The organism is Janthinobacterium aestuarii (assembly GCF_051380835.1).
Classification (GTDB): Bacteria; Pseudomonadota; Gammaproteobacteria; order Burkholderiales; family Burkholderiaceae_D; genus Janthinobacterium; species Janthinobacterium aestuarii.
The window spans coordinates 112,101-225,052 of sequence record NZ_JBNYXU010000002.1 but is presented as its reverse complement, the minus strand read 5'-3'; the positions used below and the strand labels follow the sequence as shown (position 1 = coordinate 225,052).

At 65.4% G+C, this 112,952-nt stretch carries 97 protein-coding genes (2 of these 97 cut by a window edge); 49 read left to right on the top strand and 48 right to left on the bottom strand.

The features are described from left to right. The 3 genes in view from ACQ4WO_RS07220 to ACQ4WO_RS07210 are tightly spaced (at most 9 nt apart) and all read left to right on the top strand, a layout consistent with a single transcriptional unit that may run on beyond the window. A protein-coding gene (locus ACQ4WO_RS07220; RefSeq protein WP_436480825.1) for a hypothetical protein crosses the window boundary here: on the top strand, positions 1-670 show its 3' end. It extends 1,670 nt beyond the left edge of the window; the window shows 670 of its 2,340 coding nt (coding positions 1,671-2,340); the start codon falls outside the window, past its left edge; its stop codon occupies positions 668-670. A gap of 9 nt (positions 671-679) precedes the next feature. After that, on the top strand, positions 680-2,026 hold the full coding sequence (locus ACQ4WO_RS07215; protein WP_436480824.1) for a toxin-antitoxin system YwqK family antitoxin: 1,347 nt from the start codon (positions 680-682) through the stop codon (positions 2,024-2,026). After that, positions 2,011-3,372 carry a toxin-antitoxin system YwqK family antitoxin gene (locus ACQ4WO_RS07210; protein ID WP_436480823.1) on the top strand — a complete coding sequence of 454 codons (1,362 nt, stop codon included), beginning with the start codon at positions 2,011-2,013 and terminating at the stop codon, positions 3,370-3,372. Before ACQ4WO_RS07215 ends, ACQ4WO_RS07210 begins: the two co-directional genes overlap by 16 nt. Positions 3,373-3,784: 412 nt before the next feature. On the opposite strand, the gene ACQ4WO_RS07205 is transcribed toward ACQ4WO_RS07210, so the two are convergent. The 3 genes from ACQ4WO_RS07205 to nadB all read right to left on the bottom strand — a co-directional run bounded on the left by ACQ4WO_RS07205 (position 3,785) and on the right by nadB (position 6,414). Next, positions 3,785-4,189, bottom strand: a complete 405-nt coding sequence (locus tag ACQ4WO_RS07205) for a hypothetical protein (RefSeq protein WP_436480822.1) — start codon at positions 4,187-4,189, stop codon at positions 3,785-3,787. A 57-nt stretch (positions 4,190-4,246) separates the two neighbouring features. After that, positions 4,247-4,660: a hypothetical protein gene (locus tag ACQ4WO_RS07200; RefSeq protein ID WP_436480821.1), complete on the bottom strand. Its 414-nt coding sequence runs from the start codon at positions 4,658-4,660 to the stop codon at positions 4,247-4,249. A 140-nt stretch (positions 4,661-4,800) separates the two neighbouring features. Continuing rightward, positions 4,801-6,414, bottom strand: a complete 1,614-nt coding sequence (nadB, locus tag ACQ4WO_RS07195) for an L-aspartate oxidase (RefSeq protein ID WP_436480820.1) — start codon at positions 6,412-6,414, stop codon at positions 4,801-4,803. Positions 6,415-6,619: 205 nt separating this feature from the next. On the opposite strand from nadB, the gene ACQ4WO_RS07190 reads away from it, so the two are divergent. The 6 genes from ACQ4WO_RS07190 (at position 6,620) to ACQ4WO_RS07165 (ending at position 13,825) form a co-directional block, all read left to right on the top strand. Next, the gene (locus tag ACQ4WO_RS07190) at positions 6,620-8,008 is read left to right on the top strand and encodes a TIGR03013 family XrtA/PEP-CTERM system glycosyltransferase (RefSeq protein ID WP_436480819.1); all 1,389 of its coding nucleotides are present in this window, start codon (positions 6,620-6,622) and stop codon (positions 8,006-8,008) included. Then, positions 8,005-10,155, top strand: a complete 2,151-nt coding sequence (gene prsK / locus ACQ4WO_RS07185) for an XrtA/PEP-CTERM system histidine kinase PrsK (RefSeq protein ID WP_436480818.1) — start codon at positions 8,005-8,007, stop codon at positions 10,153-10,155. Before ACQ4WO_RS07190 ends, prsK begins: the two co-directional genes overlap by 4 nt. A gap of 4 nt (positions 10,156-10,159) precedes the next feature. Continuing rightward, positions 10,160-11,530, top strand: coding sequence for a PEP-CTERM-box response regulator transcription factor (gene prsR / locus ACQ4WO_RS07180; protein WP_436480817.1), 1,371 nt, complete (start codon positions 10,160-10,162; stop codon positions 11,528-11,530). 90 nt (positions 11,531-11,620) lie between these two features. Beyond that, positions 11,621-12,064: a hemerythrin domain-containing protein gene (locus ACQ4WO_RS07175; protein WP_034748516.1), complete on the top strand. Its 444-nt coding sequence runs from the start codon at positions 11,621-11,623 to the stop codon at positions 12,062-12,064. 35 nt (positions 12,065-12,099) lie between these two features. Continuing rightward, entirely contained in the window at positions 12,100-13,035 is a 936-nt protein-coding gene (locus ACQ4WO_RS07170) for a hypothetical protein (protein WP_436480816.1), read from the top strand. 220 nt (positions 13,036-13,255) lie between these two features. Then, positions 13,256-13,825, top strand: coding sequence for a DUF1439 domain-containing protein (locus tag ACQ4WO_RS07165; protein ID WP_436480815.1), 570 nt, complete (start codon positions 13,256-13,258; stop codon positions 13,823-13,825). A gap of 1 nt (position 13,826) precedes the next feature. Here the strand turns inward: ACQ4WO_RS07165 and ACQ4WO_RS07160 are convergent, their stop codons facing one another. Continuing rightward, the gene (locus ACQ4WO_RS07160; RefSeq protein WP_436480814.1) at positions 13,827-14,063 is read right to left on the bottom strand and encodes a DUF7661 family protein; all 237 of its coding nucleotides are present in this window, start codon (positions 14,061-14,063) and stop codon (positions 13,827-13,829) included. 123 nt (positions 14,064-14,186) lie between these two features. Between ACQ4WO_RS07160 and ACQ4WO_RS07155 the strand changes: the two genes are divergently transcribed. Both ACQ4WO_RS07155 and ACQ4WO_RS07150 read left to right on the top strand, forming a co-directional pair. Continuing rightward, the gene (locus tag ACQ4WO_RS07155; protein WP_436480813.1) at positions 14,187-14,972 is read left to right on the top strand and encodes a hypothetical protein; all 786 of its coding nucleotides are present in this window, start codon (positions 14,187-14,189) and stop codon (positions 14,970-14,972) included. Positions 14,973-15,090: 118 nt separating this feature from the next. Continuing rightward, positions 15,091-17,139: a M13 family metallopeptidase gene (locus ACQ4WO_RS07150; RefSeq protein WP_436480812.1), complete on the top strand. Its 2,049-nt coding sequence runs from the start codon at positions 15,091-15,093 to the stop codon at positions 17,137-17,139. A gap of 33 nt (positions 17,140-17,172) precedes the next feature. On the opposite strand, the gene fdx is transcribed toward ACQ4WO_RS07150, so the two are convergent. The 3 genes from fdx to lpxO all read right to left on the bottom strand — a co-directional run bounded on the left by fdx (position 17,173) and on the right by lpxO (position 18,947). After that, positions 17,173-17,505, bottom strand: a complete 333-nt coding sequence (fdx, locus tag ACQ4WO_RS07145; protein WP_436480811.1) for an ISC system 2Fe-2S type ferredoxin — start codon at positions 17,503-17,505, stop codon at positions 17,173-17,175. Between the two features lie 61 nt (positions 17,506-17,566). Then, a complete protein-coding gene (locus tag ACQ4WO_RS07140) occupies positions 17,567-17,965 on the bottom strand; it encodes a DUF6331 family protein (protein ID WP_436480810.1) in 399 nt (132 codons plus the stop codon). Between the two features lie 82 nt (positions 17,966-18,047). Beyond that, entirely contained in the window at positions 18,048-18,947 is a 900-nt protein-coding gene (lpxO, locus tag ACQ4WO_RS07135; protein WP_070301794.1) for a lipid A hydroxylase LpxO, read from the bottom strand. A gap of 143 nt (positions 18,948-19,090) precedes the next feature. Between lpxO and ACQ4WO_RS07130 the strand changes: the two genes are divergently transcribed. From ACQ4WO_RS07130 to ACQ4WO_RS07120, 3 genes are all read left to right on the top strand, one after another. Then, positions 19,091-19,525 (top strand): hotdog fold thioesterase, encoded by a 435-nt coding sequence (locus ACQ4WO_RS07130; protein WP_436480809.1) that lies wholly within the window; start codon positions 19,091-19,093, stop codon positions 19,523-19,525. A 269-nt stretch (positions 19,526-19,794) separates the two neighbouring features. Further along, entirely contained in the window at positions 19,795-21,375 is a 1,581-nt protein-coding gene (locus ACQ4WO_RS07125) for a methyl-accepting chemotaxis protein (RefSeq protein ID WP_436480808.1), read from the top strand. Positions 21,376-21,457: 82 nt separating this feature from the next. Further along, on the top strand, positions 21,458-21,994 hold the full coding sequence (locus ACQ4WO_RS07120) for a hypothetical protein (RefSeq protein ID WP_436480807.1): 537 nt from the start codon (positions 21,458-21,460) through the stop codon (positions 21,992-21,994). Here ACQ4WO_RS07120 and ACQ4WO_RS07115 read toward each other — a convergent pair. Then, entirely contained in the window at positions 21,976-23,475 is a 1,500-nt protein-coding gene (locus ACQ4WO_RS07115; RefSeq protein WP_436480806.1) for an MFS transporter, read from the bottom strand. The genes ACQ4WO_RS07120 and ACQ4WO_RS07115 overlap by 19 nt on opposite strands. Positions 23,476-23,584: 109 nt before the next feature. On the opposite strand from ACQ4WO_RS07115, the gene ACQ4WO_RS07110 reads away from it, so the two are divergent. Beyond that, positions 23,585-24,478, top strand: coding sequence for a LysR family transcriptional regulator (locus tag ACQ4WO_RS07110; protein WP_436480805.1), 894 nt, complete (start codon positions 23,585-23,587; stop codon positions 24,476-24,478). Beyond that, entirely contained in the window at positions 24,475-25,119 is a 645-nt protein-coding gene (locus ACQ4WO_RS07105; protein ID WP_436480804.1) for a DUF6000 family protein, read from the top strand. Before ACQ4WO_RS07110 ends, ACQ4WO_RS07105 begins: the two co-directional genes overlap by 4 nt. 44 nt (positions 25,120-25,163) lie before the next feature. Here ACQ4WO_RS07105 and ACQ4WO_RS07100 read toward each other — a convergent pair whose 3' ends face one another. Then, on the bottom strand, positions 25,164-26,306 hold the full coding sequence (locus ACQ4WO_RS07100; RefSeq protein ID WP_436480803.1) for a serine hydrolase domain-containing protein: 1,143 nt from the start codon (positions 26,304-26,306) through the stop codon (positions 25,164-25,166). Positions 26,307-26,624: 318 nt separating this feature from the next. On the opposite strand from ACQ4WO_RS07100, the gene ACQ4WO_RS07095 reads away from it, so the two are divergent. The 9 genes from ACQ4WO_RS07095 to ACQ4WO_RS07055 all read left to right on the top strand — a co-directional run bounded on the left by ACQ4WO_RS07095 (position 26,625) and on the right by ACQ4WO_RS07055 (position 38,364). Beyond that, the gene (locus ACQ4WO_RS07095; protein WP_436480802.1) at positions 26,625-29,645 is read left to right on the top strand and encodes a calcium-binding protein; all 3,021 of its coding nucleotides are present in this window, start codon (positions 26,625-26,627) and stop codon (positions 29,643-29,645) included. 91 nt (positions 29,646-29,736) lie between these two features. Then, on the top strand, positions 29,737-31,911 hold the full coding sequence (locus ACQ4WO_RS07090; protein ID WP_436480801.1) for a type I secretion system permease/ATPase: 2,175 nt from the start codon (positions 29,737-29,739) through the stop codon (positions 31,909-31,911). Beyond that, positions 31,908-33,251 carry an HlyD family type I secretion periplasmic adaptor subunit gene (locus ACQ4WO_RS07085; protein WP_436480800.1) on the top strand — a complete coding sequence of 448 codons (1,344 nt, stop codon included), beginning with the start codon at positions 31,908-31,910 and terminating at the stop codon, positions 33,249-33,251. Before ACQ4WO_RS07090 ends, ACQ4WO_RS07085 begins: the two co-directional genes overlap by 4 nt. Beyond that, positions 33,241-34,605, top strand: a complete 1,365-nt coding sequence (locus ACQ4WO_RS07080; RefSeq protein ID WP_436480799.1) for a TolC family protein — start codon at positions 33,241-33,243, stop codon at positions 34,603-34,605. The genes ACQ4WO_RS07085 and ACQ4WO_RS07080 overlap by 11 nt, the downstream gene beginning before the upstream one ends. 81 nt (positions 34,606-34,686) lie before the next feature. Then, positions 34,687-35,184, top strand: a complete 498-nt coding sequence (locus tag ACQ4WO_RS07075) for a VOC family protein (RefSeq protein ID WP_436480798.1) — start codon at positions 34,687-34,689, stop codon at positions 35,182-35,184. 91 nt (positions 35,185-35,275) lie between these two features. Next, the gene (gene purT, locus ACQ4WO_RS07070) at positions 35,276-36,505 is read left to right on the top strand and encodes a formate-dependent phosphoribosylglycinamide formyltransferase (RefSeq protein ID WP_436480797.1); all 1,230 of its coding nucleotides are present in this window, start codon (positions 35,276-35,278) and stop codon (positions 36,503-36,505) included. 27 nt (positions 36,506-36,532) lie between these two features. Further along, complete coding sequence (locus tag ACQ4WO_RS07065; RefSeq protein ID WP_436480796.1) at positions 36,533-37,168, top strand: DUF6058 family natural product biosynthesis protein; 636 nt, start codon at positions 36,533-36,535, stop codon at positions 37,166-37,168. Continuing rightward, positions 37,165-37,611, top strand: coding sequence for a DUF6678 family protein (locus ACQ4WO_RS07060; RefSeq protein ID WP_436480795.1), 447 nt, complete (start codon positions 37,165-37,167; stop codon positions 37,609-37,611). The genes ACQ4WO_RS07065 and ACQ4WO_RS07060 overlap by 4 nt, the downstream gene beginning before the upstream one ends. A gap of 15 nt (positions 37,612-37,626) precedes the next feature. Beyond that, positions 37,627-38,364: a hypothetical protein gene (locus ACQ4WO_RS07055; RefSeq protein ID WP_436480794.1), complete on the top strand. Its 738-nt coding sequence runs from the start codon at positions 37,627-37,629 to the stop codon at positions 38,362-38,364. On the opposite strand, the gene ACQ4WO_RS07050 is transcribed toward ACQ4WO_RS07055, so the two are convergent. Genes ACQ4WO_RS07050 through ACQ4WO_RS07025 form a run of 6 tightly spaced genes read right to left on the bottom strand, consistent with a single transcriptional unit; the run spans position 38,351 to position 43,070 of the window. Then, complete coding sequence (locus ACQ4WO_RS07050) at positions 38,351-39,052, bottom strand: ABC transporter permease (RefSeq protein ID WP_436480793.1); 702 nt, start codon at positions 39,050-39,052, stop codon at positions 38,351-38,353. The genes ACQ4WO_RS07055 and ACQ4WO_RS07050 overlap by 14 nt on opposite strands. Then, positions 39,049-40,353 (bottom strand): glycosyltransferase, encoded by a 1,305-nt coding sequence (locus ACQ4WO_RS07045; RefSeq protein ID WP_436480792.1) that lies wholly within the window; start codon positions 40,351-40,353, stop codon positions 39,049-39,051. Before ACQ4WO_RS07045 ends, ACQ4WO_RS07050 begins: the two co-directional genes overlap by 4 nt. Continuing rightward, positions 40,350-41,234 carry a hydrolase 1, exosortase A system-associated gene (locus ACQ4WO_RS07040; RefSeq protein ID WP_436480791.1) on the bottom strand — a complete coding sequence of 295 codons (885 nt, stop codon included), beginning with the start codon at positions 41,232-41,234 and terminating at the stop codon, positions 40,350-40,352. The genes ACQ4WO_RS07045 and ACQ4WO_RS07040 overlap by 4 nt, the downstream gene beginning before the upstream one ends. Then, positions 41,231-42,088, bottom strand: coding sequence for a hydrolase 2, exosortase A system-associated (locus tag ACQ4WO_RS07035; RefSeq protein ID WP_436480790.1), 858 nt, complete (start codon positions 42,086-42,088; stop codon positions 41,231-41,233). The genes ACQ4WO_RS07040 and ACQ4WO_RS07035 overlap by 4 nt, the downstream gene beginning before the upstream one ends. Beyond that, a complete protein-coding gene (locus tag ACQ4WO_RS07030) occupies positions 42,085-42,330 on the bottom strand; it encodes an acyl carrier protein (RefSeq protein ID WP_436480789.1) in 246 nt (81 codons plus the stop codon). Before ACQ4WO_RS07030 ends, ACQ4WO_RS07035 begins: the two co-directional genes overlap by 4 nt. After that, positions 42,309-43,070 (bottom strand): GNAT family N-acetyltransferase, encoded by a 762-nt coding sequence (locus ACQ4WO_RS07025; protein WP_436480788.1) that lies wholly within the window; start codon positions 43,068-43,070, stop codon positions 42,309-42,311. Before ACQ4WO_RS07025 ends, ACQ4WO_RS07030 begins: the two co-directional genes overlap by 22 nt. Before the next feature lie 209 nt (positions 43,071-43,279). Here ACQ4WO_RS07025 and ACQ4WO_RS07020 point away from each other — a divergent pair, with 209 nt between their 5' ends. The 3 genes from ACQ4WO_RS07020 to ACQ4WO_RS07010 are packed head-to-tail and all read left to right on the top strand — an operon-like array spanning position 43,280 to position 48,068. After that, positions 43,280-44,872, top strand: a complete 1,593-nt coding sequence (locus ACQ4WO_RS07020; protein WP_436480787.1) for an acyl-CoA ligase (AMP-forming), exosortase A system-associated — start codon at positions 43,280-43,282, stop codon at positions 44,870-44,872. Then, positions 44,869-46,128: a pyridoxal-dependent decarboxylase, exosortase A system-associated gene (locus ACQ4WO_RS07015; protein WP_436480786.1), complete on the top strand. Its 1,260-nt coding sequence runs from the start codon at positions 44,869-44,871 to the stop codon at positions 46,126-46,128. The genes ACQ4WO_RS07020 and ACQ4WO_RS07015 overlap by 4 nt, the downstream gene beginning before the upstream one ends. Then, entirely contained in the window at positions 46,125-48,068 is a 1,944-nt protein-coding gene (locus tag ACQ4WO_RS07010) for an asparagine synthetase B family protein (RefSeq protein WP_436480785.1), read from the top strand. Before ACQ4WO_RS07015 ends, ACQ4WO_RS07010 begins: the two co-directional genes overlap by 4 nt. Here the strand turns inward: ACQ4WO_RS07010 and ACQ4WO_RS07005 are convergent. After that, complete coding sequence (locus tag ACQ4WO_RS07005) at positions 47,977-48,912, bottom strand: polysaccharide deacetylase family protein (protein WP_436480784.1); 936 nt, start codon at positions 48,910-48,912, stop codon at positions 47,977-47,979. The two genes, ACQ4WO_RS07010 and ACQ4WO_RS07005, sit on opposite strands and share 92 nt — an antisense overlap. Next, positions 48,909-50,201: a putative O-glycosylation ligase, exosortase A system-associated gene (locus ACQ4WO_RS07000; RefSeq protein ID WP_436480783.1), complete on the bottom strand. Its 1,293-nt coding sequence runs from the start codon at positions 50,199-50,201 to the stop codon at positions 48,909-48,911. Before ACQ4WO_RS07000 ends, ACQ4WO_RS07005 begins: the two co-directional genes overlap by 4 nt. A gap of 138 nt (positions 50,202-50,339) precedes the next feature. Between ACQ4WO_RS07000 and ACQ4WO_RS06995 the strand changes: the two genes are divergently transcribed. From ACQ4WO_RS06995 to ACQ4WO_RS06965, 7 genes are all read left to right on the top strand, one after another. Next, positions 50,340-52,424 carry a glycosyltransferase gene (locus ACQ4WO_RS06995; protein ID WP_436480782.1) on the top strand — a complete coding sequence of 695 codons (2,085 nt, stop codon included), beginning with the start codon at positions 50,340-50,342 and terminating at the stop codon, positions 52,422-52,424. A 15-nt stretch (positions 52,425-52,439) separates the two neighbouring features. Then, positions 52,440-53,921 (top strand): lipopolysaccharide biosynthesis protein, encoded by a 1,482-nt coding sequence (locus tag ACQ4WO_RS06990; RefSeq protein ID WP_436480781.1) that lies wholly within the window; start codon positions 52,440-52,442, stop codon positions 53,919-53,921. 2 nt (positions 53,922-53,923) lie between these two features. Then, on the top strand, positions 53,924-54,997 hold the full coding sequence (locus tag ACQ4WO_RS06985; RefSeq protein ID WP_436480780.1) for a glycosyltransferase family 4 protein: 1,074 nt from the start codon (positions 53,924-53,926) through the stop codon (positions 54,995-54,997). Beyond that, positions 54,987-56,564 (top strand): MBOAT family O-acyltransferase, encoded by a 1,578-nt coding sequence (locus tag ACQ4WO_RS06980; protein WP_436480779.1) that lies wholly within the window; start codon positions 54,987-54,989, stop codon positions 56,562-56,564. The genes ACQ4WO_RS06985 and ACQ4WO_RS06980 overlap by 11 nt, the downstream gene beginning before the upstream one ends. Before the next feature lie 2 nt (positions 56,565-56,566). Beyond that, positions 56,567-57,757, top strand: coding sequence for a hypothetical protein (locus tag ACQ4WO_RS06975; RefSeq protein ID WP_436480778.1), 1,191 nt, complete (start codon positions 56,567-56,569; stop codon positions 57,755-57,757). A gap of 43 nt (positions 57,758-57,800) precedes the next feature. Further along, complete coding sequence (locus ACQ4WO_RS06970) at positions 57,801-58,994, top strand: hypothetical protein (RefSeq protein WP_436480777.1); 1,194 nt, start codon at positions 57,801-57,803, stop codon at positions 58,992-58,994. Positions 58,995-59,081: 87 nt separating this feature from the next. Beyond that, positions 59,082-60,086, top strand: a complete 1,005-nt coding sequence (locus ACQ4WO_RS06965; RefSeq protein ID WP_436480776.1) for a 2-hydroxyacid dehydrogenase — start codon at positions 59,082-59,084, stop codon at positions 60,084-60,086. On the opposite strand, the gene ACQ4WO_RS06960 is transcribed toward ACQ4WO_RS06965, so the two are convergent. Then, positions 60,075-60,437 carry a TfoX/Sxy family protein gene (locus tag ACQ4WO_RS06960; RefSeq protein WP_436480775.1) on the bottom strand — a complete coding sequence of 121 codons (363 nt, stop codon included), beginning with the start codon at positions 60,435-60,437 and terminating at the stop codon, positions 60,075-60,077. The genes ACQ4WO_RS06965 and ACQ4WO_RS06960 overlap by 12 nt on opposite strands. Before the next feature lie 97 nt (positions 60,438-60,534). Here ACQ4WO_RS06960 and ACQ4WO_RS06955 point away from each other — a divergent pair, with 97 nt between their 5' ends. From ACQ4WO_RS06955 to ACQ4WO_RS06940, 4 genes are all read left to right on the top strand, one after another. Beyond that, positions 60,535-60,768, top strand: a complete 234-nt coding sequence (locus tag ACQ4WO_RS06955; protein WP_436480774.1) for a hypothetical protein — start codon at positions 60,535-60,537, stop codon at positions 60,766-60,768. Further along, positions 60,765-61,232, top strand: a complete 468-nt coding sequence (locus ACQ4WO_RS06950; RefSeq protein WP_436480773.1) for a MepB family protein — start codon at positions 60,765-60,767, stop codon at positions 61,230-61,232. The genes ACQ4WO_RS06955 and ACQ4WO_RS06950 overlap by 4 nt, the downstream gene beginning before the upstream one ends. A 165-nt stretch (positions 61,233-61,397) precedes the next feature. Continuing rightward, positions 61,398-61,982 (top strand): LysE family translocator, encoded by a 585-nt coding sequence (locus ACQ4WO_RS06945; RefSeq protein ID WP_436480772.1) that lies wholly within the window; start codon positions 61,398-61,400, stop codon positions 61,980-61,982. Between the two features lie 9 nt (positions 61,983-61,991). Next, entirely contained in the window at positions 61,992-63,461 is a 1,470-nt protein-coding gene (locus ACQ4WO_RS06940) for an aminotransferase-like domain-containing protein (RefSeq protein ID WP_436480771.1), read from the top strand. Positions 63,462-63,508: 47 nt separating this feature from the next. On the opposite strand, the gene ACQ4WO_RS06935 is transcribed toward ACQ4WO_RS06940, so the two are convergent. From ACQ4WO_RS06935 to ACQ4WO_RS06880, 12 genes are read right to left on the bottom strand one after another with little or no spacing between them, the layout of a single operon-like run. Then, the gene (locus ACQ4WO_RS06935) at positions 63,509-65,944 is read right to left on the bottom strand and encodes a glycosyltransferase (RefSeq protein WP_436480770.1); all 2,436 of its coding nucleotides are present in this window, start codon (positions 65,942-65,944) and stop codon (positions 63,509-63,511) included. After that, positions 65,941-67,158 (bottom strand): TIGR04063 family PEP-CTERM/XrtA system glycosyltransferase, encoded by a 1,218-nt coding sequence (locus ACQ4WO_RS06930; RefSeq protein ID WP_436480769.1) that lies wholly within the window; start codon positions 67,156-67,158, stop codon positions 65,941-65,943. Before ACQ4WO_RS06930 ends, ACQ4WO_RS06935 begins: the two co-directional genes overlap by 4 nt. 3 nt (positions 67,159-67,161) lie before the next feature. Further along, positions 67,162-69,147, bottom strand: coding sequence for an XrtA/PEP-CTERM system amidotransferase (locus tag ACQ4WO_RS06925; protein WP_436480768.1), 1,986 nt, complete (start codon positions 69,145-69,147; stop codon positions 67,162-67,164). 10 nt (positions 69,148-69,157) lie between these two features. Further along, positions 69,158-70,360 carry a TIGR03088 family PEP-CTERM/XrtA system glycosyltransferase gene (locus ACQ4WO_RS06920; protein WP_436480767.1) on the bottom strand — a complete coding sequence of 401 codons (1,203 nt, stop codon included), beginning with the start codon at positions 70,358-70,360 and terminating at the stop codon, positions 69,158-69,160. Then, positions 70,350-71,930: an exosortase A gene (xrtA, locus tag ACQ4WO_RS06915; protein WP_436480766.1), complete on the bottom strand. Its 1,581-nt coding sequence runs from the start codon at positions 71,928-71,930 to the stop codon at positions 70,350-70,352. Before xrtA ends, ACQ4WO_RS06920 begins: the two co-directional genes overlap by 11 nt. After that, positions 71,927-73,219: a TIGR03087 family PEP-CTERM/XrtA system glycosyltransferase gene (locus tag ACQ4WO_RS06910; protein ID WP_436480765.1), complete on the bottom strand. Its 1,293-nt coding sequence runs from the start codon at positions 73,217-73,219 to the stop codon at positions 71,927-71,929. The genes xrtA and ACQ4WO_RS06910 overlap by 4 nt, the downstream gene beginning before the upstream one ends. 14 nt (positions 73,220-73,233) lie before the next feature. After that, the gene (locus ACQ4WO_RS06905) at positions 73,234-74,316 is read right to left on the bottom strand and encodes a FemAB family XrtA/PEP-CTERM system-associated protein (protein WP_436481177.1); all 1,083 of its coding nucleotides are present in this window, start codon (positions 74,314-74,316) and stop codon (positions 73,234-73,236) included. Then, positions 74,316-75,167 (bottom strand): XrtA system polysaccharide deacetylase, encoded by an 852-nt coding sequence (locus tag ACQ4WO_RS06900; protein WP_436480764.1) that lies wholly within the window; start codon positions 75,165-75,167, stop codon positions 74,316-74,318. Before ACQ4WO_RS06900 ends, ACQ4WO_RS06905 begins: the two co-directional genes overlap by 1 nt. After that, complete coding sequence (gene wecB, locus ACQ4WO_RS06895; RefSeq protein ID WP_436480763.1) at positions 75,164-76,324, bottom strand: non-hydrolyzing UDP-N-acetylglucosamine 2-epimerase; 1,161 nt, start codon at positions 76,322-76,324, stop codon at positions 75,164-75,166. The genes ACQ4WO_RS06900 and wecB overlap by 4 nt, the downstream gene beginning before the upstream one ends. A gap of 12 nt (positions 76,325-76,336) precedes the next feature. Then, positions 76,337-77,860 carry a TIGR03016 family PEP-CTERM system-associated outer membrane protein gene (locus ACQ4WO_RS06890; protein WP_436480762.1) on the bottom strand — a complete coding sequence of 508 codons (1,524 nt, stop codon included), beginning with the start codon at positions 77,858-77,860 and terminating at the stop codon, positions 76,337-76,339. After that, complete coding sequence (locus ACQ4WO_RS06885) at positions 77,844-78,677, bottom strand: XrtA-associated tyrosine autokinase (RefSeq protein ID WP_436480761.1); 834 nt, start codon at positions 78,675-78,677, stop codon at positions 77,844-77,846. Before ACQ4WO_RS06885 ends, ACQ4WO_RS06890 begins: the two co-directional genes overlap by 17 nt. A gap of 16 nt (positions 78,678-78,693) precedes the next feature. Then, complete coding sequence (locus tag ACQ4WO_RS06880; RefSeq protein ID WP_436480760.1) at positions 78,694-80,223, bottom strand: XrtA system polysaccharide chain length determinant; 1,530 nt, start codon at positions 80,221-80,223, stop codon at positions 78,694-78,696. Positions 80,224-80,477: 254 nt separating this feature from the next. On the opposite strand from ACQ4WO_RS06880, the gene ACQ4WO_RS06875 reads away from it, so the two are divergent. Both ACQ4WO_RS06875 and ACQ4WO_RS06870 read left to right on the top strand, forming a co-directional pair. Then, positions 80,478-81,101 (top strand): XrtA/PEP-CTERM system exopolysaccharide export protein, encoded by a 624-nt coding sequence (locus ACQ4WO_RS06875; protein WP_436480759.1) that lies wholly within the window; start codon positions 80,478-80,480, stop codon positions 81,099-81,101. Positions 81,102-81,302: 201 nt separating this feature from the next. Further along, the gene (locus tag ACQ4WO_RS06870; RefSeq protein ID WP_436480758.1) at positions 81,303-82,049 is read left to right on the top strand and encodes an N-acyl amino acid synthase FeeM domain-containing protein; all 747 of its coding nucleotides are present in this window, start codon (positions 81,303-81,305) and stop codon (positions 82,047-82,049) included. A 4-nt stretch (positions 82,050-82,053) separates the two neighbouring features. Here ACQ4WO_RS06870 and ACQ4WO_RS06865 read toward each other — a convergent pair whose 3' ends face one another. From ACQ4WO_RS06865 to prsT, 3 genes are read right to left on the bottom strand one after another with little or no spacing between them, the layout of a single operon-like run. After that, positions 82,054-82,830: a S1 family peptidase gene (locus ACQ4WO_RS06865; RefSeq protein WP_436480757.1), complete on the bottom strand. Its 777-nt coding sequence runs from the start codon at positions 82,828-82,830 to the stop codon at positions 82,054-82,056. Further along, positions 82,827-85,304: a hypothetical protein gene (locus ACQ4WO_RS06860; protein ID WP_436480756.1), complete on the bottom strand. Its 2,478-nt coding sequence runs from the start codon at positions 85,302-85,304 to the stop codon at positions 82,827-82,829. Before ACQ4WO_RS06860 ends, ACQ4WO_RS06865 begins: the two co-directional genes overlap by 4 nt. 3 nt (positions 85,305-85,307) lie before the next feature. Next, on the bottom strand, positions 85,308-88,091 hold the full coding sequence (gene prsT / locus ACQ4WO_RS06855) for an XrtA/PEP-CTERM system TPR-repeat protein PrsT (protein WP_436480755.1): 2,784 nt from the start codon (positions 88,089-88,091) through the stop codon (positions 85,308-85,310). Between the two features lie 248 nt (positions 88,092-88,339). Here prsT and ACQ4WO_RS06850 point away from each other — a divergent pair, with 248 nt between their 5' ends. Both ACQ4WO_RS06850 and ACQ4WO_RS06845 read left to right on the top strand, forming a co-directional pair. Continuing rightward, positions 88,340-89,668: a nucleotide sugar dehydrogenase gene (locus tag ACQ4WO_RS06850; RefSeq protein ID WP_436481176.1), complete on the top strand. Its 1,329-nt coding sequence runs from the start codon at positions 88,340-88,342 to the stop codon at positions 89,666-89,668. Further along, positions 89,668-90,918, top strand: a complete 1,251-nt coding sequence (locus ACQ4WO_RS06845; RefSeq protein WP_436480754.1) for an SDR family oxidoreductase — start codon at positions 89,668-89,670, stop codon at positions 90,916-90,918. Before ACQ4WO_RS06850 ends, ACQ4WO_RS06845 begins: the two co-directional genes overlap by 1 nt. A gap of 78 nt (positions 90,919-90,996) precedes the next feature. On the opposite strand, the gene ACQ4WO_RS06840 is transcribed toward ACQ4WO_RS06845, so the two are convergent. The 3 genes from ACQ4WO_RS06840 to ACQ4WO_RS06830 are packed head-to-tail and all read right to left on the bottom strand — an operon-like array spanning position 90,997 to position 95,647. Continuing rightward, positions 90,997-92,475 (bottom strand): SpoVR family protein, encoded by a 1,479-nt coding sequence (locus ACQ4WO_RS06840; protein ID WP_436480753.1) that lies wholly within the window; start codon positions 92,473-92,475, stop codon positions 90,997-90,999. After that, the gene (locus ACQ4WO_RS06835) at positions 92,472-93,689 is read right to left on the bottom strand and encodes a DUF444 family protein (protein ID WP_436480752.1); all 1,218 of its coding nucleotides are present in this window, start codon (positions 93,687-93,689) and stop codon (positions 92,472-92,474) included. Before ACQ4WO_RS06835 ends, ACQ4WO_RS06840 begins: the two co-directional genes overlap by 4 nt. A gap of 2 nt (positions 93,690-93,691) precedes the next feature. Then, positions 93,692-95,647 (bottom strand): serine protein kinase, encoded by a 1,956-nt coding sequence (locus ACQ4WO_RS06830; RefSeq protein WP_436480751.1) that lies wholly within the window; start codon positions 95,645-95,647, stop codon positions 93,692-93,694. A 256-nt stretch (positions 95,648-95,903) separates the two neighbouring features. On the opposite strand from ACQ4WO_RS06830, the gene ACQ4WO_RS06825 reads away from it, so the two are divergent. Further along, positions 95,904-97,085: a chymotrypsin family serine protease gene (locus ACQ4WO_RS06825; RefSeq protein WP_436480750.1), complete on the top strand. Its 1,182-nt coding sequence runs from the start codon at positions 95,904-95,906 to the stop codon at positions 97,083-97,085. A gap of 167 nt (positions 97,086-97,252) precedes the next feature. Then, positions 97,253-97,585, top strand: coding sequence for a hypothetical protein (locus ACQ4WO_RS06820; protein WP_436480749.1), 333 nt, complete (start codon positions 97,253-97,255; stop codon positions 97,583-97,585). Positions 97,586-97,671: 86 nt separating this feature from the next. On the opposite strand, the gene ACQ4WO_RS06815 is transcribed toward ACQ4WO_RS06820, so the two are convergent. From ACQ4WO_RS06815 to ACQ4WO_RS06785, 7 genes are all read right to left on the bottom strand, one after another. Next, positions 97,672-99,108 carry a catalase gene (locus tag ACQ4WO_RS06815; protein WP_436480748.1) on the bottom strand — a complete coding sequence of 479 codons (1,437 nt, stop codon included), beginning with the start codon at positions 99,106-99,108 and terminating at the stop codon, positions 97,672-97,674. Positions 99,109-99,391: 283 nt separating this feature from the next. Then, positions 99,392-100,096, bottom strand: coding sequence for a tetratricopeptide repeat protein (locus ACQ4WO_RS06810; protein ID WP_436480747.1), 705 nt, complete (start codon positions 100,094-100,096; stop codon positions 99,392-99,394). 56 nt (positions 100,097-100,152) lie between these two features. Continuing rightward, complete coding sequence (locus tag ACQ4WO_RS06805) at positions 100,153-102,249, bottom strand: bifunctional 2',3'-cyclic-nucleotide 2'-phosphodiesterase/3'-nucleotidase (protein ID WP_436480746.1); 2,097 nt, start codon at positions 102,247-102,249, stop codon at positions 100,153-100,155. Positions 102,250-102,332: 83 nt separating this feature from the next. Beyond that, entirely contained in the window at positions 102,333-102,788 is a 456-nt protein-coding gene (locus ACQ4WO_RS06800; RefSeq protein ID WP_436480745.1) for a TlpA family protein disulfide reductase, read from the bottom strand. Continuing rightward, entirely contained in the window at positions 102,785-103,252 is a 468-nt protein-coding gene (locus tag ACQ4WO_RS06795; RefSeq protein ID WP_436480744.1) for a DUF3299 domain-containing protein, read from the bottom strand. Before ACQ4WO_RS06795 ends, ACQ4WO_RS06800 begins: the two co-directional genes overlap by 4 nt. A gap of 12 nt (positions 103,253-103,264) precedes the next feature. Continuing rightward, the gene (locus ACQ4WO_RS06790) at positions 103,265-104,443 is read right to left on the bottom strand and encodes an ABC transporter permease (RefSeq protein WP_436480743.1); all 1,179 of its coding nucleotides are present in this window, start codon (positions 104,441-104,443) and stop codon (positions 103,265-103,267) included. After that, entirely contained in the window at positions 104,440-105,096 is a 657-nt protein-coding gene (locus tag ACQ4WO_RS06785) for an ABC transporter ATP-binding protein (protein WP_436480742.1), read from the bottom strand. Before ACQ4WO_RS06785 ends, ACQ4WO_RS06790 begins: the two co-directional genes overlap by 4 nt. A 136-nt stretch (positions 105,097-105,232) precedes the next feature. On the opposite strand from ACQ4WO_RS06785, the gene zigA reads away from it, so the two are divergent. The 4 genes from zigA to ACQ4WO_RS06765 are packed head-to-tail and all read left to right on the top strand — an operon-like array spanning position 105,233 to position 108,825. Next, complete coding sequence (gene zigA, locus ACQ4WO_RS06780) at positions 105,233-106,459, top strand: zinc metallochaperone GTPase ZigA (RefSeq protein WP_436480741.1); 1,227 nt, start codon at positions 105,233-105,235, stop codon at positions 106,457-106,459. Between the two features lie 19 nt (positions 106,460-106,478). Further along, positions 106,479-107,477, top strand: coding sequence for a CobW family GTP-binding protein (locus tag ACQ4WO_RS06775; RefSeq protein WP_436480740.1), 999 nt, complete (start codon positions 106,479-106,481; stop codon positions 107,475-107,477). Next, positions 107,474-108,262 (top strand): HoxN/HupN/NixA family nickel/cobalt transporter, encoded by a 789-nt coding sequence (locus ACQ4WO_RS06770; protein ID WP_436480739.1) that lies wholly within the window; start codon positions 107,474-107,476, stop codon positions 108,260-108,262. Before ACQ4WO_RS06775 ends, ACQ4WO_RS06770 begins: the two co-directional genes overlap by 4 nt. 44 nt (positions 108,263-108,306) lie before the next feature. Further along, positions 108,307-108,825: a GNAT family N-acetyltransferase gene (locus ACQ4WO_RS06765; RefSeq protein WP_436480738.1), complete on the top strand. Its 519-nt coding sequence runs from the start codon at positions 108,307-108,309 to the stop codon at positions 108,823-108,825. Positions 108,826-108,831: 6 nt separating this feature from the next. Here ACQ4WO_RS06765 and ACQ4WO_RS06760 read toward each other — a convergent pair whose 3' ends face one another. The 5 genes from ACQ4WO_RS06760 to ACQ4WO_RS06740 form a co-directional block, all read right to left on the bottom strand. Then, on the bottom strand, positions 108,832-109,257 hold the full coding sequence (locus ACQ4WO_RS06760) for a Fur family transcriptional regulator (protein WP_436480737.1): 426 nt from the start codon (positions 109,255-109,257) through the stop codon (positions 108,832-108,834). A gap of 103 nt (positions 109,258-109,360) precedes the next feature. Further along, positions 109,361-110,701 (bottom strand): alpha/beta hydrolase, encoded by a 1,341-nt coding sequence (locus ACQ4WO_RS06755; protein WP_436480736.1) that lies wholly within the window; start codon positions 110,699-110,701, stop codon positions 109,361-109,363. A 108-nt stretch (positions 110,702-110,809) separates the two neighbouring features. Next, a complete protein-coding gene (locus ACQ4WO_RS06750) occupies positions 110,810-111,688 on the bottom strand; it encodes a proteasome-type protease (protein ID WP_128141527.1) in 879 nt (292 codons plus the stop codon). Between the two features lie 91 nt (positions 111,689-111,779). After that, complete coding sequence (locus ACQ4WO_RS06745; protein WP_436480735.1) at positions 111,780-112,589, bottom strand: transglutaminase family protein; 810 nt, start codon at positions 112,587-112,589, stop codon at positions 111,780-111,782. Then, positions 112,589-112,952, bottom strand: partial view of an alpha-E domain-containing protein gene (locus tag ACQ4WO_RS06740; protein ID WP_436480734.1) — the end only. The gene runs 581 nt beyond the window's last position; only the last 364 of its 945 coding nucleotides appear in the window; its start codon lies off the right edge, out of view; its stop codon occupies positions 112,589-112,591. The genes ACQ4WO_RS06745 and ACQ4WO_RS06740 overlap by 1 nt, the downstream gene beginning before the upstream one ends.

The window sequence follows — 112,952 nt, the reverse complement described above, 5'->3', positions numbered from 1 at the left end:
ACCGCAGGCGGCGCGCCAGTATTTCGAGCAAGCCGTGTGGGCCCGCCCGACCGATGGCGTGGCCTGGTTGGGCATCGCGGCCACGGCGCTGCTGCGCGGCGGCGACGAGCAAGATGCCGTCAACATGGTGGCGCTGGCACAGCTGACGTCTTATCGTTACGCGGTGGAGAACGCGATGCCGACAGAACCGGGCGAGCCGGCCGACAATGGCGTCGCCGCCACGGAAAAACGCATGGACCGGGCCGCCAAGGTGTTGCGCCTGGCCCAGGGGTGGGCCTACCAGAAGCGCTGGGACAAGGCGCTGGCCGATGGCGCGCTGCTGGCGGCCAAACTCAAGGCCTTGCCGCCCCTGCCGGACCAGCTTGCGGGCGTGCAGCGCGACACGATGACGACAGTGACTTATGGCGTGCTCGACGAGAAACAGTCGTCAGGTGAAAACCGCCTGACCCTGAGCATCGCGGCAGACGGCAGCCTCAGCTATGCAGCGGCGGAACGGCCGATGGAACCGATACTCAACAAGGTCTTGCTCGATAGCGTCAAGCGCTGGACCTACTTGCCTGCCGTCAAGCATGGCCAATTGCAGGATGCCAAGGTGGAAGTGCTGGTGCGCTACCGTAATGGCCGGGTCAGCTTTGTGCCGGCTGAGGCTCGTGTCTCGCCGGAAGATTAAAGGAATCGTATGAAAATCAAGACCCTATGCGCGCTGTTGGGCGCTTCCTTGCTGTGCCCAGGCATGGCGCAGGCGGAAATCGTGCAGCGCCAGGTGCTGACAAGCATGGCCAGCGAACGCGATAGCGAAGGCGGCGATGTGTTCACTATTGCTGGCACGACGGCTTGCGGCGGCAAGCAGATACGCATGGATGCCCGCTCGGTGAATCTGGACGAGGCGCCGTACGATGCGCTGAAAGCCGATCTGGCCCGGCACATCCGCGCCAGAACGCCCGTGCTCGTCACCCTGAAAAAATGCCCGGAGGATGCGAGCGTGCCCATCGTGCGCCAGATCGCCGCCTGCACGCCAACCACTTGCGCCGATGGCCGCGCGCGGCTGTACCTGCACGAACGTTTCTTCCCCGTCGAGCAGGAAAAAGCACCGAATGTGCTGCTGTTGCCCTTGCCGAAAGGCAAGCTGCCGGGCACGTGGAAGGTGGACGTTTACAGCGTGGCAGGCCACAAGCTGCGCCTGTCAGGCCATGTCAACCGCGCCGACTATGCACAAGGCGAGCTGGTGGGCGGCTATGTCACGTATTACCCGAATGGCAAGATCGAGAAACAGGTGGCGCAGGATGGGCAGGGCCGGCAGCACGGCATCGGCAGCAAGTATTTTCCCGATGGCACCCTGGAGTTGCGCGGTAATTGGCGCCATGGCTTGCCCGAGGGCGAGCAGCAGCGTTATCACGCCACGGGCAAGCTGAGCGAGACGAGCAGCTACCGCGATGGCAAGCAGCTCGACGGGCCCGTGCAGAAGTTTGATGAAAATGGCAAGTTGAGCAGCAGCTACACTTTGCGCGACGGCAAGATGGAAGGCGAGATGCTCACGTATTTCCCGGATGGAAAAATCTCCAGCCGCGCGGAAATGCAGCACGGCAAGTTCAACGGCGTGAGCACGAATTACTACCCGGATGGCGCCGTGCGTGCCAGGATGACGCAGGTCAACGACCTGCCGACGGGCGAGGCGATGGAATTCTATCCCGATGGCAAGGTGGAAAGCCGTCAGCAGTACGGCGACAAGGGTGGGCTGCTGAGCGTCCAGCGCTACAGCGCGCAGGGCGTGCTGATCCTGGAACGACGGTGGGACGCGCAATTGCGCGAGCAGGGCACGTCGCGCTCGTGGTACGAGAATGGCAAGCCCGAGCAGTCCATCGAGTACGTGAATGACCGGCGCGAGGGATGGAGCCGCAGCTGGCGCGAGGATGGCAGCCTGAAAAGCGAATGCCAGTATGTGGCCGGCAAGGCCCAGGGCGACTGCGGCGAAGCGCCGCCAGCGCCGGAGCTGTTGCGCAAGGAGCAGGCATGGCGCGCACTTTGAAACATTTGTTTGGCGCCATGCTGCTGTTGCCGGCGCTGGCCCACGCCGAAATCGTGCAGCGCCAGGTGATCACGGCAATCCAGGCTGTGCCCGGCAGCGGCGATGTGCTGACGGTGGCCGACGACACGGGCTGCGGCGGCAGGCAGCTGCGCATGGATGCTGCATCGCTAGGATTGAGCGAGGAGCAGTATGGCGTCATGAAGGCCGAGCTGGCCAACATGATACGCGACAGGAACCCCTTGCTCGTGCGCCTGCATGCCTGCCCGGCGCCAGACCATGCCGGCGCGGATGCCATCCCCGTCATCCACATGCTGCGCGGCTGCGATGAGCACTGTGCCGACGGCAAGGCCCATTTATATCTGAACCACAACCTGTCGCGCGGCGAGGTGATGGAGCAGGCGCGCTATGCGCTGCTCCTGCCGCTGCCGCCGGGCAAGACGCCCGGCACCTGGCAAGTCGAGGTGGTGCACGCGCGCGAAGGCGAACCGAAGCGGCTGATAGGCCAGGTCAACGATCCCGATTACCTGCGCGGCAAGCTGGTGGGCAACTACAGCATGTATTACCCGCATGGATCGCTGGAAATGCAGGTGGCGCGCGATGGACGCAGCTTGCAGGAGGGTGTGCAGACACTGTATTACCCGGACGGCAAAGTTTCTATGCGTAACACGTGGCGCAATGGCATGCAGGAGGGGGAGGAACAGACTTATCACCAGAATGGCAAACAGATCGAGTCGCGCACCTACCGCAACGGCGCACGCGCCGATGGTGTGGTGGAAACGTTCGACAAGGACGGCAAGCTGAAAACGCGCACGACCCAGGTCAAGGGCCAGACGGATGGCGAGCTGCTGCTGTTCTATCCGGACGGCAGCGTGGAAAGCCGCAGCCAGCATGACAACGGCATCATGACGGGCCCCAGCACCGGATATTTTCCGGATGGCAAGGTGCAGCGCACTGCCAACTACGTTGACGGCAAGCCTGTCGGTGAAAGCGTCGAATATTATCCGGACGGTAAAGTTGCCAGCAAGCGCACGCATAGCGGCCACTTTGTCTTGCGCAGCGAACAGCGCTTCAGCCGGGCCGGCGTATTGATCGTGCACAAGCTGTGGAACGCGGGTGGGCGCGAGGAGGGCGCATTGCGTTCCTGGTATTCCGATGGCAAGCCGCGCCAGCTGATCGAGTACGTGGATGGCGAACGCCAGGGCTGGACGCGCCATTGGCGTGAAGATGGCAGTGTGGAAAGCGAATGCCGCTATGTGGACGATGTGGCGCAGGGGGAATGTACCGGGGCATCCGCCAAGATGTCGTACGCGGAGGATGGGATCGAGTTTGACATGCCGGAACCGTGAACAGGGAAAGTCATTGCCGTTCGATCACTGATGCGTGGCTTGCCTTTGCGAGACATGTACAGCTACTGCAGTGACACTGGATGGCGTCCGGCATTCGTCCGGTCGCAGCATTGTGCCGGTGGCGTCAAACACCGTTGCCCGCCTGGACGGGACCTCGGCGCATGGCTTGCTTGCGCCGAGCAGGGCCTTTTGTGGTCGACTGCTTTCGTCCTATTGTGTTGAAAAACGCGGGTACGTTGATGTTTAGATAGAAAACCTGTCAGCCTCGACTGGCCAGAACCGTCGCTATTTAACGATCACCGACTGCTTGGAGGTCCGAGACCTCCCGAAATGGTTGCCGCTCGACATTTTCAACACAATGGCCCCGAAGCGGTCGTTCGATCTTGCGACAAAGCTTGGTAGCTGCAAAGTTCTAAACTGCATCGGAAGCATCGTCAATCACCTTGATCATGTGTCTGCCATACGATGTACCGGGACAGCAAGCACGAAGTTCCTCAAGGAGTTTGTGCTTGGTGTCCGGCATTGCAGTAGTAATGATCAGCTTGACAAAGGAGTGAAGGGTGTTCGACTCGGCACGGCCGATGAATGTACTGATCAAGGGTGTGATGAGATCAACGAAATCGAATGCGGCAATAATTTTTGCTGCGACGACCCGCTCCCTCCATCCTTCACTGGAAGTGAGAAGCTCGCAGATTTTCCAGGCGTCGGAAATTGCCACCAGTTGTTCAATCTTGCTGGCCGAACTCGCCCATCTTTCCGTGTACAGAGCGGATACAAGCTCATGAATTTTTGGATCAGATGCCGGGCGGTACGTCATTTGTCATTCTCAACATTTGTGAAGGGGTAGGTCTGCTCCTGGCCGGTTGGAGTCACCTCAAATTCCATACTTGTTCTGAACAGCGGTCTCAAGCTCAGCCTGCGCCAAGCCTCCTTGCTGCCAAAATTCAAAAAAATACTCTAATGTTTCGGCAGAAGCGCCAATATCCATAGGATGCAAGACGCATATGGCAGTTCTTATTTTCAAAACGTCTGGCTCGTCCGATTGGTCTCGCCCTTCAATTGCTCGCCAGAGACGTACACGCTCACTGATGACTTCCTCAGCCGTCGCCGCACCGGTGATGTATCGATTCGCCACAGCTGCTGCTGACTTGGCAACCTCAGGCAATTGTGAAGTCACTCTTCCAATAGCATCAATCATGAATCGCTGTGCTAAAGATTGTTCTGCAGGGTCATCCAGGTCCACCGCAGAGGCAATAGCATCAAAAAGTCCCTTACTCAACATTTGCATTAAGTTTCGGTGATTGCGCGATGCCTGCAGCGGGGGGCGCCTCTGGCAAATGGCGTTCCCCCAAGACACAGACTGGGGTCGTACCCTTAGGGTACGACCCCGGACCTTGCATGGGTTCCATGATGGAAGGGCCTGGTGGCTTACCGATGCGGCGGCGTCAGCACGCTGGCGATCGCCTTCGGCAACGTTTCCGGATAATCGCGGCTGAAGTGCAGGCCGCGGCTTTCGCGGCGGGACAGGGCGCTGTTGACGATCATCGAGGCCACGTCGACGAGGTTGCGCAGTTCCAGCAAATCGTGCGTGATGCGGAAGTTGCGGTAGTACTCGTCGATCTCTTCCTTCAAGAGCGCGATGCGGTGCTGGGCCCGTTCCAGGCGTTTCGTCGTGCGCACGATGCCCACGTAATTCCACATGAAGCGGCGCAGCTCGTCCCAGTTGTGGGAAATCACCACTTCTTCATCCGCATCCGTGACCCGGCTTTCATCCCAGTCGGGCAGATACGGCGTGCCCAGCTTTTCCTTGCTTTCGATGTCTTGTGCGCAGGCACGGCCGATGACGATGCATTCCAGCAAAGAGTTCGACGCCAGGCGGTTTGCGCCATGCAGGCCCGTGCACGCCGTCTCGCCGACCGCATACAGGCCCGGCAAGTCGGCGCGGCCCGACAAATCCGTCACGACGCCGCCGCACGTGTAGTGCGCGGCGGGGACGATGGGGATAGGCTGCTTGGTGATGTCGATGCCCAGTTCCAGGCAGCGGGCGTAGATGGTCGGGAAGTGTTCGATGAGGAATTCGGCCGGCTTGTGGCTGATGTCCAGGTGCACGTAATCGAGGCCGCGTTTCTTGATCTCGAAGTCGATGGCGCGCGCCACCACGTCGCGCGGCGCCAGTTCGGCCCGCTCGTCGTGGGCCAGCATGAAGCGCGTGCCAGCGGCCGCACCCGCTTCAGGCGGCAGTTTCAGCAAGCCGCCTTCGCCACGGATGGCTTCGGTAATCAGGAACGATTTGGCATACGGGTGATACAGGCAAGTCGGGTGGAACTGGATGAATTCCATGTTCGACACGCGGCAGCCGGCGCGCCAGGCCATGGCGATGCCGTCGCCGCTGGCCGTGTCCGGATTCGTTGTATATAAGTATACTTTGCCGGCGCCGCCCGTGGCCAGCACGGTGTGCTCGGCGGCAAACGTCAGTACTTTACCGGTTTGCTCATCCTGTACGTACAGGCCATGGCAATGCGGTTGCGCGTTGCGCTGGGTCGGCTTCATGCCCAGCTTGTCGGAGGTGATCAGGTCGATGGCGCAATGGTGTTCGAACAGGCTGATGTTCGGGTGGGCGCGCACCTTTTCTTCCAGGGTCACTTGTACGGCGTGCCCGGTGGCGTCGGCCGCGTGGATGATGCGGCGTTGGCTGTGTCCGCCTTCGCGGGTCAGGTGGAAACCCAGTTCGGCCGTGGCGTCGCGCGTAAACGGCACGCCTTGCTCGATCAGCCATTCGATGGCTTCGCGGCCGTGCTCGACGATGTAGCGCGTGGCGCTCTCGTCGCACAGGCCGCCGCCCGCGATCAGGGTGTCTTCGATGTGCTGCTCGTAACTGTCGCCCGAGTCCAGCACGGCCGCGATCCCGCCTTGCGCCCAGTTGCTGGCGCCATCGAGCAGCGCGCGTTTGGAAATGATCGCGACGGTGCGCGTCTCAGCTAAATGCAGTGCAACCGATAAACCCGCCAGGCCACTGCCGACAATCGCTACATCAAATTTCATGACATTTATCTTTTTTTAGGGGAAGCATACTATATGCCATTTCCCCTCATTCGGTAATGTATTGAGATAAATTCTGCAAGCGAAAGATAGCTGGGGCTGTAGCTTGTGGCGCATCAATGTCTTCTTGGAACAGTTCGCCATGATGGCAAGACCAGCAGCGGGCCGCCTTGCGCGCGGCCTGATGCTTTTTGCCGCAGGGGGAACCATGATCCGCATCTTCAGCCATTATGTCTCGAAAACAGCGTTTATCCTGCTGTTGCTGGAAATCCTGATCCTGCTGCTGTCGGCCACCCTGACGTCCTTGCTGTGGCTGGCGGATGGCAGCCACTTGGTGCGGGCGGGCGAGGTCTACCTGTCGTCCTCGATCTTTGCGCTGGTCATCGTCTTGAGCATGAGCGCGCTGGGCATGTACCAGCACCGCTCGCGCGAAGACATCCGCAACACTTTATTACGCATCCTGCCGTCGTTCGCGCTGGGTTTTGCCGTGCTCAGCGTGTTGATACGCTTCATTCCAGCCCTGCATTTCGGACGCGGCAGCGTGCTGATCTTCGGCCTGGGCGCCATCGGCGTGCTGCTGGCGCGCCTGCTGGTATTCAAATCCTCGCAATCGGCGCTGATGAAAGGCCGGCTGATCCTGGTGGGTGGCGGGGCGCTGGCGCGCGAGTGCATGGACTTGGCGGCCAGCAAGATCGGTTTCCACCAGTTTACGGTCGTCGGCTGCATCGATGTGGCAGGCGAGCAATGCTGCGTACCGGCCTCGGCCTTGCTGCCGACCGGACCGTCCCTGCTGGCCACGGCCCAGCGCCATGCCGCGCATGAGATCGTCGTGTCCGTCAGCGACCGGCGCAATGGCGCGTTTCCTGCCAAACAATTGCTGGAATGTGCGCTGGGCGGCGTCAAGGTGATCGACGCGGCCACGTTTTTCGAGCGCGAAGCGTGCCAGATCCGCATCGACTCATTGCAACCGAGCTATCTGATCTATGGCGGCGGCTTCGACCAGAGCTTTTTCCGCGCCACGTCGAAGCGTTTGTTCGACCTGGCGGCCAGCGGGGTCATCTGCCTGGCGTCGCTGCCCGTGATGCTGGTAACAGCCCTGTGCATTCGCCTGGAAGACGGCGGCCCCGTGTTCTATCAGCAAGAGCGGGTGGGGCGCGACGGCATGGCTTTCAATGTGCTGAAATTTCGCAGCATGCGCTGCGACGCCGAGCGCGACGGCACGCCCATCTGGGCGCTGGCCAACGATGCGCGCATCACGCGCGTGGGCAATCTGATCCGCAAGCTGCGCATCGACGAGCTGCCGCAAATGCTCAATGTGTTTCGCGGCGAGATGAGTTTTGTCGGACCGCGCCCCGAGCGCGCGTATTTTGTCGAGCAGCTGAAGGAGCAGGTGCCGTACTACAACATTCGTCACAGCATCAAGCCGGGCATCACGGGCCTGGCGCAGGTGCGCTATCAATATGGCGCCTCCGTCGACGATGCCGTCAAGAAGCTGCAATACGATTTGTATTATGTAAAAAACAATAGCCTGTTCCTCGACCTGCTGATCCTGCTAGACACGGTGCAGGTAGTGCTGTTTGGCAAGGGCAGCCGATGATGCGGGACCAGTCGGACTGGCTGGCGGCACCCGACACGGCGGCTCTCAGCCATGGCCTGGCGTCGCTGACTTTCTTCGTGCTGGCGCTGCTATTGATCAGCAACTGGCGCGCGCGGCAGAACGTGCGCGCCTTGCTGGTGGCGTGCCTGGCGACGGGAGGCTGGGCGACGGGCACGGTGGTGCTGGTGCTGCTGGGGCAGCGCATCGCGCTGGCCGGCGACGCGCTCGAATTGCTGCGCACCCTGGCCTGGCTGGTGTTCCTGCTGCTGTTGATTGAACCGTCGCGGCCCCGTTTGCGCCTCGTGCTGGCCGGCATCGTCCTCACGGCGCTGGCACCGTGGCTGCTCTCCATGGCCTCATCCTGGCTGGCGCTGCCTTTGCCGGCGCGGCTCATCGCCAGTGTTTGCCGTTTGCTGCTGGCCGTGCTGGGCATGTTGCTGGTGGAACAGTGGTACCGCAACACGCCGCCTTTGAAACGCTGGGGCATCAAGTTTGCGTGCCTGGGTGTAGGCGGGCTGTTCGCCTACGATTTCTATCTGTACAGCGACGCCTTGCTGTTTCGCGCGGTCAATGACGACATCTGGGCCGCGCGCGGCATCGTCGACGCCCTGTGCGCGCCGCTGCTGGCCGTCTCGGCCGCGCGCAATCCGGGCTGGGCGCTGGGCTTGTCCGTTTCGCGCCAGATGCTGTATCGCTCGGCCGCCTTGCTGGGCTCGGCCATCTATTTGCTGGCCATGGCGGCCAGTGCCTATTATCTGCGCTATTTCGGCGGCACCTGGGGTTCCCTGATGCAGATGGCTTACCTGGGCGGCGCGGCCTTACTGCTGGCGGGCGTGCTGTTTTCCGGCAGCCTGCGCGCCAAGCTCAAGGTGTATATCAATAAACATTTTTACAATGCTATCTTCGACTACCGCGAGGAATGGCTGAGATTTACGCGCGCGCTGTCGGAAGACGGGCCAGCCCTGGGCGAACGCACGATACAGGCCATGGCGCAGCTGGTGGAAAGCCGCGCCGGCGCGCTGTGGATATTGCGCGAACAGGGACAATTCGCCCCGGCGGCCAGCTGGAACTGGCCGCCGGGCACGTGGAGCGAGCCGGCGCTTGGCCCCCTGTGCCAGTTCCTGGAAGCGCGGCAGTGGGTGATCGACGTGCCCGATTGCCGGCACAATCCGCGCCAGTACGGCGGCTTGCGCTTGCCGCCCGCGCTGCTGGCGCTGCCCGATGTGTGGCTGCTGGTGCCATTGATGCTGCATGGACAGCTGTTCGCCTTTGTCGCACTGGCGCGGCCCCGCACGCACATCAGCTTGAACTGGGAAATTCTCGACGTGCTGAAAATTGCCGGCAGCCAAGCCGCCAGCTACCTGGCGCACCGCGAATCGCTCGACACCCTGACGGTGGCGCGCCAGTTCGACTCGTTCAACCGCATGTCCACCTTCATCGTGCACGACCTCAAAAACCTCGTGTTCCAGCTGTCGCTGCTACTGAGCAATGCGGAAAAGCACCGCGCCAATCCGGCCTTCCAGGAAGACATGCTGGGCACCCTGGACCATTCCGTGCAGAAAATGAAGACCTTGCTGCAGAAACTGGCGCGCGGCGAGGCGCCGGAAGCGCCCGCGCCGCTGCTGCTCGACGGCTTGCTGCGCCAGGCCGTGGCCGCCAAGGCGAGCCTGGCGCCGGCGCCCCGGCTGGAAATCGTCGATGGCGAGCTGACGGTGCTGGCCAACCGCGCGCGCCTGGAGCGGGTACTGGGCCACTTGATCCAGAACGCGATCGAGGCGACGGCCAGCGATGGCAAGGTGGCCGTGCGGCTGCGGCGCGAGCGGCACACGGCCGTCGTCGAGCTCGACGATACGGGGCAGGGCATGAGCGAGCAGTTCATCCGCGAACGCCTGTTCAAACCGTTCGATACGACCAAGACGGCGGGCATGGGCATCGGCGTGTTCGAAAGCCGCGAATACCTGCGCGAAGTGGGCGGCAGCCTGGACGTGCGCAGCGAACCGCAGGTGGGCACGACGTTTCGCGTGGTCCTGCCGCTGCACGCGCCTTTGGGGTCAGACCCGCCGGGGGAAATGCGCCTGGATGAGGCGCATTCCCATCCGCAAGGACTGACCCAAATTTCCGCAGCGTCATCCACTGACAGTAGGTGATCGTATGGCGAAACAAAAACTGCTGGTCATCGAAGACGACCCCGGCCTGCAAAAGCAGTTGCACTGGAGTTTTGACGGCTATGACGTCTTGCTGGCGGGCGAGCGCGAGGCGGCGCTGGCGCTCGTGCGGCGCCACCAGCCAGCCGTGGTGACGATGGACCTGGGCTTGCCGCCCGACCCGGACGGCGCCACGGAAGGCCTGGCCACCCTGCAGCAAATCCTCGCGCTGGCGCCGGACACGAAAGTCATCATCCTCTCCGGCAACCAGGAGCGCGCGCATGCCTTGAAAGCCATCGCCCTGGGCGCCTATGATTTCCACCAGAAGCCGTTCGAGGCCGACATGCTGGGCCTGGTCATCGCCCGCGCGTTTTATCTGCACGCGATGCAGCAGGAAAACCGCCGCATGCTGCAGACGCAGGCGGATTCGCCGCTGGCCGGCATCGTCAGCCGCGACCCGGGCATGCTCAAACTGTGCCGCAGCGTGGAAAAGGTGGCGCCCTCGTCGGCCAGCGTGATGCTGCTGGGCGACTCGGGCAGCGGCAAGGAACTGATTGCGCGGGGACTGCACGCGCTGTCGAGCCGCCATGCGCAACGCTTCGTTGCCATCAATTGCGCGGCCATTCCTGAAAACCTGCTCGAGAGCGAGCTGTTCGGCTATGAGCGGGGAGCGTTTACGGGCGCGGCCCGGCAAACCCTGGGCAAGATCGAACTGGCCCACGGCGGCACTTTCTTTCTCGATGAAATCGGCGACATGCCGATGGCACTGCAGGCGAAACTGCTGCGCTTCCTGCAGGAGCGGGTCATCGAGCGCGTCGGCGGACGCGCCGAGATTGCCGTCGACGTGCGCATCGTCTGCGCCACGCACCAGGATTTGAAGGTGCTGGCGGAACAGGGACGGTTTCGCGAAGACCTGTTTTATCGCCTCAGCGAAATCGTCCTGCGCATTCCGCCGCTGCGCGAGCGGGCCGGCGATGCCGCCCTGCTGGCCCACCATTTCAAGAACAAGTTCTGCGCCAGCGAAGGCCGCAGCAACCTGCATTTCAGCGCCGGCGCGTTGCAGCTGATCGAAAGCTACGGCTGGCCCGGCAATGTGCGCGAAGTGGAAAACTGCATCAAGCGGGCCGTCATCATGAGCGACGGGCCGCAGATCGCCGCCGATGACCTGGGCTTGCCCGCCAGCGCCCAGGCGACGCCCCACGATGAACCGCTGAACCTGCGCCAAGCTCGCGACGGGGCCGAATACAAGGTCATGGTGCGCGCGCTGGCGCGGGCCGACGGCAATATCGCCAAGGCGGCCGAACTGCTGGGCGTGAGCCGGCCCACCTTGTACGACCTGATGGGCCATCACGGCATCAAGTCGCAGGTGAATAGCTGAATGTATTAAAAATCAAGATTGTGTAAGGCGTCGCACATACGCTGGCGCCGCCATGGCGCATCCTTGCCTCATCTACAACAAGGAGGCGCCATGAACGCGATCAATTTATTGATGCAGGACCATAAGGCCGTGAAGGCCCTGTTTGCCCAATATGAAGGCTTGAGCGACCGCTCATTTGCCACCAAGAAAAAGCTGGCCGACCAGATCTGCCAGGAACTCACCGTGCACACGCAGCTGGAAGAAGAAATCTTCTACCCGGCCGTGCGCCGCCCCATCCACGACGGCGACCTGATGGATGAAGCCCTCGTCGAGCACGCGAGCGCCAAGGAGCTCATCGCGCAAATCGCCGCCATGGACCCGGCCGACGACCTGTACGACGCCAAGGTCAAGGTGCTGTCCGAGCAGATCGAGCACCACGTCAAGGAAGAGGAGGGCGACATGTTTCCCAAGGTGCGCGAGACGGCCGTCGACCTCGACGCGCTGGGCCAGGAAATGGCCGCGCGCAAGGAACAGCTGACGGGCGTGGCCGCCTGAACGGCTTAAAAAATCAACAACCAAGGGAGTATTCCATGCAAGCTACACAATTGTCCGTGTCGGACCTGAACAATCCGGGCGTCTCCTGGGGCGCCGTGCTGGCGGGCGCGGCCGCTGCGGCCGCCTTGTCCTTCATCCTGCTGATCCTCGGCGTGGGCCTGGGTCTGTCATCCGTGTCGCCATGGTCGTTCAATGCGACGGCCATCGGCGTGTCGACCATCGCCTGGCTGGCCTTCATGCAACTGGCCGCCTCCGGCATTGGCGGCTACATGGCGGGCCGGTTGCGCGTGAAATGGAGTGCCATCCACACGGACGAAGTGCACTTCCGCGATACGGCGCACGGCTTGCTGGCCTGGGCCGTGGCCACCCTGATCACCGTGGCTGTGATGGCCGGCGGCACGCGCGCCGTACTCAGCGGCGCCATCGATGCGGGCAGCGGCGTGGCGGCGGCGGTGTCCCCAGCCGCGGCTGCGGGTGCGGCTGGTGCGAAGGCGGACGAGGGCGGCGGCGCCAATCCGCTCGACTATTTTTCGGACATGCTGCTGCGCGCACCTGCCGCACCTGCCACCGCTACTGCCACCACCGGCACGCTGGCGGTACCTTCGGCCAATGCCAGCACAGCCGACCAGCGCGTGGAAACCGGCAGGATCTTCGCGACAAGCCTGTCCGCAGGCAGCCTGGCCGCCGATGACCGCGCCTATCTGGGCCAGGTCGTGGCCAGCCGCACGGGTCTGACGCAGGCCGAAGCGGAAGCGCGAGTCGACGCCGTCTACGGCCGCGCCGCCAAGGCCGCCGCCGATGCCAAGGCGCGTGCCCAGCAAGCGGCCGACACGGCCCGCAAGGCAGGTGCCCACACGGCACTGTGGATGTTCGTCGCCTTGCTGCTCGGTGCTTTCGTGGCCAGCCTGGCGGCAACGTTTGGCGGCCGCCAGCGCGACCATGAGCGCGTGCTGCGCCACGTCACCATCTGAACCCCTGTATCTATAAACCATATAAAATCAAGGAGTCCTCCATGCGTTCCATCCTCTTGCTGCTGCTGGGCATTCCATTGCCCATCGTCATACTGATCGCCCTGTTCGTGCGCTGACAAGACCAACACAAGACCCGGTGCCCGCTGCAAGGTGGGCGCCGGTTTTTGCGAGAAAGCGGGCGCATGTGTAAGATGGCGCCATCTTTCCACCGAGACTATCCATGACCTTGACCGCCATCCGCCCCTTGCTGAAAACCGCCGCGATCGCTGCCTTTGCTTGTACTGTGCTGGCCGCGTGTTCCACCCTGATTGGCCCGCGCGACGTGAATGTGTCGCTGAGCAAGATGCAGCAAGGCCTGGAGCGCCGCTTTCCCATCGACAAGCGCGTGCTGTCCGTGCTCGACGTCAAGCTGACCCACCCACAACTGTCGTTGCAGCCCGAGCGCGAACGGGTGGCCCTCAGCGTGGACGCCAGCGTTTTGCCGCCGTTCATCCGCCAGAGCTGGCGCGGCAGTCTGGCCATGTCGGGCCGCCTCGTGCTGGACGCCCAGCGCAACGCCGTCTACCTGAGCGAGGCGAGCGTGGACAAGGTGACCATCGACGGCATGGATGAAGCCCAGCAGCGCCAGTTCGCCAAGATCGCCAGCCTGGTGGCAGACCAGCTCATGCATGAAACGCCGATCTACACGTTCAAGCCCGACGAACTGCGCTATGCAGGTGTGCAATTCGTGCCGACTCAGCTCAGGACCACCAGCAATGGATTGACGGTGACGTTCGAGCCGGTGAAGTAGGCTAGGCCTCGAATGCAGGCAAGCTGATTTGCGTTGCCGTGTTATTGCGCGGCGTCGCCTCTTCGTGGAACAGGTCTGCCAGGTATTCGCACAGCGCATCTGCTTGAATATCGTCGGGAATAATGAAATCGGCGGGCCGGCGCTTGCCTTCCGCACCGAGATAGAATGCGCGCCATGCTCCCGGCATCCCCCGGATGCCAATCAGCGTGCCGAAAACATTGAACCTGAATTCCTGCATCAGTCTGCTCCAACAAAACAAATGGTTTGAATGTGCCGCGATAGGAAGAATTGCGTAAAGCACCGCGACATAACCCCGATATTTATTGTGCTATAGTAACATTTACTTAACTTGGGGCGGGCGATGATGAATATCAGCACGGTGGGAATCGAGCCTGGGGCATTATCGGTCGCGCAAGGCCGCAAGACATCATCGGACAAGACATCGTCGGACCAGGCGCAGGCCACCCGGGCGCCGGCCGGCGCTGGCGCCGTGGCGGACGACGTCGTGATTTCCACCCTGGCCGGGCGCCTGTCGAAGGCCGCGACGGCCACCAGCGCCACCGTCCAGGATTACGATCATGCGGCGCTGGGTGTGTGGGTGAAGGACAATACGACGGAGATTCTCTATCCGCTGGACGCGGAACACAAGGCGGCCGCCGCCAGGCAGGTGCCGGAACCGAATGACGCGGCATCGGCAAAGTCGGCCGCTGCCGCCACCGCGTTTGTCGACAGGAAGGGGCCCAACCCCTTTGCTGGCTTGTCGCGCGAGCAATTGTCCACCATTTCGAACGATGACAGCGGGACCTTTACCATCAACGAGCGGCGTGCGGCCTTTACGCAGGCATACGATGAAGAACAGGCCTGGCGCACCCAAGTCGTGGCGCAAGCCATGCAGGAATACAATACCACCGGCAAGATGACCAACTTCTTCAAGTCGGTGCTGGGCCATTTCAATACATTGCCCCAGCTGGAGCAATCGCCATATCCAGCCAGTTATGCGAGCGACCTGGCAGACAAGATCAAGCTCGATTTTAATTATTTCAATCATGCGGCCGGCGATGGCGGGCCAACGCCGGGCTCGCTTGCAGACCTGCTGAAAAATCAGGGTAAAAAGACCGTGGACCTGTTCGATCTCCTGATCCGCTGATACCTGGAATTGTTCAACTGTCATTGTTGCGCGGCAGGCTGGCGGACTATAATCCGGCCTCCCATGCCTGGACAAGCATGTTCCCCAACATGAAGTGAAAACAATTAAAGGAATCTTCGTGAAACGCTCACTTATCAGCGCCGGCTGCTGCGCCTTGCTCGCCTTATCTTCGCCCTCGCTGTACGCCCAGCAAGGCGCTACCGCCGCCGCACCCGTCTCCGGCATCGACATGAAAACCCTGGACCCGGCAGTCAGCCCCAGGGATGATTTCTACGGCTACGTCAACGGCGTCTGGACCCGCAATACGGAAATCCCGGCCGACAAATCCGTCTGGGGCACGTATATCGAATTGCGCGAAATCGCCCAGGGCCAGTTGCGCGGCCTGATCGACGCCACCGTGAAAAATCCCGGCAAGCCCGGCAGCGAGGCGCACAAGATCGCCGACCTGTACACGAGCTTCATGAACGACAAGGCGCGCAATGCGGCCGGCTTCAAGCCCCTGCATGCCGAACTGGCCCGCGTTGCCGCCATCAAGGACAAGAAAGACTTGCCGGCGCTGCTGGCCTACCTGCAAGGCAATGGCGTTGCGACGCCGTTTTCCGCCTATGTGGCGCCCGATGCGCAAGACCCCGAGCGGTACACGGTCAACATCAGCCAGTCCGGCCTGGGCTTGCCCGACCGCGATTACTATCTGAAGGATGACGACGCCAAGCTGCAAGCCGTGCGCGCCAAATACCTCAAGCATATCGAGACCATGCTGGCCATGAGCGGCGACAAGGCCGCTGCCGAACACGCGGCGCAGATCCTCGACATCGAAACGCGCCTGGCGGCAGTGCAGTGGACGCGCGTGCAAATGCGCGACCCCGTCAAATCGTACAACCGCGTCGATTTCGACAAATTCGCGGCACTGGCGCCGGCCTTCGACTGGAACGCCTACTTTACGGCCGCCGGCCTGGCGCCCAAGGCATCCTCGGCCGTCGTGCGCCAGCCCAGCTTCATGACAGGCTTTTCCCAGACCGTGGCCGCCGTGCCGCTGGCATCGTGGAAGAGCTACCTGAACTGGCGCATCATCGAAAGCTACGCTTCTTACCTGGACAGCGCGACAGTCAAGGAGCGCTTCGCCTTCGACGGCACGGTGCTGCGCGGCGTGCCGCAAAGCGAACCGCAATGGCAGCTGGCGCTGCGCTTCACGGATAACGCCATCAGCGACGCCGTCGGCAAGCGCTACGTGCAAATGTATCTGCCGCCGGAAACCCGGCCCCGCGTGATGGTCATGTTCGACAATTTCGTCGCCTCGTTCAAGGATGGCATCGAACAGCTCGACTGGATGGGCCCGGAAACCAAGAAGGAAGCCCAGCTCAAGCTGGCAGCCTTGAAGCCGAAGATCGCCTACCCGGATACCTGGCGCGACTACAGCAGCATGAAGACGCAGCCGAATGACCTGATCGCCAACGTGCGCGCGGCGCGCGCGTGGAGCCGCCAGCAAAACCTGGCCAAGCTGGGCAAACCGGTCGACCGCGACGAATGGTCGATGACGCCGCAAACCGTCAACGCCAGCTACAGCCCGGCCCTCAACGCCATCACGATCCCGGCCGCGATTTTGCAGCCGCCATTCTTCAACGTGAAGGCGGAAGATGCCGTCAATTACGGCTTGCTGGGCATTACGTTTGGCCATGAGATCAGCCATGCCTTCGACGATTCGGGCAGCCAATATGATGCGAAGGGCCGCCTGCGCAACTGGTGGACGGCGCAAGACCGGGCCGCCTTCAAGGCGCTGGCCGCCGGCCTCGTCAAGCAATACGGCGCCTACAGCCCCGTGCCGGGCTACCACATCAATGGCGAACTGACATTGGGCGAAAACATCGGCGACAATTCCGGCCTGTCGATCACCTACAAGGCGTATCAGCGCTCGCTGGGTGGCAAGCCGTCGCCCGTCATCGATGGCCTGACGGGCGAACAGCGCCTGTACATCGGTTTTGCGCAGAAATGGCGCGCGAAACTGCGTCCCGAAGCGGCCATCGCCCAGATCAAGAGCGACCCGCATTCGCCGGGCGAATTCCGCGCCAAGGGCACGGTGAAGAACCAGCCCGGCTTCTACGAGGCGTTCGGCATCAAGCCGGGCGACCCGATGTATCTGCCGCCCGAGCAGCGCGTGATCATGTGGTAAGCAGATAGGGTAGTTGGGCAACCGCGCCGGGGACTATTCCTTGGCGTGGTTGAGCGTGTACCTGGGCAGCTCCACCGTCAGGTCTTCCTGCGCCAGGCGCGCCTGGCACGACAGGCGCGAGTGGGGCTGCAAGCCCCAGGCCTGGTCCAGCATGTCTTCTTCATTGTCGCCCAGTTCATTGAGCGAATCGAAACCCTGCACCACGATCACGTGGCAGGTGGAACAGGCACCGACCTGGCCGCAGGCGTGTTCGATGTCTATTTTGTTGAGCAGCAAGGCGTCGCAAATGCTCATGTTCTGCGGCGCGTCGATGACGGCGCCGTCGGGGACCAGCTCGGGATGGGGCAGGACGGTGATCTTTGGCATGCGGGATTCTCCTCGTTTATCCTTCAATGCCGTCACTGTGGACCTTCCCGCCTTGGCAAGGTCAAGCCCCTGCGGCATCCTGCGCGACAATGCACTCGTCCAGATGATCGAGCAATTGCAGGAACACGCGTTTATCCGCGTAGTGATTCATCGTGTTACTCAGCAATACATCGCTGGCGGCAGCTGCCACGGCACTGTGGGCCTGCGCGCAGGCGGCATGCAGTTGTGCCCGATCAAGTTCCCGCAGCGCCGTCTCGACGGCTTCGCGTGTGAAGTCGTAGGCATCCATGCCGCAGCAGCCGGCGACACAATGGGTTTCCAGCAGGCAGATCAGCGGCCACAGTTCCCCCAGCAAGGGATCGATGTCGATGGCCTGCTCATAGCGGCCGTCAAGACTGATGAATTCGATCCATGCATCGTCGCCGATCTGGATATCGTATTGGCGGTCGCGTTCCGTCATGGTTCAAGATTCTCCTGGGTAGTGGTATCGCATTATAAAAAAAACCGCCCGAAGGCGGTTTTCTTGTGTGGTAATGCAGCGCTTAAATAAAATAGATCAGCGCGATGATGCCCACGACCAGCGCCACGCGGGTGATCTGGTAGGCCGTCTTGTTCCACGCCTTGAAGCGGCGGCGGTACTGGCCCATGGTCCAGGAGATCTGGAACAGTTTGCTCACGCCGCCCACCTGGTCGCCCAGTTCGTTTGGCGAGGCGGCGGCCGTCATCAGCGTGCGGCCCAGCCAGCGGTTCAAGCCTTGCGCCCAGCGGTAGCGCATCGGGCGCTCGATGTCGCAGAACAGGATGATGCGGTCGCTGTCGGCATCGTTGCGTGCCCAGTGGATATACGTTTCATCGAACATCACGGCCTGGCCGTCGCGCCAGCTGTGGCGTTCGCCATCGACGTCGATGAAGCAGCGGTCGTCGTTCGGCGTCTGCAAGCCCAGGTGGTAGCGCAGGGAGCCCGCGAACGGGTCGCGGTGCGGGTTGAGCTTGCCGCCTTGCGGCAGTTCCGCGAACATGGCCGCCTTGATCGACGGAATCGATTGCAGCAAGGCATAGGTTTGCGGACACATCTGCTGCGCCGACGGATGATTCGCGTCATACCATTTCAGGTAGAAACGCTTCCAGCCATATTTGAAGAAGGAATTGAAGCCCACGTCATTGTTCTTTTCGGCGGCCTTGATTTTTTTCATTTCCTGCATGCGCAGCGCTTCATCGCGGATGATTTGCCAGTTCTGCTGCAGCGGCGCCAGTTCCGGGAATTGCTCGACGGCCAAATACGGCGTGGCCGGCACCTTGGAAAAGGTGTGCATGAACAGGTTCAGCGGCGCCATGAACGAGGAGTGATCGAAGATCTGGCGGCGGAACGGCAGGCGCACCTTGCCCCGAAAATGAATATGTAAAACAGAAAACACAAAAATGCCCAGCAAGGCCCACTTCATACACAACCTCGTTTTTTAAGAATGGGGCAATTATAACCAGTTAATGCCATCGCCACCCCGGGCCACGGTGAAGGAAAGATGAAGCGGCACGCGCGGACGCTCTGTCCTACAATGGCCTTTTCTACACACTATCCGAGGTAACAATGGAAATCTGGCACGCACCGCTCGACCTGGCCATCCTCAACGCCGCCAGCGAGGGCACGGCCATGCGCCACCTGGGCATCGAATTTACGGCCTTCGGCCCCGACTGGATCGAAGCGACCATGCCCGTCGACCACCGCACCATGCAGCCGTTCAAGCTGCTGCACGGCGGCGCTTCCGTCCTGCTGGCCGAAACCCTGGGCAGCATGGCCGCGAATGCCTGCCTCGATTCCAGCCGGCACGTGAGCGTGGGCCAGGAAATCAATGCCAACCACCTGCGCGGCGTGCGCGGCGGCCGCGTGACGGGGCGCGCCACGCCGATCCACCGGGGCCGCACCAGCCAGGTCTGGGAAATCCGCATCACGGGCGACGACGGCAAGCTGTGCTGCATCTCGCGCATCACGATGGCCGTCATCGATGCGCCGGGTGCGGGCTGATACGGCAGCTCTTGACTTGCATCAAGGCATGAAAAGCGAGCGCGTGAAATCATAAAAAACGCTGTTCGCTTATAATTCAGTGTGCTGTTGTATGGCGTAGCGGAAAGTCTCGCACGCCTGCATTGCCCGACATTAGAAGCTGACTGCCCAAAAAACGCCAGTTAGAGACCTATCCTGCAGCATGCGGGAAAGGCAGCACGACGGCGAGCAGATCGCCCGGTTCTAGCGCAACCGGCAAAAAATCAACTTTATACAGGGCAATAACAACAATGATGTCATTCAATCGTTTGACGATAGGCGCGCGCCTGAGCGCAGGCTTCGGGCTGCTGGTGCTACTGATGCTGGTGCTGGCTGCCTTCGCGCTGCTGCGCATCGGCGCCATCTCCGGCGCCATGGACGCACAAGAAAAAGTCCAACTGGAAAAACTCGAACCGCTGTACGTGGCGCGCGAAGCGCTCGACCAGACGGGCCTGGCCGCCCGCAACGCGTATATCTTCCACGACCAGGCCGCCGCCGAGAAAGAGCTGGCCATCCTCGACAGCCAGAAGGCGCTGTACCTGGACGCGCTGGCCCGGCTGGCGCCGCAGTTCGCCGGCGATCCGCAGTTCGAGAAAGTCAGCACGGGCTTGACCGCCATGGCGCAGGAATTGCAGCGTCCGCGCCAGTTCCGCGCCGCGGGGCAGATGGAACAGTACGGCACCTTCCTCGTCGAAGAGTGCAGCCCCCTGCGGCGCCAGATCGTCGCCGACATCGATACGGTGCTGAAAAACGTCCAGCGCGAATCGGAGCAGGCCAGCGTGGCCGCGCGCGCCATCTACGGCCAGTCGCTGCGCTGGATCGGCGTGCTGGCCGCGCTCAGCGTGCTCATTTGCATTGCGGTCGCCACCGTCATCACGCGCGGCCTGCTGCGCCAGCTGGGCGGCGAACCGGCGTACGCGGCCGCGATTGCCGGGCGCATCGCACTGGGGGAGTTGGCCATCGACGTCCACACGCGCCATGGCGACGACAGCAGTTTATTGTTTGCGATCAAGACCATGCGCGACAACCTGGCCGCCATTGTCGGCAAGGTGCGCCATGGAACGGAAAGCATCGCCACGGCGTCGACCGAGATTGCCACGGGCAACCGCGACCTGTCGCAGCGCACCGAGCAGCAGGCCGGTTCGCTGGAAGAAGTGGCGTCATCGATGGAAGAACTGATTTCCACCGTGCGCCAGAATGCGGACAACGCCCAGCAGGCAAACCGCCTGGCGCGCGAAGCGTCGAAGGTGTCGGAGCAGGGCGGCAAGGCCGTGGCCGAAGTGGTGCATACCATGGGCCTCATCAATGCGTCGTCGAACAAGATCGTCGACATCATCGGCGTGATCGACAGCATCGCCTTCCAGACGAATATCCTGGCCTTGAACGCGGCCGTGGAAGCGGCGCGCGCCGGCGAACAGGGACGCGGTTTTGCCGTCGTCGCCACCGAGGTGCGCAGTCTGGCGCAGCGCTCCAGCGCCGCCGCGCGCGAAATCAAGGCATTGATCGACGATTCCGTCAGCAAGGTGGGCACGGGCACGGTGCTCGTCGAGCAGGCGGGCGCCACCATGCATGACGTGGTGGCCGGTATCGGCAGGGTGACGGGCATCATGGCCGAGATCAGCCACGCCACGCAGGAGCAGGGCGCCGGCATCGAGCAAGTCAACCGCGCCATCGTCGACATGGACAGGGTGACCCAGCAAAACGCGGCCCTGGTCGAGCAGGCGGCCGCCGCCGCGCACGAATTGCAGCAGCAGGCGGCGCAGCTGGAACAGGAAGTGGGCATCTTCAAGCTGGCCCCGCCGGCCAACGGACCGCTGCGCCTGGCGGCTTGAGGCCGATGGCGCTTTAGCGCGGCGCGCGCCAACCGGCATATTCCGCGCTACAATGAGCGCTGGATCACCGCCAGGACGAGTCATGCAAGTGCACAGCAGCCATGATCTATCCAGCCCGGACGACGACAAACCGGCGCCGCCCGTGCTGCAGCTGGCCCTTGCCGGTCTCGGCTGGGGCTTGCTCACCTGCATGCTGTGCTTTGCCATCCTGTTCGTCACCAAATGGCTGCTGCCGCCCGAATACTGGGGCGCACACACGGGCCTGTCCAAGTTCAAGCGCGAAATGTCGCTGCCCCTGCTGGTGTTCTGGGTCGTCATCTATTCCCCCATCCTGGAAACTTTCCTCGGCCAGCTGCTGCCGCTGGAAATCCTCCGGCGCCTGGGCGCCAGCCGCCAGCTCAGCGTTTTTATCGGCGCCATCCTGTGGGCCATCGTGCATTTCATCAGCGGCGGCCTGCTGCACGCCATCGTCGCGCTGGGGTCGGGCGCCATGTTCAGCTTTGTCTACCTGCGCTACCGCGGCCCCAGTGTGGCCGTTGCCTACGCGACAACGGCGTTTGCGCGCGCCTGCAACAATATCGCCATCCTCGTCGCCGTGTTCTACGGCCTGGACGCCTGAGCCGCACCCTTCCGAAGCAAGTACGGCACCAGCGCCGCCAGCGCCACGGCCAGCAGCGCCAGGCCGACCAGCAACTGGCGGAAGGCGGCGTCATAGCTGGCGCGCAGCAGCGTTTCCTGGCCGCCCAGCAGCTGTGTCGCCTGCTGGATATCGCCGAGCGCGGCGCGGCTGGCGGCGCCCAGCACGGGCAGCTCGGCCGGTAGTTGCTGGGCCAGGCCCGCACCGATCAGGCCGGCCAACAAGGAGCCCGCCAGGGCCAGCGCCACCCCATCGGCGCTGACGCGCACGGTATTGAAGATGCCCGTCGCCATGCCGGCCCGTTCCGTTTCCACCACGCTCAGGGCCATGCCATCCATCAAGCCCCACGGCAAGCCGATGCCCACGCCGATCAGCAGCAGGGGGCCGGCCAGCGCCGCGGTGCCGCCATGACCCAGCACTTGGGCCAGCCAGGCCAGTCCCGCCGCGGCCAGCAGCAGCCCCGCCGCGCACAGGGCGCCCGTCTCGACCCAGCGCGACAGCAGCGCCGCCAGCACGGGCACGAGCAGCAGCGGCGCGGCCAGGGCGATCATCAAACGGCCCGCCGCCAGCGCGGTCATGTTGTCGATGCCGATGAAGCGCCCCGGCAGCATGACGATGAGCACGATGAACAGGAAGGCGGGCGAGGCGGCCAGCACTTGCACGGCGACAAAGCGGCGCTGGCGGAACAGCGACAAATCCAGCATGGGCCGCGCCGTCCTGCGCTCGATCGCGACAAAGGCGAGGAACAGCAGCACGGATGCGGCGACGGACAGCAGCACGGCGCCGTTGCGCCAGCCGTGTTCGGGCGCCAGCAGCATGCCCAGGGTCAGCAGGCCCAGCGCGGCGCTGAAGCTGATGGCGCCAGGCCAGTCCAGCCGGCCCTGGCCGCGCGCCGGATCGGACGGTACGCTGACCCATACCAGCAGCATGCCGATGGCGCCCAGCACGGCCGTGGCATAAAAGATGGCAGGCCAGCGGGCCAGCGCCAGCATGGCGCCGGCCGCCAGCGGACCGAAGGCCAGGCCCAGGCCGAACGTCGTGCCCAGCACGCTCATCACGCGGCTGCGCGCCGCGCCGTGGAACAATGGCGCCAGCGACGACATGGCGGCGGCGAACGCTGCCGCGCCACCCAGGCCCTGCACGAAACGCAGCGCGGCGATCCATGCCACCGATGGCGCGACCGCGATGGCCAGGGTCGCCACGCAAAACAGCGCCAGGCCCGCCAGCCAGACGCGGCGCCGTCCCAGCACGTCCGTCAGGCTGCCGGCCACCATCATGGCGCTGCCATAGCTGAGGATATAGGCATTGATGACCCAGTTCAGGGCGGCGGCGCTGCCGTGCAATTCGGCGCCGAGGGCGGGCAGGGCCACGGCCGGGCCCGTGAAGCACAGGGGTATCAGCAAGCCCGTCAGGCAAGCGGCCAGCACTTGCAGCGGGAGTGAAAGACGTGAGGAAGAGGACATGGGTGTCGGATATGAAAGAAAGAGAGGCGAGTATGGCGCGCCCATCATTGAAGAAAAATGGGCTAAACTGATCAACATATCGGACAAGAATGTCTTTAATAGGGTTCGCATGGATAGCTTGGGTGGCATCGCCATGTTCGTGCAGGTGGCCGACAGCGGCAGTTTTTCGGCCACGGGCCGGCTGCTGGGCCTGTCATCGTCGGCCGTCGGGAAAAGCGTGGCGCGCATGGAAGCGCGGCTCGGCGCGCGCCTGTTCCAGCGCAGCACGCGGCACTTGGCGCTGACGGCGGAAGGGGAAAAATTCCTGCAGCGCTGCAAGCGCATCCTGGCCGAGGTGGAAGCGGCCGAGCGCGAACTCGGTGAATCGGGCGGCGCGCCCAGCGGCCGCCTGCGCATCAGCCTGCCACGCTACAGCGGCCTGTTCGAAGCGGCCATCGGCGCCTTCATGCAAGCCTATCCCGCCATCGAACTCGACCTCGATTTCTCCGACGCCATGGTCAACATCGTCAGCGACGGCTTTGACGCGGCCGTGCGCACGGGCGAACTGGCCGATTCAAGCCTGATGCGGCGCAAACTGTGTACGTTCCGGCGCCTGCTGGTGGCGTCGCCCGCCTACCTGGCGCGCCATGGCAGGCCCACCGATGGCACCGAACTGATGCGGCATCAGCGCCTCGATTACCGCTTTCCCGCCACGGGCCGTTTGGAGCAGTGGCCGCTGATGGACGAGGCTGCCCAGCCGGCGCCCGGCATGGTGTGCAACAGCGTGGAAATGCGCGTCTTCCTGGCCGTGCAGGGGCAGGGCATCGCCTACCTGCCCGCATTCGCCGTGCAGCGCGAGCTGGCGGCGGGGCAACTGGTCTCGCTGCTGGACGAGCATACGCAGGCGCGCACGGCATTCTGGCTGCTGTGGCCGGCCAGCCGCCACCTGCCGCCGCGCTTGCGTGTATTCATCGATTTCCTCGTGGCGCAGTTGCAGGATCAAACTTTTGGAGCTTTGCCATGACGGCGGATTCTTCCCTGACGCCATTGCAATTGCATGTGGCTGGCGCCACCGTGCGCCATGACCACCCGTTTGCCGTGCCGGCGCTGCCGCCGCAGGAGCCGCTGACGGCGGCCTTGCGCGATGACTGGGTGCTGCCCCTGTACATGGGCTTGCACCAGCCCCAGGCGCTGGCGTGCGCGCAGCGGCTGGGACAGGCCGACGCCACCGTCATCGCACGCCTGCTGGGGCAATTCGACTGGCGCAGCCGCACGGCGGGCGCCTACTTGGCCGCATTGACCGGGCAGTCCGCGTTTACGGGGCAGCTGGGCGGCCTGCTGCTGGCCAGCGAAGTCTGCTACGCGGGCAGCGCATATTGCCTGGCGCTGGCCGTTTTCGACACGCCAGCCAGCCGCGATTACCTGCACCGTTATCTTGCGCATTACCTTCGGCAGCCGCAGTTGCACTTTGATCAGGAGCAAGCGATGGCGGCCATTGCCTACCTCGATGGCCAGCATGGCCGGGATGAGGCGGCCCGCCACGCTCCGGCCTGGACCGGTTTCGCGGCCAGCCGCCCGGGCCTGGCGCTGGACGACGCGCTCGCGCAATTTACTTCCCGCATGGCCGCCTTGCGCGCCTTGCAGGCCGCCGTGGCTGGCAAATAAGCGCCATCGTCCCAAACTGTGGCGCCGTGCGGATTGTTGGCGGCCTACTTCGCGCTTTCCATGGATTCCACGGTGCCGAAAATAGGCGCCAGCGCGCTTTCCATGGCGCCGGCGGTCGCGTCGCCGCTCTGGTTGGTGATGATGAAGACCCCAAGCTGGTATCGAGGAACGACGTAAGCGTAGCTTTGCGCACGTGGCACGCCGCCATGGTGCACATAATGCGTGCCCAACTGGCGATTGCTGCCGATGTTCCAGAAATAACCAATGCTGAAGTCGTCCTGAAAGCGCACCAGCGGCTTGTGCGATTCGACGACCGCGCGATGGGCGCTCAATTGCAGGCGCAGGTATTTCGCCATATCGGGCATGGTCGACTTCAGGTTGCCGGCGGCTCCCCAAGGCAGTTGCGGCATCGGTGTCGTGATGACGGGATTGTCGCTGTGGTAGCCGGGCGCCAGCCGGCCGCTATCCCCGGCTGCGATTTTCAGCCTGGTATCGCGCATGCCGGCTTCGCGCGCGATGAATTGCGCGAGCAGGTCTGCATAGGGCATGCCGTAGATTGTTTCGAGCGTGTGCGCAATGAGTTCGGTACCGGCGCTGGAATAGGCGTAGTCCTTGCCAAGCGGGCCCTTGATGCTGACTGCGTGCAAGTCCTGCCAGAATTGCTGTTGCCCGTAGTCGGCGTAGGCTGCATTGAGCTTTGCCGGCGTGGCGTGTGCCGTGAAATCCTGCAATATGGCGTTCACCTGCAATGGCAGCATGCCCGGCATGGTGCTGGTGTGCGTGATCAAATGGCGCAAGCGTACTGGCTGGCCTTGCCACTGCAGGTTCGGGTAGGCCGCCGGCAGGTAGTTTTGTATGGGATCGTCGAGCGCCGCTTTCCCGTCCAGCACGGCGTTTGCCAGTAGCAGGCCGGCAAAAGTTTTGCTGACTGAGCCGATTTCATACAGCGTTGTATCGTTCGGCGGATTGGCTTTGCCGGTCTCCAGCTCGCCCTGATGCAGCATGAATTCCTTGCCGCGATAAACGACGGCAATCGAGGTCGCGTGCAGCAATGGTGACTGCAGCAGGGTGGTCGCGGTCTGGCGCATGGCCGCCGGAATGTCAGGCGCAGGTGCCGTGGCCGCGGGCTTGCAAGCTGCCAGCAGCAGTGTCATTACAGTGATGCTTGCGGCGAGTTTGGTCATCATGCGCACCATCGAGGGGGGAGGGGCATTCTCGCACAATGGGTTCAGCGGTGACAGAAAAAACTGGGCAAGGTTCCTCTTCTTTCCTCCATGCAGTGTGACATTTGCATGACAAATAGCAGTGCCTGTTCCGATTGCGCGTCATTAAGGCGTGCATGCGAGGCGACGCTCAGGCGCGCGCCGTCCATGCGCCAAAAGTGCCGGACCGTTGAAGGTGCACGTTGGACTGCAAGTGGATGCGGCCGGGACTTTTGCCTTGCATGCCGGCCTGCGCCGGCATATTCAATCTTGGTTTTAAGTTTAACGACAGGAAACTGCAACATGACTGAAAACAATGCATCTGGCTCCAGCGTCTCCGCCATCGACGCTTACCTGAACAGTTCCGCAGCCGCCGCCCAGCGTTTCACGGGCACGCCGAACGCGGATATCCTCACCGGCACCACGGGCGCCGACGTGCTCGAAGGCCTGGCTGGCGACGATACGTATTACGTCAACCACAGCGGCGACGTGATCGCCGAACTGGCCAACGGCGGCAGCGATACCGTCTACACCAGCGTCAATTACACGGTGGCCGACAACGTCGAGAACGTGCGCCTGACCGCAGGCGGCCTGACGGTAACGGGCAGCGCCAATACCAATAACGTCTTTTTCGTTGATGCGGCCGGTGGCAACAGGATCGATGGCGGCGGCACGGGCAACACGGTCAACTACGTGGCGTCCAGCACGGGCGTGACGGCGACCTTGTCCGGAGCGAATGGCCCGGTGACGGCGCCGCCCGGCAGCGACGTGCTGCTTAATATCGCCAACATTGCTGGCAGCAAGTTCGATGATGTTCTGACCGGTAACGAGCTCAAAAACGCCCTCGTGGGCGGTTTTGGCAACGATATCCTGCGCGGCGGCAAGGGCGACGATACCCTGGCCGGCTTGCAGGGCGACGACACGTATATTTTTGCCCGTGGCGACGGCGCCGACATCATCGTTGACGGGGAAGAGGCGGCCAGCCATAACGTCGTCTCCTTCCTGGCCGGCGTCAGCGCCGACCAGCTGTGGTTCCGCCAGGTGGGCACGGCGCTGGAAGTGAGCACCATTGGCACCGGTGACAAGATCACCATCAACGTCTGGTTTTCCAGTACGGCGCCCCGCATCCAGGAATTCCGCACGGCCGACGGCCGCGTGCTGCTGGGCAGCGACGTGCAAAACCTTGTGCAGGCAATGGCGGGCCTGGCGATGCCGGCCGCTGGCCAGCTGACCTTGCCAGCGGCAACGGCCGCCGCCCTGGCGCCGGCGCTGGCGCAGAACTGGCGTACGGAAGGACCGAACCAGCCCGGCAATGGCGTCTTTACCGGCACGGCGAACCCGGACATCATCAAGGGCACCGCGGGCGCCGACGTGATGGCCGGCCTGGCCGGCGACGACACGTATTACGTCAACCACAGCGGTGACGTGGTGGTGGAACAGGCTGGCGGCGGCCGCGATACCGTCTATGCCAGCGCGAACTACACGCTGGCCGCCAACGTCGAAGAGGTGCATGTGAGCGCCGCCGGCCTGACGGTGACGGGCAACGGCAATGACAACGTGTTCCACGTCGATGTTGCCGGCGGAAACGTGCTGCGCGGCACCGGCACGAACAGCACGGCCACCTATGCGGGTTCCAAGGCGGGCGCGACGGCCAGCATCGTTTCCATCAACGAATCCCATGCGGCCCGTCCCGGCAGCGATGTGCTGGTCAATATTTCCAGCGTGACCGGCAGCGGCTATGACGACGTACTGTCCGGCAACGAGCTGGCCAATATCCTGGCTGGCGGCCTCGGCAACGATACCTTGCAAGGCGGCAAAGGCAGCGACGTGCTGACGGGCGGCCTCGGCGACGACACCTATGTCTTTGCGCGCGGCGACGGCGCCGACGCCGTTATCGAATCGTCCGCCGATGCCAGTTACGACACCATCGCCTTCCTGGCCGGCGTCAACATCGACCAGCTGTGGTTCCGCCAGGTGGGCGCCGACCTGGAAGTGAGCACCATCGGCACCACGGACAAGATCACCATCCGCGCCTGGAACGCGGCTGTGCCGAACATCGAGGAATTCCGCACGGCCGCCGGCCACGTCATGCGCGGCGCCGACGTGCAGCTGCTGGTGCAGGCGATGGCGAACCTGACGCCGCCGCCGCTGGGCCAGCTGACCCTGCCGGCTGGCACGGCCGCCGCCCTGGCGCCCGCGCTGGCCCAGGCCTGGCACTTCAACGGTCCCACGCAGCCGACGGGGCAAACATTCGTCGGCACGGCGAATGCCGACGTCATCAACGGCACGGCGGGCGCCGACCTGCTGCAAGGCCTCGGTGGCGACGACACGTATTACGTCAACCACAGCGGCGACTTCATCGACGAACGTGGCAATGGCGGCAACGACACCGTGTACACCAGCGTCAATTACACGGTGGCTGACAACGTCGAGTACGTGCGCCTCAGCGGCCCCGGCCTGACGGTGACGGGCAGCGCCTATACCAACAACGTCTTCCATGTCGGCACCGCTGGCGGTAACGTGCTCGACGGCGGCGGCGCGGGCAATTCGCTGACCTACGCCACTTCCAATACAGGCGTGACAGCCGCCTTCGCACCCGTTGGCGGCCCGATGACGGCGCGCGCAGGCAGCGACGTGGTGGCCAACTTCAATGCCGTCGTCGGCAGCAAGTTTGATGACGTTCTGGTGGGAAATGAGATCAAGAATATCCTCGTCGGCGGCCTCGGCAACGATACCCTGCAAGGCGGCAAGGGCGACGATGTCCTCGCTGGCGCTGCGGGCAACGACACCTATGTCTTCGCCCGCGGCGACGGCGCCGACATCATCAACGAGCCGAACGAGGCGGGCAGCCGCGACGTGGTGTCCTTCCTGGCCGGCGTCAGCGCCGAGCAGCTGTGGTTCCGCCAGGTGGGCACGAACCTGGAAGTGAGCACCATCGGCACCAATGACAAGGTCACCGTCAATGGCTGGTATGCGGCTGCGGGGGCGAGCATCGAGCAATTCCGCATGGCCGACGGCCGGGTCTTGCTGGGTAGCCAGGTGCAAAACCTCGTGCAGGCGATGGCAGGCCTGACGCCGCCAGCGGCTGGTCAGCTGACCTTGCCTGCAGGCACGGCGGCCATCCTGGCGCCGGTGCTGGCGCAAAACTGGCGCGCCGCGCAGCCATTCAGTGCCGCCAGCCAAGGCGGAATCGGCGGCTGGCAGACGGATTCCGCGCAGCTGGTGCAAGCGATGGCCGGCTTTGCCGTGCCGGCGGCCGCATCGGCGCCATGGTCAGGCCACGGCAATCCGTCGACGCAGATCCAGCTGGCGGCAGTCCATTAATCAGTTGACATAGCCAGATCCACCCTCACGCAGCCGGGCCGGGGCGACCTGCCACGGCCTGGCTGCGCCATTGAATCTCTGATATTGCCCGATGACAGTCCTCTCCCACCGCAACGATCCGCCGCATATTGAAAATACAAGGCCCGACACGGGCTTGCTGTCGCTGTTGCTGATGGCCAGCCTGCACGGCATCGCCGCCGATGGCGCTCAGCTCAAGCATGCTTGCGGCCAGGCCGTGTTCACGCGGCAAACCGTGCTGCTGGCCGCCCGGCAACTTGGCTTGACGGCCAAACTGGTGCGCCAGGCGCCCGAACGGCTGGGGCAGGCGCCGCTGCCGGCCATCGCCATCGATACGGACGGCCGTTTCTTTATACTCGGCAAGGTCGAGACGGACGCTGGCGGCGTGAGCAAGGTGCTGGTCCAGCATCCGGGCCAGCCGCCGCAAATCCTCGGCCGCGAAGCCTTCCTTGCCGCCTGGACGGGCGAGCTGATCTTTTTTACCAGCAAGGCCAGCTATGCGGGCGAGACGGCCCGTTTCGACTTCAGCTGGTTCATTCCCGCCGTCGTCAAATACCGCAGGCTGCTGGGCGAAGTATTGCTGATTTCCTTCGTGCTGCAGCTGATCGGCCTGGCCACACCCCTGTTTTTCCAGGTGGTGATGGACAAGGTGCTGGTCAACCACGCGATGAAAACCCTGCACGTGGTGGCCATCGGTTTAGTGTGCGCCATCGTCTTCGAAGCCGTGCTTGGCCTCATCCGCACCTATGTTTTCGCGCGCACCAGCAGCAAGATCGACGTGGAACTGGGCGCGCGCCTGTTCCGCCATTTGCTGGCCTTGCCGATCGCGTATTTCCAGGCGCGCCGCGTGGGCGATTCCGTGGCGCGCATCCATGAACTGGAAAACATCCGCTCTTTCCTCACCGGCAACGCCATGACCCTGGTGCTCGATCTGCTGTTTTCCTTCATCTTCATTGCCGCCATGCTGTGGTACAGCGCGGCGCTCAGCATCGTCGTGCTGGCCTCGATTCCCATCTACGCGGCCCTGTCGATGCTGCTCACGCCCGTGTTGCGTGGCCGCCTGAACGACAAATTCAACCGCAGCGCGGAAAACCAGTCCTTCCTGGTTGAAACCATCAGCGGCGTCGATACGCTCAAGGCCATGGCCGTCGAACCGCGCTGGCAGCAGCAGTGGGAAAAGCAGCTGGCCGGCTATGTGTCGGCGGGCTTGTCGGCGAATAACATCGGCATGCTGGCCAGCGGCGGCGTGACGCTCGTGAGCAAGCTGGTGACGGCGGCCATCATGTGGTGGGGCGCCACCCTCGTCATCGACGGCAAGATGACGGTGGGCGAACTGGTCGCGTTCAATATGCTGGCGGGGCAGGTGGCGTCGCCCATCTTGCGCCTGGCGCAGCTGTGGAACGATTTCCAGCAGGTGGGCATCTCCATGAGCCGGCTCGGCGACATCCTCAACGCGCGCGTGGAAGCGGGCAGCCAGAAGGCGCGCCTGCCGCGCATCGCGGGCGCCATCGACTTCCAGCAGGTGGGTTTCCGCTACCGGCCCGATGCGGCCGAGGTGCTGCGCAATGTGTCGATCAGCATCGCGCCTGGTGAAGTGATCGGCATCGTCGGGCGTTCCGGTTCCGGCAAGAGCACCCTGACGCGGCTGGCGCAGCGCCTGTACATTCCCGAGCGGGGCAAGGTGCTGATCGACGGACAGGATATCGCCGTCATCGACACGGCTTCGCTGCGGCGCCAGATTGGCGTCGTGCTGCAGGAAAACATCCTGTTCAACCGCTCCGTGCGCGACAACATCGCGCTGAGCGACCCGGCGCTACCGATGGAAACCGTCATCGCCGTGGCGAAACTGGCGGGTGCCCACGATTTCATTTGTGAATTGCCCGAAGGCTACGACACCATGGTGGGCGAGCACGGCACGGGCTTGTCGGGCGGCCAGCGCCAGCGCATCGCCATCGCCCGCGCCCTGATCGGTGATCCGCGCATCCTGATTTTCGATGAAGCGACGAGCGCGCTCGACTATGAATCGGAAAAAATTATCCAGGACAATATGCGCGGCATTTGCGCGGGGCGCACCGTGCTGATCATCGCCCACCGCCTGTCGGCCGTGCGCGAAGCGAACCGTATTGTTGTCATGGAGCGGGGGCAGGTGGCCGAACTGGGCACGCACGACGCGTTGCTGGCAAACCCGGGCGGCATCTATGCCCATCTGTACAGCCTGCAGCAGGGCACGCACGGGAGCGCCGCATGAGCGCCGGCTACCGCCTGGCCGCGTATGGCGAGCTGTTGCAACGCTATGGCCAGGTGCTGCGGCATAGCTGGCGCCAGCGCGCCGCCTTGAGCGGCCCCGTCCTCAGCGAAGATGAGGCGGCCTTCCTGCCGGCCGCGCTGGCGCTGCAGGAGCGGCCCGTGTCGCCCTCGTTGCGCCTGACGGCCAGGGTGCTGATGCTGCTGGTCGGCTGCGTCGTGCTGTGGGCGGTCTTCGGCCAGGTCGACATCATCGTCAACGCGGCCGGCAAGATCATTCCGTCCGGCAACACCAAGACCATCGCTTCAGTCGACGTGGCGGCCGTGCGCGCCCTGCATGTGCGCGAGGGACAAGCCGTGAAGGCGGGCCAGCTGCTCGTGGAACTCGACAGCCGCGGCCCGGACGCCGAGCGCGACAAGGCCGCCGGCGACGCCGTGGCGGCCGCGCTGCAAATGGCCCGCTCGCGCGCGCTGATCGCCGCCGTCGACAGCTTGACGCTGCCGAAGCTGGCGGCGCCCGACGGTGCGTCTGTCGCTCAGCGCGAGGAAGCGCAGGGCCATCTCGATGGCCAGTACGCGAACTTCCGCGCCAGGCTTGCGCATCTCGATGGCGAGATTGTCCGCTATGCCCAGGCGCTGCCATTGGCGGCCCAGCGCGCCGGCGATTACCAGGCGCTGCTGGCCACGCGCGACGTGGCCGAACACGCGTGGCTGGAAAAGGAGCAGGCGCGCATCGACCTGGCCGGCCAGCTGGCGTCGGCCCGCAGCGAGCGCGCGGCCCTGGTGGCGCAAACGCGCAAGGACGCCTATGACGCGCTGACGGAAGGGGCCAGAGTGGCGGCGGCCAGCGGCCAGGATGCGCGCCGCGCCGGTGCCCGCGGCAGCCTGCTGCGCCTGACGGCCCCCGTCGACGGCACGGTGCAGCAACTGAAGCTGCACACGGTGGGCGGCGTGGTGCCGGCCGCGCAGGCGCTGATGCAGATCGTGCCGCGCCAGGGCAAGCTGGAAATCGACGCCGTGCTGGAAAACCGCGACGTCGGCTTCGTGAAGGTCGGTCAGGCGGTGGCCATCAAGGTCGACGCCTTCGATTACACCAAGTATGGCACCGTGCCCGCCGTCGTCAGCAGCGTCTCGCGCGACGCCGTCGAGGATGAAAAGAAGGGCCCGGTGTATGCCGTCAGGATCACGCTGCGGCAGCCGTCCATCATCATCGACGGCAAGACGGTGCCCTTGACGGCCGGCATGGCCGTGCGCGCGGAAATCCGCACCGGGACGAGGAGGGTGATCGAATACGTGCTCTCGCCGCTGGTGCAGCACCAGAAGGAGGCGCTGCATGAACGCTAGACGTCGCGCCATGGCCGCCATCGCCATCGCTGCCAGCTTGCTGCTGGCCCGTGTTGCGGCGCAGGCGGGCGAGTTCGAGGTCGCGCCATGCCCGTCCGCGTCCGAGGCGGGCGTGCCCTTGACCTTGCCGGCGGCTGTCGACCTGGCCCTGTGCCACAACGCGCAGGTGCACGGGGCCTGGGCCGGCATCCGGCTGCAGGCGGCCGGCGTGGGCGAGGCCAGAGCCGCCTTTCTGCCGACGCTGAATGCGGGCGTGAGCCGGGTGCACGACCGCACGGCTTATCCGGGCGCCAGCACGCCGTCAGGCAGCTTGAACAGCAATACGGGCTCGTTGAATCTGTCCTGGCGTCTGTTCGACTTCGGCGGGCGCGCGGCGGGCCAGCGTTCGGCGCAAGCCTTGCTCGACGCGGCCCTGGCCAACCGCGACGCCGTGCTGCAAAAGACCCTGGCGGCCACCGTCAGCGCGTATTTCGACGCGCAGACGGCGCGGGCCAACGTGCGGATGCGCGAGGAATACCACGCGCTGGCCAATGAAACGGTGCTGGCCACGCAGCGCCGCGCGCAGCGGGGGCTCGGCTCGCACAGCGACACCCTGCAGGCGACGAGCGCGCTGGCCAAGGCGGCCCTGGGCGCCAGCCGCGCCGATGGCGAGTTCCAGAAGGCGCGCGCCGTGCTCGTCTATACGCTGGGCTTGCCGGCCGAGGCGGGCGTGGTGCTGGACGACGATACGGCCGAACCGGCGGCTGGCCTGCGTGAAGATTTGCACACCTGGCTGGCGCTGGCCCAGGCGCGGCACCCGGCCATCGTGGCCGCGCAGGCGCAGCTGGCGGCCGCGCGCGAACGGGTGGCCGTGAGCGAGTCGGAAGGCCGTCCCAGCATCGACCTGACGGCCAATCTCTACCAGAACGGCCGCCCCAACCAGGGCTTGTCCGCCGCGTCCACGCGTGAAACCCTGGTGGGCATCTCATTGAACATCCCCCTGTTCGACGGTTTTGCGCGCCACTACAAGGTGCGCGGCGCGCTGGCGCAGGCCGGGCAAAGGGAAGCCGAGGCGCAAGACGTAAAGCAGCAGACCCTGATGGAATTGGTGAAAACGCATTCGGAGGCGAGCACGGCGCTGGCCAACCTGGCCGCCTCGCAAGCGTGGCTGGATGCGGCGCGCGATGCCCAGGCCAGCGTGCAGCGCAAGTTCGGCCTGGGCGCGGCCGATATCCTGGAAATGCTGAACACCCAGTCGGCGCTGCTCGAGGCGCAGCAGGAGCGCATCCGCTGCCAGGCGGAATGGCGCTCGGCCCGGCTGCGGCTGCTGGCCAGCGCCGGCGTGCTGGGACGGGAGGCCATTGCAGGGCGCTAATCGGCGTATTCCGCGCGCCATGCCGGCGCAATTGTGACTATATTAGCGTAGCTAATCCACACACCGGCCAAGGGAGACATCATGCACAGCATACAAAAGATTACCCCGTGTTTATGGTTCAACGGCCACGCCGAGGCGGCGGCCCTGTTGTATACGGGGATATTCCCCAATTCGAAGATCGGCCAGATCCTGCGCTATGGCGAGGAGGGCAAGGAAATCCACGGCCAGGAACCGGGCAGCGTGCTGACGGTGGCGTTCGAGCTGGACGGCCAGACGTTCACGGGCTTGAATGGCGGGCCGCTGTTCCAGTTTTCCGAAGCGATCTCGTTCCAGGTCAATTGCGAAACCCAGGATGAGGTCGACCACTACTGGAACCAGCTGTCCGAAGGCGGGCCGCCGGAAGCGCAGCAGTGCGGCTGGCTCAAGGACCAGTTTGGCGTGTCCTGGCAAATCGTGCCCACCATCATGGTCAAGCTGCTGGGCGATCCCGACCCAGTCAAGGCCCAGCGCGTGATGAAAGCCATGATGGGCATGAAAAAGATCGACATCGACGAGATCAAGCGGGCGTACGCGGGCTAGCCTGGTCCGTCAGGCAGCGGTGCACCCTGTCCAAGATGGCCGCCATTTGTTATAGTCCCAGCCATCTTTCCATCCGCTTACAGACCCTGCCATGACCACTAGCACCAGCAGCACCATTGCGCCCCGCACCTTCGGCACGCCCCTGTCCTCCACCGCCATCAAAGTCATGTTGCTGGGCTCGGGTGAACTGGGCAAGGAAGTGATCATGTCGCTGCAGCGCCTGGGCGTGGAAGTGATCGCCGTCGACCGCTATCCGAACGCGCCGGGCCACCCGGTGGCGCACCGCTCGCACGTGATCGACATGAGCGACGGCGTGGCCCTGGCCGCCCTGATCGAACTGGAAAAGCCCGATTTGATCGTGCCGGAAATCGAAGCCATCGCCACCGATACGCTGGCGGCGCTGGAAGCGGCCGGAAAAATCACGTGCATCCCGAACGCGCGCGCGGCCGTGCTGACGATGAACCGCGAAGGCATCCGCACGCTGGCGGCCGAAACCCTGGGCGTGGCGACGTCGCCATACCGCTTCGCCAGCAGCTTGCAGGAGTTGCAGCTTGCATGCCAGGAGATCGGCTTCCCGTGCGTCGTGAAACCCGTGATGTCGTCTTCGGGCAAGGGCCAGTCCAAACTCGATGGCGCCGCGGACGTGGATGCGGCGTGGGCGTATGCGGCCAGCGGCAGCCGTGTCGATACGGGCCGGGTCATCGTCGAGGGTTTCATCGACTTCGATTACGAAATCACCTTGCTGACGGTGCGCGCCGTCGGCGCTTCGGGCCAGATCGAGACGCAGTTTTGCGAGCCGATCGGCCACTTGCAGGTGCATGGCGACTACGTGGAATCGTGGCAGCCGGCCCGCATGGCGCCGCTGGCACTCGAGCGCTCGCGCGACATCGCCCGCAAGGTGACGGACAACTTGGGCGGCCTGGGCCTGTTCGGCGTGGAGCTGTTCGTCAAGGATGACATGGTATGGTTCTCGGAAGTGAGCCCCCGTCCGCACGACACGGGCATGGTCACCATGGCCAGCCAGGTGCAGAGCGAATTCGAGCTGCACGCGAAAGCCATCCTCGGTTTGCCCGTCAACGTGGCCCTGCGTTCGCCCGGCGCCTCGGCCGTCATCTACGGCCAGCTGGAAGCGAAAGGCATCGCCTTCGAAGGCGTGGCCGATGCCTTGAGCGTGCCGGGCGCGGACTTGCGCCTGTTCGGCAAGCCGGAATCGTTCGCCCGCCGCCGCATGGGCGTGGCGCTGGCCACGGCCGGCGATATCGACACGGCCCGCGCGCGCGCCGTGCTGGCCGCATCGAAAGTCAAGCCGGTGGCAAAGTAAGCCTGCCTGCAAATACAACATATCAACATGGACATCGACGCCCTGATCCAGGCCCGCCTCGTTCCCGCGCCTGCGTACGTGGTCGATGACGGCGGCAATCTGTGCTCGTTCGTCTTCGGTGCCATGGCGGCGCCAGGGGCCAGGGCCGGCCGCTATTTTCCGCCCTCGCAGCTGGCCTGGATCGCCGTTGCGCGGCACGCGCTCGCCGAAGAACCGGAAACGGCGCCAGCGCGCCTGCAGGCGCAATTTACTGCCCGCTTTGGCGCCGCGCTGGCGGCTTTGAACCTGACGACCTGGCGCCTGCGCGACAGCTTCGACGACAGCGGCGCGCCGATCGCGGAGGGCTTGCGCGCCCGCAGCGACAGCGCCTGGACGTATTTTTTGAACGGCACGTTTTCCCTGTGCGTGGCCAATCCCATGTCCGAGGCGCACATCGCCTGGAAGGAAGTGCTGCAGGAAAAGCTCGCGCAGCAAAGCGCGAACGGCAGCAAGACGCTGTTGCCGCAAGCGCAGGCGCAGCAGATGCATGCGCTGATCGACGCCTATGCGGCGGCCGCCATGCCGTTTTCACCCATCGAATATGCCTTGAGCAGCCGCAAGCGCCTGGTCGAGGACCTGCGCGCGAACATCCGCGTAAGCGACGAAGAGGGGACGCCCGCATGACGGCATCAGCGCCGCACAGCCTGCCGCAGGCCGACGCAGGTGGCGACGACATCAAGCGCAAGTTGCGCGGCCACATTGCGCGGCGCAACCTGGCCGGCGCCGCCAACGATTGCAAGTGGAACGAACTGCTGGCCTTCATGCGCGGACGCACCGACTGGGCGCCGTCGTACCGTTACGGCTCCGTCACCGGCTATGTCTCGCGCTGGGATACGGAATGGGATTATCACCCGCCGTTCCCGTTCCTGGGCGTGGAATGGTTCGATATCAGCTTGTACTCGGAAGAACACGTGGCCATGCTGCTGCCCAAGAAAATCATCGACCACGGCGTGTGGATCGTGCCGGAGCTCGAGCGCATCGGCTTCGATTTCGAAGTGCGGGACCGGGTGGCGCGCATCTGGGGCTATTTGCCCCGCAATTATCACGACTTCCCAACCGCCGACTAATTCAAAGACTCTCTCATGCCTGAAAACGTTATTCCCCAGGTGCCGCAAGCGGACGACGCCGTCGTCGGCAAGGAAGCGGGCGCGCAGATGCTGGCCACGGCTTGCGCCGCGCGCGACGCCTTCTATGCCACTTTGGGCGCTGTTGACGCCGACGTGCTGGCGCCGCTGGTCAACCCGGCCTTCATGGGTGGCCCGCGCTGGCCATCGTTGCGCCAGGCCTGGCGGGTGATCCGCCGGAATGACTCCATCCTGATTGCCAGCGATGGCTTGAGCGACCCGTTCGAGGATGACGGCGACGTGTTTGTGCCGCGCGGCCACCTGCTGGAAGTGTGCATCGAGGCGCCGCTGTCCGCCTTCAACGGCGATCCGGTGCAGGCATCGTGGCTGTTCGATCTGGTCTACCAGGTCAGCCAGAACGTGGCCGACCATGGCTCCATCGATTTGCTGGTGCAGCGCCACGCCAGCGTATCGATGGCGCTGGACTTGCAAGATGCGCCCAAGGGCCTCGAAGACGAGAATGCACAGGTGGGCGTGCTGCTGGCCCAGGGTGCAGGCACCATTCCCCCTTCGTTCGGCACGCCGTATGGCGAAGTGATGCTGCTGACGCTTACGGCGCTGCAGCCGGCCGAACTGGCATACATCAGCGAGGCGGCAGACAAGGCCCAAGCGCGGCGCGACCTGGCCGCCGCGCTGGCTGCGTCGCCGGCCGGGCATTGGAGCGTGGCCCAGCGGCCGGCCGTCATTCCCCGCTAGGTTCTTCGACTGGCGGCATTGCCGGTTCTTCCGCTTTCGGCGCGTCCTTCGCCTCCACGACGGCGGGCGCCGGCGGCGGCTCGCGCCACTTGCCCGCCGCCTTCAGCTTGTTCTTCAGCCCCGGCAAGGGAAAGCCCAGCGCATAGGCTTTTTGCGCGTGCGCGCTGGCCTTCTCGTATTCCTTCTTCTTTACATACATCAGGCCCAGGTTGTACTGGATGGTGGCCTGGTCGGGCGCCAGGCGGCTGGCTGAGTCCAGCTGTTCCAGCGCCATCGCATCCTGGCCAGTGGACAGCAAATAGCTGCCATACACCATGCGCGCCGTCACGTCGTGCGGCGCGAAGGCGATCGCCCGTTCGAAGTAGCAGCTGACCGTGTAGCGGGCGCCCACCGGCTGCGCGCTTTTCAGGCGCAATCCCAGCTTGGCCATCGATGCCAGCGCCCGGTGGTGGTTCGGGAAGTGTTCAAGCGTGTAGCTGATGTCCGCGCCCAGGCTGCCCGTCATGCCTTGCGTGAGCGTTTCCACGGCGCGTGAAAAATGGAATTTCTCGACCACGGAGAGACCGTCGCGGTCTTCCGCGCTCGTATAGTCACCGCCCGGCGTGCGCTTGACGTAGGGCGGACACTCGGCGGCAGTGGCGCTGGCGCAGCAGGCGGCGAGGGCGCAGGCTAACAAGCAATGCTTCATGTCGGACTCCTGTGGCTGACCTGGTCGAGCAAATCGGCCAGGGCGTTGCTGCGGGCTTGCCGCGATTGCAGGGCGATGGCCGTGGGGCTGGCCAGCGGGGCGCGGCCCTGGCGCGCCAGTTCAAGGAAGCGCAGCAGCGCGCGTGCGCAGTCGCCGCTGGAAGCCAGCTGGCCGATGGTGTCGATGCCGCAGTGGCGCAGCTTGGCCGCGCTGTCGCCGGCCAGGTCGGTCAGCGCGAGGATGGGCCGGCGGCAGCGCAGATATTCATACAGCTTGGCGGGAATCTGTTCGTTGCAGTTGGCCGCCTGCAGCAGAAGCAAGCCGTCGGCGGCCAGCATTTCCTGCAGCGCCGCGCCGTGCGGCTGCAAGGGTTCCAGGCTCACCAGATCCAGGATGCCGTATTTCGCCAGCAGGCCCGCCAGCCACGCATCGTGGCCCGTGGCGCGCAGCACCAGCTGGAAGTTGCGGGCGTGTAGCACGCCGTCGCGGCGCAGGCGGGCCAGGGCTTCGAACAGCGGCTGCGGATCGCGCTCGGAAGGGTAGATCACGCCGCTGTGCAGCAGAAGAAAGCGGCTGCGGTGGCCGCGCGGCCCGGCCAGCGGCGCGGCGTCCTCGTCATCGTCGTGGCCATTTTCGATCAGGCAGAAGCGCTCGCGCCCCACTTGCGCAAGGCGCCGCTGGTGTGCCGCGATGGCGCCCGGCGCCGTGCAGACGATGGCCGCGCTGCGCGCCGCGATGCGCTGTTCGATCCACGCATGCATGCGGTGCAGGCGCGGCTCGGGCGGATACGGCGCCAGCGGGTCGCTGTCGTCGAGCATGGGGTCGCGCTGGTCGGCGATCCATGGCAGGCCGCTGAGTTTTTGCAAGGTCATCGCGATCAGGTGCGCCGTGGCGATCGGGTACGTCGACCAGATGGCGTCGGGGCGATACTCGCGAATCATGCGCAGACCGGCCGGCACGGCGCTCAGCCACCAGGAACTCCAGCGGTCGGGCAGCGCCAGGCAGCGCGGATAGCGCCCGGCGATGGACAAATGGCGCGCCGCGTCGAGCGCCAGCGTGCGCCGCACGGTCGCTTGCGCGCCGATCTGCGCCAGTTGCGTATTGCCCCGCTGCGCATACGCGAGCGGCGACGGGCTGAGCACGAGCGGCTGCCAGCCGCAGTCGGGCAGATGGCGGGCAAAGCCCAGGGTGCGCAGGATGCCGCTGCCGCCGGCAAACGGCGGAAAATGGTAGGCGACCATCAGCACCCGTTTTGGTCGGGCCGCGTCCGGTCGGGCCGCGTTCGGCGAGGTCATTATCATGACCGCAGCCACCGTGTGCACAGCTGTTCGACTTCGCCGCGCCAGGCGGCGCTGGCGAACGTGTGGTTGGCGCCAGCGACCTGCGCCTGCGTCCATTGCGCGCGGGCGGCCACGGCGCGCCAGGCTGTGTCGCCATCAAGCAGGGCTTGCCACTCGCGCGCACCGAGGTCGTCGCCGCTGAGGATCAGCAAGACCTTGCCCTGGAATTGCGCCAGCGCCCGCAGCAGGGCCGGCGCGGGCGCATCGTCTTCCCGCGTTGGCGGTTCTTGCGTGGCGGCCGCCACCTGCCGCAGCGACGCCAGACTGGCGCCCAGCTGCATTCCGCCGCTGGCCAGCTTGCGCCAGAAACGGCCTTGCAGCAGGCGTGGCAAATAATAGTGGCGCAGGGTGGCGCGCGCCAGGCCGGCGCTGCTGCGCACCCAGGGGTTGAGCAGGATCAGGGCCTTGACGCGCGCGTCGCGTGGCGCATGGCAGGCCGCAGCCGTGGCGCCGTCGCACAAGCCCCACAGCGCCACTTCGCGCAAGGCCGGGACGGCGTCGAAAAATTGCGCCAGCGCCCCGGCGATGTCGGGACCGGCGGCGCGGTAATCGCGCGCGCTGCCCTCGCTGTCGCCCATGCCGCGCAAGTCGAAACGCAGCACGGGCCAGCCCTGCGCGGCCAGGGCGCGGGCCAGCAAGACGAACTGGCGGTGGCTGCCGATCCGGTACTGCGGCCCGCCCGTGACGATCAATACGCCGCGCGCGCCCGCTGCGTCGGGCAGGCTGAGGATGCCGATCATGCGCGCCTGCGCCTCGCCGTCGTCAGCGGCGCTGCGAAAGCGCAGGGCCAGTTCGCGCACGGCGTGCGCCGCGAGGTGCTGCTGGCTGCTGTCGCGCTTCATGGCGGCGTCCTTTCCTCGTCGAGCCAGTCGCGGCACAGCGCACGCGTCGCGTCCAGCAGTTGCGGACATGCGAGCAGCTCGCCGCTGTGCCAGAACGGGCCATCGCCGAAGCTGGCCACGTGGACGGCGGCGCCCTGGTCCCGCCAGTGCCGCGCCAGCGGCGGCAAGGGCGCGGCTGCCTGCTCCGGCCCCTGGTAATCGAGCCAATAGACAGGAACGGCAGGCTGCAGCGCAGACGCGCTGACGTCATCGATGGCGTGCGCCAGCGCGGGCGCCAGCAGGTAGCCGGCCACTTCCACAGCTTCACTTTCCGCCAGTGCGGCGCGCGCATGGCCGGGCGCTTCCTGCCCGCCGCCGGCCAGCATGCCGGCCGCCAGGCGCAGGCGCAGGAAGCGGTCTATGACACGCCGTCCATCGAGTTCCGGTTGCCACAGCAGCAAACGGGCCAGGGGCAGCGGCGGATTGCTGGCGAAATCGAGGGCCAGCAGGGCGCCCAGGCGCAAGCCCCACACGGTCAAGGGGCCGTTGATCCGCTGCGCCAGCCACGCGCAAGCCAGGTGCAGGTCGTTGTGCCAGATGTCCCAGCGCGCTTCGCCAAAGTCGCCGCTGCTGTCGCCGCAGCCGAACAGGTCGATCTGCAGCACGCTGTAGCCGGCCGCGGCAAAAGCGCGCGCCTGCGCGGCGGCCACGTGGCGGCTTTTATTCAGTTCTTCCGCGAACGGATGCACGTAGAGGATGCCGCCGCGCGCGGTCTGGCCTGGCGGCGGCAGGTGCAGCAGGCAGTAGCGCTGGCCGCCGCTGGCAGGCAGGAAGAAGGGCAGCAGCGGCAGCGCGTCGATGGCGGCGCGGTTCATGGTCGCAGCTTTGCAAACACGAAATCGTGCAGGGTGCCAACGGTGGCAAAGTGGCGCGCGTGGATGTCGTCGTCGGCGACGATGATGCCGAAATGGTCTTCCAGTGCGGCGATCACGCCGATCACGGCCATCGAATCGAGTTCCGGCACGCTGCCCAAGAGCGGCGTGTGGGCTTCCAGCACGCGCCCGTTCAAGCCCAGGGTGGTGTCGAGGATGTGCTTTACTGCTTCAAGATGCGGCATGTCAGCTCCAGGGAAGGGTAGTGCGGCAGGGATGACGTATCGAAGGCCAGGCAGGGGATGTCGCCGGGGCGGCGCGACAGGTGCAGATACGGCGGCAGGCTGGCGGCCATCCATTGCCAGCGCCCGCAGCGGATAAAGGTGGCCGTGCCCAGCGCGTGCGTGCCCAGGCGCGCGTGGGCGCCCAGCGAGGCACGGTTGAAACGCGAGATGCGGCTGCACGACCAGCGCACGCCCTGCGCGTACAGCACGGCGTTGGCTTCTTCCCACAGGCGCGCGAAGACGAGGCCGCCGCGCTGTTCGGGATGCACCCACACGTCGAGGTCCCACGACGACTGCTGCGACGCCAGCGCATAGCGGGCGCGCACCTCGTCTTCCTGGCAGCCGTGGCGCAGCAGCCAGATCCAGCCGGCCATGCCAGCTTCTTGCGAATGGCGCGCCACCAGGCATTGCGCGCCCTGGCGGTAGCGTTCGCGCAGCGCGCCGGGCCGGCGCTCGGGGCCGGGCGGCAAGTCCGCTTCCGCCATGCAGGGCGTGACGGTGATCGACTTGCCGCGCCCGCGGCACAGCGAACCGGGCGCCACGGCCTGTGCCACGAACTGGTAGCGGTACAGCGCGCAACGCCGGCCGGCCACCGTTGCCAGCAGCCGCGCCACGGCCAGCCAGGCGCTGTCGCGCCAACCCAGCTGGGCGACGCTGGCGGCCAGCCGTTGCAGCAAGGGAAATTGTAGGGACAGGGCCATGGTAGTAACGGATGGGGCGGCTATGCAGCCAACGCTGTCCATTAGAGCGCAGCGGCCTGTGGCCGATGTTGCGCGGCCTCAAGCATTGCGCCAGATAGGCCAGCGTCCGTCGGGAGAGGTGCTTGCTTGATAAAAATCAACACTGCCGCGCCCGTTTGTCCCAATCATAGGGGAATGCATGGCAATCATGGCAACCCTGGGGCGACACGATGGCGACACTGATACACGATCTGATCTTCGAAACGGCGCAGCGCGCCCCCCACGCGCCGGCCCTGTCGTGGCAGGGCGAGGAGCTGAGCTATGGCGCGCTGGCGCAGTCCGTGCGCGAGGCGGCCGCGACCCTGCTGACCCTGGGCTTGCAAGGTGGCGCGCGCGTGGCCGTGTACCTGGAGAAACGCCCGGAAAACGTCAGCGCCATGTTTGGCGCGGCGGCTGCCGGCGGCGTATTCGTGCCCGTCAATCCGCTGCTCAAGCCGGACCAGGTGGCGTATATCCTGGCCGACTGCAACGTGGCCATCCTCGTCACCTCGCGCGAACGCCTGGCGCAGCTGGGCCCGGCGCTGGCCGCCTGCCCGGACTTGCGGACGGTGCTGCTGACGGGCGAAGGGGAGGCGGAGTCCAGCCTGGGCAAGCTGCGCCTGCTGCCGTGGAGCACTGCGCCCGCCGCTGGCGTGCCGCAGCCGCACGCGGCGATCGACATGGACATGGTCGCCATTTTATATACCTCGGGCAGCACGGGGCGACCGAAAGGCGTGGTGCTGTCGCACCGCAACATGCTGGCGGGCGCGCTCAGCGTGTCGGGTTATCTGCGCAACACGCCGCAGGACCGCATCCTGTGCGTCCTGCCGCTCAGTTTTGATTACGGCCTGAGCCAGCTGACGACGGCGTTTGCCAGCGGCGCCTGCGCCGTGCTGATGAATTATCTGCTGCTGCGCGATATCGTCGAAACCGTCGAGCAGGAAGCCATTACGGGCCTGGCCGCCGTGCCGCCGCTGTGGGTGCAGCTGTCGCAGCTGAGCTGGCCCTTGTCCACGCCCTTGCGCTACATCACCAATTCGGGCGGCGTGATGCAGCGTTCCACGCTTGACAAGCTGCGCCAGTCGTTGCCGCGCACGCAGGTCTACCTGATGTATGGCTTGACGGAAGCGTTCCGCTCGACCTATCTGGCGCCGGAACAGCTGGAGCGGCGCCCCGATTCCATCGGGCAAGCGATTCCCAACGCGGAAGTGCTGGTGCTGCGTCCCGACGGCAGCGCGTGCGACGCCGATGAGCCGGGCGAGCTCGTGCATCGCGGCGCGCTGGTGGCGCTCGGCTACTGGAACGATGCGGTGCGCACGGCCGAACGCTTCAAACCGTTGCCGCCGCAGGCAAGCGGCCTGGTGCTGCCGGAACTGGCCGTCTGGTCGGGCGACACGGTGCGCCGCGATGCGGATGGCTATCTGTATTTCGTCGGGCGCAGCGACGACATGATCAAGACGTCGGGCTACCGGGTCAGCCCGGCCGAGATCGAGGAGATCGTGTATGCGAGCGGGCTGGTGGGCGATGCCGCCGCGCTGGGTCTGCCCCATGCCGTGCTGGGCCAGGCCATCGCCTTGCTCGTCACGCCCGCGCCCGGTGTGGAATTGCAGCGCGACAGCGTGCTGGCCGCCTGCCGCGCCCGCCTGCCCAGTTATATGGTGCCGCTGTGGGTGGAAATCCGCGACGGCGTGCTGCCGCGTAATCCGAACGGCAAGATCGACCGCCCCTTGTTGGCCCGGGAACTGGCGCGCGCGTATGCGGTCCAAACAGGAGACGCGGCATGAAGGACTTGATCCGCTCGAACAGTACGGAATTGCCCTTGCATTCGGCCCTGGGCCGGCAGTTTGCCATGGACGGCGACATGCTGCAGGTCGGCGGTATTTCTTTGCGCCGGCTGGCCCAGAGGGTGGGCGGCACGCCGTTCTATGCCTATGACCGCGCGTACATCACGCGCCGGGTGGCGGAATTGCGCGCCGCCTTGCCCGCTGGCGTGCATGTCCATTACGCGATGAAGGCCAACCCCATGCCGGCTGTGGTGCAATGGCTGGCGGGCCTGGTCGATGGTATCGACGTGGCGTCGGGCGGCGAACTGGCCACGGCGCTCGATACGCCGATGGCGCCGGAGCGCATCAGTTTTGCGGGGCCGGGCAAGAGCGATGGCGAACTGGCGCGGGCCGTGGCCACTGGCGTGCTGATCAACGTGGAGTCGGGCGCCCAGCTGGAAAGGGTGGCGCTGGCCAGCGAACGTCTGGGTATGACGGCCAGGGTGGCCGTACGCGTGAATCCTGATTTCGCCTTGCGCCGCACGGGCATGCGCATGGGCGGCGGCGCGCAGCCGTTTGGCGTCGATGCGGCCCTCGTGCCGGCGCTGCTGGGCCGCATTGGCCAGCTGGGGCTGGATTTTCACGGTTTTCACCTGTATGCGGGCTCGCAAAGCCTGTCAGCGGTGGCCCTGGCCGAAGCGCAGGCCCTGAGCGTGCAACTGGCCCTGCAACTGGCCGACAGCGCGCCGTCGCCCTTGCGCACCCTGAATATCGGCGGCGGCTTCGGCGTGCCGTATTTTCCCGGCGACCAGGCGCTGGACCTGGCGCCCGTGGCCGACGGCTTGCAGCGGCAACTCGCTATCCTGGATCAGGCGGCGCCCGGCGCGCGCCTGAACCTGGAGCTGGGCCGCTATCTGGTGGCCGAGTCGGGCGTGTATGTGTGCAAGGTAATCGAGCGCAAGGTGTCGCATGGACAAGTATTTCTCGTCACGGATGGCGGCTTGCACCATCATCTGGCGGCCTCGGGCAATTTCGGCCAGCTGATCCGCAAGAATTACCCGGTCGCCATCGGCAACCGGCTGCACGGCGGGCCGCGTGAAGTAGCGTCCGTCGTGGGGCCGTTGTGCACGCCGCTGGACTTGCTGGCCGACCAGATGGAGATGGCGCGCGCTGAAGAGGGCGATCTGGTGGTCGTGTTCCAGTCGGGCGCGTATGGCTTGACGGCCAGTCCGACGGCCTTTCTTGGCCATCCGCTGCCGGCCGAGGTGCTCGTATGAGCGGCCTGTGCGGTTGGCTGGCGGCGCCTGGCGGCGTGGGTACCGCCGGCACGGCATCCGATGGCGCAGCGTCGAGCGCGCTGGCAAGCATGGCCGCGCCCCTGTCGCGTTTCGATAGCGCCCCCCTGATTGCCAGCGTGAGCGAAGTGGGCGGCGTGGCCGTGGCCGCCATCGACGGCAGCCGCCATCTGTATCAGCAGGATGGCTTGCAAGTGGCCATCTGGGGCCGGCCCATGCTTGACGGCTCGGCCGACGACGTGGCATGCCGCCTAGCGTCCCTGTGGCTGAGCCGGGGCGTGGCGGCCTGCGCCAGCCTGTCCGGGCCTTTCTCGCTGGCCATCCTCGACGCCTTTTCCGGCTCGGCCCTGCTGGCCGTGGACCGCGCCGGCATGCATCCGCTCAGCTATGTGAGCAATGCGCAAGGCCTGTTCTTTGCCTCCTCGCATGACGCCTTGCTGGCCTATCCGACCGTACGGGGCGCGCTCGATCCGCAGGCGCTGTATCACTACTTGTTCTTCCATATGGTGCCTGGCCCGGCCACGGCTTACCTGGGCCAGCAGCGCTTGCTGCCCGGCGAATACCTGCATGTGCGCGGCGGCAAGCAATGCAAGGGCCGCTACTGGCAACTGGCCTTCCAGGAGCCGGGCGCGGCGCGCACGCGGGCCAGCTTTGCCAGCAACAAGCAGGAATTCCTGCGCCTGCTGCGCCAGGCCGTGGAAAGCAGCCTGGGTGCGGATGGGGCGGACACGGGCGCGTTTCTCAGCGGCGGCACAGACAGTTCCACCGTGGCCGCCATCATGGGGCAAGTGACGGGCCGGCCCGCGCGCACGTATTCCATCGGTTTTGACGCGCCCGGCTATGACGAAATGGCCTATGCGCGCCTGGCCGCCAGCCACGCGGGCAGTATCCACCATGAGCGCTACGTGACGCCAGCCGACGTGCTGGCCGCCATTCCCGCCATGGCGGCCATCTTCGACCAGCCTTTCGGCAACGCCTCGGCCATTCCCGCCTTTTATTGCGCACAGATGGCGCGCGAGGATGGCGTAACCCGCTTGCTCGGTGGCGATGGCGGCGATGAACTGTTTGGCGGCAATGAACGCTATGCGCACCAGGCCTTGCTGTCGCAATACGAGCGCTTGCCCGCCATGCTGCGCCAGGCCATTATCGAACCGCTGCTGTTCCGCGAACGCACGGGCAAGTCGTGGCGGCTGGGCGACAAGGCGCGCCGTTATATCGAGCTGGCGAGCCTGCCGCTGCCGGCCCGGCTTGACAGCTACAACCTGCTGCTGCGCCATGGCCACCGCACGGTGCTGGAAGCGGGTTTCATCGACACCATCGACCCGGGCATGGCGCCCGGTTGCGTGAATGGCGCGTATTGGGAGCGCCAAGGCCAGGGCTTGAGCCAGATCAATGAACTGCTGGCGCTCGACATGCGTTTTACTTTGGCCGACAACGACCTGTTCAAGGTGCGCAAGGCCTGCGAGCTGGCCGGCGTGGAAGCGGCGTTTCCCTTCCTGCACGATGCGATGGTCGCATTTGCCGCCCGCCTGGCGCCACGCGACAAGCTCGACGGCATGCGGCTGCGGCCCTTCTTCAAGCGGGCGCTGGCGGAAATCTTGCCGCCGGCCATCGTGCGCAAGAAAAAGCACGGCTTCGGCTTGCCCTTTGGCCTGTGGCTGCACAGCCATCCGCCGCTGCGCGAGTTTGCGTTTGACAACCTGATGCAGCTGCGCGGGCGCGGCATCGTGCGGCCCGCCTTCATCGACGATCTGCAAGGGCGCTTGCTGGCGGAACATCCGGCCTATCACGGCACCATGGTCTGGCTGCTGCTGATGCTGGAACAGTGGCTCAGCCAGCATCCGGGCGCGCTGGGGGCGCTTGCCGGCGGTTTTGCCGCATGCGCCACAGAAACGCCAGGCGTCCTCGATCCCACGGCGTAAAGCGGGGCAGCTGCAACAGGTCGAGCCCCGCGCCGGGGCGCGCCACGCCCCAGTCCGTGGCCACGGCCGCCTTGAAACCGAGGCTTTTGACCATCGCCACGTGCGGCGCGCCATAGTCGCGCCCGGCCTTGCCGTTCGGATATGCAAACAGAGTGACGGGCGCCTGGATCAGACTTTCCAGCTGGCGCTTGCCGTCGGCGATGTTTTGCCGCGCGGCGTGGTCCGGCAAGGTGGACAAAATCGGGTGGCTGTCCGTGTGCGCACCCACCTCCATGCCGGCCGCATGCAACTGGCGCAGCTGCGCCGTGCTCAGCATGGCGGGCGGACCTGACAGGACGCCCGCCTGGCGGCGTATCCGCATGGCCAGCTGCTGGCGCCTGGCGAACGGCAGGTATTTGAGCTGCCCCAGCAGGGTGGCGATGGCAGCTTGCCGCTGCGCCAGGCTGGCGACGGGGAACGTCCCCAGCTCGTGTTGGCGCAAGTCCAGCACGGGCCCGGCCGCCTGGCGCACGGCGTCGATCACCGTGTCGTTCCACATCTGCCCGCCGTCCAGGTAGCCCGTGGCGATGAAAAACGTGGCGTGCATGCCATGGCGCTGCAGCAGCGGCAAGGCGACTTGCGCATTGTCCGCATAGCCGTCGTCGAAGGTGATGCAGGCGGCGCGCTGCGGCAGGTTGCCGTTCTGCAAGCGCTGCACGGCATCGCACAGCGATAGCGGCGTATAGAAACATTTCAACAAGCGCAGCTGGCGTTCGAACAGCACGGCGTCCACTTCGCCGGGAAACAGCGGGTCGGGCCGCGCCAGCACGCGGTGGTAGATCAGGATGGACAAGGTGGCTGTCATGGCTGCTCCACGATGGCGGCCCGGGGCCTGGCCTGGCGGGAAGTAGAGGTGAGGGTGGGCACCTGCCGCTCGATGATGATGCGCGTGGCGATCAGGGCGGCCATCAGGTAATACGGCATGTCGAAATACAGCAGGCTGAGGAAGGCGCCACCCACGGCAAAGCCGATCAGGCTGGCCTGGCTCATGGTGGCCAGGCCGTGCGCCCAGCGCAGTTCGGGCTTGCCCCGCGTGCGGCGGATGATGGCGGCGGCCGTGCGCCAGGTGGCGATGCCCAGCGCCAGGTAAATCAGCAAGCCGACAAAGCCGTGTTCGCCCAGCGCCTGGAAATAGATGCTGTGCGCCGCATGCACGTCCATGGGGTTGGGCGCATAGCGGGCAAAGATGGCGGCGTCGGACACGTCGAAGCCGCCGCCGGGAAAACGGTCGCGCGCCAGGTTCCAGGCCATGCGCCAGGCATTCAGGCGGCCCATGGCGGAGACATCGTCCTGATACGTGTTGATGGTGTCCATGCGTTCGGCCCAGCGCTCGGGCATGAAGGCCAGCAGCAGCGGCGCGACGGCGCCGAGCAGCGCGCCCAGCACCATCTTGCGGTCGCTTTTCAGCCACATGAAGAGGCCCATGGCGGCAATGGCCAGCAGCCCGCCGCGCGAATACGAGCCCAGCGCCGCCAGGGCCGACAACAGCATCGCTGCGGACAAGCCATGGCGCACCCAGCGTTTGTCCGTGTTTTGCTGCAGATAATACATGAGGGGGATGGTGATGATCAGGGCCAGGGCCAACGCATTGTTATCCCCGATAAACGTTTCTTCCGGCCCCCAGACCCGGTCCGTGCCGCCGCTGCGGATGGTGAAGATGCCGCCTTTCACGCCGTAATAGCCGATCGATCCCACCAGCACCCAGACCAGGCGCACGATGTCGCGCCGCGTGCGTATCACCATCATGATGACAAAGCTCATCAGCATGATCTTCATCACCTTGTTCCACTGCACCCATGACGATTCCGGAATCAGGGCGAACGGGGCCGTGACATTCATCCACATGACGAACAACAGCAGCAGCACGCTGACGGGCGTGAGCGGCAGGTTTTTCGGCTCGCGCGTCATGACGAGGCTGATCAGGGTGGCGATGGCGATGATGAAGGCGAACGGCATGTGGGTGGCAAAGCCCCAGCCCTGCGTGTGCGGGTTCATCACGCTGACCCAAACCCACATCAGGCCGCCGGTGGCCGGTGTCTTCAGGATGAAGGGCAGGGAGCCCAGGATGATGATGGTAATCAGTATGTCGCGCATGAAGGGAGACGCTCCTGGTTGTGCCCGGGTTGGCAAGGTCTTGATGCCTGTCAACGGGCAGGCGGGCAGGCTCAGTACACTGGATCAACACTGCTTGAGTACATAGTTTTGTCATGGTAAGACCAAGGAGGCATGTCCTTGTTGACCGTTCTCATGGCGACCTACAATGGCGCCGGCACCTTGCCACAGGTATTGCGCGCCTACATGGGGTTGCGAGCCCCCGTGGGCGGCTGGCGCCTGATCATCGCCGACAATGGCAGCACGGATGACACGGCCCAGGTGATCGCCGCCTTTCGCGGCCGCTTGCCCTTGCGTTCCGTCTACGTGGCGCGGCGCGGCCGCAGTCCCGCCCTGAACGGGGCCGTCGAACATGCCTTGCGTTCAAGCGGCGATGGCGGCGAGCTGTTCGTGTTTGGCGACGACGATGCCATGCCCGCATCGGACTGGCTGTACCGCTTGCAGGACAGCGCGCGCGATCACCCCGGCTACGCCCTGTTCGGCGGCGCCATCGTGCCCGCCTGGCGTGAGCAACCGCAAGACTGGCTGCTGCGCCTGACTCCCGTTGGCTTGACGTGGGGCATCACCAGCCCCGACTTGCGCGACGCGCCCATCTATCCGGGCCTGGTCTGGGGCGCCAACATGGCGATACGCCGCCGCATCTTCGAGGCGGGCGCCCGCTATGACGAAAGCATCGGCCCGCAGGGGGCCAACTACGCCATGGGCAGCGAAACCCGGCTCAACCTGGAGATGCATGCGGCCGGCAATCCTTCCTGGTTCTGTCCGCAAGCGAGAGTGGCGCACATCATCCGCGCCCCGCAAGTGCAGCGCGCCTGGATACTGCGCCGCGCCATGCTGTTTGGCCGGGGCCAATGCCGTCTGGCGACATTTGCACCAAGCGTGGAGTTGCTCGGCGTACCGCGCTGGATGCTGGCCAGATACGTGCGCGACTCCCTCGGCGCCGTGCGGGCCTGGCTGCGGCGCGACCACGCCGACCTGTTCCTGCACCAGTGGGAACGAGCCTGGCTGCGCGGTTTCTTCCATGAAGCGTGGCGCGGACGGCGCAAACGCTTGCCGCGCATCGTCATCAGCAGTTATTCGGGTGAACTGGGCGGCATGGAGCTGCGCATGGCGCAAGAGGCGAAAGTGCTGGGCGCGAGCGGCTATGACAGCGTGCTTGCCCTGCGGCGCTTTCCCGGTTTTACTGCCTGGGTGCAAGGTTTGCGCGCGCAGCATCTGCAAGTGCGCGTGTACGAGCCGCCCTTGTTTCTCGAACACTGGGCCTGGCGGCGCTGGAACTGGCTGCGCGCCAGGGTCACGGGCGCGTGGCGGCTGCGGCGGCTGCGGCCCGACCTCGTCCATGTGGCGTTTTGCTGGACCAGCTATGGCGCTTCCATCCTGTGGCTGGCGCGGCAATGCCGGTTGCCGGCCGTGATCAGCGTGCACAACGCGTTTCCTCTGGAAGCGTTCAGCGACTGGCAGCGGCCCCGGCTGCAGGAAGCGTTTCGCACCGTCAAAGGCGTGTATGCCGTGTCGCCGTCGGCCATGCGGCATTTCCTCGCGCTGTATCGCGGCATGCTGAACCCGGAAACGCGGCTGGCCGTCATTCCCAATGGTGTCGACACGGATACTTTTATCGTCTCTCCAGAACGGCGGATACTGGCGCGCAAGCAACTCGGGCTGCCGCCGGACGCGCTCGTGCTCGGCTGCGTGGCCCGGCTCTCCGCGCAAAAGCGCCCGCAGGCGCTGCTGGCCCTGTTCGCCAGGCTGGCCGCGCAATTTCCCAATCTATATTTAGTGCTGGTGGGCACGGGGCCGCTGGAAGCCATGCTGCGGCTGCAGGCGCAGCAATCGGGCTTGCAGGATCGGGTCGTGTTTGCCGGCTTCCAGCCGCGCGTCGAGCAGCTGATGCCGGCCTTCGACCTGCATGTGCTGCTGAGTAAAAACGAAGGCTTCGGCATCGCCACCATCGAGGCCATGGCCTGCGGCGTGCCCGCCGTGGGGACGGACGTGCCTGGCACCCACGATATCCTGCACGATAGCGCAGGCGGGCTGCTGCTGCCGCTCGACGACGAGAACGCCGCCTGCGCGGCCGTGGCGCAGCTATTGCTGGATGCGCCCCGGCGCGCCCGCATGGGACGGCTGGCGCGCGAGGAAACCGTGCAGCGTTATTCGATGCCGCGCCTGGAACGCCAGCTGCGCGCGTTTTACGCCGGCCTCGTGTAGGCGCGGGCGGCCCGCATGAGCGCCACCCGCCATTCGTTTTTCTTTTCGTTCGCCGAGAAATACACGGTACTGCTGCTGGGCATCGTCGCCACCATGGTGCTGTCGCGTTTGCTGACGCCGGCCGAAGTGGGCGTGTATTCGCTGGGCGCCGTGCTGGTGGCGCTGGCGCAAGTGGTGCGCGACTTTGGCGTGGGGCAATACCTGATCCAGGAAAAACAGCTCGATACGGTGAAATTGCGCGCCGCGCTGGCCACCAGCCTGCTTGTCGCCTGGCTGCTGGCGGGCCTGGTGCTGCTGGCCAGCGCGCCGCTCGCGCATTTCTATGGCGAACCCCGGGTGACCCTCGTGCTGCGCTTGCTGGCAATCAATTTCCTGCTGATACCTTTCAGCGCATTAACGTTACCGATGCTGCGCCGGCAACTGCGCTTTCGCGCCATCTATGCCATCAACGCGGCCAATAGCGTCGTCAACCTGCTGGTGGCCGTGCTGCTGGCGCTGCAGGGCTACAGCTACATGAGCATGGTGTGGGCGGCGCTGGCCGGTTCCTGCGCCTCGCTGCTGGTGAGCCTGCTGGTGCGGCCTGCAGAGCTGCCGTGGCTGCCGGGACGGCGCGGCATGGGCGATATCGCCCGCTTTGGCGCGTATGCGACGGGGGGCGGCCTCGTTGACGAGGCGGGCGTGGCGGCGCCGGACCTCATCATCGGCAAGCTGATCGGCATTGAAAGCCTGGCCCTGTTCGGCAAGGCGCAAAGCGTGCTGAATATCTTTAACCAGGCCATCACCAGCGCGATTTCTCCCGTCGTGTTTCCCCTGTTCGCGGCTCGCGCGCGCGAAAGTGGAGGACAAGCGGGGCAGGGCGGGGCGGAACTCGTGTATTTGCGCACGATCAGCTACATGACGGCGCTGGCTTGGCCGTTTTTTCTCTTTCTCTCCTGCATGGCTTTGCCCTTGGTCAAGGTGTTGTATGGCACGCAATGGCTAGGCTGTGTGTCCTTGATACGCATCATGTGCCTGTCCTCGGCCGTCTATAGCATGTTCAGCATGGCTCGCTACCTGTTCGTGGCGACGGGCCAGCTGCATGCGCAGGTGCGGCTCGATGCCTGCGCTGGCGTCATCAAAGTGGCGCTGCTGCTGGCCGCGGCGCCGTTCGGCCTCGTGGCCGTGGCCTGGGCCGTGGTGCTCAGCAACGTACTGCGCAGCTGGCTGAACTACCGCTGCCTGCGGCGCTTGAGCGCGCTGGACTGGTGCATCCTGGCGCGGGCACTGCGCAAGAGTTTGCTGCTCTGCGGTGTCAGCGCCGTCGCGCCCGTCGCTTCGCTGCTGTGGCTGCCAACGGACACCCCGGCGCTGCTGACGCTGATGGGCACGGCGCTGGCCACCTTGCTGTGCTGGCTGGCCGGTCTGTTCCTGTTGAAGCATGAGCTCGCTGGAGAATTTCTGTTGTTGCAACGCAAGCTGGCTGGCCGGTGGCTGGCAGTCAAATGCACGAAAGGATGACCATGCGTGTCGGTATCTTGTCCTACCCGATGCTGTTCCAGCGCGACGGCGGCTTGCAGATCCAGGTACGCGAAACCATTGCCGCGCTGAACCGGCTGCCCCAGCAGCCGGCGCGTCCGCTGGAGGTGGAACTGGTCGACGCCAACCATCAGCGGCTGGCCGATTTCGACGTGCTGCACGTGTTTTCGGCGAGCAATGGCACTTACCGCATCATGGAAATGGCCAGCGAGCAAGGCGTGCCCGTCGTGCTCTCGCCGCTGCTGTCGCCGGGCTGGGGCCGCTCCAGCGCCTGGCGCGCGCGGCTGGCCGACCGGCTGGCGGGGCGCCTGACGGAATGGATGGTGCAAACGAGCTATGCGCAAACGCGGCGCGCCTTGCAGCTGGCCGACGTGGTGATCGCCCTGGGCGAGGCCGAGCGCGACGCCATCGTGCAAGGGTTCGGCATGCGGGCCGACGCCATCCGCGTCTTGCCAAATGGCATCAACCCGCATTTCTTTACGGCCAATGGCGACCTGTTCCTGCGCGAAACGGGCATCGCCGGGCTCTTCGTGCTGATGGTGGGCAGTATTTCGCCGTATAAAAACCAGCTGGGACTGGCCCAGGCGTTGACGGGCGCCGGCTTGCCCCTGGTGCTGATCGGCGCCGCGCCGCGCGAACAGCAGGCGTATCTGCAGCTGCTGCTGGACTTGCCGCACGTCAGCTGGCTGGGCGCGCTCGACCATGCCGACCCGTTGCTGGCCAGCGCCTACCATGCGGCGGCCGTGGCGGCCTTGCCCAGCCAGGGCGAGGTGTTTCCCTTGAGCGTGCTCGAAGCGCTGGCGGCCGGCACGCCCGTCGTCATGACGGCGCAAAGCGCGCTGGACTTGCCCGATTCCGCGTTTGCGCTGCGCAAGGTGCGCTGGGACGATGGCGCCGCGCAGCGCCAGGCCATCCTCGAACTGCTGGCGCTGCCGCCCGAGCGCTCGCGCGTGCAAGCCCTGGTGGAACGTTTTACGTGGGAACGGGTGGCGGCCCAGATTGCCGAGTGTTACTGCCAGACGCAGTCGCAGCCTGCCAGGAGGCAACATGCTGTTTAACTCCTTCGCCTTCCTGTTCGGCTATCTGCCCATCGTACTGGCAGGCTATTTTCTGCTGGACCGCCTGAACCCCGCAAGCGGGGGCCTGGCACTCGGCTGGCGCCCGTTGGCACCAGCCGCCTGGCTGGCGCTCGCGTCTTTGTTTTTCTATGCCTGGTGGGACGTGCGCTACCTGCCGCTGCTGCTGGCGTCGATCTGCGTCAATTATGGCGCCGGGCGGCTGATTGGCGCGCGCGCGGGAGCGGCCCGCAAGCGGGCGCTGGTCGTGGCGCTGGTGCTGAACTTGGGGCTGCTCGCCTACTACAAATATGCGAATTTCTTCATCGACAGCGTCAATGCCGTCGCCGTGACCGCTGGTGCTGGCGCTGCCAGCCTGCCATGGCACGGCCTCGACATCATCCTGCCGATCGGCATCTCGTTTTTTACCTTCACGCAGATCGCCTTCCTCGTCGATTGCTACCGGGGCGAGGTGCGTGAATACCGTTTCATCCATTACGTGCTGTTCGTCAGCTATTTCCCCCACCTGATCGCCGGCCCCGTGCTGCATCACCGCGACATGATGCCGCAGTTCGCCGACCCCGCCAATACCCACCCGCGCGCCGCCAATTTCGCCATCGGCCTGTCGATTTTCACGATAGGCCTGGCAAAAAAAGTGCTGATCGCCGACAACCTGTCGCCGCTGGCCATCCCCATCTTCGCGGCCGGCGCCGAGCCGACCCTGATCGAAGCGTGGATCGGCGTGCTGGCCTACACGTTCCAGCTGTACTTCGACTTTTCCGGCTATTCCGACATGGCCATCGGCCTGTCGCGCCTGTTCGGCGTGAAATTGCCGCTGAACTTCAACTCGCCCTACAAGGCGGCCAATATCGCCGACTTCTGGCGCCGCTGGCACATGACCTTGTCGCGTTTCCTGCGCGACTATTTATATATCCCGCTGGGTGGCAGCCGGCGCGGCGAGGCCATGCGCTACCGCAACCTGCTGCTGACCATGCTGCTGGGCGGCCTGTGGCATGGGGCCGGCTGGACGTTTGTCATCTGGGGCGGCTTGCACGGCCTGTACCTGGTGCTGCAGCAGGCGTGGCAGCGGGTGTTTGGCGCGGCGCCGGGGTACTGCTGGCTGCGCTGGTGGCCAACCGTGTTGACTTTTCTTGCCGTCATGCTGGCCTGGGTCTTCTTCCGCGCGCCCGACGTGGCCACGGCCTGGGATATCGCGGGCGCGCTGGTGGGCGCGAACGGCGTAAGCCTGCCGCGCGGCCTGGCCAGCCAGGCATCCAGCCTGGCGCAGTGGGGCATGCATCCCGCGTTCGACGGCATCCGCTGGATCGAACTGGCAGGGCCCGGCTTGCCCGTGCTGCTGGCGGCGATGCTGCTGGCGTTCAAGGCGCCCAATACGCAAGAAATATTCTTTCTTTACGAGCCTGCGATTGAACGAATCTTTCAGCCCGCAGGGCGCTGGGTTTTCAGCTGGCGACCCACCTCGCGCTGGAGCGTGGGCTTGGCCGCGCTGTTCGTTGCCTGCATCTTCGGCATGAACCGGGTCACCGAATTTCTTTACTTCCAGTTCTGACCATGGATACCGCCGGCCGCCGCTATCTTGTTTGCTTCCTCGCCTGTGTCTTCCTGGTGCTGGGCGGCATCTCGTTGCTGAACTACCAGGTCGATCCCTATTTGCTGCACCAGTGGGACAGTCCCCTGCTGCAGCGCCCGCGCCAGTTGAATGAAAAGCTGAGCGCCTGGGCCAAGACCTATGCCGTGGCGCGCTACCGGCCGGCCATCATCTACATCGGCAATTCGCGCACGGAACTGGGCTTGCCGACGGGCGTGCGCGCCTTGTTCGACGGCAAGAGCATCTTCAACAGCGCCGTGTCCGGCGCTTCGATCGGCGACGCCATCCGTCTGGCCGAGCATGCGGCCAGGGTCAGCCGCGTCGAGACCATGGTGTGGGGCGTCGACGCGCCCACGTTTTCCCTGGACATGGGCGCGGCGCGGGTGGAAGACAGCCTGACGGGCGCCCGGCACGGCTTTTTCGCCCAGCGCGCCCTCGTCAACCTGAAGCGCGGCCTGACCCTGGACATGACGGAGGACAGCGTGCGCATCCTCACCGGCAATGCGGGCGATGTCTGCCGCTCCAACCTGGCCCGGTATGGGCAGCGCGACGAGACCTGCACCATCAAGGGGATACGGCATTGGCTGGGAACGAAGGACGCCATTCCCGTGCGGCTGCAGGAATTTGGCGATGGCCTGGGGCCGACGCCGCCCTCGATACCCGCGTTCGATGCCAGCATAGGCAAGCTGTGCAGTAGCGGCGTGCGCCTGCGCATGTACATCAACCCCACGCACGCGCTGACCCTGTACGCGCTGCACTGGCGCGGCAAGTGGGAGGCCATGCAGGCCTGGCAGCGCGGCCTCGTGCAGATCACCGAGCGCCACCGCCAGCAGGGCTGCGACGTGCGCCTGTATGATTTTTCCGGCTTTAACAGCATCACGACGGAAGCGACCCCGCTCGTCAGCGGCAAGCCCGACATGCATTATTACTGGGAAGTGTCGCACTACCGGGACAATGTGGGCCGCTTGATCCTGGCGCGCCTGTTTGGCGGCGACACGCCGCCGCCAGCCGATTTCGGCGTGGAACTGACGCAGGCCAACGTCGACGCCCACCACGCGGCCACGCGCGCCGCGCGCGACCGCTATCGCCTGGAACATGCGCGCGAAGCGGCCTATACGGAACGCGTGCTGGACGGGCCGCTGATCCGGCGTTGATGCAAGACGCTGCAATGCCATTTCCCTACTTCCAATGCCGACCATGGATACCAACGCCCGCCGCTACCTCGCCATCTTCCTTGCCTGCGCGCTGGTCGCGCTGGCCCTCGTTTCCACCGTCAATTACCACGTCGATCCCTATTTGCTGCACCAGTGGGACAGCCCGCTGCTGCAGCGATTGCGGCCGACGACCGAAAAACTCAGCGTGTGGAGCAAGACGTATGCGGTGGCGCGCTACCGGCCCGCCATCGTCTACATCGGCAATTCGCGCACGGAAATGGGGTTACCAACGAGCAGCATGCGTACTTTGTTCCATGGCAAGAGCGTCTTCAACAGCGCTGTCTCGGGCGCCTCGATCGGCGAGGCCATTCGCCTGGCCGAGCACGCGGCCACGGTCAGCCATGTCGATACCATGGTGTGGGGCATCGACGCGCCCTCGTTCTCGCTGGAACTGGGCTCGGCCGGCGTGGAGCCGGGCTTGACGGACCCCGGCCCCGCGTTTTTCGCGCGGCGCGCCTTGCTCAACATCAAGCGCGGCCTGACTGTCGACATGACCCAGGACAGCTGGCGCATCCTCAGCGGCACCTATGACGGCGTCTGTCTGTCCAGCCTGGCCCTGTACGGCCAGCGCGACGAGTCCTGCCTCACCAGCCGCAACCGCGTCTGGGTCGGCACGGCGCGCGCCTTCAAGCCGCGCCTGCAGGAATTCGGCGACGGCCTGGGCCCGACCGCACCCGCGCTGCAAGCCTTCGATGCCAGCGTCGGCAAGCTGTGCCGTGGCGGCACGCGCCTGCGCCTGTACATCAATCCCACGCACGCGCTCACGCTCGACGCCCTGTACTGGCGCGGCAAGTGGGACGCCATGGAAACCTGGCAGCGCGACCTGGCGCAGATGGCCGGGCGCTACCGGCGCCTGGGTTGCGACGTGCGCCTGGTTGATTTTTCCGGCTTCAACAGCGTCACCAGCGAGCCTATCCCGCAGGTGACGGGCGCGGGCGCGATGCGCTATTACTGGGAAGCGTCGCACTACCGCGACAATGTGGGCCGCTTCATCCTGGCGCGCCTGTTCGGCGGCCCCGAGCAGCCGTCGGCGGACTTCGGCGTCGAGCTGACGGAAAGCGGCATCGCGGCCCACCAGGCGGCCATGCGCGTTGCGCGCGAGCGTTATCATGCGCAGCACGCCGAGGAAACGGCGTATCTGCGCCACGTGCTGACCTTGCCCCGCGAACCCCAATAGGCGGCCAAGAGAGCCAGGCGTACATCGTGGGGCAGGGCGCTTGCGCTATGATGGTGTTTTGCCATCCAGCAAGTTCCAGGACGCCCCATGAAAATCGCCTTCTTTGCCAGCCAGCCCTACGACCGCCGTTTCTTCGATGAAGCCTTGCCGTCCCAACCCGATTCCGCCGGCATCGAACTGGTCTACCACAGCGCCTTGCTGAGCCAGGAAACCGTGGTCCTGGCGCAAGGCGCGGACGCCGTCTGCGTCTTCGTCAACGACGTGCTCGACGCGCCCGTGCTCGAAGCCCTGCACGGCTACGGCGTGCGCGCCATCCTGCTGCGCTGCGCCGGCTACAACAACCTCGACTTGGAAGCGGCCAAACGCCTGGGCCTGTTCGTCGCCCGCGTGCCCGCCTACTCGCCGGAAGCCGTGGCCGAATACACGCTGGCCCTCGTGCAAACCCTGAACCGCCACACGCACCGCGCCTATGCCCGCGTGCGCGAAGGTAATTTCTCGCTCGATGGCTTGCTGGGCGCCACTTTGTTCGGCAAGACGGTGGGCATCGTCGGCACGGGCAAGATCGGCATGGCCACGGCGCGCATTTTCAAGGGGTTCGGCTGCACGGTGCTGGGCCATGACCCATATCCGGCGCCCGCGTTCGCGCAGCTGGGCACGATGGTAGAACTGCCGCGGCTGCTCGCCGAGTCCGACATTGTCTCGCTGCATTGCCCTTTGATGGACAGCACGCGCCACATGATCAGCGAAGAAACCTTGCCGCTAATGAAGAAGGGCGCCATGCTGGTGAATACCTCGCGCGGCGGCCTGATCGACACGGGCGCCGTCATCGAAGCGCTCAAATCGCGCCAGCTGGGCTCTTTGGCCATCGACGTGTATGAACAGGAAAGCAATCTGTTCTTCCAGGACCGCTCGTCCGACATCATCGACGACGACATCTTCCAGCGCTTGATGACGTTCCCGAACGTACTGGTGACGGGCCACCAGGGCTTTTTCACCAGCGAAGCGCTGCGCGAGATCGCCGCCATCACATATCACAACCTGGCGTGCTTCCGTGAAGGCAAGGTGTGCGAAAACAGCGTCTTAACTAGCTGAGACTTGCTTCCTGGGCTTGGGCTGCGGTTTGGGTTTCGGCATCGGCAAGGCATCGGCCGTGCGCCGCGCCAGCTGGCTCAGCCAGTCGCGCTCGTCCCACAGCCCGCCATCGATGAGGAAATACGGCTTGGCTTGCGGGTAGGGCGGCGCTTCCTGCAGCGTGCCTTGCGCGACTATCCAGGCGCGGCCCGCGTCCGTCGGCTTGATGAAGAGCTGGTCGTCGGCGACGATGGCGAACATCTTGCCGTCGCAATACAGGCCGTACTCGCCAAACATTTTTTTCGCGCTGATGCTGCCCGCGCCCGCCATCTGGTCGAGCAAAAAATCCACCGTGCCTTGCTGTGATGCCATGTCGTCCTCCGTGTGAAGGAACAGTGTAGCGCACTGGCCAGGATGGGCGGGTGCGGCTACACTATGGTCATTGATTTTTTCACACGATTTCACTCCCATGGCACCCCAGCATATCATTCACCGCGGCATCACCATCACCACCCTGACGGCCGGCCAGTCCATCGAAACCCACTGCGCGCCGGGCCACACGGCCATTCGCGAGCAGGCCGACGGCTGGTGGCTGTATTTTGTCGATGAAGACGGCAAAGTCGATGGCTACGACAGCCCGTTCGCCAGCCACGCCGAAGCGCTGTGGGCGGCCAAGGCCGCAGCCGAGTTCAGCGCGCAATGAAGGCCAGTCCCTGGGCCTTTCTGGGCTTGCCACGAGCGCCCGTGCCGGAAGCGGAAAGCGCGCAATACGGCGCCTGCCGCGCCGAACTGCACGGCAAGCGCCTGGTCTTGCGCGTGGCCAAAACCACGCCGACGAAAACCGGCCAGTTCGTCACCGTCTGGAAGCGTCCCCATCCAGACGCCGAGATCGCCCCGCTCGATGACGCGGACCCCGTCGACGTCGTCATCATCGCCGTGGCCGCCGCCGACGGCGCGCGGCACGGTTTCTTCATTTTTCCGCGCAAGGTGCTGCTGGAACGGGGCGTGATGTCGCGCGCGGGCAGAGGCGGCAAGCGCGCGCTGCGCGTGTATCCGCCGTGGTGTGCGCCCGAATCTGCGCAGGCACTGCGCACGCAGCGCTGGCAGGGGGCGTGCTTTGTGGCGGCGGGGGAGCAGCAAAGGCTGGGACAGCTGTTCGGGGAATGAAGCGTGCGTTTTTTCAGCGGACGACCCGCTGACTCTGCGGCCTGTATCGCCGCTGTAGCAATCGTTCGACTGATACAGCATGTGCTTGTATGCGGCGCCTTGTGCCTTGTCCCTGCCGTGCCGCGCTTCTAGACTGGGGCCTTCTCCACGCTGCGACTGCCTGCCATGACCGATCTCCTGCCCCTGATGAGCTATTGCTTTGTGATGTCCGCCACGCCCGGACCGAACAACGTCATGCTGGCCACCACCGGCGCCAATTTCGGCTATCGCGGTGCGTTGCCGGTGATCCTCGGCATCCAGGCCGGCATCTTCGTGCAGACCATGCTCATGTGCGTCGGCCTGGGCAGCGTCTTCGTCGCGTACCCGATGGCGCAGCAGGTGCTGCGGATCGCGGGCGCGCTGTACCTGATGTTCTTGGCCTGGAAGATTGCCGGCGCGTCAGTGGCGGGAACCGGCGCACCGCAGGCCGTGTCGTTTGCGCAGGCGGCGCTGTTTCAGGCGCTGAACCCCAAGAGCTGGCTCAAGGCGGTCACCATGGCGTCCGTCTTCATGCCTGCGCAGGGCAATATGCTCGCCAGCGCGCTGCTGGTGTCCATGACCGGCACCGTGGTGGGCATGCCGTGCAACGCCATGTGGGCGCTGTTCGGCGTTTCGATCCGCAGCGTGCTGAAGGCACCCCGCAACCAGCGCATATTCAATTTGACGATGGGGGCCATTCTGCTGGTCCTCGCCGTGACGTTTTTACGCTAGACTGCCACCATGTTCGCCATCGACCGCTCCTCGCCCATCGCCCTGTTCAAGCAGATCGAGGCCGCATTGCGCCAGCAGATCGCGCAACGCGTCCTGCCTGGCGGGACCAGGCTGCCGTCGATCCGCCAGCTCGCCACGCAGCTCGCGGTCAGCACCAACACCGTGGTAGTGGCGTATGACAGGCTGGTGGCCGCAGGCGTCATCGATACGCACGGCACGACGGGCTTCTTCGTCTGCGCCCCCACCGACGCCAGCCGCGCCGTCCCCGACGAGGTGGCGCTGGAAGCGGGCCAGGAGCAGGAGCCGGTGTGGCTGAGCCAGCAAGTGAACGACCAGCGGCCGGGCGTGCTGCTGGCCAGCAGCGGCGCCTTGCCGCCCACGTGGCTGCAGGATGCGCTGCCGGCGGCCGCCGTGCAACGTGGCCTGGCGCGCAGCACGGCCGGCATGGCCTCGCGCTGTCCGCCGCAAGGGCTGGCCGAACTGCGCGAGCAGATCGCGCTGCTGTTGCGCGGCATCGGCATCGCCGCGGACGCCAGCCACATCCTCACCACTTTCGGCGGCACCCATGCCATCGATCTGATCTGCCGCACGTTTCTGCAGCCCGGCGATACGGTGCTGGTGGAAGACCCGGGATACTTCCTGATGTTCGGCAGGCTGCGCCAGGACGGCGTGCGCCTGGTGCCCATCAAGCGCCGCCCCGATGGCCTCGACCTGGACGAACTGGAAGCGGCCTGCCGCATGCACCGTCCGCGCCTGCTGTTCATGCAGACGGCTTTGCACAATCCCACCGGCTGGAGCAGCAGCGCCGCCAACCTGCACAAGGTGCTGATCATGGCGCAGCAGTATGGCTTCCTGATCGCCGAAGACGACGTGCACGGCCATTTTCAACACGGCCACAGCACGCGGCTCGCATCGCTGTCCGGACTGGACGGCGTGATCTACTACTCGAGCTTGTGCAAGGCGCTGAGCCCGGCCCTGCGCATGGGCTACCTGGCCGCGGCGCCCACCCTGCTCAAGCTGCTGATGCGCACCAAGATCCACGCCATCATGACCTTGCCTGCGCTGAATGAATACGTGCTGCTGGAAGTGCTCAAGGCCGGCAACCTGCGCAAGCACCTGGAACGGCTGCAACGCAAGATCATGGTGGCGCGCAACGCCAGCACGCGGCAATTGCAGGCGGCCGGCGTGCTGTTCGAGCAGCCGGGCGATGCAGGAATTTTCCTGTGGGGCACGATGCCCGAAGGGCTGGACGTGGACTTGCTGGTGCAGGACGCTTACCGCAACAAGATACTGCTGATGCGCGGCTCAGCGTTCTCGGCCAACGACACGCCCGACCAGCACATACGCTTCAACGTCGCCTTCAGCCAGCATCCGCGCGTGAGCGCCTACCTTGAAGAACGCCTGCGCGCGGTGGCTGGCGCGCGCTCAAGCCTGGCCCGCGCCAGCGGCGCCGCCAAAAGCGGTTTTTCAACGCTTTAACCGTTGAATAGGGTGAACTGCCGGCCAGGCCATTGCAGGCAGCCTGCCTACGCCACCTTGCTCACCACATAGCGGTACTTCCCCGACGCTTCCGCCGCGATCTCCTCGACTTCCTCGACGGCGATATCGACCTGCGCGCCCAGCCTGGCCTGGAAGCCGGCCACGATGGTGGCGCGCGTGGCGTCGTCCAGGCGCGGCAGGCAGACGAGCAGCACGCGCGTGCGCAGCAGGCTTTCCTGGATGATTTTAAAACTGCGTACTTGCGGTAGTTCGCGCACGATGTAGACGAGGGCCAGGCCGTGCATGACGGTGCCGTCGGCCGCCGTGAGGAAATCCGTGCTCCGGCCTTCGATTTTTTGCAGCAGGGGCAGACTGCGGCCGCAGGCGCACGGTTCGGTGCCCAGCGCGCCCACGTCGCCCGTGGCGTAGCGGATGAACGGGTAGTCTTGCGTGGCCAAATGGGTGACGACGATTTCGCCCGTGGCCCCTGGCGGCAGCGGCTGGCCCTGGCCATCGACGATTTCCACGATGATGTCTTCGGCCGTGATGTGCATGCCGCCGTCCGGGCACTCGTGGGCGATGAAGCCCGCGTCGCGCCCGCCGTAGCCATTGGCCACGGGGCAGGCGAAGGCGGTGGCGATCTGTGAGCGTTGCTCGTCGTACAGGCGCTCGGCCGTGACGAACGCCACTTTCACGCCCAGGCCGTCGAGCGGCAGGGCGCGCGCGCTGGCATGGCTGGCGATGCGGCACAGGGCCGACGGGTAGCCGAACAGCATGCGCGGGCGCCAGCGGCGTAATTGCTGCACGTAGCCGTCCAGGCGCGCTGGCGACATGGCGAATGCGGGCAGCAGGGTGGTGCGCAGCAGCGCGTCGCGCAGGCGGCGCACGCGGTCTTGCGCGTGCAGCTCGATGGGCGAGCCCCACAGCACGGCTTCGCGGTCGCCGATGTCGACGCCCCACCAGCGCGTGGCGCGCCACTTGGCGGCGATATCGTGGCTGATCCTCCGGCGCCCGAGGAAAAACTGCAGCGGCTCGCCGCTGGAGCCGCCCGTGGCGAACGGGCGCAGGCCCACGGCGCGGGTGGATTTAAAGCTGTCTCGCGCGGCGGCGATGTCGCGCTTCCTCAGCAGCGGTAAGCGCGACAAGTCGGCCAGTTGCCTGACTTGCTCGGGGTCGAAACCGCAGCGGGTGAACAAGGCGCGGTAGTAGGGCACCTGATCGCCCGCATGGCGCAGGAGCGCGCGCAGGCGCGCCAGCTGCCACTCTTGCAGTTGCTCGGCGCTCCACCATTGCGAGCGTTCCATCCGGCGCAGCAGGCGCGCGCTGTGGTGGCCCTTGCACCATTCATGCAGGGGAAACAGCCAGTGGGCGACGAGGCGCGTGTAGGCGCCGGGGGGCGGCGCGGCGCGGATGCGGCGGTAATGGGCGGCCAGCCTGGGCGCGATGTCGGGCCAGCCGAAGGTGGCGGCGTGCGCCAGGCCCGCCTGCGCTTGCTGCCGCGTGCGCGCCGGGTCGCGCAGCAGCGCCAGGATGGCGTGCGCCATGGCGGCAGGGTCGCCGGGCGGCACGAGTAGCGCCGTCACGCCGTCCTGCAGCAGGGCGGGAATGCCGCCCACGTTGGTACTGACGACCGGCACGCCACAGGCCAGCGCTTCGAGCACGGAATTGGGCATGTTGTCGGCCAGGCTGGGATTGAGGACGATGTCGCTTGCCTGGTACAGGGCCGGCATGGCGGCATTGTCGACAGGGCCGGTAAAACGCACGGCGTCGGTCATGCCAAGCGACCTGGCCAGGCGCGCCAGCGACGCGCGCTGCGGCCCGCCGCCGGCCAGCACCAGGCGCGCCGCAGGAAACGCCTCGCGCACGATGGCGAAGGCGCGCACGGCGCTGGCGTTGTCGTACAGGCTTTCCAGGTGCCGCGCCACGAGGATGCACGGGGCGTCTGCGGCTGCTGTGCGTGGCGTGGCCGGCCTGAATCGCTGCAAGTCCACCATGTTCGGCACGATGTGGGCTGTATGGCCGTACTGCTCGAAGACGCCGGCCAGATAGGCCGATGGCACGACGATGGCGCTGGCGCGGCGCAGGCTGAATGCCACCAGGCGCGGCGAACGGGCCAGGAAGGCCGCCGCTTCGCCGCCCCGGTAATTGAGCAGGGCAGGCTTGCCTTTCAGGCTGGCGATCCATAGTGCCGGCGCGGCTTGCAAATGCCAGGACCAGCCGGAATTGGCCATGATGTGGAACAGGTCGACCGTATTGGCCGTACGCCACAAGCGCCACAGCAGCAGGGGCAGGCGCAGCGCGGCCCGCAGGTAGCGGATGCGCGCCAGCCAGGGCGGCAGATGCGGACCGTTGACGGCCAGCAACTGCACTTGCGCACCGTCCTCGCGCAGCTTGTGCGCCAGTTGCGCCGTTTGATTCGCCATGCCGCCGGCCGGCGGCGGCAGCGGGCCGACCAGCGCGATGCGCAGGCCCGTGAAGATCATGGCACGGCTCCCGCCGCTTCCGCCGACACCCGCGCATACACGGGCGCATAGCGGCCCACGCTGGCGCCCCAGCTGCGCTCCGTCTCGACAAAGGCGCGCGCCTGCTGCCGCAGCGCCGGCCAGCTGGCGGGCGCCAGCAGCAGGGCCAGTATGGCTTGCGCCAGCGCCCCGGCGTCGCCGGCGCGAAACAGCATGCCCGTCTTGCCATGGTCGACCAGTTCGCGGTGGCCGCCCACGTCGGACGCCACCACGAGGCGGCCCTGCGCCATCGCCTCTAACGGTTTCAAGGGCGTCACCAGCTCCGTCAGGCGCATCGGCAGGCGCGGATACACGCAGATGTCGACCAGCTGATAATAGGCGGCCACCTGCGCATGCGGCACTCTGCCCGCGAACACCACGGCGTGGGCTATGCCCAGCTGCGCCGCCAGCGCCCGCAGCGCCGCGTCCTGCGGTCCGCCGCCGGCCAGCAGCAGCCGCAATGCCGGCTGCGCCGCCAGCAGGCGCGGCATGGCGCGCAGCAGCAGGGCCAGTCCCTCGTAGGCGTAGAACGAGCCGATGAAGCCGATGACAGGATGACCATCCAAACCCAGCGTGCGGGCCAGTGCTGGATTATCAGAGACATTGAAATCGCCCGCATCGACGGCGTTCGGAATCACAGTGATTTTATGCGCGGGCACGCCGCGCGCGCACAGCTCGCGCCGCAAGCCGTCGCAGATGGTGGTGACGGCGTCGGCGCGTCGCAGCGCGTAGGTTTCCAGCGCGCGCGTGAGCTGGTAGCGCAGGCCGCCGGGCCGGCTGCTGCCATGGTCGGCGGCCGCGTCTTCCCAGAAGGCGCGTACTTCATACACGACGGGGATGCCCAGCGCGCGCCCCGCGTTGAGGGCGGCGATGGCGTTCAGCGCGGGCGAATGCGCATGCAGGATGTCCGGTTTGAGGCGTTGCGCCAGCCGGCGCAAGCGCATGGCCAGGCCGATGATGACGGCCACTTGCCGCAGCACGGGCAGGCGCGCCCACCAGCGCGCATCGGGCGCCGTGCGGTAGAAATGCCAGCCGTCGACCAGCTGCTGCGGGCCATCGGACGGTCCCTGCTTGGCACTGGTGAGCTGCGACGTATGCCAGCCCAGCGCGCGCTGCTGCCGCAGGATGGCCAGCGTGCGAAACGTGTAGCCGCTGTGCAGGGGCAGCGAGTGGTCGAGGATGTGCAGGATGCGCATGGATTAGCCTGGGACGGATGTTGGGGTCAGTCCCTGCGGGAGCGCAATACGGCCCATTGGGCCATATTCCCCCGACGGGTCTGACCCCTTTGCAACCTGCCGCAGGAACGCCTCAAACATCAGCAGCGACCATAAGGGCGCGCTGTAGTCGCGCCGCCCGCTCGCATGCTGATCGAGCAGCAGGCGCACGTAATCCATGTCGAACAGGCCGCACTGCGCCAAGGTGGGACCCAGCAGCCGCTGTTGCAGGCGCTGGCGCAGCGGGCCGCGCAGCCAGTCGGCCAGCGGGATGGAAAAGCCCATCTTCTGGCGGTACAGCAGGGTATCGGGCAGCAGCGGGCGCAGGGCTTTTTTCAGCAGGTACTTGCCTTCGCCGCGCCGCAGCTTGAATTGCGGCGGCAGGCCCGACATCCACGCCACCAGTTCATGGTCGAGCAGTGGCGAACGCACTTCCAGCGCATGCGCCATGCTGGCCCGGTCGACTTTGGTGAGGATGTCGCCGGGCAGATAGGTTTTCAGGTCCAGGTACTGCACCTGCGACAGCGGATCTTGCGCGGGGCTGGCCAGCGCGTGGCGGCGCAGCACTTCGACGGCGCGGTAACCGTGCAGGCTGCGCCGCAGCTCTGGGCTGAACAGGCGCGCGCGCATGGCGTCGCCCAGCAGGCTGACTCCGTGAAAATACGCGTCCGTCGTGTCGCGCGCCAGACCCTCGAACGTGGTCTTGGCGCGCAGGAAGCGGGGCGCCCAGTCGGCCTTCGGGTACAACCGTCCCAGGGTGCCGAACAGCGACTGGCGCAAGCCGGCCGGCAGCAGCGGGTCCATCGCCTTGCGCACTTTTTCCTCGCGCGTGTGCAGGCGGTAGCGCCGGTAGCCGGCCAGGCTTTCATCGCCGCCGTCGCCCGACAGGGCCACCGTGACCCGCTGGCGCGCCAGCTGGCAGACGCGGTAGGTGGGCATGGCGGAACTGTCGGCGAACGGTTCGTCGTACAGGTTGGCCAGCAAATCGATCAGTTCGAAGTCGTCCTGCTCGACCTGGCGCGCGTGGTGCGCCGTGCCGTAGCGGCGCGCCACAAGGTCGGCGTAGCGCGCCTCGTTGTACGCCGGGTCGCCGAACGAGATGGAACAGGTGTTGACGGGCGTGCTGCTGACGCCGGCCATCAGCGCCACGACGGCGCTCGAATCGACGCCGCCGGACAGGAATGCCCCCAGCGGCACTTCGGCCACCATGCGGATGCGCACGGCTTCGCGCAGGCGCGCCAGCAGTTCGTCGGCCGCCTGCGCCTCGCTGGCGGCGGGATTCGGCGCGAAGGGAATGTCCCAGTACGATTGCGGCGCTGGCAGCGGCTGGCCCGCGCGGATGGAGAGCGTATGCCCGGGCGGCAGCTTGCGCGCATGCTGGAAGATGCTGCGCGGCTCGGGCACGTAGCCGTAGGCGAAATACTCTTCCACCGCCAGCGGGTCGAGCGCGCGCGGCATGGCCGGATGCGCGAGCAGGGCTTTCAGTTCGGAGCCGAACAGCAAGGTGCCGTCCTGCGCCTCGCCGTAGTACAGCGGTTTGACACCGAGGCGGTCGCGCGCCAGGAACAGCAGGTGGCGGCGGCGGTCCCACAGGGCGAAGGCGAACATGCCGCGCAGGCGCTGCACGCATTGTTCGCCCCATTGTTCCCAGGCGTGGACGATGACTTCCGTGTCGCTGCTGGTGCGGAACTGGTGGCCGAACTGGCGCAGCTCCGCCATCAGGTTGCGGTAGTTATAGATTTCGCCATTGAAGACGATGGCGATGCTGCGGTCGGCGTTGAACAGCGGCTGCTGGCCGCTGGCCAGGTCGATCACGGACAGGCGCCGGTGCGCCAGGCCCAGGCCCGGCTCGCGGTGCAAGCCCCCTTCATCCGGCCCCCGGTGGCGCAGGCTGTGGTTCATGCGCGCCAGCAGCAGCATGTCGATGTCGCGCTGGCCCTGCAAATCAAAGATGCCGCTGATGCCGCACATGGAAGGCCTTTCAGGGAGTGGTGGACAGGGGAGAAGGCTGGCGCGCGCCCGTCAGGCGGTCGTACACGGCCAGGTAGGCGCCGGCCATGGCGGGCAGGCTGTGCTCGGCCAGCACCTGGCGCCGGCCGCGCGCGCCGTGACGGGGGCCCAGTTCCGGCATGCTGTAGTAGTCGAGCATGGCGTCGGCCAGCATCTCGGGCGAACCGGGCGGCACCAGGGTGCCGCTCCAGCCCGGCTGCACCAGTTCCGCATTGCCGCCCACCTGCGTGGCGACGATGGGCAGCCCTGTCGCCATCGCTTCGAGGATGGTGTTCGAGCTGCCTTCGGCCAGCGAAGGCAGCACGAACAGGTCCATGGTGCGCAGCAGTTGCGCCACGTCGTCGCGCGCGCCGGGCAGCCAGGCAAGGTGCGCCACGCCGGCCTGCTGCAGCAGCTCCAGGCAAGCCTGGCGGCACGGCCCGTCGCCGACGATGATCAGGCGCAGGCGCGCGCGGGCGCCCGGCTGCGCCAGCAACAGCAAAAACGCGCGCACCAGCGAGGCATGGTCCTTGACGGCCGCCATGCGGCCCACGCTGCCGATGACGAAGGCGCCGTTGCACAGGAAGCCGGGCGGGCCCACGGCAGCCGGCGGCCCCAGGCGCGGATGGAATTGCACGCTGTCGACGCCATTGCCGATGTGCGACACCTGCGCGGGCGCCGCGCCGATGGCGTCCACCAGCCAGTGGCCCAGGTCGGCGCTGACGGCAATGAAGTGCTGCACCAGCGGCAGCATCAATTTGCGCAGCAGCCGGTATTTGCGGCGTGTGCCGTGCAAGTCGCTCATGTCGCGCCCGTGTTCGCCATGCACGCGCAGGCGCACGCCGGCCAGGCAGGCCAGCAGCTGCGCCTCGAGGCAGCCGAGGTTGCGCGTGTGTACCACTGCCGGCCGCAGCTGTTTCAGCACGCGGTACAGGTGCAGGTAGTGGCGCCAGTCCTTGCCTTCGCGCTTGTCCAGGCTGATCACATCGACACCGGGCGTGGTCAGGCGCAGGCGAAACGCGGTGGCGTTTTTCATGCAGACGATGGCGTGCCGGTAGCGTTCCGGCGGCAAATGGTTGATCAGGTTGACGAGGCCGTTTTCCAGCCCGCCCACGTCGAGCTGGTGGATCACGTGCACGATCAGGGGCGCGGCGCTGACCGCTTCTGTGCCGCCGGTGTCGAAGTCAAGGGCCATGCGGTAGCTCCTGCAAGCGTTGTTCGATGACGGGCAGCGCCGCCTGCAGGAACGCTTGCAGGCGCGCGCGCGGCGGCGGCGCCAGCTCGTCGTAGGCGGCAAAGACGATGATGTCGGCGCCATCCTGGCGCCTGCCCAGCAGCTTGGCTTGCGCCAGCAACAGTTTCACCAGCACGGGCCTGGCCGTGACGATGCCGCCCTGGCGGTAGACGCGCCACACGAGCAGGCGTTCGCCGCCGTACGCCAGCACGCTTTCGCGCACGGCCAGCGCGCCGCTGGCCAGCTTGACGTGCCGCACGCGCTGCGCCAATGGCATCCAGCGGGCGCCATACGGCAAGGCCTGGTGCGTCAGCAGCTCGGCGTCGCGCGCCTGGCGCGCATACCAGTGCAGTTGCAGCCCCACGGGCGTGCCGTCGCCGTCCTGGCGCGCATAGGTGGCGGCAAACCGCGCGGGCGTGCCCGCATACTGCGCTTGCCAGTCGGGTACCGCGTCGTGCAGGCGCCGCCAGGCGGGCGGATCGGGGAAGGCCAGCACCATGGCAGGCAGTGTGGCGCCATCATCGCGCTGGCTGGCCAGCGCCAGTGCCGGCCACACGGCCGCCAGCAGCAGGCAGGCGACGCCGGCGCGCACGGCGGCGCGCGGGCTGGCCGCGCCGGCGCTCAGGGGCACGGGTTGAGCTGACGGCACGGCGCGTGGCGGCGGCAATTCGCGCCAGCGCGCGGCCAGCCAGAACAGCAGCAGCGCCACCAGGCCGAAGAACAGCCAGCCATAGATCAGGTGATCGACACCGACGGCCAGGCGCATGTCGCTCAGGTGGCCCAGCATCACGATCAGGTAGGCGCGCACGCCATTGGCGAGGATGGGCACGAGCAGGGCGGCGGCCATGACGGCCACGCGCCGCCGCGTGCTGTGGCAGTTCACATGGGCGAACAGGGCGCCCAGGGCCAGCGCGGCGATCAGGTAGCGCAAGCCGCTGCATGCTTCCACCACCGACCAGTTGCCGGTGGGCAGAGAAAAATTGCTGCCATCGCGAAATACGGGCACCCCCGACCATTGCAGCGCGGTCACCGTGAAAGCGGCCGTAAAGTCGATCAGGGGCTCGATGAAGACTTCGCCAAACGGTACGGCAAGAAACAGGTAGGCCAGCGGAAAGGCCAGCAGGCGCACGGCCGGCCAGCCGAGGATGGCCAGCACGCAGGCGGGCAGCATGGCCGTGGCCGCATATTGTTCCACCACGGGCACGTTGGCGGCATCGGCCAGCAGCCAGGCCAGGCCCAGCACGCCCAGCAGCAGCAAGCCCTGGCGCGACGGCCGGGGCGCCAGGGCGGCCAGGCGGGCACGCTGGCGCCAGGCCAGCCAGCAACTGATGGGCACGATCAGGAAACCGTGCGCGAACGTCTGCGAGCGGGTCCACAGTTCCACCATCGACCAGAAAGTGGCGTGGTACAGCAGCACGACGGCGGCCAGGGACAGCAGCAGCGCCACCAGCGCGGCCTGGCGCCGCGGATGACCTTGCGGCAGGACGGCCGCATCCGGCAAGCGGGCCAGCTGGTCGAGCTGCAAGCTCATGTGGATGGCTCCCGCACGGGCTGCAAAGGCGTGGCGGCGCTGGCGGCAGCCTCGGAATTGGCCTCGGCTGGCAGGCCCAGCATGGCGCCCAGGCCACGCAGATTGCGTTCCCAGTCGTAATCCTGCAAGACCAGCTGGCGCGCCGCCGCGCCGATGGCCGCGCCGCTGCCTTCGGCCGCGCCACTTTGCGCATTGCGCAGCACGCGCGCCGCATGGTGGATGAATTCGGCGTCGTCGCGCGCCAGCAGCAATTCCAGGCCCGGCTGCGCCGCGATGCCTTCGAGCGCCTGCGGCGTGGCCAGCACGATCTTGCCCATCGCCATCGCTTCGAGCACCTTGTTTTGCACGCCGCGGGCGATGCGCAGGGGCGCCACGGCCAGCGCCGCGCCGGCCAGGTAGGGCCGGATATCGGGCACCTTGCCCGTCACCACCACGCCAGCTACTTTGGCCAGCGCCGTCACGGCGGGCACGGGTGCGCTGCCGACGATATAGAACTGCAGCTGGGGAAACTGGCGCCGCAGGGCGGGCCAGACGTGGCGCACGAACCATTGCACGGCGTCGACGTTCGGCCAGTAATCCATGGCGCCCGTAAACACCAGCGCCTGCACGCCCGCCGGATACACGCCAGGCTGGGCCGGCATGGGCGTGAAATACGCCGTGTCGACGCCGTTGTTGAAGTAGCCCGTCTTGCGCCGCGCCATCGGGGCGCACTGGCGGAACAGGGCCGCTTCGGCCGGCGAGACGAAGCTGGCGGCTGTGAACTGCTGGGCGATATGGCGCTCGTACCGCAGCAGCAGCCGCGCTTCGCGCCGGTACAGCTGCGACATGGGCCAGGGCTTGCTGTCGCCGTACTGGCGCCACTTGTCGGAATCGACGTCGACGAAATCGATCACGCGGTGCAGGGTGCGGCCCGCGCTGCCGTCGATGTATTGCGCCATGGGCCCGGAAAAGGCCAGCGCGTGGCGCACCTTGCCGCCGGACACCAAGTCGTTGACCCATTGCAGCAGGTGCGCATCGCGGTAGTACTGCACGCTCATGGCCTGGCGCGACAGCAGCGCCTGCATGGCGCGCCAGCGGGCCGGGCCCCGCCGCAAGTCGATGAAACGCGTGCTGGCGCACAGGGCGGCCACGGTTTTCGCGTGCTGCCAGTCGTCGTCATCGTCGATGAAGCAGCCCAGGTGCACGCGGAAATGCCGGCTCAGGTATTGCAGCATGTGCCACGAGCGTATCTTGTCGCCCTTGTTGGGCGGATACGGCAGGCGGTGGGCGAGGAAGAGCAGTTCGCGCATGGTGGGTCCTTTGCTTAGCCCAGTTGCCGCACGATGTGCGGCCCCAGCAGGTTGGCCAGCGGCAGCGGCAGGCGGCGCCAGGCGCGGAGGAACAGCGCGTATTTCGGATTCAGGGGATTGACATCCGGCAATGCATTCGCGCGCACGAGCTTGTAGGCATATGGCAGCGGCTGCGGCGCAAAGCCCCAGTTCTTCTTGAAGTCGTAGGCCCCGGTTCCCAGCTTGCTGCGGCCGAAATCGAACAGGCGGTAGCCGCGCGCGCAGGCGCGGCGCATCGCTTCCCAGTACATGAAATCGTTGGCGCCCGTGCTGCGCGCCAGCACGCTGCCGCCGCCGTAATATGGCAGCACTTCATCGCGGAAATAGAACAGCAGCACGCTCGCTTGCGCCTGCTGGCCGTGGTAGACGGTGAGGATGTCGCAGGCGTCACCAAACACCGTGCGCAGCAGGGCAAAATGGCGCCGCGCGAAGACGGGCGTGCCCAGCCGGTGCACGCTGGCCGCGTAGAGCGGGTAGAAACGGCTGATGTCATAGTCGATGGCGCTGTGCAGGCCGGCCGCCATGGCCTTGCGCACGACGGCGCGCTGCTTGCGGGGAATGGCCAGCAGATTCTGTTCCGCGTCGGGGAGCAAGGGGCGGCGGAAGGTCGCGTACAGGGGTTTCTGCAGCCAGGAATCGTCCAGCTTTTCCTGCACCTCACGCCAGCGGTATTCCAGATGCCCCACGCCGAGGTGCCGGGCCAGCGCCAGTGCGGCACTGTCGAGCGCCTGGCGCACGGCCGCGCTGCCGCCGGCGATGCCGCCGTACACGCAAAAGGGCAGCGACACGAGGGCGGAGCCGAACACGCGGCTACGCAAATGCGCCAGCGGCAGCACGCCGGCGATGCGTCCATCCTGTTCCGCGTACAGGAAATAGCTGTCGTGTTTGAAACCTTGCTCCATGATGGTTTGCCAGCCGGCCCGGTGAAAAAAGGTCGCTTCCGGGCACGTGTTGACAAAGGCGTCCCAGCGCGCGTGCTCGTGCGGCTGCAGAGGCAGCACGGCGATGGCGTTGCTGGTGGACTGTGCCTGGTCGGGAGCAAGGCTGGCCTCGTGCATCATGTGCTTTCCAGAAAAATACGGTCCATGCGGTCCCAGGCGAAGTCGCCCGTCAGGCGCCCCAGCCGTGCTTCCATGCGCCCCAGGTTCAGGTAGTGGCGAAAGCGCGTCCTGGCGTCGAGGCCCGGCGGGCGCGGCTGGCCGGGATCGAGTTCCCAGGGATGAAAATAGAATATGCCAGCTTGCCCGTCGCGCGAATTGATGCGTCGCAAAAGCCAGCGCGACAGTGCATACGGCATCAATCTGAAGTAGCCGCCGCCGCCGGCCGGCAAGTTGCGCCCGCGCAGGCGCACGGTGCTGACGGGCAGTTCCAGCACGCCGTGCGGGCCCCGTGGCCGCCAGGCGAAGCGGGGAGCATCGGGCATGCCGTAGTGGTCGTGGCGGATCGGGTAGATGCTGGAACTGTAGCGGTAGCCCGCTTCCTGCAGCACGTCGAAAGCCCACAGGTTGGCCGCACCGATGGAAAAGCTGGGCGCCCGGTAGCCGCGCACGGCCAGCCCCGTCAATTGCTCGAGGATGCTCTTGCTGCGGCGCACGTCGTCGGCGAATTGCGCGGCCGACTGGTCGCTGGCGCGCAGGTGCACATAGCCGTGGCTGGCCACTTCGTGCCCGGCGTCGGCCACGCGGCGCAGCATGGCCGGATAGCGCTCGGCGATCCAGCCCAGGGTAAAGAAGGTGGCGTGGATGCCCCGGCTGTCGAGCAGCAGCAGGATGCGCTCGATATTCGCCTCGACCCGGCATTCCAGGCGGGGCCAGTCGGCGCGCGCGATGTGCGGCGCGAAGGCGGACACCTGAAAGTAATCTTCCACGTCGATGGTGAGCGCGTTGCGCAAAATCACCGGCGGCGTCACGGCGTGCCCCGGTGCGCCGTCAGCCAGGGCGCGATGACGGCGGCGATGCGCGTGGCCGCGTGGCCGTCCCACAACGGCGGAATGCGGCCCTGCTTGCCGCCCGTGTCCAGGATGGCCCGCGCCAGCGCCAAAATGGCGATCGGATCCGTGCCCGCCAGCGTGTTCGTGCCATCGCTCACGGTGACGGGGCGTTCCGTATTGTCGCGCAGGGTCAAGCAGGGCACGCCCAGGGCCGTGCTTTCTTCCTGCACGCCGCCCGAATCCGTCAGCACCAGGCGCGCATCCTGCATCAGGCCCAGCATTTCCAAATAGCCCAGCGGCGGCAGGCAGACGATGGCATGCTGCGCCAGCAGCGGTTCCAGGCCCGCCAGGCGCAGGCCGGCCAGGGTGCGCGGGTGGATGGGAAACAGCAGCGGCAGTTGTTGCGACAATTGCCCCAGCGCCCCCAGCAGCGCTTTCAGTTGCGCCGGCGCATCCACGTTCGATGGCCGGTGCAGGGTCAACAGGCCATACGCGGGCGGGCAGGCGTGGCCGTGGGCGCGCAGGGTGCCGGCGGGCGGCACGGCGCGCGGCAGTTGCCGCCGCAGGCTGTCGATCATGACGTTGCCCGTGAAGTGAATGCGTTCGGGGGCGATGCCTTCGCGCAGCAGGTTGGCGCGCGCGCCTTCCTCGCTGGTCAGCAGCAGGTCTGACAGCTGGTCCGTCAGCACGCGGTTGATTTCCTCGGGCATGCGCCGGTCGCCGCTGCGCAAGCCCGCCTCGACGTGGATCACGGGCATGCCGCGCTTGGCCGCCACCAGCGCGCAAGCCAAGGTGGAATTGACGTCGCCCACCACCAGCACGCCATCGGGCGCCAGCGGCGGATGCGCATCGAGCACGGCGTCGAAGCGGCGCATGATCTCGGCCGTCTGCCGCGCGTGGTTGCCCGAGCCCACGTCGAGGCAGATATCGGGCGGGCGCAGATCCAGGTCCGCAAACAGCTGGCCATTCATGGCCGTGTCGTAATGCTGGCCGGTATGCAGCAAGGTCACGCGCACGGCGGGCGCCTGGCGGGCCAGGGCGGCCAGGATGGGCGCCATCTTCATCAGGTTGGGGCGCGCGGCCACCACGCACAGCAGGTGCGCCGGCGCGGCGGACGCAAGAGAGGGGTCGGACATGCTGCGGCCTCCTTAGAATTGCATGGTAAGCGTGGCGCTGACGCCGTTTTCGCGGTAGTCGCCGCCGCGGTTGCTGGCGTGCCGCGTGTGCCGCACATCGATGCTGGCCGTCATGTTCGGCTGCAGGAGGCGCGTGTAGCCGGCCGTCACGGTGATGTTGTTGTCGCGCCGGGGCACGCTCAGCGAGCGCACGCTGGCGTAGCCGGCATTGACATTCACGCTGGTGCGCGAACTGGCTTGCCAGCTCCAGCCCACGTTGCCGCCGATCTGGCGCGTGCGGTCTTCGCTGCCGAATTCCACGCCGGGCAGCAAGCCGCTGTCGATGCCGCTCGCCGTTTGCGCCGTGCGGTCGACGGCGGTGATGCCGGCGATCATCGTGCTTTTCGCCGTGGCGCGCGCCATCGTCAGCTTCAGCTGCTTTTGCAGGAAATAGCGGTGGCTGAAGTAATTGATGGCGCCCCGTTCCGGCCCCAGGCTGTTGGCGTAGCGCAGAAAGGCATCGATGCGCAGGCGCCGGTCGCGCGCATTGGGAAAGATGCCGCGCCACAATTGATCGAGCAACTGGCCCGAGTCGCGGTTGCCCAGGCGCGAAAACTGCGTGGGCATGGTGGTGATGTTTTCGCTGTAGTTCAGTTGCCAGTTGGTATGGCGCTGCAGGAACGTGGCGTCCAGGCTGTAGGTGGTGCCGAAGAAGCGCTTGCCGGTGCTGAAGGCCACGCTGGTGCGCGGCGACGGCGTCCACACGCCGCCCAGCGACCAGAAGCGGCCCTCGGGCGCCTTGCCGCTGGCCGAGATATAACCTTCCTTTTCCATGCCGCCGCTGGCCGTGGCCGACCATTTGCTGCTGAACGGATAGCGCAGGCCCACGCTGCTGCGCTGCATGCGCACGGGCGCCAGCTTGCTGTCCTGCGTGCGGCGCACGTCGTGGCTGGCGTTCCATGTCCAGCCGGTGCCGCGCGGCTCGCCGCTGAGCAGCAATTCCATTTCATCGCTGTGCACGGACAGCACGTCGCCGCCGCTGTCGACCGTGTTGCGCGTGTAGCGCAGCTCGGCCGTGGCCAGGCCGCGGAGACGGTGGCGCAAATAGGGGCTGATGCCCGTGGTGCGCACGGTGCTGGCATTGTCCGTGTCGGGCAGATCGTCGATCAATTGGGGGCCGAACGGCGAGATGTTGCGCCGGCTCACGCTGGCGTTGGCATCGATGAAGAACCAGTCCTTGACCAGTTCGGCGTCGGCCGAGGCCTGCAGTTCGTGGTTGTCGGTATCGGCCCGTTGTCCGGACAGGTATTTGTGCCAGCTGTAATCGAGGTGCACGCGCAGCCGGGGGCCCGTGCCGATGAGGGCAATGGCGGGCGCGATTTCCGTGATGAAGTCCGACTGCGCCTTGCCGGGCGGCGCGCGCAAGGCATTGTCCGTATAGCTTTCGCGCAGGCGCAGCGACGGTTTTGCCAGCCAGTCGATGGCACTGGCCGGCACGGGCAGCAGCAGGGACAGCAGCAGCGGCAGCGAGCCCCGGCGGCTAATCGTAATGGCCATAGCCGTAGTAGTCGTTGCCGGGGAACGATTTGGTCTTGTTGTAGATCAAATGAATGTGTTCGCACGACTCGATCTGCCGCAGCGCCTCCTTGACGGCGTGCTGGGTCGTCGTTTCCGCCTCGACCACCATCACCACTTGGCCCATTTGCCCCACCAGCGCGTGCGCTTCGCTGGTGATCAGCAGGGGCGGCGAATCGAAGACGACGATGCGGTCGCCATAGCGGCTGGCGATCTCGGCCAGCAAGCGGCTCATGGCGCGGCTGGCCAGCAATTCCGTCGCGTGCTTGTTGCTGCGTCCGGCGGGCAGGATGCTAAGGTTAGCCACGTTGGTTTTCAGGATCACGTCGGCCATCGCCAGTTGCGGGTCGAGCAGCACGTCCATCAGCCCCGGCTCCGGCGGCAGGCCCAGCACTTTCAGCACGGACGGGCGCGCCACGTCGGCATCGACCAGCAGCACCGTGATATCCAGTTCCATGGCGATGCTCATGGCCAGGTTGACGGCGCAGTAGGTCTTGCCTTCGCCCGGCATGGCGCTAGTGACGACGATCAGGTTGCCGTGGCGGATGGCGTCGCTGCCGCCGGCGCGCGCCTGGCGCAGCAGCGGGCGCTTGATGATGCGGAAATCCTCGGCCACGGCGCTGCGCCCGCCATCGTGCGTGAGCATGCCTTGCTCGTCCAGCTTGGCCAGGTTCAGGGCGCGGTAGCGGGGCGACCGGCTTGCGTCCGCGCCATCCGTACCGTTCACTATATATGGCACGCTGGCCTCGGCCACGCCGAGGATCGTGGGTTCGTGTTTGCCGCTGTCCTTGCTGCTCATCGTCGCTCCCTTGGATCTAGAATTTCAGCAGCGCGGCCGTCATGACCCCGCCGTACAGGACGAACAGGCTGCCCAGGCAGGCGCCGAAGCCATAGCGGGCGCGGCGGCGGCGTACCTGCTGCAGCGGCGTCCAGTTCATCGATACCGTGCCCAGCACGTTCAAGCCCGTGGCATCGCGCAGTTCGGAGGGGCTGAGGAAGGTGGGACGCACCTGGCTGATGAGCAAGGCCGTCGCGACGCCGGCCACCAGTGCCGCGCCCAGCGCCGCGCTGAACAGCAGCGGGCGGTTCGGGCCGACGGGCGCATATTGCACCGTGGGCGGGTCGATGATCTTGAAGGCCATCATGTCGGTGGTGGAACTGAGTTCGCCCGACAGCTTGGCCGCTTCGCGCCGGCCGATCAGCTTTTCATAGTTTTCCTTGTTGATGATGTAGTCGCGGTTGAGCTGCGCCAGCTGCGATTCCACCTCGGGCACGGCATTGCTTTGCGCCAGGAGGCGCTCGTTGCGCGCGCTGTATTCCTGCACGCGGGCGCGGATGGCGGCCACCTTGGCGTCCGCATCCGTCAGCGCCACCTTCAACTGCTGCAGCATGGGGCTGTAGTTCTTGCCCGGGTCGCCGGACGCCATTTTCAGCTTGCTTTCCTCGATCTTGCGTTCTTCCAGCTGGGCCACGAGGCGTTTCGAAGCGATGATGTCGGGATGCAGTTCGGTAAATTGCATGCGCAGATTGTCGAGGTTCTTGTTGATCGAGGCGATGCGCTCGTCGAGTTCGGGATTCGTGATGGCTGAGGCGCTTGGCTCCAGGTCGAGCACCGGTTCGTCGCCCTCGATCTGGCTCTGGATGGCCTTGCGCGACTGTTCCGCCTCGACCAGTTCCAGCTTGGCATTGTTCAGGCTATCGGACGACATCAGCAGCTGGCTGCCATAGTCGATGCCCTGGCGCGGCAGCAGCAGGTTGTTGCGGATCTTGAATTCCTTCACCAGGTTTTCCGCCGCGCTCAGCTTGTCTTCGTAATTCTTGATCTGCTCGTCGATGAACTGTACCGCCTTCTGCGAATCGCCCTTTTTACCCTGGAAACTGCCTTCGACAAAGATGGTCAGCAGGCTTTGCACGACGTCGCGCACGAGCTTGGGGTCGCGCCCGCTGTAACTGATGGTGTAGATGTCATACGCGTTGGTGCCCGTGATCTTGATGCGGCTCATCAAGTTGTCCAGCTGGGCTTCGTGTTCGCGCACGGTCTTCGAATCCAGGTCGAGGTCGACCATGCGCATGACGCGCTCCACGTTCGGGCGGCTGAGCAGGGTGCGGCTCATGATGGCCACCTGCTGTTCCGTGTTCGGCACGCTGGTCATGCCGGCCATCAGCGGCTTGAGGATGGTTTGCGTATCGACAAACACGCGCGCCGACGTCTGGTAGTCGTCGGGCAGGGTGATCACCTTGATGAAGCCGCCGATGGCCACCAGCCACGCCACCAGCACCGCATGCCAGCGGTACTTCCAGATGCCTTTCAAGCCGGAAAGCAGTTGCTGTATCAATTCTTCCATGTCGCTTCCTTCAGGTGACGATGCTGATCGGTAGATGGGGTGGCGGCGCGGACAACGACGGCGTCTTGCAAGAAATACTTGCTTGTTGAGTAAGCAAAGTATAGGGCGGCTGTGGAGCAAGATTTTCCAAGATGATTGCTTCTTGATACGCCTCAAGGTTCACTTGCCGGGTTTTAATAATCATAGGAAGTTCGCGGCCCAGGCTGGTTCTGCGGGGCCGGCCATGGACGCGCATCGACTCGAAGAGGCTCCGCATGAATCCATTTCGCCGTGCATTTGTCTGCAACACGCTGGTCCTGGCGGGCGCCGCCAGCCTGCTGGGCGCTTGCCGCACGCGCCCTCCGTTGGCGCCCTCCGACGACAGCGCCCCCATGCACGATTACCTGATCGGCCCGGGCGACTCCGTCAACATCATCGTCTGGCGCAATCCGGAAGTATCGCTGACGGTGGCCGTGCGGCCGGACGGCAAGATCACCACGCCGCTGGTCGAGGATTTGCCCGCCAGCGGCAAGACGTCGACCCAGCTGGCACGCGACATCGAGCAAGCCTTGAGCAAGTTCATCCAGCAGCCCGTGGTGACGGTGATCGTCACCAATTTCTCGGGACCGTATGGCGAGCAGATCCGAGTGATTGGCGAGGCGGCCAAGCCGCAGGCGCTGCCGTACCGGCTGGGCATGTCGCTGATGGACGTGCTCATCGCCGTGGGCGGCATCACCGATTTCGCGGCCGGCAACAAGGCCAGCATCATTCGCGTGCGCGAAGGCAACCAGCAGCAGCTGAGGGTTCGGCTCGACGATTTGCTGAAGGAAGGCGATATTTCCGCCAACGTCATGATGCGGCCGGGCGATGTGTTATTGATACCGGAAAGCTTTTTTTAACAGCAAGCTCAACAATGTCAAAAAAGCAATTATATTTGCCATTTTGTACTTATAGACAAATTTCATCGTGTTATTTTGCTATCCCAAGGTAAATTTCTTCTGTTTTTTTTAGCTATTGCTGGGAACTTCTCCAGTTTTTCTCTTGTCACAAGGCATTGGCTTCAGTCCGTCTCGACGGCTGCCGATGAACGTGAGGACAAGATGAGCTTTGAAGATGAACCCATAATTTCCTTCGACACGCCAGGTACCTTCAGTGACCTGGTGGTGGGCGAGGGGCAGATCGACCCGGCCATGGAGCATGAGCTCGACCTGCAGCGCTTTCATATCCGCATGGCCAATTCGCGTGGCCGGCGCGAAGCGGCCAGTTTGCTGATCCGCAAGATGTACGGCTGGCGCGGCTATGCCGTCGATCCCTGCACGGCGCATGCGCTGAATAAAATCACGCTGTTCGCGGAAACGGCCGGCACCACCGTCGGCACCATGACCTTGTGCCTCGACAATGACGAGACGGGCTTGCCCGCCGATGAAAACTTCCGCGACAAGCTCGACGTCCTGCGCGCGCAGGGCCGGCGCCTGTGCGAACCGTCGCGCCTGGCCATCGACAAGGGCGTAAGCAAGCGCGTGTTTGCGGCGCTGATTCATATTTCTTATATCTATGCCCACAATATTCACGGCTTTACGGATTACGTAATTGAAGTCAACCCGCGCCACGTGGTGTTTTACAAGCGCATGCTGGGTTTCCAGGACTTCGGCGGCGAGCGCGAGTGCACGCGCGTGGGGGCGCCGGCCGTGCTGCTACGGCTGGACCTCGATTACATGGGGGCCCAAATCCGTAAATTCGGTGGCCTGATGGAACAGCATGGGGGTGAACGGTCGTTTTACCCCTTTTTTTTTCCGACATGGGATGAGCCCGGCATTACCAGCCGGCTGAGGCAGGGGCGCAACTGACCAGTCATTTATTCTTCAGCAAGATCGCCTGCATGTGGCTGCCCGGAATCGCGTAAGTGATGCCGCTGGGCGCGCTGATGGCTGCCTCTTTGAGGCCCTTGACGTACACCATGTTGACGATGCCGTAGACGAGACCGGTCTCGGGATCGAACAAGGGACTGCCGCTGCTGCCCGGATACGCCGTCGCGTCCAGCTGGAACACGGTGTACGGCGCCTTTTGCAGCTGCGCCAGGCGCCGGACGTCGAGGCGCTGCGCGTTTTCGCTGGGCATGACCACGGGTGTCAGCGATGACACGGTGGCGCGGTGCGTCACGTGGCGCAGCCCCAGCAATGTGCCCAGCGGAAATCCCGTAAAGGCCATGGCCTGACCTTCGCGCACCGTGGCCGCGTCGCCCAGCGCCAAGGCGGGCAGGGGCGCGCCCGCCAGGCGCAGCAAGGCCAGGTCGTGTTCCGTGTCCAGCGCCTGGACCTTGGCGGGGCGAAATTGCGCTACGTCGCCCTGGCCCGTGAGTATGCCGATGACTTCGTTCGGATTGGCGTCGAGCAGTTTCTGGATCACATGGGCGCAAGTGAGCACGCTCAGGCCGTCACCGGTCACGAAACCGGTGCCGATGAAATTCATCGGCGGCGTGCGCGTTTTTTGCAGGTTGCCCACGCCGACGATCGATGGTTTGATGCGCGCGATGGTTTGCGCCAGCGGCGCATCGGCGCGGCACGGCGCGCTGGCCAAGGCCAGGCACAACAGGAGGGTGAAAAAGAAGGTAAACGGCAGGGCTTTCATGGCGGCGCACTTTCAACGTGAGGAGGTGGCACGGGCTGCAGCAGCGCGCACAGCAGCATCAGGTAGCACAGCAGGGCGATGCGCGGCACGTCGAGCAGGCTGTCGAACAGGCCGACGACGAGAAAACCCAGCAGGGCGGCGGCGCACGCCAGCGCGCCTGCATCGCCGCGCGCGGCCTGGCGCAGCAGGCGCCGGCCGGCCAGAACCAGCAGGGCCAGCATGGACAGGGCGCCGCACCAGCCCGTTCCTATCAGCAAATGCAAGGCCATGCTCTTGATATGCCATGGCAGGTGGTGGTGGTCGCTGCTGAAAAACCAGTAATTGTTGGCTTGCGTAAAGCTCCCGTTGGCGATCAGTTCCTCGCCGCCCGGCGCGCGCAAGCTCAGATTGTCGACTTCGAGCACCGACGAGGTGGCCGTGCCACTGGCCGCCAGTTCCAGCTGCACGGGCGGACGCAGCAGCCAGGCACCGGCGCCCAGCCAGGCGCTGTCGAACGGCACTTCGTAGTGTTGCCATCCCTCCAGCGGGTTGCCAGGCGGCGGCGGGCGCAGGCGCAGCGGAACGTTCACGCAGCCCTGGGCGTACAGCAATTGCCGCTGGCACAGGCGCACCAGCAGCACGGGCATGGGTCCCGTGCGCCGCACGTCGAGCGCCAAAGTGTAGTGCGTGGTGGGCTGCACGGGCAGCCGCTGCAGCAGCCGCAGCAATTCGCCATAGCCGGCGCTGTAGCCGGGACTGGCCAGGCGCACATACCGGTTTTCCCCGTCTTCCGCATATGCGATGCTGGCCGGCACCTCGCGTTGGGGATTGTGCCAGTAATATGTGGCGGGAAAGCTGCCGCTACCCATGCCGAACAGGCGCTCGCCCCAGTCGGACGGCTGCATGGCCAGCGCCTGCCGCCAATGGCGCAAGCGGCCTTGCATGTCGAAGGCCGTGGTGGCGAAACGTTCGGTGGCGTAATAGCTGGCCGACACGGGTATCGCCAGCAGCAGCAGGATGCCGGCCGCGCCCGCGATGCTGAGGCTGGCGCGGTCCAGCCGCCACAGCGGCGGGCGCAGGCGTCCATTGCACAGCATCAGCATGGCCAGCAGCACGACCAGGCCGGCCGGCAGCAGCGCCGGCGGTCCCGCCCAGTGCCAGCCTATCCAGGCGAGATTGCATGCCAGCATGGTCCACGCCATCATCGCCAGCCCCAGCCTGGCGGGTTCCTTGCCGCCGGCGCCGCTGGACCACAGGGGGCCCGGCAGCAGCACGATCGCCAGCAGCACGGCGGCCAGCAGGAACAGGAAATACGGGCCTTTCAGCCAGCCGGCCGTTTGCTGGCCGGACGGTTCCGGCCACCAGGCGGCCAGCAAGCCTTGCAGGCACAGCGCGCACAGTACGCTGGCAGGCGCCAGGCGCCACGGCAACGGTCGCGCGGCCAGCACGAAGCTGGCCGCGAGCAGGACGACGGCGGCCAGCAAGCCCCGGTAGCCGGCCAGGCTGAACATGTACACGAGCAGGACGGTGCCCAGGCCGGCCAGCAGCAGCCTCAGCAACACTCCGCGCATGGGCGACTGGGAAGGCGCGCGCCGCGCCGCGCCGGGCGCCGTCCGCAGGGTTTGCCAGAATCCCAGCAGCATGGCCGCGGCCAGGGCCGCGTACAAGCCCCGCGAAAAGGTCGTGAACGCCGCGTGCAGGGCCAGGGCCAGCAGCAGCATGGCCAGTACCGCGTGCCAGCGGCTGCTGGCGCGCGCCAGCCACAGCGCGGCAAACGGCAGGCTCAGGGCCAGGTAGCCGTCCAGCGCGGCGCCACCCGTGTGCATGGCGGAAAACGGCGCCGTGATGCGGTAGTCGCTGGACAGGTTCGACAGACCGGGAAACACGGCCCGTTCCCATAGCGCGAACAATGACACCATGGCCAGCCCGGCCAGCATGCCCGGCAGCGCGTAGCGGCGCAAGGCGGGCGCGGACGCGTCGCGCAGCAGCAGCGGCAACAGCAGCATGCTCCAGGCCCAAGCCTTGCCCAGCCGCAAGCTGTTGTAGGAACTCAGGTAATTATCCCAGGCATTCAGGTCGAGCGGCGCCAGCGGCAGGACGCCGCGCAGCAGCGCCGCCAGCCAGGCCAGGCTGCACAGCAGCAAACAGGCGCGGGCGGCCGGCGAGAGCCGCGCCGCTGCCGCTTGGGCCGGTCCGCCCAGGCGCCAATAGCCGCAGGCTACGGTCAGCAACAGCAGCACGTCGATTTCTTCGAGGAAGAACCAGCCCGTCCACGGCGCCAGGTCCAGCACGGGCAGCAGGGCGGGCACACAGAACAGCCAGCAGGCGGGACGCCAGCACAGCAGCAGGAAATACGCGGGCAGCAGGGCAGCAAACAGCAGGCCGGGCCAGCCGTGGCCCAGCGGATAGTGGCGCAAGGCAAGCATGCAGGCCGCGCCCGCCAGCAGGGCCAGCGGCCGCGCTGCCAGGCCAGGCATGGCAGCGTGCACAGCCATGGCCTACAGCTGGGTCAGCAAGGCCTGCGCCTCGGCCCGCTGCGGAAAGTCCTTGTTGGCGGCAAGCAGTTGTTCCAGCTGCTTGCGCGCGCCGCCCTTGTCGCCCGATTTCGCCAGGGCCGCGCCCAGGTGGTATTGCACTTCGGGCGACTTCGGCGCCAGGTCCGCCGCCTTGCGCAGCAGGGCCGTGGCGCGCTTGACGTCGCCTTGCTGCAGCATGATCCAGCCCAGGGTGTCGAGCACGGCGGGATTGCCGGGGGCCAGCTTGAGGGCCTGTTCGGCCGTGGTCTGCGCGCGCGGATCTTTTTCCTGCTGATACGCCCACGCCAGGTCGTTCAGCGCCACCACGTTATCCGTGTCCTTGGCGACCACATACTGGAAGTGCTCGATGGCGGCGCGGTATTGCTTGGCCGCCAGCCGGGTGCCCGCCAGGTAGGTGCGCGTCGGCAAGTCTTCCGGGTGCTCCTTCAGCCAGGTGGCCATGCGCGCATCGGCTTCGCGCTCTTGCCCGGACGCCTGCAAGGCGCGGTACAGCTGCACCTGCAAAGGGCCGATGGGGCTGATGCCGAACGCGTGCTGGTACAGCTTGACGGCTTGCTGCGGCAGCTTTTGCTCCATCAGCACGTCGCCCTCGAGCTTGTAGCCAGCCGCCAGCTTCGGCCGCTGTTCCTGCACTTGCCGCGCCACGGCCAGCGCCTCGCGCTGGCGGTTCAGGTTCAGCAGCAGTGCCACTTCGACGACGCGCGCTTCGAGCAGGGTCGGGTCAATCACTTGCGCCCGCTTGACGGCTTGCAGCGCATTCTGGTGGTCGCCCAGCGCCAGATGCAGGCTGGCGATGCGCATCTGCAAGGGCGCGGACGTGGTCTGTATGCTGGCCAGCTTGTTGTAGCTGTCGAGCGCTGCCGGCGCCAGGCCGGCGCTGTACTCCACCTGGGCGCGCAGGGCCAGCGCATCGGCGTCACCCGGGTGGCCCGTTTGCAAGGTGCGCGCCAGCTCCAGCGCCTTGTCGGGCGCGCCCGTCTTCAGGTAGAAGTTACTGAGCAGCAGGGCTGGCGCGACGGCGTCGGGATTGTCGCGGTGGCCCCGCTCGAGCCAGCGCCGCGCCTCTTCCGTCTTGCCCTGCGACGCGGCCAGCTTGGCCAGCGCCGCGCACAGGTCGGCATTTTTCGGCGCTTTTGCCAGCGCCTTCTCGAAGCGCTGTTTCGCCTGCTCCGGCTTTTTCTCGGCCAAGTCGATCTGCGCCAGGTTGTTCAAGGCGGGCAGGTAGACGGGGTCCATGCTCAGCGCCTGCTCGAAACTGGCGCGCGCGGCAGGCAAGTCGCGCAAGGCCAGGTAGACGCCGCCTTTCAGGTTCAGCAGCAAGGGATTCGTGCCTTTCTGCTGCTCTTCCATCATGTTGACGCTGGCCAGGGCCTTGTCGTTCTGCTTGTTGCGCAGCAAGGTCATCACCAGCATGGTGCCTGCTTGCGGCGTGCTCTTGTCGAGCATGCTGGCGCGTTCCAGTTCATTGATGGCGCGGCTGTTTTCGCCCATGCCCAGGCGGCTGATGCCCAGGGCCGCATGCAGCCTGGCCGTGTCCGGCGCCAAAGTACTCGCCTGTTCGAAATACGCGGTTGCCTTGTCGTACTGGCGCGCGCGCAAGTGGGCTTCGCCGGCCAGCGACAGCAATTCCACGTCTTCCGGGAAGGCGGCCAGCATCGGTTGCAGCAAGTCGATGGCGGCATCGGTCTTGCCACGCATCAATTCGATCGACGCCATCATCTTGACGGCATACAAATGCCTGGGATACACGGCCAGGAAGCGCCGCAGATAGTTTTCCGCCTGCGGCGGCGAGCCGAGCGCCAGTTGCACGGCGCCGGCCAGCAGGATGGACGGCATGTGGTCGGGCGCCGCCTTGAGCACCAGCTGCAAGGCTTGCAGGGCCGCCTTGTGCTTGCCCTGGCGAAAATCGAGCAGCGCCTGGGCTTGCAGCAGGCCCAGGCTGTTGGGCGCCGTCTTGCGCGCCGTGGCGAGCTGCGCGCCCGCTTCCGCATAGCGGTTCTCCACGATATCGAGGTTGGCCAGGTCGATGTGCGCCTGGGTATTGTCCGGTTTTATCTTGAGGATCTGCATGTAGGCGAGCCGCGCCGCAGCGTTCTTGCCTTGCAGGCGCAGCAGGTCGCCCTGCAGGCGCAAGGCGTCGAGGTTGGCGGGCGCGCTTTTCAAGGCTTGCGCCAGCAGCAGCTCGGCCGCCGGCACCTGGTGGTCGAGCGCAGACAGGCGCGCCAGGCCCAGCAAGGCCTCGACCTGGTCGGGATGGGCTTCGAGCAGGCGCGAGTACAGGGCGTGCGCCTCGTCCTGGCGGCCCAGGGCCAGCAAGGCGTCGCCGCGCAGGGCCAGCACGCTGGCGGGCTGCGCCGCATCGTCGGCGATCTCGGCCAGCACCTTGTCGAACTGGCCCAGCATCAGCCAGATCTTGCCCAGCAGGGGCATCACTTGCTGCGGCGCCAGGCCCAGCGACTTTGCCTTGCGCAATTCTTTTTCGGCCGACAGCGCTTCGCCCGTGTCGATATAGATGCTGCCCAGCAGCAAGCGCGCGGCCGCGTTGTCCGGTTCCTTTTGCAGCAGGTTCTTCAACTGGATGATGGCGGCCCGCGCTTCGCCTTTCTGCCGGTACTGCTGCGCGTCGGCCAGCAGGGATGCACTGCTCTGCGTGCCGTGGCAAGCCGTCAGCAGGGGCAGCAGCAGGGTACAGCACAGTGCGGCGGCCGGCAGGCCAGGGAAAGGGCGGGGCAGGGAACGGGCCATGGAAGTCTCCGGTAGCGGCGTGCGTGGACGATTAGCCGATTCGCGATGGGCGATGGGCGATGGGCATGGTCTAGCTTAAAAAGATGGCCGCCGTTCTCCTTGATTGCGCTCAACAAGCCGCTGATTGTCCGCACGCATGCTGGCCGCCGGCCCGTGTTTCTTGTTCCCGCTCAAGAATGGCCCGATTGGCAACCGTAGAATTTCCCGGACGGCGATGCTCGTGCCGCAACCATTCGGAGCACATGCATATGGATAGCAAGGTGGAGAGCAATGTGAATAGCAAGGTGAATGGCAAGGGCGGCGTGGTGGCGGTGGTGGGGCTCGGTTACGTGGGCTTGCAGCTTGCCGTGGCGTTCGGCATGCGCCAGCGCACGATCGGCTTTGACTTGTCGGCACGCAAGGTGGAAAGCTACCGCAGCCATGTCGATCCGACCGGTGAAGTGAGCACGGAACAGCTGCGCGCGGCGCAATGGTTGAGCGTCGGCTGCGATCCGGCCGAACTGGAACTGGCCGATTTCATCGTCGTGGCCGTGCCCACGCCAGTCGACAGCGCGCACAATCCCGATTTCTCGGCCCTGGCCGGCGCCAGCGCGGCCGTCGGACGGCACATGCGGCGCGGCGCCATCGTCATCTACGAGTCCACCGTGTACCCGGGCGCGACCGAGGAAATCTGCATCCCCATCCTCGAACAGCATTCGGGCCTGCGCTGGAAGGAAGACTTTCATGTGGGTTTTTCGCCCGAACGCATCAACCCCGGCGACAGGGACCACACCCTGCACAGCATCCGCAAGGTGGTCTCGGGCGACGACGACGCCACCCTGGACCAGGTGGCCGCCCTGTACGAAGGCGTGGTCGAGGCGGGCGTGCACCGGGCGTCGAGCATCAAGGTGGCCGAGGCGGCCAAGGTGATCGAAAACACGCAGCGCGACCTGAACATCGCGCTGATGAACGAACTGGCCATCATCTTCGACCGCATCGGCATCGACACCCTGGAAGTGCTGCAGGCGGCGGGCACGAAATGGAATTTCCTGCCGTTCCGGCCCGGCCTGGTGGGCGGCCACTGCATCGGCGTCGACCCATACTATTTGACGCACAAGGCGGAAATGCTCGGCTACCACCCGCACGTGATCCTGGCCGGGCGCCGCATCAACGATGGCATGGCCAAGTTCGTGGCGGAAAAAACCATCAAGGAAATGGTGCGGGCCGGCTTCAAATTGAAAGGCTCGCACGTGAACGTGCTGGGCCTGACCTTCAAGGAAAATTGCCCGGACCTGCGCAACTCGAAAGTGGTCGACATGATCCACGAACTGCAATCGTACGGCGTGCAGGTGCACGTGCACGACCCTGTCGCCGATGGCCGCGAAGCGCTGGAAGAGTACGGTTTATTGCTGGAAAGCTGGGAACAGCTGCCGCAGGCCGAGGCCATCATCAGCGCCGTCTCGCACCAGGCCTTGCTGGCCCGTCCGCTGGCCGACTTCCAGGCCAAGGTGCTGGAAAACGGCTGTTTCATCGATATCAAATCGCATTTCGACCCCCGTCCGCTGGAAGACGGCGGCCTGCACGTGTGGCGGCTGTGATGGCGGCCGAACCCTTCGATCAGGCCGCAAACGCGGCGCGAAACGCCTCCGCTGGTGATCCGGCTGCCGGTGCCTATGCGCAAGCCTGCGCACAACTGAGCAAGGAACCTCGGCGCTGGCTGGTGACGGGCGTGGCCGGCTTCATCGGTTCGCACCTGCTGGAAACCCTGCTGAAGCTGGGACAGGAAGTGCGCGGCCTCGACAACTTCATAACGGGCCACCGCCACAACCTGGAACAGGTGTGCGCCAGCGTGGGCGAGCAGGCGTGGCGCCGCTTCACCTTCATCGAAGGCGATATCCGCGATCCGCAAGTGTGCGCGCGTGCATGCGGTACGCCTGCGCAGGCCGCCAGCCAGGCTGCCAGCGCCGGCGATGGCGAGGCGGACGGCGAGACAGATGCGGCCGATGGTGGCAGCGGCAGTGGCGACCACAGCATGGGCGAGCGCGGCCGCGCCGGTGCGGGCGGCCCCGTTGCCGTCGCCGCCGTCGATTTTGTGCTGCACCAGGCGGCGCTCGGCTCCGTCTCGCGTTCGCTGGAAGACCCGCTGCTGTGCCACGCCGTCAATGTCAGCGGCTTCCTGAACATGCTGGCCGCCGCGCGCGACGCGGGCGTGCGGCGCTTCGTGTATGCGGCCTCGAGCGCCACGTATGGCGACCATCCGGCCCTGCCAAAAGTGGAACAGCACATCGGCGCGCCCCTGTCGCCGTATGCCTTGAGCAAATATGTCAACGAGCTGTATGCGCAAGTGTACGCGCGCTGCTACGCCATGCAGACGGTGGGACTGCGCTATTTCAATGTCTTCGGTCCGCGCCAGGACCCGCTGGGCGCCTACGCGGCCGTCATTCCCCGCTGGATCGCCGCCATGCTGGACAAGCAGGCCGTGCACATCCATGGAGACGGCGCCACCAGCCGCGACTTCTGTTTCGTGCACAACGCCGTGCAAGCCAATATCCTCGCCGCCACGCGCGCCGACCCGGCAGCCGTCAACCAGGTCTACAACGTGGCCGTCAACGCCCGCACCAGCCTGACGCAGCTGCACGCCACCATGCAGCAGATGCTGTTGGCCGCCCGTCCGCAGCACGTGCCGCTGGCGCCGCACTATGGCGAGTTTCGCGCCGGCGATGTGCGCCATTCGCAGGCGGACATCGCCAAGGCGGGCCGCCTGCTCGGTTATGTCCCCACGCACAACCTGGCGCAAGGCTTGCGGCAGACCATCGCCTGGTATATGGAACAGGCTGAACGGGCTTGAATGGCAAGCTTGCCACGCGCGAGGCATATGCTGGCCAGGTACACCCCGATATCGGCCCGACCGCCTGCCGTTCGGCGTTCAGTGTTGCGCAGGCGGCGCTGCCGGCATTATTGACGCAGGCGACGCGGGCGGCTCCGGTACGCCATCGATCTTGCTGTGCAGAACCCGGGGTGTGCCGCGGAAATCGGCCGTATGCAGGGTGACGGGACGGCGCCAGACGCGGGCGATGTACGCCAGCACCTGTTCCGCCCGCTCCAGGTCGAGACCGCGCCCGTCGCGCTGGTGATCGTGGCGCAGTACCAGGCTGCCGTCATCGTTGAGCAGGGTGGCGGCGATGCACGGCGCGCCATAGTTGTATTTTGGGGCCAGGATGGCTTCGCGGATGGCCAGCAATTCGCGGCTGGCCAGGCGCGCTTCGCCGTCGCGGTGGCTTTCATGCACGAACAGGCCCAGGCGGTCTGCCAGTTCCCCATCCAGATAGTTGCGAATGAAGCTGCAGTCGTCATCGTCGCGGCAAATCTGGCGCGCCCGCGCCAGTCCTTGGCGCTCGATGATGTGTTCCCACATGCAAAAACCCAGGTGATAGGGATTGACGGCCAGCGCGTGCTGGTGCTCGCCCGCGTAAGGGCGCACCACGTCCGAATGCGACTTGGTGGCGGACAGGTACAGGGCCGGCGGCAGGAAGTCGGCTTCGCGCAACAGGCGCGCATGCCAGTACGAGGCCCAGCCTTCGTTCATGATCTGGCAGGCGTACACGGGATAAAAGTAAAACGACTCTTCGCGCACGGCCAGGAAAATGTCGCGTTCCCAGTCGGCCAGGTCCGGCCCATATTGCGCAATGAACCACAGCAAGTCGTATTCGGGCTGCGGCGGCACGAGGGGGCGCTGTGCCAGCCGTGCCCGGGCCGCCTCGTGCGCCGCCATCGCCGCCGCTTCACCGGGCAAGCGCTGGTAACGCCGCGTAAAAGGATCGTCTGCGCCAGCCCCGTTTTGCGTGCCGGCCACACCGGCTGGCCCGGCTAACGCGGCATAGGGCGGGCGGTGCAGCTCGGCGTGGATGTCCACGTGCTGCTCCAGCGCCAGTGCGGCGTCGAGCACGGCTTCCACCTGCTCCTGTCCGTGCCGTTGTAGCGCCATTTCGAGACGCTGCGCCCGCGCCGCGCTTTGTTCCAGGATGTGCTGGCCGGCCATGGCGCCGAAACGCAGAAACAGGGCATTGCGGCTGGCGAAGTCGGCGTGGCCCAGCACATGGGCCGTGACGAGGGTGTTTTCCGCCACGGAATTGTGCTCGGCCATGTAGGCATGGCAAGGGTCGCCTGGAAACATGACTTCGAACATATGCGAGTTGCCCATCTTTTGATGCACGAGCTGGTGGATGTAGCGCACGCCGAACGACCAGTGGCGCATGCGCACGGGCAAGCCATAGATGGCGATCTCGGCCATGAAGCTGTCCGGTACCAGCTCGAACTCGACGGGAGCAAACTCCAGTCCCATTTCCCGCGCCAGCGCTTCGATGCGCGCCGCGTAGCCGTCCAGGTTGGCTGTGTCAGGCGTCATGCCGTGTCCTCAGTATCGGCCGCCTCGTGCTGGAAAAAGGTGCGGATGGCCGCCCAGATATCGTCATTCCTGCTAAGGATGCTGCTGTGCAAGGGCAAGCCGCGCCGTTCCTGCTCGGAAAACAAGCTGTGCATTTCCGTTTCCAGGCTGCGCGGCACGCCGGGCACGGTTTCCACATAGCCCATATAGTTGAGCAAGGCGGCCAGTTCGCCCAGGGCCAGGCTGGTCGCCCCGCGGTCTTCGCTGAAATTCTCGCCATCGGAGGCATAGAACAGATAGGCGTTGTAGCGGCCCGGCGCATAGTGTTCCTGCAGCAGCTCGCGGCTCAGGCGAAAGGCGGTGGAAGCCATGGTGCCGCCCATGCCATTGACCTGGAAGAACTCGGCTTCGGAGAATTCCCAGGCCCGCGTCGTATGGGCGATGAAGCGCGTTTCCACGCGCGCATACCTGCGGCGCAAGCCCTGCAAGGCAAAGAAAAAGAAGGATTTGGCCAGCTTGCGCTCGGTCTGCGCCATGCTGGCCGACACGTCCAGCACGAAAAACACGACGGCATTCGTGCTGGGCCGGGGCAGTGGCTGCACCTGGCGGTAGCGCAAGTCTTCATTGGTGAAAGGCACAGGTTGCGCTTGCAGGGCGCGCCGCTTGATTGCTTCCTTGACGGTGCGCCGCCGGTCCAGCCGCGAACGGGCGCCATGTCGCTCCAGGCCGCTACGCACGAGCCGTACGTCGTCGATAGCGCCCAGGTGGCGCGGTTTCAGGTGCGGCAGCTCGAAAGCGTCCCACAGCCAGTCGAGTATGTCGTCAATGGCAAACTCGAGCAGCAGGCGCACAGCTCCCTCGCCGTCGCCGCCTTCGCCTTGCGTTCCGGCCCCGCCCATGGCGCCGGGACGGGCTGTGCGCAGAATATCGCCGGGCTGGCCGTCACCCTGGCCCGCGCCCACGCTGTTGCGCGCGGGCGCCAGCCGGAAACGCGCATGTTCGAGCAGGTGCATGGGTACTTGCACCGTGCGCTGCTGCGGCCCGCCGATCAGGTCAGGCGTGGCGATCAGCTCGGGCAAGTGCGCCTGCACGGCGTCGCGCACTTTCTGGTTGTGGCGCAGCCAGTCGCGCGCGCCGCGCGAGAACAGCCCATACCAAGGCTGGGCCAGGGCCGGCGCGGATGATCCCACTGGGCTATCGTGCTTGCCGCTGCCTGGCGAGGTCGTGGCGGACATGGCTATTCCTGCGCCAGCAAGGTGGTCACGTAGTTGAGCGCTTCGCGTGCGCTATGAGCGTCATAACCATATTCGTCGACCAGGCGCTGCTCGACGGCGGAGATCCTGGCCCGCACGTCGTCATCGGGCCGCTTGGCCGAGCCCACCAGGCGCAGCACGTCGCGCCGCTGTTCGAACAGATATTGCTGGACGGCGTCGTGCAGTTGCGCATGGCTGCCCAGGCCAAACGCTTCTCCCCGCTTGAAGGCGCTCATGGCCTTGCGTACCACTTCTTGGCGGAACGATTGCTTGCCCGAGTCGCTGATGTGGATTCTTTCTTCCACGGCGCGCAGGAAGCGCTCGTCGGGACGGCGTTCTTCGCTGGTGATGGGGTCGCGGATTTGGCGATTGTCGAGCATGGCTTCGACTTCATCGAGATATTTGTTCAGCAAGTCTTGCGCTTCCTGCTCGAACGACACGAACAGGGCCTTGTGCACGTCGGCCTTGACCCAGCGGTTATAGAAATCCTTGCGCGTGAGCACCAGGTAATCGACCCACTTGCGCTTGCGCCGCGGTTCGATGCGCGCATCGCTTTCGATGCCGTCTTTCAGGGCCAGCAGGACGTCCATGGTGGACAGGCTGTTGCGCTGGGCGGAAATGATGGCGTGCGACAGGGCATTGATGACGAAACGGGGCGAGACGCCCGACAGGCCCTCGTCGGGCGCCTTGTCGCGTTCGCGCACGCGGCGGATATCGGCATGCTGCAAGTCGTCGACGTCTTCGTCGGCATACACGCGCAGTTTCTTGACCAGCTCGGCCTCCTTGTCGTCGCCTTCGGGCAAGCGGCTGAGGATGGCAAACACGGCTGCCGCATGCAGCACGTGCGGATCGAGGTGCACATCGCGGAAGGCGGGCGCGGCCGCCTGGATCAGCTTGCGGTAGATGCGCGCTTCTTCGCGGTAATTGAGCGTATACGGCACTTGCACGATGACCATGCGGTCGAGCAAGGCCTCGTTTTCGCTTTCTTGCAGGAATTTGCGAAATTCGGCCAGATTCGTGTGCGCGAGGATGGTCTCGTCGAGGTAAATCAGGGGAAAGCGCGACACCTTGACATTCTTTTCCTGCGTCAGGGTTAGTAGTAAATAGAGGAATTCCCGCTTGACCTTGAGGATTTCGATCATTTCCAGCATGCCGCGGCTGGCCGCATACACGGCGCCGGACCACGACCAGGCGCGCGGATCGCCTTCGTCGCCGTACTGCGCCACTTTCGCCAGGTCGACGGAACCCACGAGGTCGGCCAGGTCGGCCGTGGTGGGATCGTGCGGCGCATACGTGCCGATGCCGCAGCGGCCCGCTTCGGACAGATGGATGCGCTCGACGGGCATGCGCAGGAAGTCGCCCGCGTACTGTTCTTCCAGGCGGGCGCGGCAATGGGGACACAGTTCGCCGTGCAGCTCGGCATCATAGCTGGCGCGAAAGTCGGCGCGCATGCTGTGCGGCACCAGGTGCAGCGGCGATTCGTGCACGGGGCAGCCGGCGATGCCGTACAGCGCGCCTTCGCTGCTGTGGCTGTATTCTTCCAGCCCCCGCTTGAGCAGGATCACCATGGTCGACTTGCCGCCCGACGGCGGGCCCAGCAACAGCAGCATGCGCCGGCCCACCTCCGAGCCGGCGGCGGCCGCCTTGAAATAGGCGGCGACGCGGTCGATCGCCTCGTCGATGCCGAACAGCTCGTCGTCGAACAGGCGGCAGCGGAAATGTCCGGCATCGTCCGTCTGGCCGTTCCAGCGCATCATGTCCCACAGGTACTGGTGCGCGCCGCGTGTCAACAGGGCCGCGCGGCCGGGCAGGATCTGCTCGATGAAGTCGGCAAAACTGCCGCGCCAGGGACTGATGCGGTGTTTTTCTGCCCAGGCCGCCATGCCGTGCATAAAACCGGCATGTTGGTCCGCAGGCGCGTCGTCGGATTGGCGTGTCATACCAGGGCTCGTCATTATTCCCCCATCCATACCGTTGCTGCCGTGGAGCAGGCCCAATTCCAGCCTGCCAGCCAAGTATACGGCGCTGCCTCTGCCCGCACGCCTGATCTCGCTCAACCTTGACGAGGGAACTATTTTTATCCTCGCTGCCCCCGTTGGGCTAAGGCAGCCGCGTGTCAGCGCGATTCAATCCAGATCAATACCGGCCTGCGCAGCCAGCCCACACTGGTGTTTCGGAACGACCCACGAGGAGAGCATGATGATCGGCAACGAGAATGGTTTCAGCGCCCCGCCTGGCGGCAGCGGCAGGGGACAAAGCGCGGACGATGAAGAGGCCATCGGCCAATTTGCCGTCCCCGGCGAAGACGACAATACGATCGAGAGCGCATCCGTCTCGGACATGCCCGACGCCTTGAGCGGCGTCAGCATGGAATTGCTGGAAATCAAGCGCAGCATCGAAGACGGCATGCGCCAGTCCACCTCCCAGGCGGGCGGCGTGCGCGCGGCCGATGCCTTCAGCGACGGCGGCAATATCCAGGGCGTGTCCATCGGCCTGGGCGAGGGCGCCAGCGACAGCTCGTCCGGCGAGCCGGGCTTGCCGGCCCTGACTCTGTACGTGGCCGAGCCCACTTCCGTCGACCGCGCCAAGGCCGCCATCGTGGGCGCCATGGGCGTGCGCGCCGTGTCCAGCGACAGGGTGCCCGTCAATATCGTCGTCACGGGCGTGATCGACGCGCAGCCGCACCGTTTCCGCTTGCGCCCGGCGCCGGGCGGCGTGTCGGTCGGGCATTTCCGCATCACGGCCGGCACCGTCGGCTGCCTGGCCGTGGGGCGCAGCGCGCCGCGCAACAGCCGCTTGATGATTCTTAGCAATAATCACGTGCTGGCCAATTCCAACGGCGGCGTGTTCAACGACTGCATCGTGCAGCCTGGCCCCATCGACGGCGGCCGCTGCCCGCAAGACCAGGTGGCCGTGCTCGAACGTTTCGTGCCCATCAATTTCAGCGGCGGCGTCAATTTCGTCGATTGCGCCACCGGCTGGGCCTGGCCAGACAGGGTGCGTCCCGAACTGGTCTACCTGAGCGGCGGCGTGCCCGCGTACTTCCGCATCAGCAATGCGCTGGTGGCGCCCGCGCTGGGGATGATGGTTGGCAAGTCGGGCCGCACGACGCAATTGACGCAGGGCCGCATCACGGGCCTGGGCGCCACCATCAACGTCAATTACGGCGGCGGCAGGATCGCGCTGTTCCAGGACCAGATCGCCATCACGGGCGTGAGCGGGGCGTTCAGCGCGGGCGGCGATTCCGGCTCGTCCATCTGGACCTGGAACCAGCAGCGCAATCCCGTCGGCCTGCTGTTTGCCGGCGGCAATAATATCACCTTTGCCAACCAGATGCGGCGGGTGGTGGTGGCGCTCGACATCAATTTGTATACTTGACCGCTCGAGGAGGCGGCGCGGCGCTGGTGTCGCGCCGTCTCGTCCTTGTATAACGCTGTTTTTTGCACGATGATGATGGTATGAGCGGCAGCAGCCATGTGCCCGGCGAACGGCGCTGCGGCGCCCGATGGCCGGGTGTATCATGGAAGGCATCAGGAGGGTTGGTCATGTCAAACAGTAAATTCGCACAATCGCCGTATGGCGTCTTCGAGGACGCCGCCATGCCGTATTTGCCGGATGAGACTCCTGGGCAGGGCATGGACCGGTACGCCCATGCCGCGCCCCAGGGCCGGCTGGAAGCGGCAAAACGGCGCAACGAACGGGCGCTGATGGCCATCGAGGGCGTGGAAGGCGTCAGCGTGGGGCACACGGCCGTGGGCAAGGAGGCGCTCGTCGTATATCTGCGCGACTCGTCCGTCAAGCGGCGCGTGCCGTCTCAGGTCGAGGGTTATCCGGTGGAAACGAGCATCACGGGCCAGATCGATATCCAGCGCTGGTAGACAGCAAGCGGGCCTGGCCGCCTTGCCGTGGATCGCTGCTGCGGAAGGTCTGCTGCCAGGTCTTCCGCATCGCTTATCAGCTTGCCTTACTTGCCCAGGCGGCCGATCGCTTCGGCCACGCCCGCGCCATAGGCGGGGTCGCACAGGGTGCAGTTGCCGATGTGGCGTTGCTTGACCTGCTCTGACGCGCCCGAGATGGCGCGCGCCGTGTTGTCGAACAAGGCTTGCTGCTGCGCCGCGGTCATCAGGCGGAACAGGGCGCGCGGCTGCGAATAGTAATCCTCGTCAACGCGGTGGTTCCAATGGTCGGCCGCGCCCTCCAGGCTCAATGGCGGCTCGCGGAAATCGGGCTGCTCGGCCCACTCCTGCTCGCTGTTCGGTTCATAGCCCAGGGTGCCGCCCATGTTGCCGTCGACGCGCATCTGGCCGTCGCGGTGGTAGCTGTGGAACGGGCATTTCGGCGCGTTGACAGGGATATGGCTGTGGTTGACGCCGAGTCGGTAGCGCTGCGCGTCGCCATACGAGAACAAGCGGCCTTGCAGCATCTTGTCCGGCGAAAAGCTGATGCCAGGCACCACGTTGGCCGGGTTGAAGGCCGCCTGTTCCACTTCCGCAAAGTGATTGTCGGCATTGCGGTTCAGCTCCAGTACGCCCACTTCGATCAGCGGATAATCGCCGTGCGGCCATACTTTCGACAGGTCGAACGGATTGAGGTGATACGTGCCTGCCTCTTTTTCCGGCATGATCTGCACGTACAGGGTCCAGCGGGGGAAATCCTTGTTTTCGATGCTTTCATACAGGTCGCGGTGCGAGCTTTCGCGGTCCTTGCCGACCAGTTCTTCGGCTTCCGCATCCGTCAGGTTTTGAATCCCTTGCTGGGTTTTCAAGGTGAACTTGACCCAGAAACGCTCGTTTTGCGCATTCAGGAAGCTGAAGGTGTGGCTGCCGAAGCCGTGCATGTGGCGGAAGCTGCGCGGCAAGCCACGGTCGCTCATCACCACCGTGACCTGGTGCAGGGCTTCGGGCAGCGAAGTCCAGAAATCCCAGTTGCTGTTGGCGCTGCGCAAGCCGGTGCGCGGATCGCGCTTGATGGCGTGATTCAAATCGGGAAATTTCAATGGGTCGCGCATGAAGAAGACGGGCGTGTTGTTGCCGACCAGGTCCCAGTTGCCTTCTTCCGTGTAGAACTTCAGGGCGAAGCCGCGGATATCGCGTTCCGCGTCCGCCGCGCCCCGTTCGCCGGCCACCGTGGAAAAGCGCGCGAACATCGGCGTTTTCTTGCCCACTTCACCGAAGATTTTTGCCCGCGTGTAGCGCGTGATGTCGTGCGTGACGGTAAACGTGCCGTACGCACCGGAACCCTTGGCATGCATGCGGCGCTCGGGGATGACTTCGCGGTCGAAGTGGGCCAGCTTTTCCAGGAACCACACATCTTGCAACAGGGCGGGGCCGCGCGGGCCGGCCGTCTGGATGTTCTGATTGTCGGGAACAGGCGCGCCAAAGGCGGTGGTCAGCTTTTTCATTGGACTCTTTCTTTCATGGCTAGGCAGAGCAATGGACGCACCGGCGCTACTCAAACACTGGCTGGGTTGAATGAACACTCACCGGGGCTGGTCCAGAGTAAAATTTCTAAAATGCAAACCAGTGTCAACTTTTTTTGTGCGGGATGGCTTGCCGCGCCGCCCGAGCAAGCTCAGGCGGCATCCTTGCATCATAAGCGCTGAGTAGCTGCCGCTCCCGCACGCTTGCAAGTTGCAAGTATATGAAGGCAGGCTACGATCACGCCACTGGCCTTTTGCCCAGTTCTTAAAACTTGTTCCAGTTGTTATGCCGGTGCTCCGTCGCTTCCTTCATCAGGTGGCCGGCGCGCAGGGCATCGTCCGCCTGCACCGTCATGGCCAGTTCCTGGATGGCGGGCGGATATTCGTGGTGGGCCGCTTCTTCCAGCAATGCATGGCCCTTGGCCAGGTCGCGCGGCACGCCGCGGCCTTCGCGGTAGGCGTTGTACAGCAAAAACATGGCGTGCGGATTGCCCAGTTCGCTGGACCTGGCCAGCCAGTGGGCGGCTATCACGGGGTCTTGCGGCACGCCTTCGCCATTCGCCGCCAGCAGGCCCAGCATCAGGGCCGCCTTCGCATGGCCTTGCTGCGCCGCTTGCCGGTACCACAACCAGGCCTGGCCCGGCGTAGCCGCGCGCAGCATCTGGCCCAGCTCGAAGGCCGCTTCCGTGTCGCCCGCGCGGGCCGCCTGTTCGAACAGGTTCAAGGCATCGGCGCGGCGCTCGGGCCGGGGCTGGTAAATCAGCGCCAGTTCGCGCTCGGCGACGGGCATGTCCTTGCCGGCCCAGTTGCGTACACGGCGTTCGGCCTGGTGGTCGCCCGCCTGGCGCGCATGCATGGCGACGGCTTCGATTTCCGCCGCCGTGGGCGGTGGCGACGACTGGCAGGCGGCCAGTATAGTGGCCAGGACAGTGGCCAGCACGACGGCGGGCAGGGAGAGTGCGTGTTTCATCTGGATCACCTTTCATCAAAACAGGCCGGAACCACCGCAGTTCCGGCCCATGGACCTTATTTGCTCAGGTCGATGCGGTACTTGGCGAAACCGCTGGCGTCGAGTCCGCCTTCGGCCGCCACGTTGGTGATGCCGCCGCCTTGCGCCAGTGCCAGATGGCCCGGCGCCGAGCGCAGGATCACGGGACCTGCCGTGGCCGTCTTGACGAAGCTCCAGCTGCGCGCGCTGCCATTGGCCGCCAGGGTCACCTTGCCGCCCTTGGTGCTCAGCGACGCCAGGTAGTTGCTGACCACGGCCTGGTTCGCATCGGGCGACTTGATGATGGTCTTGCTGCCATCGATGCCGGGCACGGCGCCGCCGCCACCGGCGCGGTAGTCGTTGGTGGCAACGATGAAGTCATCGCCGTCGGCCACGGGCGCGCCCTTGTACGTGAGGTTGACGATGCGGCTGCCCGGCTTTTTCGTCACGTCGATCTGGTACGTCAGCGCATTGTTTTCCGCGTAGAACACGTCATAGTTATAGATCGTGCCATACGACGGCACCAGGTCCTGCTCGGCGCTGCTGGCCGGGTCGATCTGGGCAAATTGCTTGGCCGACGTTTCCAGCCAGGCCTTCAAGTCCGATCCCTTGATTTTGACGGCTTGCAGATTGTTATTGCTATATAAATACAAGTCGCCCGGATTGCGCACCTGCAAGCCGATCGGCGCGGCCGGCGTCGCGCCTGCGGCCACGTCGGTGAAGTCCGATGGTCCGTTGCGGCCCGCCTTGAACGGCGCGCTGCACGAGATGACGGGAATATTCTTGTAGCTGGCCAAGGTGGCGTCCGTGCTGGTGGCGATGAAGTTCTTCACGTAGTCGAGCTGCGCCTGGTTCACCAACTGGATGGCGCTCACGTCGCCCACCAGCGCGAAGTAGGCCGACATCTCGAAATCCGTGCTGATGCCCAGCGGCTGCTTGGCGTAGGCGATGGTGGCCGCGTGCTCGGTGGCAACGAGAGGCGCGATGGCCGGGTCGGCTTTCACCAGAGTCGTGCCATCCGCGTACTTGAAGCCGCGCGATTCCACCGTCGTCTTGGCCGGCTGCACTACCCACTTGCCGCTTTGATACACCATCGTCAGCTTGATGATGCCCAAGCGGCGGCCCCAGCTTTGCGCCATGACGGTCGGTACGCCGTTCACAAAGCCGTTGACGGCGTCGATCTTGGCGCTGGCCGGGAAGGCGGCAAACGAGGCGTCCAGCGCGGCCGCGCCCACTTCCTTGCCTTTCGGGAAGATCAGGTGCGAATGCCCGATCATCAGCGCATCGATGCCCGTGGTGGTCAAATGATAGCTGCCGTTCTCCATCTTCGGGCTGTAGGCGCTCGTGTCCAGGCCGCCATGCGACAGTGCCACGACGAGGTCGGCGCCCTTGCTGCGCAATTCCGGCACGTACTGTTTCGCCGCTTCCTGCACGCCCGTCACGCTGATCTTGCCAGCGAGCACTTTCTGATCCCATTCGAGGATTTGCGGCGGTACAAAGCTCAGCACGCCCACATTGATTTTCACGCTCAGCTTGCTGCCATCGGGTGCCGTGGCGGTGAAATCGCGCGGCAGCACCGTGTAGGGCTGGAAGATGGGCTTGCCGCTGGCCACGCCGACGACATTGCTCAGCACGGAAGGGAAGGCGGGCGCGCCGCACGTGCCCGTCGGCTTGGCCACGCCGGGAATGCCGAAATCCGTGTTGGTGATCTGGCTCAAGTAAGGCAAACCATAGTTGAACTCATGGTTGCCCATGCCGCCCGCGTCGTATTTCAGCGCATTCATGGCCTTGTGCACGGCCAGCGTGCTGGAGCAGGGCACGGGTGCGGCTACGGCCTGCAGGTCGGCCAGCAAGGTGCCCTGGATGACGTCGCCATCGTCGAGCAGCACATTGTTCGGATTTTCCGCGCGCGCCGCCTGGATCAGGGTCGACGTGCGTTCCAGGCCCAGGCTCGTGTCCTCGGCCAGCGCATAGTAGTTATAGCTCAACACGTTCGAGTGGATATCGGTGGTTTCCAGCAATGCCACGGTGACCGTCGTGCCCTCGGGAATGGCCGGCGCCGTGTTTGAACTGCCGTTGCAAGCAACGAGACCCGCACTTGCCAGCGCCGCCAGCATGACCCTATTTGTTTTCATTACCGCCCTCGCAGAGATTCAAAGGACGCGACTGTAACGCCGCCATGTGACGCGGCGATGACAGTCGTGCAAGGCGCATGGATTCAGGGGTGCGCGCAGGCGGCCACGGCCTCGGCCAGCCAAGCCGCATCGACGGGCCCCAGGCGCCGCGTGCAGATCCGATGTTGAGAAGTTAGAATCACTGTGTACGGTAAGCCCTTGATTTGATTGCCAAAGATGGGAAGCAAGACGGGTGAGGCTAGGGCCTGGGGATAGCTGGCCGGATGCTGCCGCAGGAACGCTTGCGCGGCCGCCCGCGTGTCGATGGCGATGCCGATGAACGGTTGTTTCGGCTGCTTGGCGGCGTGGGCATGCAATATCGGCAGCTCCTGGATGCACGGCAGGCAGTTGCTGGCCCAGAAGTTCAGCACCACAGACTGGCCCTGGAACTGGCCGAGCTTCAGCCGGCCTTCGCCATCGAGCCGGGCCAAGTCGAAGGATAGCGGCGCGGCAGTCGCATGGCCGGCCAGCAACAGCAATAGCGCCGGCCAGCGCGTCATTGCGGCACCACGGCCGCGTCCGTCATGCGGTAATACAAGCCCATGGGATCGCTGGCCAGCACTTTCAGCTTGCCTTGCACGATGAACGGCGCATAGCTGAATTTCACGGGCGTCCTGCTCTTGATCTCCACCACGCCTTCCGGACCGGCCGGCAGGCAAAAGGGACAACTGGCCGAGGTGACGGTCAGCAGGAAGTGTTTCTGCTTTTGTCCCGGTTCCAACGGCATCATGAAGCCTTGCACTTTCACGTCCGTATTGTCGAGCGCGCTGATTTCCGGCGTGTATTTCGGCACCATGCGGCCCTTTTTCGCCTTGACCGTGGTGGCCTTGCCCAGCAGTTTCCACGACACGACGCCGGGCAAGTCCGGCAACGGAGCGAAGAGCGACGGTGGTTCGTCGGCGGGGACGGCGCAGGCAGAGCCGGCAAACAACAGTCCTGCACTCAATAGCATGATTTTCAACATGTTCGCTTCCTTTCAGGGACGCGCCAGGGTGGCGGCGATATCGGTGCGGTAGGCGCGCGCGGCGGGAATGGCGGCGGCCAGCAAGCCCACCGCCACGGCAATGACGGGCAGCCACGCCTCGCCGGGCGCGATGCGCCATGCTTGCAGATTCAGTTGCTGCATCGATTCCAGCAAGCCAACACCGGCATGGCCCAGCAGCCAGCCCAGCGCCGCGCCCGTCAATGACAGCAGCAAGCCTTGCGCCAGCAGCAAACGCAGCAGTTTGGCGGGCGAGGCGCCCAAGGTGCGCAGGATGGCCAGGTCTGTCTTGCGCTCTTCCAGCGCGCCATACAGCGCCACGAACAGCGACAGGGCCGCCACCAGCAGCACGCCGGCGGCAATCGCCCGCAGCACGGCGATGCCCACGCCCAGCAAATTGAACAGCCGTGCCGATTCGAAAGCGGGCTGGGCCGCCTGCAGGCGCGGCTGGCCATTGACCCAGCGCGGCAGGATGATGGCGGCCAGGGGCGATGCGTACTGCACCAGCACGGCCGTCAGTTCGCGCTGGGGCGCAGTTGCCGCTGGTTCGTCGGGGTCCGTTTCGTGCACTTGCCACACGGAAGCGACGGGCGTGATGATCAATCGGTCGAGCACGGTGCCCGTGGGCGCCAAAATGCCCGCCACCGTGTAGGGCGCATGGTCGTGCACTTCGCCGCCGGCCGCCAGACCGTGCGAGCCGGCAAAGCGGGCGCCCAGAGTGGCGCCTGTTTCGCGCGCCGCCTGGGCGCCGAACACGGCTTGCATCGGCTGCGTGAACAGTTTTCCATGCGCCAGGCGCGCGCCGTAATGGTCGAGCAGTGCCGTGGTGCTGCCGACGATGCGCACGCCGTGGAAGTTGTCGCCCAGCGCGAGCGGGATCGCCGATTGCACCAGCGGCTGCGCGGCCAGCGCGGTCAGCGCGCTGTCGGGAATATTGCCGGTCGGAATATCGGCGTGATACACGGACGACAGGATCAGCTGCAGCGGTGAACCCTTGGCGCCCACCACCAGGTCGATGCCCTGGGCATCGCGTTCGGCGTGCTCTTCCAACTGGCTTGATACGCCGAGAATGAACGTCATCATGGCGATGCCGATGGCCACCAGCAGCAGATTCAGGCTGGACGCCAGCGGCTTGTGGCGCAGGGCACGCCAGGCCAGGGTGGCCGCGTTCATGCCGCCTTCCTGGCGCGCGGCAGGCGCAGCACGAGAGCATCGGGCAAGGCGGCCAGCACCCTGGCGTCGTGGCTGGCAATCACCAGCGAGGCGCCAACTTGCGCAGCCTGGCTGGCCATCAGGTTGACGACGGCGGCGCAGGCGTCGTCGTCGAGGTTGTCCGTCGGCTCGTCGGCCAGGATCAGCCGGGGGCGCATGACGACGGCGCGCGCGATGGCGGCCCGTTGCCGTTCACCGCCGCTCAAGGCATGCGGGTAAGCGTCGAGCTTGTTGGCCAGGCCCATCTGGCCCAGCAAGCTGGCCGCGCGTGCCGGATCGGCCCGCTGGCCGCTGGCGTAGGCGGGCAGCAAGACATTGTCGAGCACGTCCAAGCTGGGCACCAGCGCCAGTTGCTGGGGCAGCAAGCCGATGGTGCGGCCGCGCCAGCTGTCGCGCTGGCGCGGCGTGAGGCCGGGCAGGGACCTGCCCGCCACTTCAAGGCGGCCCGCCTGGGGCGCCAGGATGCCCGCCAGCAAATGCAACAAGGTCGATTTGCCGGTGCCGGACGGCCCCAGCAGCAGTGCGTGCCGCCCGGCGGGCAAGTGAAAGGCGTCGATATCGAGTACGGGGCTGGCATGGTCATAGCCATAGGTCAAAGAGGCGAGGTGGAGCATGGAATTCTTTCGGAAGTCAGGCCGGCAAAGATTGCCGCACAAATGCAACTGAGATGCATTATAATTCAAACGCAATAGACTTGCATTTAAAATCCAAGATCCATTGCCTCCTTAATTGCCCATTCGAAAGATACCCATGACCCAGCGCAAACTCCCCGTCACCGTCCTGTCCGGCTTTCTCGGCGCCGGCAAGACCACCTTGCTCAACCACATACTGCGCAACCGCGAAGGCAAGCGCGTGGCCGTCATCGTCAACGACATGAGCGAAGTCAATATCGATGCCTCGCTTGTCAGGGATGGCACCGCGGCGGCCGGCGCAGCCCTGTCGCGCACGGAAGAAAAACTCGTGGAAATGTCGAACGGCTGCATCTGCTGCACCCTGCGCGACGATCTGTTGCTGGAAGTGCGGCGCCTGGCCGCGGAAAACCGCTTCGATTATTTGCTGATCGAATCGACGGGCGTGGGCGAGCCGATGCCCGTCGCCGCCACCTTCAACTTCGAAGACGAGCACGGCGACAGCCTGAACGACGTGGCGCGCATCGACTGCATGGTCACCGTCGTCGACTGCGCCAACCTGCTCAACGATTTCCACAGCGAAGACAGCCTCGAGCAGCGCGGCGAGATCGCGGGCGAAGGCGACGACCGCCAGCTGGCCAACTTGCTGACGGAACAGATCGAGTTTGCCAATGTCATCGTCCTCAACAAGGTCGACATGGTCGATGCGGCCGAGCGCCTGCGCGCGCTGGCCGTCATCAAGGCTTTGAATCCCGGCGCACGCATCATCGAAACCAACCAGTCCGTCGTGCCGCTCGATGCCATCCTGGGCACGAATCTGTTCAACCTGGAACAGGCGGCCAGCATGCCGGGCTGGGCGCAGGAGCTGGCCGGCATCCACACGCCGGAAACGGACACCTATGGCATCAGCAGTTTTGTGTACCGGGCGAAGGAGCCATTCCACGCGCAGCGCCTGCATGACTACATTGCCCAGCCGATCAAGGGCGTGGTGCGCAGCAAGGGATATTTCTGGCTGGCCAGCCGCCCCGAATGGGTGGCCAGCCTGTCCGGCGCGGGCAAGCTGATGAATATCGAACCCGTGGGCCTGTGGTGGGCGTCCGTGCCGAAGGAGCGCTGGCCAACGGATGCGGCCTCGCTGGCGGAAGTTAAAGCGGGCTGGAACGAAACGTATGGCGACCGCTACCAGGAACTCGTCTTCATCGGCCAGGACATGGACCAGGCCGCCATCGAGGCGGACTTGAGGAAATGTCAACTCAACTACACGGAAACGCGCCAGGGCATGGCCGCCTGGCGCAAGCTGGCCGACCCGTTCCCGCAATGGCAGCGCATGGAAGAACTCGAAGATTAACCACCGACAGGAAAGCAATATGACAGAACTGATCCCCGTTACCATCATCACGGGTTTTCTCGGCAGCGGGAAAACCACCTTGCTCAAGCGCATATTGCAGGGCGATCACGGCGTGCGCATCGCCGTGATCGAAAACGAATTCGCCGCCGAAAGCATCGACCATGGCTTGCTGGTGCAAGATAGCGACGAGCAGATCGTGGAAATGAACAATGGCTGCATCTGCTGCAGCGTGCGCGGCGACCTGATCCGCATCCTCGGTGAACTGCAGGCCAGGCGCGCGGCAGGAATTATTGCCTTCGACCACGTGATCATCGAAACGACGGGCCTGGCAGCGCCTGGACCCGTGGCGCAGACCTTCTTTGCGGAGCCCTCCGTCAGCGAATACTACATGCTCGACGCCATCCTGACGGTGGTCGATGCGCGCCACGCGCCGCAGCAATTGACGGCGCACAAGGAAGCGCAGGAGCAGGTGGGCTTTGCCGACCGCATCCTGTTGTCGAAGACGGACCTGGTCAGCAAGGACGAGCTGGCCGCGTTGCGCCAGCGCCTGGTCGCCATCAATGGCCGCGCCGGCATACAGAAAGTGCGCTTTGGCAATGTGCCGCTGCGCGACATCCTGAATATTCGCGGCTTCAATTTGAACGCCATCGTCGAGCTGGAGCCGGATTTCCTGGGAGAACCGGGACACCGCCATGGCGACGGCGTGCAATCGTTCGTCTACCACCAGTCCCAGCCCCTCGATCTGCTGCAGGTGGAAAATTTTCTCGATGCCGTGGTGCAGCTGTTCGGTACCCAGCTGATGCGCTACAAGGGCATTTTGTACGTGGCCGACCTGGATTGCCGCGCCGTGTTCCAGGGCGTGCACATGCTGATGGGCTCGGAGCTGGGCGCGCCGTGGCGCGACGGCGAGACGCGCGCCAGCAAGATCATCTTTATCGGCCGCGACTTGCCGCAGGATATGCTGGTCCGGGGCCTGGACCGTTGCGTGACGGCCATTGCAAGCGAGGTGGCGGCATGAGCGTGGAAGCGGGCTTGCCCGCCCTGGCGCTGATTTTCCTGCTCGGCATGCGGCATGGGCTGGAACCCGATCATCTGGCCGCCGTCGATGGATTGACCTTGCGCAGCCAGGCCGCATCGCCGCGCTGGGCGCCATGGATGGGCGCGCTGTTTGCGCTGGGGCATGGCGTCACCGTGCTGGCCATCGTCGCTGTCGCCGCCGTCGCGTCGCAGCAATTTACACCGTCGGAGGCAGTATTCGGCTGGCTGGAATGGCTGCCCATCGCCTTGCTGCTGCTCATCGCCGGCATGAATGCGCGCAGCTTGCTGGCCGGCGCGCAACTGGCCGAGGTGCGCGGTCGGCTGCTGCCGCACGCGCTGCGGGGCGCTTCGGGGCCGCTCGCCGCCATCCTCGTCGGCATGCTGTTCGCGCTCGTCTTCGACACGGCCCTGCAGGCGGCCGCCTGGGGCTACGCGGCCGTCGCGCTGGGCGGCATGCAGCCGGCTTTGCTCACGGGCACGGTGTTTGCCGTCGGCATGGGCGTGACGGATACTTTCGATGGCTGGGTCACGGCAAAGGTCATGCGCACCGGCAAGATGGACATCGTGCGCGCCTTCCGGCGCCGCCTGGGCTGGCCCATCGTCGCCATCTGCGTGGTCATGGCTGGATACATGGCGGCCGGCAAGTTTGACTCCGCGTTGTCGCTGCCGGAAAGCTGGACGGCGGCCCTGGGCGCGGCCATGGTGCTGCTGATGGCCGCCCTGTACGCCTGGACTTTGCTGAGCTTGCGCCGCGTGCGTGCCTGAGGCGGGGGCGTGGGTATAATGGAAAAAAACTGCCGGATTCCAACATGCCCGCACCCGATATCGTCATCCGCCTGCTGACGCCAGCCGACACCACCGCCTTTTGCGCGCTGCGCCTGCGCGCCATCCTCGATTCGCCCAGCTCGTTTTCTTCGTCTCGCGAAGATGAGCTGGCCCGCACGCCGGAAGAACATGCGCAGCGCATTGCCGGCGGCGCCTTTCGGCGCGGCTTTGGCGCCTTCGATGGCGAATGTCTCGTCGGTTTTGCCGGATTGCAGCGCGAAACGATGCGCCAGTTGTCGCACAAGGCCTTGCTGTGGGGCGTGTTCGTCGATGCGCCCCAGCGGGGCAAGGGCGTGGCGCGGCGGCTTGTCAACGCCTGCATCGAACAGGCCGAACGCGACCCTGCCATCATGCAAGTGCATTTGAGCGTGAATGCGGAAAACAATGCCGCCTTGGGCCTGTATGAATCGCTGGGATTTATCGCGTATGGCACGGAGCCGCGCTCGATGCGCGTCGGTGAGCTGTTCTATGACGAGCATCACCTGGCCTTGCTGCTCAAGTGACGCCCGCTATTTGCAGAGCGGGCACAGGCCCTTGATCAGGTAATCGACTTCGCCGCCGCTGAAGCCTTCCGGCAAGAGCACGGGCGGCGGCAGCTTGACTTCGTTGAAGCAGGTGACGTTCGCGCATTTCGTGCACTGGAAATGGGCGTGCTCGTGCGCCTGGTGGCCGGCGCCCGCGCTGAAGCGCCATACCTGGTCGGCGCCCGCGATGCGGTGCACGAGTTCATTTTCCGTCAGCCATTCCAGTACCCGGTACAGGGTGACGGAATCGATATCGCTTTCCTGCGACAGCGCCTGCTGGATTTCATGGTGGGTCAGCGAACGGCTTTGCGCCATTAAAAAGTCGAGCACCTTCACGCGCGTCTTGGTGACGCGGGCGTTGGTGTTGCGGATCAGCGATTCGGCTTGCGGTGTAGAAGATGATGTCAACATGATAGGCCTGCTTGCGGGGGATCGGCTGGCGGCGTCATCGCCGTGCCCGTTGCCACCCTCTGGGCCGTATCTTAGCATGCGTGCCGCTCCGGATGGAACGGCGTCACGGTTTGAACGTCCAATAGCGGCCGGCCACCGTGTCGACGGGGTCGAGAAAGCGCTGGTCGGCGCGCGCATGGTTGCGTATCAGATAAAACATGTCGGACAGGGCGGAGCGCTTTTCCGCGAAATACGCGTGTTTCATGAAACTCGTGTCGACCCCGCTGGCGTCGATGGTTTCCACGCCCGCCACGATCAGCATGCCCGCGCCGCTGTCGCCCGCGCGCGCGTAGCCGTGCACGGCCTTCGAGGCGGCCAGGGCCAGGTCTTGCGACGAGGCATACAAGGTGACGGGGTTGCGCGCGCCGGCCAGTTTCGGCGCGATATCGTGCTTGAAGATGGCCGCGTCGATATCGGGCGCGGACAGGATGATTTCCGTTATCTGTTGCGCCAGCTGCGGCTGCGCGGCCAGCAAGTCGGCCACGGCGCGCGCCAGGCCACGGCTGCCCATGCTGTGACCCACCAGATAGACTTGCGCCGCCTCCGTGCCGGCGAGAAAGTCGGCCAGGAACGCCGTGAGGTGGGGCGTGCTCCATTCGATATTGTTTTCATCGATGGTGTACCCAGCCACGCCGCCGCGCGACGGCCAGCTGTAGAACACGGGCGCGCCGTCGAAACCGAGGTCGTAGGCCATCTGTCCCGTGCGCCGCGCCGCATCCTCGAAACGCACGTTGTAGCCGTGCACGAAGAGAAAGGCGCTCTTGCCGGCCGACGCGCGGATCTGGGTTTTGAGTGTGGCAAAGAAGTTGTCGCGGTCCTGCACCTCGGCGGACAGCACCACCACGTGCTTGGCCGGGTCGTCGCGAAATTCCAGGCGCCACAGCGATGGCGATTCCAGCTGGCCCATGCGGTGGTCGCGGGGGATGCTGATGTCGCAGCTGCCATAGCTGAGCGGGCCATTGCCTCCCAGGATGTTGCGTTCGCCGCTGAAACGCTGGGCCGGCGGCTTGCCCACGTCGCGCTGGCGGTCCGTGGCGAAATACACTTTGACGACGGCATAATTCGACACGTCAGCGCTTTTATCGGCCGGGGCGGGCACGGCCTCCACGTCGGGTACCTGGGGCAAAGGCCGCTGCACCGCATCGAGCAAGCCTTGCGCGGCAAACAGGGTTTCCATGTCGTCCGGTACTTTGGCACTGGACAGGGCGGCCGTCAGGGCCAGTTGCAGCTCGGTATTGGCAGGCTCGGCTTCCAGTGCGGCGATGGCTGCCAGGATGGCGGCGGCGCTGTCGAACTTGGCGATGGCCTGCTTGAGCCGCTCATAGTGGCTGGCGACGGCTCCGGGCGCATGGCCGGGAGCGCCATGCCCGATGGCCGCCACGACAGCGGAAGTGATCAAGTCCATGCGCCACCTGCCTTTCAGGTCAATCTGGATTAAATATCAACCCATATTGCCATAAAAGCACGCGAAAAGCGACTTGTCCAGCACCGCGCGCAGGCGGTGCGCGGCAGATCAATGCTGCTTGTCGTCGCTGAACTGCTGCGCCAACGATTGCAGGGGCGCCACGGTCAGGCCGCCGCGGCTCACGTGCTCGGGGATGGCCACGCGCACGGGCTTGCTGTGCATATTGGCGGACGACAGCACGTTCGTCGTCGTCTCCGGCGCTGCGTTCCACACGGGATCGACGATGCCTTCGAACACCTGTTTCAATTGTTCGCCCCACGTGTCGCGGATCATGCGGAAATACTGGTTCTTTTCATCGATGGTGACGAAGCGCGTGACGGCCAGGCTGCCCGTCTCGTAGACGAGCAGGTCGAGCGGCAAGCCGACGGAAATGTTCGAACGCAAGGTCGAATCCATGGAGATCAGCGCGCACTTGGCCGCCTCGTCCAGGCGCGTGAACGGGTTGATGACCCGGTCGATGATGGGCTTCCCATACTTGGCTTCGCCGATCTGGAAATACGTGTTTTCATCGTGCGATTCGATGAAATTGCCGGCCGAATACACCTGGAACAGGCGGCAGCGCTCGGCGCCGATCTGGCCACCCAGAATGATGCTGACGTTGAAATCGATGCCGCAGTCGGCCAGGGCCTTCGCTTCGCGCAAGTGCACGGTGCGCACGGCTTCGCCCACGATGCGGGCCGCGTCGTACATGCTGGCCACGTTCCAGATGCTGCGTCCGTCCGCATCGACGTGTTCCGAGACGATCTGGCGGATCGCCTGCGAGATCGACAAATTGCCAGCCGTCATCAGAACCAGCATGCGGTCGCCCGGGTTTTCAAACACGCTCATCTTGCGGAAGGTGCCCACCTGGTCCACGCCGGCGTTGGTGCGGGAGTCGGACAGGAAGACCAGGCCTTCGTTCAGGCGCATGCCTATGCAATAAGTCATCGTCGTAAATCAAATCAAAAGGGGAAGCATTTTACACCAGCAGGGCCCGGCATACCGCTGGCAAGGCCCGGCCAGCCTCATTCCTGCCTGTTTACACGGGCACGATCTGCACATCGACTCTTAAAGTTTCCGTGCCGCCACCCTGGCGCACGCCGCGCACGGGGGCCGCCGAATCGTAGTCGCGCCCGATGGCCAGGCGGCAATACGCATCCGTCATCAGCCGCGCATGCGTGACGTCGATGCTGACCCAGCCCGCGAAATCCGTGTCTTCGGCCCAGGCGTCGACCCAGGCATGGCTGGCCGCATGGCCCGTCGTGCCCGGATCAATATAGCCGGACACATAGCGGGCCGGGATGCCCCAGGCGTGGCAGCAGGCGAGGAACAGGTGGGCGTGGTCCTGGCACACGCCGCGTCCCAAGGCCAGCGCGTCGCCGGCCGTCGTGGTGACCATGGTGGCGCCGCTTTCATACGCGACCTTGCCGACGATGTGCTCGGCCAGGCGCAGCAGATGGCCAGTGCCCGCCGTCACGCTCCGGTCCGGCAGGCTGGCGGCCGCCAGTTCTAGAATGGCGGGATCGGCCTGCGTCAGCGGCGTCGGCATGGTAAACAACAGGGGCGACAAGGTGTCGATCAGGTTCAGCCGTCCCTTGTGCGGGTAGATGGTTTCCACCACGCCATGCGCCACCAGGCTCAGGGACTGATGGCTGCCGTTAATCGTCAGCATGTGCGACAAGTTGCCGAAGGCATCCGTGTAGGCGTGGCACTGGCCCGGCGTCGTGATTTTCCAGGACAGGGCCCGCTGCTGCGGCTCGATACGCGGCGTCAGGTGCAGCTGCTGGATGGTGTAGGCCAGCGGCGCACTGTAGGCGTAATGGGTTTCGTGGCGGATGGTGAGCTGCATCAGGCCGCCAAGGGAACGAGGAAGTCGCGGCTGACCCGGTTGCCCAGGTCGTAGATGTTTTCCAGAAACTCCGTCAAAGTCAGGTGCAAGCCTGCCTTCATGATGTCGTCGATATGGCCGAATTTCAGTTCCGCGTGCAATTTGCCGGCAAACCGCTCGGTATCGGCCGACACATCGTTGCGGATATGCTTGAGGTTTTCCACCACGTCATCCATGCACGCAAGTAAGGACCTGGGCATGTCGCCGCGCAGCATCAGCAATTCCGCCACCCGTTCCGGCGTGATCACGTCGCGGTAGACCTTGCGGTAGATTTCGAAGCCGGAGACGGAGCGCAGCAGGGCCGCCCAGTAGTAAAAATCGCGC

Excerpts from the sequence above, each read along its gene's own strand:
- ACQ4WO_RS06790 (WP_436480743.1), bottom strand. The coding sequence starts at position 104,443 with ATGAACGCGGCCACCCTGGCCTGGCGTGCCCTGCGCCACAAGCCGCTG.
- ACQ4WO_RS06905 (WP_436481177.1), bottom strand. The coding sequence starts at position 74,316 with ATGCACGAGGCCAGCCTTGCTCCCGACCAGGCACAGTCCACCAGCAAC.
- ACQ4WO_RS06935 (WP_436480770.1), bottom strand. The coding sequence starts at position 65,944 with ATGATCTTCACGGGCCTGCGCATCGCGCTGGTCGGCCCGCTGCCGCCG.
- ACQ4WO_RS07085 (WP_436480800.1), top strand. The coding sequence starts at position 31,908 with ATGAGCGCCGGCTACCGCCTGGCCGCGTATGGCGAGCTGTTGCAACGC.
- ACQ4WO_RS06970 (WP_436480777.1), top strand. The coding sequence starts at position 57,801 with ATGGATACCAACGCCCGCCGCTACCTCGCCATCTTCCTTGCCTGCGCG.
- ACQ4WO_RS06910 (WP_436480765.1), bottom strand. The coding sequence starts at position 73,219 with ATGCGCGAACTGCTCTTCCTCGCCCACCGCCTGCCGTATCCGCCCAAC.
- ACQ4WO_RS06750 (WP_128141527.1), bottom strand. The coding sequence starts at position 111,688 with ATGACTTATTGCATAGGCATGCGCCTGAACGAAGGCCTGGTCTTCCTG.
- prsK (WP_436480818.1), top strand. The coding sequence starts at position 8,005 with ATGATGCGGGACCAGTCGGACTGGCTGGCGGCACCCGACACGGCGGCT.
- ACQ4WO_RS06850 (WP_436481176.1), top strand. The coding sequence starts at position 88,340 with ATGGATAGCAAGGTGGAGAGCAATGTGAATAGCAAGGTGAATGGCAAG.
- ACQ4WO_RS06875 (WP_436480759.1), top strand. The coding sequence starts at position 80,478 with ATGAATCCATTTCGCCGTGCATTTGTCTGCAACACGCTGGTCCTGGCG.
- ACQ4WO_RS06795 (WP_436480744.1), bottom strand. The coding sequence starts at position 103,252 with ATGTTGAAAATCATGCTATTGAGTGCAGGACTGTTGTTTGCCGGCTCT.
- ACQ4WO_RS06975 (WP_436480778.1), top strand. The coding sequence starts at position 56,567 with ATGGATACCGCCGGCCGCCGCTATCTTGTTTGCTTCCTCGCCTGTGTC.
- ACQ4WO_RS07165 (WP_436480815.1), top strand. The coding sequence starts at position 13,256 with ATGACCTTGACCGCCATCCGCCCCTTGCTGAAAACCGCCGCGATCGCT.
- ACQ4WO_RS06890 (WP_436480762.1), bottom strand. The coding sequence starts at position 77,860 with ATGGCCATTACGATTAGCCGCCGGGGCTCGCTGCCGCTGCTGCTGTCC.
- prsT (WP_436480755.1), bottom strand. The coding sequence starts at position 88,091 with ATGGCCCGTTCCCTGCCCCGCCCTTTCCCTGGCCTGCCGGCCGCCGCA.
- ACQ4WO_RS07095 (WP_436480802.1), top strand. The coding sequence starts at position 26,625 with ATGACTGAAAACAATGCATCTGGCTCCAGCGTCTCCGCCATCGACGCT.
- ACQ4WO_RS06815 (WP_436480748.1), bottom strand. The coding sequence starts at position 99,108 with ATGAAAAAGCTGACCACCGCCTTTGGCGCGCCTGTTCCCGACAATCAG.
- ACQ4WO_RS07205 (WP_436480822.1), bottom strand. The coding sequence starts at position 4,189 with ATGACGTACCGCCCGGCATCTGATCCAAAAATTCATGAGCTTGTATCC.
- ACQ4WO_RS06830 (WP_436480751.1), bottom strand. The coding sequence starts at position 95,647 with ATGACACGCCAATCCGACGACGCGCCTGCGGACCAACATGCCGGTTTT.
- ACQ4WO_RS07125 (WP_436480808.1), top strand. The coding sequence starts at position 19,795 with ATGATGTCATTCAATCGTTTGACGATAGGCGCGCGCCTGAGCGCAGGC.
- ACQ4WO_RS07120 (WP_436480807.1), top strand. The coding sequence starts at position 21,458 with ATGCAAGTGCACAGCAGCCATGATCTATCCAGCCCGGACGACGACAAA.
- ACQ4WO_RS06760 (WP_436480737.1), bottom strand. The coding sequence starts at position 109,257 with ATGTTGACATCATCTTCTACACCGCAAGCCGAATCGCTGATCCGCAAC.
- ACQ4WO_RS07060 (WP_436480795.1), top strand. The coding sequence starts at position 37,165 with ATGACGGCATCAGCGCCGCACAGCCTGCCGCAGGCCGACGCAGGTGGC.
- nadB (WP_436480820.1), bottom strand. The coding sequence starts at position 6,414 with ATGAAATTTGATGTAGCGATTGTCGGCAGTGGCCTGGCGGGTTTATCG.
- ACQ4WO_RS06940 (WP_436480771.1), top strand. The coding sequence starts at position 61,992 with ATGTTCGCCATCGACCGCTCCTCGCCCATCGCCCTGTTCAAGCAGATC.
- ACQ4WO_RS06925 (WP_436480768.1), bottom strand. The coding sequence starts at position 69,147 with ATGTGCGGCATCAGCGGCATCTTTGATTTGCAGGGCCAGCGCGACATC.
- ACQ4WO_RS06800 (WP_436480745.1), bottom strand. The coding sequence starts at position 102,788 with ATGACGCGCTGGCCGGCGCTATTGCTGTTGCTGGCCGGCCATGCGACT.
- lpxO (WP_070301794.1), bottom strand. The coding sequence starts at position 18,947 with ATGAAGTGGGCCTTGCTGGGCATTTTTGTGTTTTCTGTTTTACATATT.
- ACQ4WO_RS06870 (WP_436480758.1), top strand. The coding sequence starts at position 81,303 with ATGAGCTTTGAAGATGAACCCATAATTTCCTTCGACACGCCAGGTACC.
- ACQ4WO_RS07010 (WP_436480785.1), top strand. The coding sequence starts at position 46,125 with ATGAGCGGCCTGTGCGGTTGGCTGGCGGCGCCTGGCGGCGTGGGTACC.
- purT (WP_436480797.1), top strand. The coding sequence starts at position 35,276 with ATGACCACTAGCACCAGCAGCACCATTGCGCCCCGCACCTTCGGCACG.
- ACQ4WO_RS06945 (WP_436480772.1), top strand. The coding sequence starts at position 61,398 with ATGACCGATCTCCTGCCCCTGATGAGCTATTGCTTTGTGATGTCCGCC.
- ACQ4WO_RS06860 (WP_436480756.1), bottom strand. The coding sequence starts at position 85,304 with ATGGCTGTGCACGCTGCCATGCCTGGCCTGGCAGCGCGGCCGCTGGCC.
- ACQ4WO_RS06955 (WP_436480774.1), top strand. The coding sequence starts at position 60,535 with ATGGCACCCCAGCATATCATTCACCGCGGCATCACCATCACCACCCTG.
- ACQ4WO_RS06765 (WP_436480738.1), top strand. The coding sequence starts at position 108,307 with ATGCCCGCACCCGATATCGTCATCCGCCTGCTGACGCCAGCCGACACC.
- ACQ4WO_RS06755 (WP_436480736.1), bottom strand. The coding sequence starts at position 110,701 with ATGGACTTGATCACTTCCGCTGTCGTGGCGGCCATCGGGCATGGCGCT.
- ACQ4WO_RS06835 (WP_436480752.1), bottom strand. The coding sequence starts at position 93,689 with ATGTCCGCCACGACCTCGCCAGGCAGCGGCAAGCACGATAGCCCAGTG.
- ACQ4WO_RS07035 (WP_436480790.1), bottom strand. The coding sequence starts at position 42,088 with ATGAACCGCGCCGCCATCGACGCGCTGCCGCTGCTGCCCTTCTTCCTG.
- zigA (WP_436480741.1), top strand. The coding sequence starts at position 105,233 with ATGACCCAGCGCAAACTCCCCGTCACCGTCCTGTCCGGCTTTCTCGGC.
- ACQ4WO_RS07040 (WP_436480791.1), bottom strand. The coding sequence starts at position 41,234 with ATGAAGCGCGACAGCAGCCAGCAGCACCTCGCGGCGCACGCCGTGCGC.
- ACQ4WO_RS07105 (WP_436480804.1), top strand. The coding sequence starts at position 24,475 with ATGACGGCGGATTCTTCCCTGACGCCATTGCAATTGCATGTGGCTGGC.
- ACQ4WO_RS06820 (WP_436480749.1), top strand. The coding sequence starts at position 97,253 with ATGTCAAACAGTAAATTCGCACAATCGCCGTATGGCGTCTTCGAGGAC.
- ACQ4WO_RS07215 (WP_436480824.1), top strand. The coding sequence starts at position 680 with ATGAAAATCAAGACCCTATGCGCGCTGTTGGGCGCTTCCTTGCTGTGC.
- ACQ4WO_RS06810 (WP_436480747.1), bottom strand. The coding sequence starts at position 100,096 with ATGAAACACGCACTCTCCCTGCCCGCCGTCGTGCTGGCCACTGTCCTG.
- ACQ4WO_RS06980 (WP_436480779.1), top strand. The coding sequence starts at position 54,987 with ATGCTGTTTAACTCCTTCGCCTTCCTGTTCGGCTATCTGCCCATCGTA.
- ACQ4WO_RS07055 (WP_436480794.1), top strand. The coding sequence starts at position 37,627 with ATGCCTGAAAACGTTATTCCCCAGGTGCCGCAAGCGGACGACGCCGTC.
- ACQ4WO_RS06770 (WP_436480739.1), top strand. The coding sequence starts at position 107,474 with ATGAGCGTGGAAGCGGGCTTGCCCGCCCTGGCGCTGATTTTCCTGCTC.
- ACQ4WO_RS06965 (WP_436480776.1), top strand. The coding sequence starts at position 59,082 with ATGAAAATCGCCTTCTTTGCCAGCCAGCCCTACGACCGCCGTTTCTTC.
- ACQ4WO_RS06985 (WP_436480780.1), top strand. The coding sequence starts at position 53,924 with ATGCGTGTCGGTATCTTGTCCTACCCGATGCTGTTCCAGCGCGACGGC.
- ACQ4WO_RS07020 (WP_436480787.1), top strand. The coding sequence starts at position 43,280 with ATGGCGACACTGATACACGATCTGATCTTCGAAACGGCGCAGCGCGCC.
- ACQ4WO_RS06865 (WP_436480757.1), bottom strand. The coding sequence starts at position 82,830 with ATGAAAGCCCTGCCGTTTACCTTCTTTTTCACCCTCCTGTTGTGCCTG.
- ACQ4WO_RS06845 (WP_436480754.1), top strand. The coding sequence starts at position 89,668 with ATGGCGGCCGAACCCTTCGATCAGGCCGCAAACGCGGCGCGAAACGCC.
- ACQ4WO_RS07190 (WP_436480819.1), top strand. The coding sequence starts at position 6,620 with ATGATCCGCATCTTCAGCCATTATGTCTCGAAAACAGCGTTTATCCTG.
- ACQ4WO_RS07160 (WP_436480814.1), bottom strand. The coding sequence starts at position 14,063 with ATGCAGGAATTCAGGTTCAATGTTTTCGGCACGCTGATTGGCATCCGG.
- ACQ4WO_RS06785 (WP_436480742.1), bottom strand. The coding sequence starts at position 105,096 with ATGCTCCACCTCGCCTCTTTGACCTATGGCTATGACCATGCCAGCCCC.
- ACQ4WO_RS07050 (WP_436480793.1), bottom strand. The coding sequence starts at position 39,052 with ATGAAGCATTGCTTGTTAGCCTGCGCCCTCGCCGCCTGCTGCGCCAGC.
- ACQ4WO_RS06930 (WP_436480769.1), bottom strand. The coding sequence starts at position 67,158 with ATGCGCATCCTGCACATCCTCGACCACTCGCTGCCCCTGCACAGCGGC.
- ACQ4WO_RS06950 (WP_436480773.1), top strand. The coding sequence starts at position 60,765 with ATGAAGGCCAGTCCCTGGGCCTTTCTGGGCTTGCCACGAGCGCCCGTG.
- xrtA (WP_436480766.1), bottom strand. The coding sequence starts at position 71,930 with ATGAGCTTGCAGCTCGACCAGCTGGCCCGCTTGCCGGATGCGGCCGTC.
- ACQ4WO_RS07100 (WP_436480803.1), bottom strand. The coding sequence starts at position 26,306 with ATGATGACCAAACTCGCCGCAAGCATCACTGTAATGACACTGCTGCTG.
- ACQ4WO_RS07155 (WP_436480813.1), top strand. The coding sequence starts at position 14,187 with ATGATGAATATCAGCACGGTGGGAATCGAGCCTGGGGCATTATCGGTC.
- ACQ4WO_RS06840 (WP_436480753.1), bottom strand. The coding sequence starts at position 92,475 with ATGACGCCTGACACAGCCAACCTGGACGGCTACGCGGCGCGCATCGAA.
- ACQ4WO_RS06745 (WP_436480735.1), bottom strand. The coding sequence starts at position 112,589 with ATGCAGCTCACCATCCGCCACGAAACCCATTACGCCTACAGTGCGCCG.
- ACQ4WO_RS06960 (WP_436480775.1), bottom strand. The coding sequence starts at position 60,437 with ATGGCATCACAGCAAGGCACGGTGGATTTTTTGCTCGACCAGATGGCG.
- ACQ4WO_RS07110 (WP_436480805.1), top strand. The coding sequence starts at position 23,585 with ATGGATAGCTTGGGTGGCATCGCCATGTTCGTGCAGGTGGCCGACAGC.
- fdx (WP_436480811.1), bottom strand. The coding sequence starts at position 17,505 with ATGCCAAAGATCACCGTCCTGCCCCATCCCGAGCTGGTCCCCGACGGC.
- ACQ4WO_RS06825 (WP_436480750.1), top strand. The coding sequence starts at position 95,904 with ATGATGATCGGCAACGAGAATGGTTTCAGCGCCCCGCCTGGCGGCAGC.
- ACQ4WO_RS06775 (WP_436480740.1), top strand. The coding sequence starts at position 106,479 with ATGACAGAACTGATCCCCGTTACCATCATCACGGGTTTTCTCGGCAGC.
- ACQ4WO_RS06990 (WP_436480781.1), top strand. The coding sequence starts at position 52,440 with ATGAGCGCCACCCGCCATTCGTTTTTCTTTTCGTTCGCCGAGAAATAC.
- ACQ4WO_RS07080 (WP_436480799.1), top strand. The coding sequence starts at position 33,241 with ATGAACGCTAGACGTCGCGCCATGGCCGCCATCGCCATCGCTGCCAGC.
- ACQ4WO_RS06805 (WP_436480746.1), bottom strand. The coding sequence starts at position 102,249 with ATGAAAACAAATAGGGTCATGCTGGCGGCGCTGGCAAGTGCGGGTCTC.
- ACQ4WO_RS07065 (WP_436480796.1), top strand. The coding sequence starts at position 36,533 with ATGGACATCGACGCCCTGATCCAGGCCCGCCTCGTTCCCGCGCCTGCG.
- ACQ4WO_RS07140 (WP_436480810.1), bottom strand. The coding sequence starts at position 17,965 with ATGACGGAACGCGACCGCCAATACGATATCCAGATCGGCGACGATGCA.
- prsR (WP_436480817.1), top strand. The coding sequence starts at position 10,160 with ATGGCGAAACAAAAACTGCTGGTCATCGAAGACGACCCCGGCCTGCAA.
- ACQ4WO_RS07200 (WP_436480821.1), bottom strand. The coding sequence starts at position 4,660 with ATGCAAATGTTGAGTAAGGGACTTTTTGATGCTATTGCCTCTGCGGTG.
- ACQ4WO_RS07045 (WP_436480792.1), bottom strand. The coding sequence starts at position 40,353 with ATGATAATGACCTCGCCGAACGCGGCCCGACCGGACGCGGCCCGACCA.
- ACQ4WO_RS07130 (WP_436480809.1), top strand. The coding sequence starts at position 19,091 with ATGGAAATCTGGCACGCACCGCTCGACCTGGCCATCCTCAACGCCGCC.
- ACQ4WO_RS07210 (WP_436480823.1), top strand. The coding sequence starts at position 2,011 with ATGGCGCGCACTTTGAAACATTTGTTTGGCGCCATGCTGCTGTTGCCG.
- ACQ4WO_RS07030 (WP_436480789.1), bottom strand. The coding sequence starts at position 42,330 with ATGCCGCATCTTGAAGCAGTAAAGCACATCCTCGACACCACCCTGGGC.
- ACQ4WO_RS07090 (WP_436480801.1), top strand. The coding sequence starts at position 29,737 with ATGACAGTCCTCTCCCACCGCAACGATCCGCCGCATATTGAAAATACA.
- ACQ4WO_RS07170 (WP_436480816.1), top strand. The coding sequence starts at position 12,100 with ATGCAAGCTACACAATTGTCCGTGTCGGACCTGAACAATCCGGGCGTC.
- wecB (WP_436480763.1), bottom strand. The coding sequence starts at position 76,324 with ATGTCCGACCCCTCTCTTGCGTCCGCCGCGCCGGCGCACCTGCTGTGC.
- ACQ4WO_RS07175 (WP_034748516.1), top strand. The coding sequence starts at position 11,621 with ATGAACGCGATCAATTTATTGATGCAGGACCATAAGGCCGTGAAGGCC.
- ACQ4WO_RS07115 (WP_436480806.1), bottom strand. The coding sequence starts at position 23,475 with ATGTCCTCTTCCTCACGTCTTTCACTCCCGCTGCAAGTGCTGGCCGCT.
- ACQ4WO_RS07015 (WP_436480786.1), top strand. The coding sequence starts at position 44,869 with ATGAAGGACTTGATCCGCTCGAACAGTACGGAATTGCCCTTGCATTCG.
- ACQ4WO_RS06885 (WP_436480761.1), bottom strand. The coding sequence starts at position 78,677 with ATGAGCAGCAAGGACAGCGGCAAACACGAACCCACGATCCTCGGCGTG.
- ACQ4WO_RS07075 (WP_436480798.1), top strand. The coding sequence starts at position 34,687 with ATGCACAGCATACAAAAGATTACCCCGTGTTTATGGTTCAACGGCCAC.
- ACQ4WO_RS06880 (WP_436480760.1), bottom strand. The coding sequence starts at position 80,223 with ATGGAAGAATTGATACAGCAACTGCTTTCCGGCTTGAAAGGCATCTGG.
- ACQ4WO_RS07025 (WP_436480788.1), bottom strand. The coding sequence starts at position 43,070 with ATGGCCCTGTCCCTACAATTTCCCTTGCTGCAACGGCTGGCCGCCAGC.
- ACQ4WO_RS06920 (WP_436480767.1), bottom strand. The coding sequence starts at position 70,360 with ATGGCCCTTGACTTCGACACCGGCGGCACAGAAGCGGTCAGCGCCGCG.
- ACQ4WO_RS07005 (WP_436480784.1), bottom strand. The coding sequence starts at position 48,912 with ATGACAGCCACCTTGTCCATCCTGATCTACCACCGCGTGCTGGCGCGG.
- ACQ4WO_RS07000 (WP_436480783.1), bottom strand. The coding sequence starts at position 50,201 with ATGCGCGACATACTGATTACCATCATCATCCTGGGCTCCCTGCCCTTC.